Genomic DNA, 98,010 nt, shown 5'->3' on the forward strand with positions numbered 1-98,010 from the left:
GCATCGTACTGTTTTCATAAGCAATTATGAGATTTTGAATGTTAAAACCGGCGACGGGGCGTTGAATATCCGGTTGGAGTGTCGTCGTGGGGTTGTCAGTCGGAGTGTCGGATTCATCCCGCGCCTAAAGGCGCAGGTATTCTCCTTGTTGTTTATAAACGATCAAATCTTCAAAACTGCTCACCAAGACGATGACGCGGTATCGAACGCGAACCGTCCGAACAGCTACTTATAAGCCGACGACTGCGACTCCGTAAATCACAATCGTCCCGACGGCGCCGACGGCCACCGACTTCGCGTTCAGCCGGACCGCGCGCTTCCGGTCGGCCGCCAGCGCCGCCTCGTCGAGGACCCGGTTCGTCCCGTCGCCGACGTCGAAGACGCCGATACCGGCGAAGCCAATGCAGAACCGCTCGCGGTACTGGAAGTAGCCCATCGCGGCGCCGTACAGCGGGAAGACGGAGAGCAGCAGCGCCCGGCGCGGCCAGCCGACCGCGACGACGGCGGCGACGAGACCGACCGCGAGGAGGAGCGACGCGATCCCGAGGAGGAGCCGCCGCCGCTGTTGGGCCGGCCCGATGTTACAGACACCCGGTTGGTACTCCATGCCGTCTCGTGGGCGCGCGGCGACGAAAGCGCACCGGATCCGCTCCGGAGTCGCGTCCCTCCGGCAGGGGGCGAGCGGTCGGGATCCGACCGCGCTCCGACTCCGCAAGCGACTGGGATTCGACCGCGCGAGCGACGACCGTGACGACCCATTTTATTACTGAACGGCTGAAACGAACGGACGAGAAGCGCCATGACGGACAGGTCACCTCGGGACAGGGAGATACGGCGGTATGAGACGATCCTCGACTCGCTCGACGACGCGGTCTACGCCGTGCGTCCCGACGGGACCATCGCGTACGTCAACGACCGGTACGCGGAGATGAAAGGCGTGAGCCGGGAGGAGCTGCTGGGGACGGACATCTACGACTGGGTGACGGAGGAGGCCGCGGAGAAGGCCGGCCGGGTGCGCGACGAGGTGAACGCCGGCGACCGCGACGTCGGCACGGTCGAGTACGACTTCCTCACGGCCGACGGCGAGCGGTTCCCGGTGGAGATGCGCTTCAACCGGGTGACCGGCGAGGAGGGCGAGGAGCTGGACCGCGTCGGCGTCATCCGCGACGTCAGCGAGCAGAAGCGCCGCGAGGACGCGCTCCGGGAGAAGAACGAGCGGCTGGAGGAGTTCGCCAGCATCGTCTCGCACGACCTCCGGAACCCGCTCAGCGTGGCGCGGGGGCGGCTCGACCTCGCCCGCGAGGAGTGCGACTCCGAGCACCTCGACGCCGTCGCCGACGCCCACGACCGGATGGGGACGCTCATCGACGACCTCCTCGCGCTCGCCCGCGAGGGCGACGGCGTCGAGGAGACGGAGCGGGTCTCGCTCTGCGAGCTCGTCGAGGACTGCTGGGAGGGCGTCGAGACCGCGGACGCGACGCTGCGGGTCGAGACCGACCGCGCCGTCCGCGCCGACCGGAGCCGGCTCAGGCAGGTGTTCGAGAACCTCGTACGCAACGGCGTGGAGCACGCGGGCGAGGACGTCACGGTGACGGTCGGCGACCTCGACGGCGGCTTCTACGTCGCCGACGACGGTCCGGGGATCCCCGAGGCGGACCGCGAGGCGGTGTTCGAGGCCGGGTACACCACGAACGACGACGGCACCGGCTTCGGGCTGGAGATCGTCGAGGCGGTCGCGGCGGCCCACGGCTGGGAGGTGCGGGTCGCCGAGAGCGAGTCCGGCGGCGCGCGCTTCGAGTTCACCGGCGTCGACGTGCTCGACTGAGCGGGCGCCCGCTCCGCGGCGGCGCTCGCCGACGTGCTCGACCGAGTGCCGCGGAGGCAACCCTCAAATGCGCGCCCGACGACGGGAGGGTGTGAAGCGGATCCAGCTCGGCAACACCGTGTTCGAGGGCGCGAACGACGTCTACCTGCTCGACGGCGAGACGACCGCGCTGGTCGACACCGGCGTCGCGCTCCCGGACGTCCGCGACGACCTCGCGGCGGGCCTCGCCGAGCACGGCGTCGCGTTCGCCGACGTCGACGCGGTCGCCCTGACGCACTGGCACCCCGACCACGCGGGACTGGCCGGCGAGATACAGGCCGAGAGCGGCGCCGACGTGTACGTCCACGAGGCCGACGCCTCCCTCGTCGACGGGACGGAGACGCCGCTCTTCCTCGACGGCGACCTCCAGCGCGAGACGTTCGAGCGGTGGGGGCTCCCGGATGAGGACCAAGAGCGCCTCCGCGAGTTCTTCGACGCGGTGAGCGCCGACCTCAGCGGCCGTCCCGCCGAGGTGACGGCGATCGCCGACGGCGACGCCGTCGAGGCCGGCGGCGTCGCGCTGGAGGCCGTCCACCTGCCGGGTCACACCGCCGGGCTCACCGGCTTCGCGTTCGACCCGCGCGAGGTCCCGGGCCACGAGCCGGTCGGGCGGAGCGGGCGAGGACCGCGGCGGGGGTCGGACCGCGCCCGCGGCGAGTCGACCGCCCCCGCGGAGCTGTTCGCCGGCGACGCGCTCCTCCCGCGGTACACCCCGAACGTCGGCGGCGCGGACGTCCGCGTGGACGCGCCGCTCGCGGCGTACGCCCGGAGCCTCGCGCGGGTCGTCGAGCGCGACTTCGACGCCGCGCACCCGGGCCACCGCGAGCGGATCGACGACCCGAGCCGGCGGGCCGCGACGATCCTCGACCACCACCGCCACCGGACGCGGCGCGTGCTCGCCGTCCTCGCCGACCGCGGCCCCGCGACGGCGTGGGAGGTGTCGGCCGAGCTGTTCGGCGACTTGGTCGACATCCACGTGCTCCACGGGCCGGGCGAGGCGTTCGCGCACCTCGACCACCTCGCCGACGCCGGGGTCGTCGAGCGCGACGGCGCCCGCTACCGCCTCGTCGACACGGACCCCGACGTCGACGCGCTGTTCCCGACGACGCCCCTGGACGGCGCCGTCGACGGCGGGGCGGACTGACGGCGACGCAGCGCCCCCGCCGAAAGCTATTCCCGCGGCACGGCGTACCCCCGGACGTGCAACGGGACGCCCTCGCCGCGGTCCTCCTCGCCCTCCTCGCGGTCGTCGCGCTCGGCGTCGCGGCCGCGACCCTCGACTCCGCCGTGAGCCTCGGCGGCGGCGGGCTCGGCGGCGGCGGTGACGCCGGCGGACCGGGCGGTCAGAGCGCCGACCTCGGCGCGTCGCCGGCCCCGAGCGGCGGCGGCGCCCTCTCGATCCCGCCCGCGTGCTACGAGTTCCTCCGGGAGCCGCCGGCGCTGCTGGCGTTCGCCGCGGTCCTCTTCGGGCTCGCCGCGTTCGTCTACCGGGACACGGGCTCGGGGCTCGCCGCGGGCGCCGTCGTCGGGTCGCTGGGGGTCCCGACCGCCGCGCTGGGGTGGCTGCTCTCGGCCTGCCGCCCGGTCGACGAGGGGGTCGAGTTCGCGCTCGGCGCCGCGGCCGACGAGGGCGGGTTCCTCCCCGAGGGCGGCGGGGGGCTCGGCGGGGCCGGCGGCGGGGAGGGGACCGCCTCGGCGCCGGAGCTCCTCTTCGCCCTCGTCGTGGTCGCGGCCCTCGTCGCGAGCGTCGCCGTCCTCCTCGGCGCCGGCGGCGACGACGAACCGACCGACGGCGAGGCCGCGGCCGAGAGCGACGGCGGCGACGAGCCCGGCGACCCGGACCTCCGCGCGGTCGGGCGGACCGCGGGCGCGGCGGCCGACCAGATCGAGCGGTCCGACGCCGACAACGAGGTGTACCGCGCGTGGCGCGACATGACCGAGGCCCTCGACGTCGAGCGCCCCGCGTCCTCGACGCCGGCCGAGTTCGCGGCCGCGGCCGTCGACGCTGGCGTCGACGAGGAGCCCGTCGCCGACCTCACGGCCGTCTTCGAGCGGGTGCGGTACGGGGGCGAAGAGGCGACCGCGGAGCGCGAGCGCCGGGCCGTCGAGGCCCTCCGACGGATCGAGGAGCGCCACGGGGGTGCGGCGTAGCCGTGCGCCCCCTCGTCGCGCTCGGCGTGGCGTCGGTCGCTGTCGGCTTCGTCGCCGCCGTCGACCGCGGGGTCGCGAGCGCGCTGGACCCGTCGACGACCGTCGTCACCCTGATCGGCGCGCTCGGCGCGGTCCAGGGCGTCAGGTACGCGAACGCCCGCCGCGACCGGGAGCGCAGAGCGGCCGACCCCGGTGACCCGGAGCGGCGGGCGCCGGCGACGGTGCCCGGCGCCGACCTCGACGAGCGCGTCGCGCGGGCGACCGGCTCCGCGCTCCGCGGGCACCGGGCCCGGCGGGAGCTCCGCGACCGGACCAGGGAGCTCGCGGTCGCGGCGGTCGCCCGCGACCGGAACGCCTCGACCGAGGCGGCCGCGGAGCTCGTCGAGGGCGGCGAGTGGACCGACGACGCGACCGCCGCCGCGTTCCTCGCGCGGGAGTCGTCGTACCCGGTCCGGATTCGACTTCGGGCGGCGCTCTCCGGACGCTCGCGCTACGGGTTCGGCCTCCGGGCGGCCGTCGACGCGATCGGTCGGCTGGAAGGAGACGAGGAGGGAGGAGGCGACGGGAGGTCGGGGGCGAGCGATGCGTGAGGACGACGGGGGAGCGACGACCGAGCGCAGGGCTCTCCGCGAGGCCGAGACCGGGCGCTGGGACGGAATTCGCGGGGCGGCGCTCGCCCTGGTCGGCGTCGGGGTCGTGACGCGGCGCCCGAGCCTCGTGCTCCTCGGCGCGGTGGGGGTCGGCTACGCCCTGTACGCCGGCGTCGGCGAGGCGCCGGCGGCGACCCTCGACGTGAGCCGGACCGTGAGCGACGCGATCCCCGAACCGGGCGACGAGGTGACCGTCGCGGTCCGGGCGCGCAACGCGGGGGACGCCCCGATCGCCGACCTCCGGCTCGTCGACGGGGTCCCGCCGGGGCTGGCGGTCGTCGACGGCCCAGCGCGGGTCGCGACCGCGCTCCGCCCGGGCGCGTCGGTCGCGTTCGAGTACGTCGTGCGCGCGAGCCGCGGCGAGCACGAGTGGGAGGCGCTCACGGCGATCGCGCGGAACCCCGCCGGGTCGCGCGAGCGGACGACCGAAGTCGACCCGGCCGACCCCGCGCGGGTCGTCTGCACCCCGGAGCTCGCCGCCGGCGGCGACCTCCCCCTCCGCGGGCTGACGACGCGGTACCACGGCCGGATGCCGACCGACGTCGGCGGGTCGGGCGTGGAGTTCCACGCCACCCGCGAGTACCGCCGCGGCGACCCCCTCAAGCGGGTGGACTGGAACCGGCGGGCGCGGACGGGCGAGCTGGCGACCGTGGAGCTCCGGGAGGAGCGCGCCGCGACCGTCGTCCTCCTGATCGACGCGCGGGAGTCGGCGTACGCCGCCGCCGAGCCCGAGGGGCGGACCGCGGTCGAGGCGAGCGTCGGGGCCGCCGGCCGGGCGTTCCGCGCGCTCCTCGACGGCGGCGACCGCGTCGGCATCGCGGCGCTCGGCCCCGTGGACTGCTGGCTCGCGCCGGGCGCCGGGACGGCGCACGCCGCCGAGGGGCGCGAGACGCTGGCGACCGACCCCGCGCTGGCGCCGACGCCGAGCGGGCAGCGGTTCTACCGGTCGCGGTGGCTCCGGCGGTTCCGACGGCGGCTCCCGGCCGACGCGCAGGTGCTCTTCTTCACTCCCCTGATCGACGACGCGGCCGCGTCGCTCGCGCGCCGGATCGACGCGCACGGCCACCTCGTCACCGTCCTCTCGCCCGACGTGACCGCGGGCGGGACCACCGGCGAGCGGCTCGTCCGGTTCGAGCGCCGCGAGCGGCTCCGGGAGCTCCGGTCGGTGGGGATCCGCGTGGTCGAGTGGGACGGGGAGCCGTTCCCGGTCGCGGTCGCGCGGGCGACGAGCGGGTGGTCGCCGTGAGCGGTGGCGGGGCTCACGGCGAGGAGGGCGACGACGGCAACGACTCCGACGATCCCGACGACCAGGACGCGCCGACCGACCGACCCGAGCGCGACGCCCGCCCCCCGGCGCTCGCCGTCGTCCTCAGCCTCGTCGCGGCCGCGGTCGCGAGCCTCGCCGCCCTCCTCGCCGCGCCGCTCGGGGGCGCCCTCCTCGGCGCCGCGACGGTCGCCCTCGCGGCCGGGTCGGTCCGGCGGTCGCACCGCCTCCTCTCGTGGGCGGCCGGGATCGGGCTCGTCGGGCTCGCCGTCGGGGGGTACCGGGGCGGGAGCGTCGAACCGCTGCTCGTCGGCGGGGTCGCGCTCGCGGTCGCGTGGGACGCCGCGGACCACGGGCTCTCGGTCGGCGAGCAGGTCGGCCGCGGCGCCCGGACCCGCCGGAACGTCGCCGTCCACGCGGGGACGACCCTCCTCGCGGGCGCGCTCTCCGTCGGCGTCGTCTACGGCGTCTACCGCGCCGCGGCCGGGTCGCAGCCGGTCGCCGCGCTCGCGCTGCTGCTGTTCGGGGCGGTGGCCCTGGCGTCGGCGCTCCGGTGAGGGGAGGTCGGGCCGGGGCGGGACCGATCGCCTGTCCTTTTGTATCGCCCCGCCGACGGGTCGGTATGGACATCGCAGCGACCCCGGCGATCGCGGCGGCCGCGTTCCCTCCGAGTCACGGTTCCGCGGGGTGGTCGGCGTGACGGACCTCGTGACGTTCGGCGAGACGATGCTCCGGCTCTCGCCGCCGCGCGGCGAGCGCCTGGAGACGGCCCGGTCCCTCGACGTGCAGGCGGGCGGGGCGGAGAGCAACGTCGCGGTCGGCGCGTCTCGGCTCGGCGCCGACGCCGTCTGGCTCTCCAAGCTGCCGGAGTCCCCGCTCGGCCGCCGGGTCGTGAGCGAGCTCCGGAGCCACGGCGTCCGGACCGGCGTCGCGTGGGCCGACCCCGCGTCGAGCCGCGTCGGGACGTACTACCTCGAACACGGCGGCGAGCCGCGCGGGACGAGCGTGATCTACGACCGCGCCGACGCCGCGATCACGACGGTCGAGCCCGGGGAGCTGCCGACCGCCGCGCTGGAGGCGGCCGAGCGCTTCCACGCGACCGGGATCACCCCGGCCCTCTCCGACCGCGCGGCGGAGACGACGACCGCGCTGCTCCGCGCCGCGGGCGAGGCCGGCGCGACGCGCTCGTTCGACCTGAACTACCGGGCGAAGCTCTGGGGCCCCGAGGCGGCGCGGGCGGCGTACGAGGAGCTGTTCGCGCACGTCGACACCCTCTTCGTCCCGCGGCGCGACGCCCGGGAGGTGCTCGACCGCGAGGGCGACGCCGTCGAGATCGCCCACGGGCTCGCCTCCGAGTTCGGCTTCGACGCCGTCGTCGTCACGCGGGGGAGCGAGGGCGCGGTGGCCCTGCGGGACGGGTCGGTGTACGAGCAGGGCGTCTTCGACGCGGAGACGTTCGACGCGATCGGCACCGGCGACGCGTTCGTCGCGGGCTACCTCGCGCGGCGGCTCGACGGCGGGGGCGTCGCGGACGCGCTGGAGTGGGCCGCCGCGGCCGCCGCCCTGAAGCGGACCGTCGACGGCGACCTCGCCGTGATCACCCCCGAGGACGTCGCCGACGTCGTCGGCGGCGCGGCCGGGATCGACCGGTAGCGGTCGGCGTCGCCGCGTCGCGCGCGGCGACGAGCGTTTCTCTCGGATCGGTCGCTCTCGCCGGCGACGACCGTCGGCGAAATCGACGGACGGCGACGTTCGACCGGAAAATATCGAGAACGGGAACTTCGGGGGAACGGTTATCACCCCCCTTCCGGTAGTGATGGCGTATGAGTGGACGGCCCGATCGCGACCGCCGACCCGAGGCGTCGGCGAACCCTGCCCTCCGAAACGGTGAATGCGGCGCAGTCAGAGGCCGCGCGCGCCGGGGAGATGAGCGCTGACCGACCGACCCTCCACGTCGGCGGTCGCGGCGACCTGCCGGACGAACCGTGGACGAGCCTCCCGGACGGGACGGCGCTGACCGAACCGGACGGCGCCGCCGAGAGCGGCGCCGACGCGGCCCGGCCGGTCGTGATCGTCCGCCTCGGAGCGACCGGCGGCGACGCGGGCGGGCGGCTGCGTCGGGTCCGGGAGCGGTTCCCCGACGCGCCGGTCCTCGCGTACACCGCGGACGACGACGCGGACGCCGCGATCGACGCGAGCCGGCTGGGGGTCGAGTACGTCTCCGGGCGGCGGCTGGCGGCCGACGGCGAGACGCTCGCGGAGCGGGCGGCCGAGCTGGCGGAGTCGGCCGCCGAGCCGGCGGGGCCGGCCGGAAACGAGGTCGCGGGGACGGCGAGCGGGGAGGGCGAGGACCCGTTCCTCGAACGCTTCGTCCGGATCACCGCCGACCGGACCGCGGAGCTGGAGGAGAAGCTGGACGCGCTGCTCGACCTCGGCCGCGAGCGGCTCGGCCTGTCGATCGGCTACGCGTCGCACACGACCGACGACCGGTTCGCCGTCCGCCGGCAGCGGGGCGGGGACGAGCTGCTGGAATCGCTGATCGAGCGCGGCGTGATCGACGAGGACGGGACCATGCCGCTGGAGGACACGTACTGCCGGCGGACGGTCGGCGGTGTCGGGGACGACGCCGGGAAAGCCGGCGAGGACCCCGGGAGCGACGGAACCGACGCCGACGGCGGCGTCGTGGCGTTCACCGACCCCGCCGAGGCGGGGTGGGAGGGCGACCCGACCCACGAGCTGTTCGGGCTCGGGAGCTACATCGGCGGCCGGATCGTGGCCGACGGGGAGGTCGTCGGCACCCTCTGTTTCGTCGACGAGTCGAACCGGAGCCGCCCGTTCACCCCCCGGGAGCGGCTGTTCGTCGAGCTGCTCGCCGACTGGCTCGGCCGGGCGTTCGAGCGCCGTGCGGCCCGCGAGGAGCGCGAGGCGGCCGTCGACCGCCTGGAGGACACCCTCGAACGGATCGACGACGCGTTCTTCGCGCTGGACGACGAGTGGCGGTTCACCTACGTCAACGAGAAGGCGGCGGCGCTGCTCGACCGGTCCCCCGGGGAGCTCGTCGGCGAGAACGTCTGGGAGGAGTTCCCCGACGCGGTCGGCGAGACGTACGAGGAGCGCTACCGGCGGGCGATGGCGACCCAGGAGTCGGTGTCGTTCGTGGAGCGCTACGAGCCCCTCGACCTGTGGACCGAGGTGACGGCGTACCCCTCGTCGGACGGGCTGTCGGTGTTCTTCTCCGACGTCACCGACCGGAAGCGCCGGGAGCGGATCCTCGAACGCCTCCTCGGCACCGTCGAGGAGATCCAGCGGGCCGACGACAGGGCGGCGGTCGCCGACCGGCTGATCGAGGCCGCCGACGAGATCCTCGGACACGAGATCGGCGGCGTGCGGCTGTACGACCCCGACGCCGACCGGCTCCGGCTGGTCGCCACGAGCGACGGGCTCGGCGAGGCGTTCGCCGACCGCGGGCCGCGGCCGCCCGGCGAGGGGGTCACCGGCGAGGTGTACGCGAGCGGCGAGCCGTGGGTGTGCGACGACGTCGCCGCGCTGGGCGACGACCGCGACTACCACGAGATGCGCTCGTTCGCGGCCGTGCCGCTCGGCGAGCACGGCGCGTTCGTGGTCGGCGCCCCCGAACCGGGCGCGTTCGACGAGGACGACGTGTCGGTGCTGGAGCTGCTGGCGACGAACGCCGTCGCCGCGATGGACGCCCACGATCGCCGGCGCCGGCTCCGCACCTACGAGGACGCGCTCAAGAACGTCGACGACATGGTCTGCGTGCTCGACGCCGACGGCGCCGTGACGTACGCCACCGAGCCGTTCGCCGAGTGGCTCGGCGCGGACTCGGCGGCGCTCGTCGGGCGGCGGATCCGCGACGCGCTCCCGGCGGCGGACGGCGACCGCGTCGCCGACGCGGTGAACGCGGTCGGCGAGGCCGAGGCGAGGGCGACGGGGAGCGACGCGGGGGAAAACGGGAGCGACGCGGGGATCGAGCGGGTGCGACGGGTGGAGGTCGCCGTCGAGCGCGACGGGCGGCGGCGACACGGCGAGCTGCGCCTCTCGCCGCTGTCCGAGGGGTCGAGCGGGGTCGTCGCGTCGCTGACGGACGTCACCGACCTCCGGCGGACGCGGACGGAGCTCTCGCACGAGCGGGACCGCTTCGACCGGCTGTTCGAGCGCCTCCCGGACCCCGTGATGGAGGTCGCGCTCGAACCGGACGAGACGGTCATCGCCGGGGTCAACCCGGCGTTCGCGTCGCAGTTCGGCTACGACGCGGCCGCGCTCCGCGGGCGGACCATCGACGCGCTCGACATCCGCGACGACCGGCTCGCGGGCCTGGGCGACGAGGCCGGACGCGCCGGCGACGGCGCCGGGCCGACGGACGGGAGCGGCGAGGCGAGCGAGCGGTCCATCGACGAGCGGGTGCGCGACGAGGGGTTCGTCACGACGGAGGTCCGCCGGCGGACCGTCGACGGGCCGCGCGAGTTCCTCTTCCGCGGGTTCGCCTACGAGACCACGGACGGGCGCCGCGCGTTCGGCATCTACACCGACATCACCGACCGGCGGCGCCGCGAGCGGTACTTCCGGGTCGTCAACCGCATCCTCCGGCACAACCTCCGGAACGAGCTGAACGTCGTCTTCGGCTTCGCGAGCGAAATCGCGAACGACGCCGCGGACGAGCAGACCGCCGACTACGCCCGCCGGATCGAGACGACGGGGAAGCGGCTCGCCGGCCTCGCGGAGGGGGCGGCCGAGATCAGGCGCGTCGTCGAGGAGGGGATCGTGAGCGACCCCGACCCCGTGTCGGTGGGGCGGGTCGCCGCGGCGGTCCGCGAGGAGTACGCGGAGCGGTACCCCGAGGCCCGGATCGACGTCGCGGTCCCCGACGACGCCGTCGTCCGCGGCGACGAGCGGCTGGCGGAGGCGATCGGGCACCTCGTCGAGAACGCCGTGGTCCACTCGCGAGGGGACGGGCCCAGAGTCGAGATCGCCGCCGAACGCCACCCGGAGACCGGGACCGTCAGCGTGCGCGTCGCCGACGACGGGCCGGGGGTCCCCGAGGGCGTCCGAGGGGTCATCACGGGCGAGGCGGAGGTGACCCAGCTCAACCACAACACCGGCATCGGGCTGTGGATCGTCGCCTGGATCGTCGAGGCGTACGGCGGCGAGGTCGCCTTCGGACCGGGGATCGACGGCGAGGGGACGACCGTCACGCTGCGGCTCCCGGCGCCGGAGTGAGCGGGGCGGCGCGCCGGGGCGGACCGAGACCGCGTCGCGCGACGCTCCGCGCGTCCGTCGCGGCCTCGGCGCCCGCGTTCCGACCCGTTTATGGTCGCCGCCCCGTCCCGTGAGGGTATGACCGACGACGAGCGACGACGCGAGCTGATCGCCGCGCTCCGCGCGGCCGACGCCGTCAAATTCGGCGAGTTCGAGCTCTCGCACGGCGGGACGAGCGACTACTACGTCGACAAGTACCTGTTCGAGACCGACCCGGAGGCGCTGACGCTCGTGAGCGAGGCGTTCGCGGCCCGGCTCGCCGAGACGGACGCGAAGCTCGCGGGGGTCGCGCTCGGCGCGGTCCCGCTCGTGGCCGTGACGGCCGCCGAGCTGGGCCGCCCGTACGTCATCGCGCGCAAGTCGGCGAAGGAGTACGGCACCGGCAACCGCATCGAGGGTCGGCTCGACGAGGGCGAGGCGGTCGTCGTGTTAGAGGACATCGCCACGACCGGGCGGTCGGCCGTCGACGCCGTCGAGGCGCTGCGGGAGGCCGGCGCGACCGTGGACCGCGTGCTCGTCGTCGTCGACCGCGAGGAGGGGGCCGAGGAGCTGTTGGCCGAACACGACGTCGAGCTGGAGTCGCTGCTGACGGCGACGGAGCTGCTGGCGGAGCGCGACGAGGGGTAGGCGGTCTCCGCCCGGCGTCACGCCTCGGCCGCCTCGACCGTCGGCACCGCGACCCGGTCGAGGACGTCGGCGATCACGTCGCGCTCGTCGGCGTCGTTGACGGCGGCGTCCGGGGTCAGGACGAGCCGGTGCGCGAGCGTCGGCTCCGCGACGCGCTTCACGTCGTCCGGGGTGACGAACTCGCGGCCGGCGAGGACCGCGGCGGCGCGGGCCGTCTCGAACAGCCGCTGGGTGCCGCGGGGCGAGACGCCGACGTCGACGCGGCGATCCTCGCGGGTCGCGCGGGCGAGCGCGGCCATGTATTCCAGGAGGTCGTCCTCGACACGGACCGTCTCCGGCACCTCGCGGAGCGCCGCGACGGCGTCGGGGTCCAGCACGCGCTCGACCGTCGGCGCCCGCTCGGCGCGGCCCGCGCGCCGCCGGAGCAGCTCGACCTCGCCGTCGTCGTCGGGGTAGCCGATCGAGGTCTTGACCGCGAAGCGGTCGAGCTGCGCCTCGGGCAGCGGGAACGCGCCCTCGCTCTCGACCGGGTTCTGCGTCGCGATGACGTAGAACGGGCTCGGCAGCTCGTGGGTGTCGCCGTCGACGGTCACCTGCCCCTCCTCCATCGCCTCCAGCAGCGCGGCCTGCGTCTTCGGCGGCGCGCGGTTGATCTCGTCGGCGAGCACGACGTTCGCGAAGACCGGGCCGGGCGAGAACGAGAAGGAGCCGTCGCGCTCGTCGAAGACGTTGGTGCCGGTGACGTCGGACGGGAGGAGGTCCGGGGTGAACTGGATCCGGGAGAACTCCAAGCCGAGCGCGGTCGCGAACGAGCGCGCCGAGAGGGTCTTGCCGGTGCCGGGCGCGTCCTCCAAGAGGACGTGGCCGCGGGCGAGGATCCCGAGCGTCACGCGGTCGAGGAACTCGCGGTCGGCGACGACCGCGCCGCCGACCTCGTCGACGACGCGCGAGCAGGCCGCCGCGGCTTCGGGGACGTCCATACCGGCCGCACGGGAGCCGCCCCGAAAAGCGTTGCCGGCGGGGGTCCGAGGACGGTCGCGCCGCGGCGACGAGGGGGCGCCGCCGAGGGGGCGCCGCCGGCGATCGAAACGCATAACAGCGGAACCGGCCAACACGGAGGTGAGCCGAGGTAGCCTAGCCTGGCCAAGGCGGTAGATTCGAAATCTACTGTCCATTCGGACACCGGAGTTCAAATCTCCGCCTCGGCGCTTCTCCCGAGTTCCGCGCGTCAAGCCGCGGCGCCGGCGATTTATACGCGACGCCACGCGCGATCAGCCGGCGGCGCCCCGGGGAAAGAGCCATACGTCGCGCCCGTGACCGAATCGTATGTCCGACGCGACCCTGTACGACCGCCTCGGCGGCGAGCCGGCCGTCGGCGCGGTCGTCAACGAGTTCTACGAGCGGGTGCTGGCCGACGAGCGGGTGGCGCACCACTTCGACGACGTCGACATGGCCGACCAGCGGTCTCACCAGACGAAGTTCCTGAGCGCGGTCACCGGCGGGCCGATGGCGTACGAGGGCGACGACATGGAGACGGCCCACGAGGGGCTGGGAGTCACGGAGGACGAGTTCGACGCGATCGCGGCGCACCTCGACGCGGCGCTCCGCGAGTTCGACGTCGCCGACGCGGACCGGGAGGTGGTGATGGAGACGGTCGAGGGGTACCGCGACGACATCGTCGAGGCGTGACCGGCGGGTAGCGGGCGAACGGGAGCGACCGGGAGCGCGAGCGATCCCCTACGACTCCCCGCCCAACGACTCCTGTTCGCCTCCGGCGTCGCCCCGCAGCCGACGCCGGCGCTTGTCGTACGCCGCCTCCAGCTTCGCGTTCGTCGCCCGCGAGACGAGGTAACAGTCGACGTCGTCGCCGTCGCGGGGGTGCGCGCTCGCGACCCAGACGTGGCCGTCCCCCGTCGAGAGGTCGGCCGCCCAGCGCTCCGCGGCCGCGCGGCTCTCGAACGAGTGGCGGGGGCCGTCCTCGAAGACGAGCCGCCCCACCTTGGCGTTTCGCTTGCGCGCCGAGGGCTTCACCGCGACGACGACGCTCACGGGCGTCGTTCGAGCGGGCTCGCTTAAAAACCTCGTCAGACGCTGCCGGTCGGGGCGCGGGACGGCCCAGTCAGGGCGCGGGACGGCCTAGTCGCGGCGCCGGACGGCCTATCGCCGTCGACGGGCAGGGACGACCGGCGAACCGCAAGAATCCAGACCCTCGCCTCCCTACCCGAACTCATGAGCGACCCGGCCTGGTACGAGGACGCGACGATCTACTCGCTCGACGTCAAGACGTTCAACGACGGCGACGGCGACGGGTGGGGCGACTTTCGGGGGGCGACCGAGCGCCTGGACTACCTCGACGAGCTCGGGGTCGACGCGCTCTGGGTCCGGCCGTTCTACCCGAGCCCGCTCCGCGACAACGGGTACGACGTCGCCGACTACTACGGCGTCGACGACCGGCTGGGGAGCCTCGACGACTTCCGCGAGTTCGCCGACCGGGCGCACGAGCGCGGCATCCGGGTGATCACCGACCTCGTCTTCAACCACACCTCGGACGAGCACGAGTGGTTCCGGCGCGCCCGCGAGGACCCCGAGTCGGAGTACCACGACTACTACCTGTGGACGAGCCACCCGGACGACGCCCACCAGCGCGGCAACATCTTCCCGGAGTACGAGGACGGCGTCTGGACCCACGACGAGGTCGCGGGCAAACACTACTTCCACCAGTTCTACGGCCACCAGCCCGACCTCAACGTCGCGAACCCCGCGGTCCGCGGGGAGCTGTACGACGTGCTCCGGTTCTGGCTCGACCAGGGCGCCGACGGCTTCCGGATCGACGCCGCCCACCCGATGCTGATGCCGAAGGGCCACGACGCGACCACCCTCGACGAGACCGACCTCGGCGACGCCATCGAGCTGTTCAGGGAGATGCGGCGGGTCGTCGAGGCGGAGCAGTCGGACGCGGTGTTGCTGGCCGAGGCCGACGACGAGCCGGAGCACCTCGACTACTACTTCGGCGACGGCGAGGCGTTCCACCTGCAGTTCAACTTCGTGATGAACGCGCACCTCACCTACGCGGTCGGCGTGAAGGACACGTGGCCGCTCCGGCGGGCGGAGGAGATCCTGCCGGACGTCTCCGAGGTGGGCGGCTGGGTGAACTTCCTGCGGAACCACGACGAGTGGAACCTGCTGAAGCTCCCCGAGGAGGCGTTCGAGCACGCCCGCGAGTACTTCGGCGACGACGCCGGCGACTCCTGGATCTTCGAGCGCGGCCACCGGCTCCGGCTCGCCGACCTGTACGCCGGCGACCGCGACCGGATCGCCGTCGCCCACAGCCTCCTCTTCTCGTTGCCCGGCTCCGTCGCGCTCCAGTCCGGCGACGAGATCGGCATGGGCGCGGACCTCTCCCTGCCGGAGCGCGAGGCGGTCCGCACCCCGATGCAGTGGGACGACTCGGCGAACGGCGGCTTCTCGACCGCCGCCCCCGAAGACTGCTACAACCCCGTGGTCGACGAGGGGAAGTACGCCTACGATCGCGTGAACGTCGCCGCCCAGCGCGGCGACCCCGACTCGCTGCTCTCGCGGGTCAAGGCGCTCGTGGCGGCCCGCGACGCCTGCCCCGAGATCGCCCGGGGCGACTACCGAGCGCTCGACACCGACCACAAGGAGACGCGCGTCCACCGGTTCGACGGCGACGGTGAGGGAGCCGACGGAAACGAGACCGTCCTGCTCTGCGCGCACAACCTCGCGGACGGGCACCGCGAGGAGGTCGTCGGCTTCGACGTCGACCCGGCCACCGTCGAGCACGTCGTCGGCGACGGCGGGCACTACGTCGCGGAGGGAGGCGTCACGTTCGAGCTCGACGCCTGCGACTACGTCTGGCTGCGCGGCGAGAAGCGGTAGCGACGACGGCGCGTCCGGTCGAGGCGGGGCCCTCGCCGTTCAGTCGTCCGCGATCGCGCTCGGTTCCGCGTCCGCCTCGGCCGAGAGCAGTCGGTCGAGCCCGTCGACCATCGCGACGACGCTGGCGCGGGTGATGTCCGCGTCCGTCGAGGAGACCGAGACGGACCGGTCGCCGCGCGAGAGGTCGACCTCGACGGTGACGACCGCGTCGGTGCCGCCGGTGATCGCGTCGACGTGGTAGGAGTCGAGGTCGAAGGAGACGCCGCCGGGACCGTCGCCCTCGGCGCCGTCGGCGTCGGCGGCGCCGTCGTCCGCCAGCGCGGCCCGCACGGCTTCGAGGCCGGCGTCGACGGGGCCGGCGCCCGTGCCGGAGGCGACCCGCTCCTCGTCGCCGACGCGGAGCCGGACGGACGCGGTGGGGAGGTTCCCCCCGGAGGTGGCCGTCAGGTCGACGAGCTCGACGCGGCGGTCGCGCTCGCGGCCCTGCACGTCCTCGGTGATCGCGAGCAGGTCGGCGTCCGTGACGCGTTTCCCGCGGTCGCCGAGCTCCTTCACGCGGCTCACGACCGCGCTCAGCTCGTCGTCGTCGACCGCGACGTCGTGCTCGGCGAGCGCGGCCTTGACGCCGGCGCGGCCGGCGTGCTTGCCGAGGACGAGCCGGCGCTCGCGCCCCACGGTCTCCGGCGGGTACGGCTCGTACATCGTCCCGTCCTTCAGGGTTCCGTCGGTGTGGATCCCGGACTCGTGGGCGAAGGCGTTGGCGCCGCAGACCGCCTTGTTCGGCGGGAGTGCGACGCCGGTCGCCTCCGAGACGGTCCGGCAGAGCCGATAGAGCCGCTCCAGCTCGACCGTGTCGACGTCGTACGACCGGTCGAGCGCGACGGCGACCTCTTCGAGGGCGACGTTGCCGGCGCGCTCGCCGACGCCCATCACGGTGCCGTGGACGGTGTCGGCGCCCGCCTTCAGCCCGGCGTGGACGTTCGCCACGCCGAAGCCGAGGTCGTCGTGGGTGTGGAGGCTCGTCGGGCCGAGCTCGGCGAGCCGGGAGACGACCGCCGCGGTGCGCTCCGGGTCGGCCGCGCCGACCGTGTCGCAGTAGCAGATCCGGTCGGCGCCCGCGTCGAGGCCCGCGCCGAGCAGGCGTTCGAGGTAGTCGAGGTCGGCGCGCGAGCCGTCCTCGCCGAGCACCTCGACCCAGAGGCCGTGGTCCGTGGCGTACTCGACGAGCTCGACCGTCGTCTCGACCACCTCGTCGCGGGTCGAGCCGACCTTCGTCTCGACGTGTTTGTCCGAGGCGGGCACGACGAGGTTGATCCCGTCGACGCCGCAGTCGAGCGCGTGGTCGACGTCGCGTTTCACCCCGCGGGCGAAGCTCGTCACGGTCGCGTCGAGCCCCTCGCCGGCGACCCGGCGGATGGCCTCGCGCTCGCCCGCGGAGGTGCACGCCGAGCCGGCCTCGATCAGGTGCATCCCCGCCGCGTCGAGCGCGCGGGCGACGTCGACCTTCTCGGCCGGCGCCAGCGAGACGCCGGGCATCTGCTCGCCGTCGCGCAGGGTGGTGTCTAACAGCTGTACCTCGTCGAGGTCGGTGAGTGGTGTTCGGGTCAAAAGGGAGTCCGTCGGCTCTGCGGTGGGTTCGGGGTCGGTGCCGCCGCGGGGCGGTCGTGCCCCGGAGTCGTTATCGTCGGAGAATTTCGCGGCCAGCCGCCGCGAGGCGACTTCCTCTATCCTCCGAACGACCGCGATCGTCGCGTGTCATTCGTGTCCGTGGCGACGCGTCACACGCATATAAACGGACGGGTCGCGACAGGAATGACCGACGGATCGTCGGCGACCGCGGCGGTTCGGCGAGGATCCGTTAACGGAGTTCGTCAGCGAGAGGGCGGCGCGTCGCGCTCGCCGGGAGACCGCTAGCCGAGCAGCGACCGGAACGACCGGCGCCCGACCCCGCACTCCTCGCGGTAGTCGCAGGCGGAACACCGGTCGTCGTCGACGCGCGACGGCGGGCCGTCGATCGCGCGGGCGGCCCGCAGCGCCCGGCGGTAAGCGGCCTTCTTGCGGGTCGTGAGTCGGACCTCGCGCGCGGCGCCGACGCTCGGGTACTCGACCAGCGCGCGCGGCACCTCGCGCTCGCGCTCCCACGCGACCGCCTTCGCGACGGCGACGGCCCTGACCGCCTGTGACCCCCAGACGCCGTTCTCCGGGGGCTCGCCCGGCGAGACGACCGTGGGAAGGGGCGGCTCGTCGTCGCCCGGCGCGTCGGCGGCGGCGTCCTCGCCCGGCGCGTCGGCGGCGGCGTCCTCGCCCGGCGCGTCCGCGGCGTCGCCCCCGGCGCCGAGCACCTTGTGAACCGTTCCGTGACAGTCCTTCCCGGAGACGAACGCGCGCTCGCGAGCGGGGTCGACGAGCCAGTCGTAGTCGTCGCGGCCGCGGAGGCGGTCGAGGTTCCGGCGGTAGGCGGCCGGCGAGCGCCGGATCGGGAGCCGGCGGAGGGTCGCGTCCGGCGCGTCGACGAGCGCGGGGTAGCGATAGGCGAGGTCGATCCGGGCGCGGGCGTCCGGCGGGACCGCCCGGTCGTCCTCGCGGCGCGCGTAGTAGAGCTGTCGAGGGCAGTAGGCCGCGCGAGCGAGGTCGCTGAAAGGGATCACGGAGCGGTTGGGCGCGGTTTCGTACATAAGGAGTCGACTGCGGATAAACGACGAACACCGCCAAAGCCCCGGCCAGCCGGCCGTATGTGGTCGAATCCGGATCCCTAGCGAACACCGCCAAAGCCCCAGCCGCGAGGACGGCGCACGCTCGCTGCGCGCCTCACTCGGTCGCTGACGCTCCCTCGTTGCGGTGCTTGGGTCGCCTGCGCCGTCCTCGCGGCTGCCCCTTTGAGTCCCACCCAACCGCTCCGCACCGCAGCCTCGCGCCTCCCCAGCCTCGGCGGACGGCCCGGCGCGGGCAGAGCCGCGCCGGGCCGCCGCCTCCCTCGCGGGCGGGTCGCGTCCGGCGGACGCGACCCGGCGCGCCCATTCGTCGTTGGGACTCGTGAGCGTACGGTGGTGGTCGAGCGAGAGCGGGGAGGCGACGGACCGCGAAACCGGCTACAACGAGCGGCGATTTACAGGGAGACGTCCGTCTCGATATCCTCGGTCGCCTCTTTCAGGCCGTCCTCGCGGGCGGACTCGGCGTGGGTGCCCTCGATCTCGGCGTCGGTGAGGAGGTCGCGGAACTCGTCGCGGAAGCGGTCGTTCGCCCGCGTGGAGGTCAGGTCGACGCGGGCGACGCGGGCGTACTTCGCGACGACGTCGGGGTCAGTGCCAAGCGCCTCGGCGCAGTCGACGATGGAGCGTCCCTCGGCCGTGAGCGACTTCAGGGCGGCGTAGTCGAACTCGGCGTCGTCGACCTCGCGGTCGGCGTCGCGCACGAGGTGGAGGTCGAAGCGGGCGTCGCGCACGGTGTCGGGGTCGACGTCGACCGGTTCGGGAGCGTCGACCGGTTCGGAGCCGTCGCCGCCGACCTCGTCGGGCGCGCGGACCGCGTCGTCGCCCGCGGCGAGCGCGGCGGCGATCGCCGCGTCGTCGTCCAGCTCGAAGCGTCCGCGGGCGATCCGGGCGTAGGTCGCGTCGTCGAGGGGCGTCGAGAAGTCGTACCGCTCGCGCATCGCGGCGACCAGCTCGCGGACGCGCTCGGCGACGGCGGCCTCGTCGCGGTCGGTGAGGGTCCCGGGGGACTCCGCCTGCCGCTCGGTGACCGTGTCGGACCCGGTGGTCTCGACGAAGATGTCGCGGAGCTCGGCGGTCTTCTCGTCCATGGGCTCCCCCCTACGCGTTCCCGATAGAAAAGCCTCGCGTCCGATTTCGGCCGGCTCGGGCGCAGTCGCTCCGGATCGGCGACGGGAGGCGCGGCGGCCGGTGGACGCCGTCCGGCCGCGGGCGCGTCGTCAACCAGTATCTTCAAGTTGGTTTACGAGCCTGTCACGGACATGGCAACCAACACGGAGTCGGTGGATCTCGTCGGCGACGAGGCCGCGACGAACCTCGCCCGCGCGGCGCTGTTCGCCGCGCTCGTCGGCGCGTTCGCGTACGTCTCCTTCCCGTTCCCGGTGTCGCCCGCGCCGGTCACGCTACAGGTCCTCGGCGTCTTCCTCGCCGGGATATTCCTCGGTCCCGTCTGGGGCGGCGCGGCGCTCGTCCTGTACCTCGCCGCCGGCGCGCTCGGCGCGCCGGTGTTCGCGGGCGGCTCCGCGGGCTTCGGAGAGCTCGTGGGCGGGACCGCCGGCTACCTCTGGTCCTACCCCATCGCGGCCGCGCTCGTCGGCGCGATCGTCCACCGCGGCGGCGACATCCGCGACCTCGACGGCGTCTCCGTCCCGGTCCTGGTGGGCGCGATGGCCGTCGGCACGGCCGTCGTCTACGCGATGGGCGTCGCCGGCCTCTACCTGGTGCTGGAGCTCACCCCCGCCGAGGCGTTCGTCCAGGGCGCGGCCGTGTTCCTCCCCGCGGAGGCCGCGAAGATCGCCGCCGCGGTCGGGATCGTGCGCTCGGACGCGATCGCGGCCGCGTGAGGCGACGCCGTGAGCGATTCCGAGGTGACCGCGTGAGCCTTCCCGAGGTGGCGCCGTGACCGACCCGGAGGCGACGCCGTGATCGACGTCGACGGCGTCACGTGTCGGTACGGCGGGACGGGCGCCGGGGAGCGCGACGGGGGCGGGGTAGTCGCCGTCGACGACGTCTCCCTCTCGGTCCCCGACGGCGAGTTCCTGGTCGTCGCGGGCGCGAACGGCTCCGGGAAGACGACGCTGGTCCGGACGTTTAACGGGCTCGTCGAGCCGGACTCGGGGTCGGTCTCGGTCAACGGGACCCCCGTCGGCGACGACCTCGTCGCCGCCCGGACCGCGGTCGGCATGGTGTTCCAAGAGCCCCGCGACCAGTTCGTCGCGGCCACCGTCGGCGCCGACGTCGCGTTCGGCCCGGAGAACCTCGGGCTCTCGCACGCCGAGATCGACCGCCGGGTCGGGGCCGCGCTCGACGCCGTGAACATGGGCGGGCGCGGGGACGACCGGATCGCGTCGCTGTCGGGCGGCGAGCGCGAGCGCGTCGCGATCGCCGGCGCGCTGGCGATGGAGCCGGACCACCTCGTCCTCGACGAGCCGTTCACCGGGCTCGACGAGCCGGCCCGGCGGTCGGTCGTGGACGGCCTGCGAGAGCGCCACCGCGCGGGGACGGGCGTCGTCGTCGTCACCCACGACCTCCGCGACGTGCTCGGGCTCGCCGATCGCGTGGTGGGGCTGTCGGACGGCCGGATCGCGGTCGACGCGCCCCCGGACGCGGCCGTCGCTGACCTCCCGGGACTCGACGTGCGGGTCCCAGAAGGCGCGCTCACGGACCGCGGCGGTGACCACGTCCCGGCCTCCGACCCGTGACCCTCTCGTACGCCCCCGGCGACTCGCTCGCCCACCGGCTCGACCCGCGGTCGAAGCTCCTCGTGCAGGTCGGGTTCGCGGCCGCGGCCTTCGCGCACACGACGCCCCGCGGGCTCGCGGCGCTGACGGTCCTCGCCGCGGGCTGCCTGCGGGCGGCCGGCGGCGGCCCCCGCGACCTGTGGGCGTACCGGGTCGCGCTCCCGTTCCTCCTCGTCGCCCCGGTCGTGGCGGGCGCGACGGTCGGCGACCCCTGGTTCCGCCTCGACCGCGCGGCCGACACGGCGCTGGCGAGCTACCGGGTCCTCCTGGTGCTCGTCGTCGCCGCCGCCTACGTGCGGTCGACGCCGGTCCGCGACTCCCGGGCGGCGGTCCAGTACGCGGTCCCCGGCAGGCCCGGGCGGCTGCTCGCGGCCGGCGTCGCGCTCGTGTTCCGGTTCCTCCCGCTGCTGAAGCGCGACCTGCTGACCGCGCGCGACGCCATGCGGGCGCGCCTGGGCGACGAGCTACCGGTGCGGGACAGGATGCGGATCGTCGCCGTCGCGGGGATCGACCGCGCGTTCGGCCGCGCCGACCGGCTGGGAACCGCCCTCGCGGCCCGGTGTTTCGCGTGGAACCCGACGCTCCCGCGGCTGGCGTTCGGCCGGGGGGACGCCGTCGCGCTGGCGGTCGGAGTCGGCCTGCTCGCGGCCGCGCTGACCGGCGTGATCTGACGGGGACCCCGCGATCGATCGGGGCCAGAGACCGGGCCCGGAGACCGGACCGATCCCGCGCCGTGGCAAGTTTTAACCGGACCGTATCCGGCTAACCTACCATGACGCCCCTGCAGGCGGCCACCCGGGAGACGTTCTGGACGATCGGTCCGGTCGGGAAGGCCGCGTTCTACTGGCTCGCCGCGGTCGCGATCCTCGTGTTCCTGTACGGGGTGTACGCTCGGTTCGCGGCGTACGCCCGCGGGAGCGCGGACCCTCGCGACCGGCTGTCGGACCTGCCCTCTCGGACGGTCGCGGCGACGAGGACGGTGCTCTCGAACGAGAACCAGTTCGACGGCGACGCGTACACCGGCGTGATGCATACGTTCGTCCTCTGGGGGTTCCTCACCCTGCTCGTCGCGACGACGATCCTCGGGTTCGACATCGACGTCTACCGCCCGATCGCGGGCGAGTCGTTCTGGGTGGGCGACTTCTACCTCGCCTACCAGTTCGTCGTCGACGCGTTCGGCCTGCTGTTCGTCGTCGGCGTCGGGATGGCGATGGTCCGCCGCTACCGGAACCGCGAGGGGCGGCTGTGGGGGAGACACACCTCGCTGGAGGACGACGCGTTCGTCTGGACCCTCTTCGCGCTCGGCGTCGGCGGCTTCGTCGTGCAGGCGCTCGGCATCGTCGGCCAGCCCGCGCGCGCCGACGAGACGGTGAGCTTCGTCGGGATGGCGATGGCCGCGGGGTTCGAGGCCGCGGGGCTGACCCCAGCCGGCGCCGAGGCGGTCTACGGCGTCGTCTGGTGGAGCCACGCGCTGCTGGCGTTCGCGTTCATCGCCTGGATCCCGTACGCGAAGCCGTTCCACATGATCTCCTCGTTCGCGAACGTCGTCGCCCGCGACGAGAAGGCCGGCGCGCGGCTCCCGAACGTCCCCGCCGACCTCGACCACACCAACGCCGAGTCGCTCGACGACTTCACCTGGAAGGAGCTCATGGACGGCGACGCCTGTACCAAGTGCGGCCGCTGCACCGACGCCTGCCCGGCCGACACCGTCGGCCGGAACCTCGACCCGCGAGACGTGATCTTAGACCTGAAGGCGTACCGCGAGTCCGTGACCGACGACCCGGTCGCGGGGAGCGGCGGCGGTCCGGTCGCGACTGACGGCGGCGTGGCCGGCTCCGCCGCCGTCAACGACGGAGGAACCGTCCCCATCGTCGCCGACGAGGGCGGGGTCATCGACGCCGAATCGATGGAGTCGTGTATGTCCTGTATGGCCTGCATGGACGCCTGTCCGGTCGACATCGAGCACCTCACCTCGTTCACGAAGATGAACCGCCAGCTCGTCGACGAGGGGGCGGTTGACTCGAACCTCCAAGACGTGTTCCAAGACGTCATGGGGAAGGGGAACACCTTCGGCGAGTCCCAGGCGAACCGCGGCGACTGGGCGGACGACCTCGACGACGTCGAGGTCCCGGACGCCCGCGAGCGGGAGGTGGAGTACCTCTGGTACGTCGGCGACTACCCGAGCTTCGACGACCGCAACAAGAAGGTCGCCCGCGCGCTCGCCCGGCTGTTCGACGAGGCCGACGTGTCGTTCGGCATCCTCTTCGACGACGAGAAGACGGACGGCAACGACATTCGGCGGATCGGCGAGGAGTTCCTCTACCTCGAACTCGCCGGCCACCACGTCGAGACGTTCGCGGACTGCGAGTTCGAGAGCATCGTCTGTACGGACCCGCACTCGTACAACACCATCAAAAACGAGTACCCCGAGGTCGACTTCGCGGCGTTCGCCGACGACCCGATGATGCCGTTCGACCGCGAGGAGCCGTGGAACCCGGAGGGCGAGGTCGACGTGTTCCACTGGACGCAGGTGGTCGAGGAGCTGGTCGACGAGGGGCGGCTCGGCCTGTCGGGCGACGAGCTCGACTACACTGTCACCTACCACGACCCCTGCCACCTCGGCCGGTACAACGACGAGTACGAGGCGCCCCGCGAGCTGATTCGCGCGACCGGCGCCGACCTCCACGAGATGCCGCGCTCCCGGGACGACTCGTTCTGCTGCGGCGGCGGGGGCGGCGGGCTCTGGACCGAACACGACGAGGCGGTCAAACCGAGCGAGGAGCGCCTCCGCGAGGCGGTGGAGGACACCGACGCCGGCGACGCGGTCGAGAAGTTCGTCGTCGCCTGTCCGATGTGCACGACGATGTTCGAGGACGGCCGGAAGACGGGCGACTTCGAGGACGACGTGGAGATCGTCGACGTCGCGGAGCTCCTGATCGAGGCGGTGGCGGCCGGGAGAGCGTAACGGAGGCGTGGGGCGTTCCGGTTCGCGTCCGCGCTCGGTCCCCGACGAGCACTCGCGGGGAGCTCGCCGACCGATCTATATAGCGTATATAGCGCACCCGAGCGGTACCCCTCGGACCGTACCCATCATAGCATACTACTTAACCGAAACTCGCCGATCGACTGGTAATGGCATCCAGCCACGACACGGACGCGACGGGGATCACGCGGCGGCAATCGCTCGCGGCGCTCGGCGGGGCGGGCGCGCTGGCGCTCGCCGGCTGTACGCAGAGCGGCGGTGACGGCGGCTCCGGAGACGGCTCCGACGGCGGCTCCGGGGACGGCGCCGACGGTGGGAGCGGGGAGCTCTCCGGCCCGATCAACATCGCGGGGTCGAGCACGGTGTTCCCGCTGATGAGCGCGGTCATGGAGGACTTCGCCGAGATGCACCCGGGCGTCGACCCCGACATCAGCTCGACGGGGTCCGGCGGCGGCTTCTCGAACTTCTTCTGTACGGGCGACACGGATTTCAACAACGCCAGCCGCCCGATTCAGCCCGAGGAGGAGGAGCTGTGCGAGGAGAACGGCGTCGAGTACGTGGAGCTGATCGCGGCGACCGACGCGGTCACGGTCGTCGTCAACCCCGAGGCCGACTGGGTCGACTCGCTCACGACCGACGAGCTCGCGCAGATCTGGCGGTCCGACCCCGCACAGACCTGGGACGAGGTCCGCGACGAGTTCCCCAACGAGGAGATCGAGCGGTTCGGCGCCGCCGACACCTCCGGCACGTACGACTACTTCATCGAGGCGATCCTCGGCGAGGAGGGCCACACCAGCGACTACCAGGCGACCGAGCAGGACAACACGATCGCGCAGGGCGTCGCCGGCAGCGAGTACGCGATCGGCTACTTCGGCTTCGCGTACTACTTCCAGAACCCCGACCAGCTGAAGGCGCTCGGGATCGACGACGGGGACGGCCCGGTCGAGCCGAGCCTCGAAACGGCCTCCTCGGGCGAGTACACGCCCCTCTCGCGGCCGCTGTTCACGTACCCGTCGATCTCCTCGCTCGCCGAGGAGCACATCGCGGAGTTCGCCCGCTACTTCGTCGAGCAGACGACCAACGAGGAGCTCGTCGCGGGCGACGTCGGCTACGTCCCCGCCACCGAGGAGACGCAGGAGGAGCAGATGGGGAAGCTCGAAGACGCGATCGAGCGGGCCCAGGGGTAGCGCCCCCGGAATGAACCGGTGTATTGATTTACGACAGCGTTCGATACCTCACCGTTCGTGACTGACAGCACAGAGAGTCCCGACCTGTCCCGGCGGGGCGGGCTCACACGACTGAAGGAGGGAACCTACGGCGGGCTGTTCGCGGCGTGCGCGGCGATCACCCTGCTCACGACCGTCGCGATCTTCGTCACGCTCCTGTCGGACGCGGTGGTGTTCTTCCGGTCGATCCCCGTCGCCGAGTTCCTCACCGGCACCAACTGGAGCCCGAACCCGGCCGGCGGGGGGCAGGCGTTCGGCATCATCCCGCTGCTGATCGGGACGATCACCGTGACGGTCACCGCGGCGTTCATCTCGATCCCGATCGGGACGCTCACCGCGATCTACCTCAGCGAGTACGCGACCCCGAACGCCCGGTCGATCCTGAAGCCGCTGTTGGAGATCCTGGCCGGCATCCCGACCGTCGTCTACGGCTACTTCGCGCTGGTGTACGTCACCCCGGCACTGAAGGCGACGCTGTTCCCCGAGATGAGCACGTTCAACGCGCTCTCGGCGTCGATCATGGTCGGGATCATGACGATCCCGATGGTGTCGTCGATCTCCGAGGACGCCATGAGCGCGGTGCCGGACCAGCTCCGACAGGCCGGCTACGGGCTCGGCGCGACCAAGTTCGAGGTGTCGACCGGGATCGTCGTTCCGGCGTCGATCTCCGGGATCGCCTCCTCGTACATCCTCGCCGTCTCCCGCGCCGTCGGCGAGACGATGATCGTCGTCGTCGCGATGGGCGCGCAGGCGCGGATGCCGGAGGTCCAGCGGGCGCTGTTCGGGATCCCGTTCGTCGACCCCGCCGACATCCTGTTGGAGTCCGGGATGACCATCACCGTCGCGATGGTCCAGATCACCGGGGGCGACCTCACCGGCGGCACGCTCCCGTACAACTCCATGTTCGCGCTCGGTCTCGCGCTGTTCGCGGTCACCCTCGTCATGAACGTGATAAGCGACATCATCGCGGAACGCTACCGGGAGGAGTACTGATGGCGACCGAGAACCCGAACGCCGACGGCTTCGGCGAGGTCAGCCGGGTCAGGGGGATCGCCTTCGAGTACCTCTCGTTCGGCGCGAGCGTGTTCGGCCTCGTCGCGCTCGGCGTCCTCTTGGTGTACGTCGCGATCGACGCCTTCGACCTGGCGAACGCCAGCCCCGAGTGGCTGCTGACGTACTTCCTCACGCTGGTCGTCCCGTTCCTCGCGTTCTGCCTGTTCAGCGCGAGCGACCCCGACGTCACCCGGCGCTCGCTCGGCGCGCTCGGCGGCGGCCTCGTCGCCGTCGCGGTGCTTTTCACCGCGGTCGAGGCGCTCGTCGCCCCGATCCCGCGACTCAACTGGCAGCTCGCGTACCTCTTCGTCGTCGCCGGGCCCGTCGCGGCGTACCTCGCGTACGTCGGGAGCCGCGGCCGCGTCGGCGCGGTCGGCTTCGGGCTCCTCGGGCGGCTGATCGGCGGCGTCGCGATCGGGCTCGCGGTCGGCACCCTGTTCCTGGTGCTCGACCCGCTCGTGTGGTTCCTCGCGTACACGCTCGGGATCCTGCCGGCCGTCGGGCTGTACGCGCTCGGGCGGGGTCGGTCGTCGTCGCGCGCGCAGACCGCGGCGGCGCCGGTCGGGCTCGTCGGGCTGGTCGCCGCGGTGTTCCTCCGCGGCGTGGTCCCGGTGTTCCCGTCGGACCTCGTCATCTACCTCTGGACGATCGCGGTCCCGGTCGCGGCCGCGGGGGCGTTCCTCGTCGCCGACCGTCGGGGCCGGACCGCCGCGGCGGTCGCCGGCGGCGTTCCGCTCGCCGTCGCGACCGCCGGCGGGTTCCTGGCCGCGGGCGCCGGGCTGCCGGCCCCCACGGTCCTCCTCGTGCTCGTCCTGACTGGCGTGCCGACCGCGGTCTACGTCTCCCGCGTGGTCGACAGCGGGGAGGGCCTCGTCGGGCTGGGGCTCCCGCTGCTGCTCGCCGCGGGCGTGGTCGCCGGAGCGCTGATCGTCGAGGCGTGGGGCGTCCCGGCGCCCGACCCGTGGCTCGACCCGTCGTACCTCACGGAGGCGCCCTCCCGAACGCCGACCGAGGCGGGGCTCTACCCGGCCATCGTCGGCTCCGTCATCATCATCGCGATGGTCGCGGTGCTGTCGTTCGCGCTCGGCGTCGGCACCTCCGTATTCCTGGAGGAGTACACGCCGGAGAGCGGGCCGCTCGGTACCCTGACGCGGATCCTGCAGGTCAACGTCGCGAACCTCGCGGCGGTGCCGTCGGTCGTCTACGGCCTCCTCGGCCTCGGGCTGTTCGCGAACCTCCTCGGCCTCGGGATCGGGACGGCGGTGACCGCGGCGCTGACGCTGTCGCTGCTCATCCTGCCGATCACGATCATCTCGGCACAGGAGGCGATCCGGTCGGTGCCGGACGACCTCCGGCGGGGCTCGGACGCCATGGGCGCGACGCGCTGGCAGACGACGAAGAACGTGGTGCTGCCCGAGGCGATGCCGGGGATCCTCACCGGGACGATCCTCGCGCTCGGGCGGGCCATCGGCGAGACCGCGCCGCTCATCATGATCGGCGCGGCGACGACGGTGTTCAGGGCGCCGGACAGCCTCTTCAGCCGGTTCAGCGCGATGCCGATGCAGATCTACACGTGGGCCGGCTTCCCGCAGGCCGACTTCCGGTACGGCGTCGTCGCCGCGGGCGTCATCACGCTGCTGATCATCCTCGTCGGCATGAACGGGACGGCGATACTGCTGCGGAACCGCGCGGAGCGGGGGAGCTAACATGAGTAACACGACATCAGACGACTCGCTGATCACGACGGAGGTACAGGCGGAAACGGACGACGGACGGGCGCCGCTCGCCGACGCCGGCACCGCGGTGGCGGCGCGGAACCTCGACGTCTACTACGGCGACGAGCAGGCGATCGACGACGTGACGATGGAGATCCCCGAGAAGCGCGTCACCGCGCTGATCGGGCCGTCGGGCTGCGGCAAGTCGACGTTCCTCCGGTGTATCAACCGGATGAACGACATGATCGAGATCTGCCGCGTCGAGGGCGACGTCGAGTTCGGCGGCAAGAACGTGTACGACGACGACGTCGACCCGGTCGCCTTACGCCGGAAGATCGGGATGGTGTTCCAGAAGCCGAACCCCTTCCCGAAGTCGATCCGGGACAACGTCGCGTACGGCCTGAAGATCCAGGGGTACGAGGGCGACGTCGACGAGCGCGTCGAGGAGTCGCTGAAGGGCGCCGCGCTGTGGGACGAGGTGAAAGACCAGCTCGACTCCTCGGGGCTCGAACTGTCGGGCGGGCAACAGCAGCGGCTCTGTATCGCCCGCGCCATCGCGCCCGACCCGGAGGTCATCCTGATGGACGAGCCGACCTCGGCGCTCGACCCCGTCGCGGCCTCGAAGATCGAGGACCTCATCGACGACCTCGCGGAGGAGTACACCGTCATCATCGTCACGCACAACATGCAGCAGGCGGCCCGCATCTCCGACCGGACCGCGGTGTTCCTCACCGGCGGCGAGCTGGTCGAGTACGACGACACCACCAAGATCTTCGAGGATCCGGAAGAGCAGCGCGTCGAGGACTACATCACGGGGAAGTTCGGGTAGGCGCCCCGCGTCGCCCGCCGCTCGCTCCGCGGCGAGCGGTCCGGACCGTTCGACGGCGGGCGGTGCGGACCGGCGCGTGAGGGGCGGGCCGGAGCGCCCGCTTCCGGAACCACTAATCGGTTCCGCGCGCATCCTCCACCGTGACGTTACTCGGGGAGCTCATCGGCGATCAGTCGCTGTTCGTCTGGATCCCGATCGGCGTCGTCGGGTTCCTCCTGACCTGGAAGGGCGCGAACGTCGTCGAGTCGACGACGTCGAAGATCAGCGACCACTTCGGCGTCTCGCAGGCGATCCAGGGCGGGCTGATCGTCGCGGCCGCGACCTCGTTCCCCGAGCTCGCGATCATCGTGATCTCCGTGCTGGTCCTCGGCGAGTTCGGCGTCGGCGCCGGCGCGCTCATCGGCACCGCGGTGTTCAACATCTTGGTCATCCCCGCGGCCGTCGCCGTCACGAGCGGCGACACCACGACGACGCAGGGGATCGTCTACCGCGACGCCATCTTCTACATGGTCGCCGTCCTCGCGCTCTTCGGCGTGATCGCCCTGGGCGTCCTCGGCACCGACGGGCGGGAGCTCGCGCGGATCACGCCGCAGATGGGCGTCGGACTGCTGGTGCTGTACGGCGTGTACGTCATCCTGCTCGTCGGCGGGAAGAGCGGCGCGTCGGCGCGCAAGAAGGCCGAGTCGACGAACGTCCCGAAGCAGGTCGGGCTGTTCGCGGCCGGGCTGGCCGTCGTGCTCGTCGGCGTCGAGTCGATGATCGGGATGACGCTCGAAGCCTCCGAGGCGCTGGGCGCGCCGCCGTTCCTGATGTCCGTCACCGTGCTGTCGGTGATGAGCTCGTTCCCGGACCTCCTCGTCGGCGTGAAGATGGGCAAGGCCGGCGACAAGCGGGCCGCGGTCGCCAACGTCTTCGGGACGAACACGTTCAACCTCGTCGCCGCGCTGCCAATCGGCGTCATCCTCGCCGGCGGCGTCTCGATCGGGTTCCTCACCTCGGTCCCCCTCATGCTGTTCCTGTTTTACACCACCCTCGTCGTCGTGGTGATGGCCGCGACGGACTTCGAGATCACCACCGAGGAGGGGTACGCCTTCCTCGCGATGTACGCGGCCTTCCTCGGCTGGATGACGACCGAGGCGCTCGGGATCACCACCCTGTTGACCGAGTCGACGCTCCGGACGATCGTCGGGTGAGCCGGCGGTGACTCGATCGGTGGCGCGACCGAGTCCCCGGCCCGCCGCTACTCCGTCCGGATCCAGACCTCGATCCCGTCGGCGTCGGTGACGGCGACTCCGCCCTCCCGCTCTGCGACCGCGACGTCGACGTCGCCGCCGGCCGCGACCGCCTCCAGCCGAGTCCGGACCGCGTCGAGCGCGGCGGCGTCGGGAACCACGACCTCGAACCACGCGAGCCCGCGGCCCGCGGCCGGCGTCGTCCGCCCCCGCCACGCGTTCGCGGCGAGGTGGTGGTGGTAGCCGCCGGCCGCGACGAACCGGACGTCCGGGCCGGCCTCGCCGACCTCGAAGCCGATCCCGTCGACGTAGACGGCTTCGAACGCCGACAGCGACGTCGCTTCGAGGTGGACGTGGCCGACGTCGGTGCCGGACGGGACGCGGTCGACGGGCGAGGGGTCGGCGGGGGCGTCGCCCGCGTCGGCCGCCCCCGCGGCCGCCGCGACGCCCTCGACGTCGAGCGGCTCGGTCGCCATCCGAGGCGTCCCGTCGTCGTCGACCGGCCACTCCTCGCGGGGGCGGTCGCGGTAGATCTCCACCCCGTTCCCCTCCGGGTCGTCGAGGTACAGCGCCTCGCTGACGAGGTGGTCGGACGCGCCGTCGAGCCGCCAGCGCTCGCGCACCCGGCCCAGCGCCCCGCCGAGCGCGGCCCGAGAGGGGACCCGGAACGCGACGTGAAAGAGGCCGGCCTCGGTTGGGCCGCGCTCTGGGCGGTCCGGGTCGCGGCGAAGGGCGAGCAGGGGAACGGCCTCGCGCCCCGCGGCCTCCGCGCCGTCGACGCCGAGGACGGCCGCGTCGCCGTCGCGGTCGAGGACGGCGAGGCCGACGACGTCGCGGTAGAAGGCGGTCGTCTCGTCGAGGTCGGCGACGCGGAGCGCGACGCGGCCGATCCGCGTGTCGGCGGGGAGGCGGTCGCTCGCGGATCGGTCGGCGTCGGGGCGGTCGACGCGAGGGTCGTCGGGCATACCCCCGTCGAGGGGCGCCCGCGCGTTCAACGCGTCGATCCCACCCGATCGTCCGTTAGAGTCAAACGGCGGGGCGACGCAGTACCCGACATGAGCGTCGAACAGGAGGAGCGGGCCATCCGGTGTCTGGTGGCGAAGGTCGGCCTCGACGGCCACGACCGGGGCGCACACGTGATCGCGCGGGCGTTCCGCGACGCCGGCTTCGAGGTCGTCTACTCCGGGCTCCACCGCGCGCCCGAGGACATCGTGCAGGCGGCGGTCCAGGAGGACGTCGACGTGCTCGGCATCTCGATCCTCTCGGGCGCCCACAACACCCTCGTGCCGAAGGTGATCGAGGGGCTCAAGGAGTACGACGCGTTCGAGGACACCCTCATCCTGGTGGGCGGGATCATCCCCGACGACGACGAGGACGAGCTCAAGTCGCTCGGCGTCGCCGAGGTGTTCGGCCCCGGCACGCCGATGGAGGAGACGATCGAGTTCATCCGGGACAACGTGCCGGAGCGGGCGTAGATGGGCGGGCCGACCCCCGACGAGGAGTCGACGGCGCGGGCCCCGGAGCTGAGCGACCGCGACGCCGAGCTCGTCGAGGAGCTGCTCGCCGGGAGCCACCGGGCGCTCGCCCGGGTCATCACGCGGATCGAGGACCGCGCGGCGGGCCACCGGGCGATCGTCTCCGCGCTCCACGGGCACACCGGCGGCGCCGACGTGATCGGGATCACGGGCTCGCCCGGCGCGGGGAAGTCGACGCTCGTCGACAAGCTGGCGGCCGCCTACCGCGAGCGCGGCGACACCGTCGGCGTCGTCGCCGTCGACCCCTCCTCGCCGTACACCGGCGGCGCCGTGCTCGGCGACCGGATCCGCATGGGGTCGAACGTCGGCGACATGGACGTGTTCTTCCGGTCGATGAGCGCGCGCGGCCAGCTCGGCGGGCTCTCGATGGCGACGGCGGACGCCGTGAAGGCGCTCGACGCCTTCGGGAAGGACGCCGTGATCATCGAGACGGTCGGCGCGGGGCAGAACGAGGTCGACGTGGTCCGCACCGCCGACACGGTGGCGGTGCTCGTCCAGCCCGGCTCCGGCGACGACGTGCAGACGCTGAAGGCCGGCATCCTGGAGATCGGCGACGTGTTCGTCGTCAACAAGGCCGACATGGACGGCGCGGAGCGCACCCTCGCCGAGTTGGAGGAGATGGTCCACCGGCGGGAGGGGCCCACGAAGGGGCTCGAAACGGGCCACCACGGGTTCGACGCGCCGGAGCATCCGGACGACCCGGAGGATTCGGACGATTCGGACGCGGAGGACAGTTCGGGCTCCCCCGAGTGGACCCCCGAGGTGCTCCGGACCGTCGCGAACACGGGCGAGGGCGTCGACGAGCTGATCGCGGCGTTCGACGCCCACGCCGCGCACCTCCGGGAGTCGGGCGAGATCGAGGCGACGGAGCGCCGGCGCTACGCCGAGGAGATCCGGACGCTCGTGCGCTCGGACGTGGGCGCGCTCGCGGCCGGCGAGATCGAGCGCCGCGGCGGGATCGACCGGCTCGCCGAGGCGGTCCGGAGACGCGAGACCGACCCGTACAGCGTCGCCGCCGAGGTCGTCGCCCCCATCGTCGACTGCGTCGAGCCGGACGGGGAGTGACCCCTCCGCCACGAGGTATAAGTCGCCCGCGGACCAACAGGTTTCCATGAAGCTCAGGAACCTCGCCGGGACCGCCCTCCTCGGCGTCGGCGCGCTCGCCGCGGTCAACACCGGACTCCGCTACGAGGGCGAGCTGGAGGCCCCGCTCGACGGCGACGACGGCGTCTTCCGCTGGCGCGGGATGGACGTCGCGTTCACCGAGGCGGGCGACCCCGACGACCCGGACCTCGCGCTGCTCCACGGGATCAACGCCGCCGGCTCCTCGGGCGAGTGGCGCGCGGTGTTCGACGACCTGGCGGCCGACTACCACGTGATCGCGCCCGACTTCCCGGGGTACGGCCGCTCCGACCGGCCGCCGCTCCGGTACTCCGCGGCGCTGTACGAGGACTTCGTCCGCGACTTCCTCGCCGACCTCCACGAGCCGGCCGTCGTCGCCTCGTCGCTGTCGGCCGCGTACGCCGCCGCCGCGGCGACCGGGGACGGGTCCGGAAGCGACGCGGTCGACGTGCGCGGCTTCGTCGGGGTCTGTCCGACGAGCACCGCGGGACCGAGCCCGCCGAAGTCGTGGCTCCGCGAGCTGCTCCGGTCGCCGCTGATCGGCGACGCCCTCTTCAACGTCATCGCGTCGAAGCCGTCGATCCGCTACTTCAACGCCGACCACGGCTACGACGACCCGACGAACCCGAGCGAGGAGTGGACCGACTACGAGTGGCGGACGACCCACGTCGAGAACGCCCGGTTCGCGCCGGCCTCGTTCGTTTCCGGCTACCTCAACAGCGACCTGGACCTCGCGGCCGCGCTCGCCGACCTCGACGTGCCGCCGACGGTCGTCTGGGGGCGCGAGGCCGAGGTGAGCCCCCTCTCCGAGGGCCGCGAGCTGGCCGACGCGGCCGACGCGCGCCTCGTCGTCTTCGACCGCGCGCGACTGCTCCCGCACGTCGAACACCCGGACCGGTTCGTCGAGACGGTGCGGGAGAGCCTCGTCGCGGGCGCGACCGCCTGAGGCGGGCATCCCGTAGGGTCCGGCGTCCGGCGCGCGAGTATCAGCGCTGAGTATCGCGGGGTAACCGGTTTATTCCGGAACCGGCGACTCCGAGCCATGACCGACTCATCGCTTCGAGTGCTCTGCGTCGACGACGAGCCGGGGCTCGCGGCCCTCGTCGCCGCGTACCTCGAACGCGACGACGGGATCGGCTGCGAGGCCGTCGCCGAGACCGACCCGGAGGCGGCGCTGGACCGCATCGAGCGCGAGGCGTTCGACTGCGTCGTGAGCGACTACGACATGCCCGGCCGCACCGGGATCGAGCTCCTCTCGGCGGCGCGCGAGAGCGAGCCCGACCTCCCCTTCCTCCTCTTCTCCGCGACCGAGCCGGACGCCATCGCGGCCGAGATGGTCCGCGCGGGCGTCAGCGACTACGTCGCCAAGCGCGGCGGCGTCGACGGGTACACCGCGCTCCTGCGCCGCGTCGGACACGCGATCGACGGCGACGGCGGGAGCTTCGGGGCGGGCGACGAGGGCGAGTCGGCCGCGGCCGTCGACCCCGCGGCCGACGTCGCGCTCGACGGGGTCTGTACGGTCGCGCCCGACGGGACCTTCGAGTTCGTCGGCGATGAGTACGGGCGGCTGTACGGCTACGAGCCGGACGAGCTCGTCGGCGAGCGCTGGCAGCGCCTCCACCCGGACGAGGAGGTCGAACACATCCGGACGCACGTCATCCCGGCGGTGATGGAGGGCGAGCGGTGGACCGGGACGAGCGAGGGGCTCCGCGCCGACGGGACGACGTTCACCGAGTCGAAGCTGGTGAGCGCGGCGGGCGACGGCCGGCTCGTCATCTCGGTGTCCCCGTTCGACGAGGTCGCCGGCGGACGGGCCGCGAGCGACTGAGGCGGTGGCGAATTAGTCGCGTTCCGGGGGAACTCTTCGACGACGACAAGCCCGTGTCGGAACCGACGGCAGCGCGCCCGGGGTCGTCGACAGTGGACGCTTCCTGACGCTAATTACGGTGGCGCGTGCCTCCGAGCGCCCATCGGGCGCGAGGAGCACGCGCGAGGGACGCGGCGACCGAAGGGAGCCGCGAGGCTGGGGAGGCGTGAGGTGCGGTCGCTGTGCGGTCGGACGGGACTCAAAGGGGCAGCCGTGAGGCGGGCACAGGCGACGGAAGCACTGCAAGGAGCGAGCCCCGCGAGCGACTGAAGCGCGCAGCGAGCGTGTGCCCGCCTCACGGCTGGGGCTTTGTGGTTGGTCTCAATCTCGACGATCACGTACGGCCGAGGGGCTGAAGCTCTGGAGGAATTACCCGTCGACTCACGGTCTGGTATCTATCACCGAGCGGTCGGAGCTTCGGGGGCGTTCGCGTCGATGTCGCTCCCACTCAGTCTCGATACCATTCTCACGTATGCGGCCCGAAACGGGTATCCGCGCGCGTCCGCAACCCGACACCGATGGAGTGCGACAAGTGCGGGGCCGACGCCGTCCACCACGCCGCCTACTCCGGGGCGCACCTCTGCGGCCACCACCTCCGCCGGTCGGTCGAGAAGCGCGTGAAGCGCCGGATCCGCGAGGACGCCCTCCTCGACCCGGACGCGACACCCGAGGATCCCGACCGCTGGGTGATCGGCCTCTCGGGCGGGAAGGACAGCGTCGCGCTGACGCGGATTCTCGACGACGTGTTCGGCGAGGACCCCCGCGTCGAGATGCTCGCGCTGACGATCCACGAGGGGATCGAGGGGTACCGCGACGAGAGCCTCGACGCCTGCGTCGAGCTCGCCGAAGACCTCTCGCTGCGCCACGAGGTCGTCTCCTACGAGGAGGAGTTCGACGTGCGGATGGACGACGTCGTCGAGAGCGACCCGGAGGACATGGCCGCCTGCGCGTACTGCGGCGTGTTCCGGCGCGACCTCCTCGAAGCGTACGCCGCCGAGTTCGACGCCGACAAGCTGCTCACCGGTCACAACCTCGACGACGAGGCGCAGACGGCGATGATGAACTTCCTCGAAGGCGACGTGCGACAGGTGGCGAAACACTTCGACGCCTCGCTCGGCCCCTTCGACGAGCGGGAGGAGACGGACGCGTTCGTCCCGCGCGCCAAGCCCCTCCGCGACGTGCCCGAGAAGGAGGTCGCCCTCTACTGCCACGTCCGCGATCTCCCGACCCACATGGCCGAATGTCCCCACTCGTCGGAGGCGTACCGCGACGAGATCCAGTCGACGATCCACGAGCTGGAGGCGAACCACCCCGGCGCCCGCCACTCGATCATGGCCGGCTACGAGGAGCTCTCCGCGCTCGCGGCAGAGGCGTACCGCGAGGGCGGCGACGCCGCCGACGACTCGCCCGACCTCGGGGAGTGCGAGCGCTGCGGCTCGAAGACGAGCCGCGACGTCTGTCGGAAGTGTCGCCTGCTCGACTCGATCGAGGCGGCGACCTGACCTCGACGCCGGCCGGGTGAACCGCCCGACCGGCGGCGGTCAGGCGTCACCGTCGACGCGCCCGAGCAGGTCGAGCTGGTGGGTGAGGTAGACGAGCTCGCCGGAATCGACCTGCTCGCGGCGGGTTTCGAGCCACGCGTCGAGGTCGGCGGCCGACACGCCGGCGGCGTCCCCGTCGACGACCACCTCACCGGCGGCGTCCCCGTCGACCGCGATCACCTCGCCGACCGCCGCCTCCACGGTGTCGAGGATGTGTCGGAGGAAGAACGCCTCGTCGCCCGGGTAGCCGGCTCCGTCGCCCGGACGACCGCCCTCGTCGTCGTCCGGACGACCGCCCTCGTCGTCGACCGGGCGCACGACCCAGTCGGAGCCGGCGACGCCGAGGAGCGTCGAGCCGTCCGCCTCGCGCAGCCGCGCGAGCGCCTCGCCGCCGGCGCGGCTGTTCCCGCCCGGTTTCCCGTCCATGTGCCGGTGGTAGCGCCGCTCGATCGCCTCGTCGTCGGGGTGCGCCGGGCGAAAGCGCGTCCCGCCGTCGAACGTGATCGGGAAGTAGTACGTCCCGCCGGGCGCGAGCGCGCCGAGCAGGGCGTCGAGCCCGTCGAGGTCGAGCACGTCGAGCAGCGCCATCCCGATCAGCGCGTCGAACTCCCCCGGTCGCTCCGCGGCGTGCGCGACCGCGTCGGCGGCGACCGGCTCGACCGCGACGGTGCGCGCGTCGGTCTCGACGACGAGCGCGTCGCCGTCGGCGTCGTCGACGGACGCCGGTTCCTCCCTACTCGCCGCCCACTCCCGGAGGAACGGCTCGACCCCGGCGAGCGCCTCCGCGTCGCGGTCGACGGCGACGTACCGCGTCTCGCCCGGCGGGAGCACCTCCCAGTCGATCAGCCGGGCGACCATCGTCCCGACCCCGGCCCCGGCCTCCAGCGCGCGGAGGGGGCCGTTCCCCTCGGCGGCGCGCGCCGTCAGCCGCTCGCGGAGGAGCCCGACGAGCCGCCGGTCCAGCGCCCGGTCGTCGACGGGCCGCTTCGCGCGGAGGTACCGCCGGAACGCGGCGGTGTCGGCGGCGATGGCGTCGCCGTCGGGCGCGTCGTCGCCGGACCCGGCGCCCTCTCCCGTCACGTCGCCACCTCCGGATCGGGCGCGTGAGGGGCGTCGTCGGCGCCGGCGACCTCGGCGAGCAGCCGGCGGACGCGCGCGGTCGACTCCGCCCAATCCGGGTGGCGCTCGTACCGGCGCCTGGCGGCGCGGCCCATCTCGGCGAGCCGGTCGGGGTCGGCCGCGAACCCGTCGAGCGCGCGGGCGACGGCGGCCGGGTCGTCCGGGTCGACGAGGGCGCCCGTCTCGCCGTCCGTGACGGTCTCCGCCGCGCCGCCGGCGCGCGAGGCGATCGCCGGGAGGCCGAAGCTCATCCCCTCCAGGTAGACGATCCCGAACCCCTCGTAGCGCGAGGGGACAGCGAGGACGTGGCTCTCGCGGAGGACGTCGGCCAGCGCGGCGTCCGACAGCCGGCCGGCGAAGCGCACGCGGTCGCCGAGCCCGCGCTCCCGCACCAGTCGCTCGACGTCGGCGACGTGACTCTCGTCGACCGCGCGGCCGACGACGGTGAGGTCGACGGCGGCGTCGGCGAGCGCCACCCCCTCGACGAGCGTGTCCAGCCCCTTCCGCGGTCCGACGTTGCCGACGAACGCGACCCGGAGGGGGTCGGACTCGCCGAGCGCGGCGGCCCGCGCCGCGATCGCGGCGTCGTCGACCGCGGGGTCGAACCGGTCGCCGGCGGGCGGGGCGACGACGGTCGCCTCCGGATCGACGCCGAGTTCCGCGACGGCGTCGCGGGTCGCCGCGCTGTTGCAGACGACGCCGTCGACCGTCGCGAGGTATCGGCGCTCGACGGCGCGGTACAGCGGCGAGAGGCGCCGGGGCTCGCTCGCGCGCAGGTGGTGGACGACGCTCACGACCGGGTACGGCAGGTCGCGGTTGGCGAGGACCAGCGAGGGGTGCGCGAGCTCGTCCTGCAACATCACGTCGACGTCGACGCGGAGCCGGTCGCGGAGCGCCGGGCTGGCGTTGTCGAGCAGCCCGCGCGGGTACGATCGCCACGGGAGCTCGACGATCTCGACGGCGTCGCCGGCGGCCCGGAGCCCCTCGACCAGCTTCCGGTCGTAGCGGAATCCTCCCGACCGCTCGTCGAGGCTCCCGTACAGCGCGAGGCCGACCCTCATACCGGCGCGTCGTACGTCGCGGCGGCCGTCTCGTCCTCCCAGACGGTCACGGCCAGCTCCGTCACGGTCTCGTCGGTCACCGCGTCGGTCACGCGATCGAAGATCACGCGGGCGAAGCGCTCGACGCTGGGGTTGTCCCCCTCGAACTCGGGCAGGTCGTTCAGCAGCTCGTCGCGGTAGCGGTCGGCGAGGTCGGCGAGCGCCGCCTCGGCGTCGTCGATGTCGACGAGGTAGTCGTGGGCGTTCAGCTCGGGGCCGCGGAACGTCAGCTCCACCTCGAAGCGGTGGGAGTGCGGGACGCTCTCCGGCCCCTCGTCGACGACCGTGAGGTAGTGCTGGGCCACGAACTCCGTCAGCACCGTCGTCGCGTACATGGACCGATCCACGGGCGCGACGCACCTAAATCCGGAGGGCGTCGCGGTCGCGCCGTCCGGTCGCGGTCGCCGGGACACCTATACGTCTTCCCGCCTCGATACGACCGTGAACTGCCTGTTCGTCGGGGCCGGATCGATCGCGTCGGAGTACGCCGCCGGCCTGTCGGCGGGCCCGCTGTCGCTCGCCGGCGTCGTCGACCTCGACGCCGACCGCGCCGCGGCGCTCGCCGCGGACCGCGACTGCCCGTCGTTCACCGACCTGGAGGCGGCGCTCGCCGCGGTCGACGCGCCGCTCGTGGTGAACCTGACGAGCCACGCCGCCCACGCGCCGGTGACGCGGACCGCGCTGGAGGCCGACCGCCACGTCTACTCGCAGAAGCCGCTCGCGCTCGACGCCGACGAGGCGCGGGCGCTGGTGGGGCTCGCCCGCGACCGCGGCCTCGCGCTCGGCTGCGCGCCCGGGACGCCGCGGGCGCCCTCGCAGCGCCGGGCGGGTCGGCTCCTCGCGGACGGCCGGCTCGGTCCGGTGAGACTGGGGTACGCCCACGCCCACGTCGGGCGCGTGACCGACTGGCACGACCGCCCCGACTCCTTCCTGGAGATCGGGCCGCTGTACGACGGAGCGGTGTACCCGCTCGCGCTGCTGGTGACGTGGTTCGGTCCGGTCGAGCGCGTCCGCGTCGCCGACGCCCTCGACGTCTGGCCCGACCGCGAGGAGCGCCGGCCGTCGGCGCCGAGCCACGTGGAGGCCGCGCTCGCGTTCGCCGCGGGGCCGACCGTCAGGCTCACGGCCAGCTTCTACGCGCCCCACCGGAGCCGGGAGTTCTACGGCCTGGAGCTCCACGGCGACGACGGCTCGCTGTACCTGGCGGACGCTGGCGCGACGGCGACCGACCGCGACGGCGTCCGGTTCGGCCGCGTCGGTCGGGAGTACGTGAGCGCGCCGCCGGCGTCCCCCGAGGAGCCGTACGAGTACGTCGACGCCGTCGAGCGGCTCGCCGCGTCCGTCGAGTCCGGGTCGCCCTCGCGGGCCGGCGGCCGCCGGGGCGCCCACGTCGTCGCCGTCTGCAACGCGATCGAGGCGGCCGTCGAGGAGGGCGGGCCGGTCCCCGTCGACGACTGCGGGGCGACCGCCGACCCGCCCCCGGCGCCGGTCGTGCGGCCGGCGGCGTCTCTCAGCCGTGATACGAGCGAGGGGAGCGGGGAGGGCGCGGCCGCGGTCCGACTTCCGTCGGTCGGCTTCGGCTGCTCGCGCTACCGCGACGGGGCGTACGTCGAGCGCGCCGACTCGATCGCGACCGCGCTCGACGCCGGCTACCGCCTCCTCGACTCCGCCGAGCTGTACGGCAACGAACACCGGATCGGGGCGCTGCTCGCCGCGCCGGGCGCGCCCGACCGCGAGGGCGTGTTCCTCCTCGGGAAGGCGTGGCGGACCAACCACCGCCGCGAGCACCTGCTCGCCGCCTGCGCGGGCAGCCGGGAGGAGCTCGGGATCGACGCCTTCGACTGCTACGCGCTCCACTGGCCCTCGGCGCTCGAACACCGGGGCGAGCTGCGCCGGCTCGCCGAGGAGCCGGTCGAGCGGCGGGAGGCGCTCACCTTCCCCGAGGACGCGGACGGCGAGCTCGCGACCGACGACGTGTCGCTCGCGACCGCGTGGGAGAACCTGGAGGCCGTGTACGAGAAGGGGTGGGCCCGGACGCTCGGAATCTGTAACGTCTCGCGGGCGCAGCTGGAGACGGTACTGGAGACCGGCGACGTCGACCCGGCCCTGGTGCAGGTGGAACGTCACCCCTACCGGCCCCGGAACGATCTGGTCGACTTCTGCCACGAGCGCGGGATCCGGGTCGTCGCGCACTCGCCGCTGTCGGCGCCCGGGCTCCTCGACGAGCCCGTCCTGAACGCGATCGGGACGGACCGGGGGCTCTCGCCGGCCGAGGTCGTGATCGCGTGGAACGCGACCCGGGGCGTCGTCCCGATCCCGTCCAGCACCACGGAGTCGCACGTCGTCTCGAACCTGGCCGCCGGAGCCGCGCGGCTGACCGCGGACGAGGTCGCGCGCGTCGACGCCCTGCACGACCCCGACTTCGAGCGGTAGGGGGCCGGCGCCCGCCCGCCGATCGGTCGGTATTCCTATGTGACTGAAGTCCATGTGTGTGATATGGCAACGACCGAGACGCAGCAGCCCACGGTCGACATCGGCTCGCTGAACGGCCTCCACTGGGTGGGTATCGTCGCGGCCCTGGTCTCCGCCGCCGTCCACCTCTTCCTCGGCGTCAGCTTCGCGCCCTCCCCGCTGGGGATCAGCTTCGTCCTCGCGGGGCTCGGCTTCGTCGGCGGCGTCGTCCTCCTCGTGATCGACTACCGCCGGCGCGCGGTGTACGCGGTCGGGATCGCCTTCACGCTCGTCCAGATCGTCCTGTGGTACGTCGTCAACTTCGCGGGGGGCGCCGGATCGTTCCCGGGCGACGTCGGGACCCTCGGCGCCGTCGACAAGGTCGCGCAGGTCGTCCTGATCGCCGTGCTGGTCGCCCTCCTGCGGCGGTAGCCGTGCCGACTCCGGACCGCCGATCGCGACGCTCGCTCGCCGCCGCGCCGGTCGGAGGCGGCGGGAACGCGTGCGATCGCGGCGTAAACGCACCCGAGGCCGCCGTAAACGCCGTCTTTCGGGGGACGGCGGGAGGCGACGGGTAGATGGCCGAGGCCCCCCAGCGGCGGTCCGTCCACGTCGGGGTCGGGGTCGGACTGCCGCTCGTCGCCGCGGCCGCGCTCGGCGTCCTCCTGTTCCGGCTGTTCCCCGCGGACGCCATGGTCCGGTGGGGGCTCTCCCCGGCCGTCGTCGCCGGCGTCTGCTGGGCCGGACAGCTCTGGTACGTCGGCTACGGGCTCGATCCGGGGGGGATCGCCGACGGGTTCTGGCGGCGGCTGCTCGGTCTGGCGAACGCGGTCACGCTCGCGCGCGGCGCGCTGTACGCCGTCGTCGCCGGGTTCGTCGTCGTCCCGCCGGGGACGTCGCTCGCGTGGGGCCCGGCGCTGTGTTACGGCGCCGGGGTCGTCCTCGACAACCTCGACGGGGCCGTCGCCCGGACCGTCGGCCGGGAGACGGAGATCGGCCGGCGGCTCGACATGGCGTTCGACACGTTCGGGTTCGTCGCCGCGCCGCTGGTGGCGGTGTCGTGGGGGCTGCTCCCGGCCTGGTACCTCTCGATCTCCGCCGCGCGGTACGTCTTCCGCGGGGCGGTGTGGCTGCGGCGCGTCCGCGGACTCCCGGTCGGCGACCTCCCCGACGGCGACCTCAGCAGGTACCTCGCGGGCGTGCAGATGGTCTTCGTGACGGTCGCGCTCCTCCCGCCGACGCCGACGGAGCTGGCGTGGGCCCTCGCGCCCGTCGTCCTCGCGCCGTCGCTGGCGGTGTTCGCGCGGGACTACCTCGTCGTCAGCGGCCGGCTCTCCCGGCGCCGGTGACCGCGGCGGGCGCTCACGGGTACTCCAGGATCACCTGCACCGCCGCGTCGGGCTCCGCGTCGAGCAGCTCGTACGCCTCCGGCGCGCGCTCGAAGGGGATCCGGTGGGTGATCAGCTCGTCGGCGGGGATCCGCTCCAGCCGGTCGAGCGCCGCGTCCATGCGTCGGTCGCGGTCCCAGCGCCCCCGGAGCTCGGGGCTTATCGTCGACACCTGACTGGAGACGATGTCGATGCGGTCGCGGTGGAACCGCCCGCCGAGGTCGATCGGCGCGCGCTTGGTCCCGTACCACGAGCCGACGACGATCCGCGCGTCGTAGCCGACGACGCCGATCGCGTCGTCGAGCGCGTCGGGCTGGCCGGAGAGCTCGATCGCGAGGTCGGCGCCGTCGACGGCGGAGTCGGGGCCGAGGTCGGAGTCGGCGTCGCCACCGGTCGTCCCGATCGCGTCGCCCTCGCCGAGTTCGGCCGGGGTCGCCGTCCGGTCGGCGCCGAACGCCGCGGCGAGGGCGCGGCGCCGCTCGATCGGGTCGACGACGACGAGCGACTCCAGCGGGAACGCCGAGAGGATCCGGGTGACGCAGAGGCCGATCACGCCGGCGCCGAACACCACGACCCGCTCTCCGAGCCGGGGGGCGGCGTCGAGGACGACGTTCGTCGCGGTCTCGACCGACGGGAGCAGCGAGCCGGCCGCCGGCGTCGTCTCCGGCGGGAGCGCGACCACCGAGTCGGGGGTGGCGCGGAAGCGCGTCTGGTGGGGGACGAAGGCGAACACCGACCGACCGACCCACGCCGGATCGACGTCGGCGCCGACCTCGCTGACCACGCCGCTCGCGGCGTAGCCGTACCGGAGGGGGTACGAGAGGTCGCCGTCGAGCGCGTCGAGCGTCTCGTCGGCCGGGAGGTCGTCCGGCGTCTGGTCGCGGTACACGAGCAGCTCCGTTCCCGCGCTTATCGCCGACGCGCGGGCGTCGACGAGGAGCTCGTCCGCGTCCGGCGGGCCGACCGACGTCTCCCGGACCTCGACGGTCTCCGGGCCGGTGAAGTAGAGCGCGGCGTCGGTCATCGCGTCGCGCGCGCGGTCCCGTCTCGGTCGACGCCCGAGCGACGCCGCGGGCCTCGGCTCGGCTGGTGGCGTGACACGTCACAGTCCACGGACCGCGCGATGTTAAGTCCTCGCGCCGTCCCGCGGGTCGGGCGCGGAGCGGGCGGCGAAAAAGCGAGGCGGGTCGGTCGACGGGCGACGCCTAGCGGATGACGTCGAGGCCGTTGTTCTTCTCGGTCGGCTCGGTGCCGCCGTCGGACTCCCAGGCGCCGCCGTCGGCGCCTCCGGAGGCCGTCGCGCCGGCGGTGCCGTTCGTCTCGGCGGCCCGGGAGCGCGAGTCGCCGAGGTCCTCGCCGTCGACCGCGGCGCGGGACTTATCGGCCTGCTTCTGCGTCGAGGGACCGAGCACCTGCGCGCTCTGGACGCCCGTCATGATCGCCATGACGCGGACCTTCCCCTTGTACTCGTCCTGGATGCGGGCGCCCCAGATCACGTTGGCGCTCGCCTCCAGCCGCTCTGTGATGTTGTTCGCGATCCCCTCGGCCTCCTTCAGCGTGAGGTCCGGGCCGCCCGTGATGTGGACGAGCCCGCCGGAGGCGCCGCGGTAGTCGACGTCCAGGAGCGGGTGGTTCATCGCGTCGTTGACCACCTCCTGGGTCTTGTTCTTGTCCTGGGTCTCACCGACGAGCATGACCGCCACGCCGCCCTGGTTCATGATCGTGGACATGTCGGCGTAGTCTAGGTTGATGAGGCTCGGCTGGGTGATCGTCTCGGAGATCCCCTTCACCGTCTCCGCGATGATCTGGTCCATCACGGAGAACGCCTTCCCGATCGGCAGGTTCGGCACGTAGTCGAGCAGCCGGTTGTTGTCGAGGACGATGATGGAGTCCGCCTCGTTGCGGAGCGTCTCCAGGCCCTCCTCGGCCTTCACCGTGCGGGCGCGCTCGACGTTGAACGGGGTCGAGACCATCCCGACGACGATGGCGCCCTGCTCTTTCGCGATCTTCGAGATGACCGGCGCCGCGCCGGTGCCGGTGCCGCCGCCCATCCCGGCGGTGACGAAGACGAGGTCGGCGTCGCCGAGCACCTCCTTGATCGTGCCCTGCGCCATCTCGGTGGCGCGCTCGCCCATCTTCGGGTCGCCGCCGGCGCCGAGCCCCTGCGTGAGCGACTTGCCCACGAGGATCTTGGTGTCGGCCTCGACCATCTTGAGGTGCTGTTTGTCCGTGTTGACCGCGACGGTGTCGGCGCCGTCGACGCCGATGTTGTACAGTCGGTTGATCGTGTTGTTGCCGGCGCCGCCGGCGCCGACGATGACGATTCGGGGGTCCCCGAACTCGTCGTCCTCCATGTCGACGGAGTCCATGTCGCGCTTCTCCGCCTCCGCGTTGTCGAGGGCGTCCTGAACGAGATCTTGCATCGGTTTACACCTTCGCCCAGTTGCGGTTGCGGCCGCGCTCGTCGCGCTCGCCGTCCTGTTCGTTCAACATGTCGCGGACGGCCGACCGGATCGCCTCGCTCCGGTTCGGGAACTCGCCCGTCTCGACCATCTGTTCGACCTCGTCGATCTGCTGTTTCGGGATTCGTAGTGTCACACGCTCCATTGGTATTCCCCCGGTAAGACGGCGAACACGCGACGCGTGTGTCTTACAGCGACGGGTCGCCCGTCAGCGGGGTCATCCCCGCCGCGGACGGTCGCTGTAAGACGACCGTCTTACGCAGTTCGAATCACCGAGGCTATCATTATAAAACTACCGACGAGTGTAAGACATCATCCGAAACGCCGAATTTCGGGAGCCTTACGCCTCAGAAACTCGTTATCTGTCCTTCAACACGTCCGCAGCCGGCGTCCGACGGCCGCAGCCGGGGCAGAACGCCCAGTCGGTTCGCAGCTCGTCGCCGCACTCGCAGAACGCCCTGTGAGACTGTTTTTCGCCGCAGTTCGGGCAGTAGACGTGGTCCTCCGGAACGTTTTCGCCGCAGCCGCCGCAGACGCTCTCGGTCGCGCCCACGCTCGGCGGCGTCTTACGCGACTCCGTCTCGGCGTCCGCCGACGTCTCACGTGTCACACGCGCGTCCTCCGGATCGGCGTCAGGAGCGTCGAGAGAGACGTTCACGTTGATTTCGGCCGGGTTTTCGCGCGCATACGCCGCGTCGGACGGGCCCCGCCGACCGCCGAGTCGGTCGTCCAACGCGGCGTCGAGCCGCTCGGCGATGAGGTCGTCGACGCGGTCGGCCAGCGCGGCGTCGACCGTGTCGTCCGCGGCGTCTCGGCCCGCGTCGCCGGCGGTCGCCCCCGCCTCGGCGTCGTCGAGGTGAGCGCGGAGCGCCTCCCGCATCACCTCGCTCTTGGAGGCGTCACACGCTTCCAGCCGCTCAACGAGGCCGTCGTCGGCTCGGAAGGTGATCTTGCTCATACGGACGCCATATCGACCGCACTACAAGTATCTTCCCCCCGATATCGGGCGACGGCGCCGCGGCGTTTCAGTCCCTCGAAACGAACGCTCGGCGCCGTCGCGGTCGGCGAAATCGTGGGATATGGTCACACGTGTGTCTGACGCGGATTTATACGGCCCGCGTGAGCATACGTGTGTATATGAGTAACCGCGTCGAGGACCTCGAACGACAGGTCGCGGAGCTGCAGGCGGCGGTCAACGGGCTCACGGAGGAGCTGGTCGAGATGAAAGAGCGCGTCCGACAGGTCGAGGACGCGCAGGAGGTGTCCGTTCAGGCGGGGGCCGCGGGCGAGGACCCGGGGACCGCCGAGACTGCGACGGCGTCGGCCGCAGACGAGCCGACCGAATCGGCCGGCGGCGAGACGCGGACGCACTCCGACGACCACGTCGAGGTCGTCGAGCGGACGGGCGGCGAGGGCGCCGACGAGGCCGCCGGCGCCGGTGCCGACGCCGAGAGCGACGACATGGTCGTCCCCGAGCAGGAGGCGACGACGCCGGACGCCGAGGCCGGGGAGTCCGAGGCAACGAGCGACGACGAGGAGTCGGACAGCGACATCATCGTCGCGTAGTCCGCCTCCGCACCCCCGCGTCACATGCACATCAGCGAAGTCGTTCTGGACGGGTTCAAGAGCTTCGGGCGGACGACGAGGATCCCCTTTTACAACGACTTCACGGTCATCACGGGGCCGAACGGCTCCGGGAAGTCGAACATCATCGACGGGGTCCTCTTCGCGCTCGGACTGGCGCGCACCCGCGGGATCAGGGCGAAGAAGCTCACCGACCTGATCTACAACCCCGGCCACGACGACGGCGAGGGCTCCGGCGGCCCGAACGAGGCCTCGGTGACGGTGGTGCTCTCGAACGAGGACGGCACCCTCGACCGGTCGCAGGTCGTCTCCGCGGCCGGGACGGAGAACGTCGGCGACGTCTCCGAGATCACGATCAAACGCCGCGTGAAGGAGACCGAGGACAACTACTACTCGTACTACTACCTCAACGGGCGCTCGGTGAACCTCTCGGACGTGCAGGACCTGCTCGCGGCCGCGGGCGTGACGCCCGAGGGGTACAACGTGGTGATGCAGGGCGACGTGACCGAGATCATCAACATGACCCCCTACCAGCGGCGGGGGATCGTCGACGAGATCGCGGGCGTCGCCGAGTTCGACGAGAAGAAGGAGGCCGCCTACGAGGAGCTGGACACGGTCGGGGAGCGCATCGGCGAGGCCGACCTCCGGATCGGCGAGAAGGAGGACCGGCTCGACCGGCTGGCCGACGAGCGCGAGACCGCGCTTCAGTACCAACGGTTCCGCGAGGAGCTGGAGGAGTACCGCGGCTTCCGCAAGGCCTCCGAGCTGGAGGAGAAGCGCGAGGCGCTCGACGACATCGAGGCCGACATCGACGAGGCGGAGGCCGAACTCGCGGAGCTCCGCGAGGCGCTCGACGCGAGACAGGGGAAACTCACCCGGCTTGAGGAGGACCTGGCCGACCTCAACCACGAGATCGAGACGAAGGGCGAGGACGAGCAGATTCAGATTCGGTCGGAGATCGAGGAGGTGAAAGGCGAGATCTCGCGGCTGGAGGACAAGATCGAGGCGGCCGAGGAGCGCGCCGCCGAGGCGGAGACGGAGCGGCGCGACGCGTTCGTCCAGATCGACCGGAAGGAGGAGACGATCGAGGAGCTCGACGCGGAGATCCGCGAGGTGAAAGTCGAGAAGGCGTCCGTCAAGTCCGAGATCGCGACGAAACGGTCCGAGCTGGCGGACGTCGAGGCCGAGATCGAGGGCGCCGACACCGAGTTCGACGAGCTGAAAGACGAGCTCGCCGAGAAGAAGGAGGCGATCGAGTCGCTGCGCGAGGAGAAGAACGAGACGCAGCGCGAGAAGGACCGCCTGCTCGACGAGGCGCGCCGGCGCTCGAACGCGGTGAGCGAGGCGCGGACCGAGCTGGAGGAGGCCCGCGAGTCGCTTCCGGAGCACAAAGCGCGGATCTCCGAGCTCCGCAGCGAGCTCGACAAGGCCGAGAAGAACGAGGCGACGATCGAGGAGGCGGTCGCCGACCTCTTCTCGGAGAAGGCGGAGAGGAGCGAGGACCTGGAGGCGGTCGAAGCGGAGCTCCGCGAGAAGCAGAACGAGTACGCCAAGCTCGAGGCGGCGGCCGACGAGCGCGGCGACGCCTCCTGGCCGCGCGCGGTGACGGAGGTGAAGAACGGCGGCATCGACGGGGTCCACGGCGCGGTCGGCGAGCTGGGCTCGGTCGAGGCCGAGTACGCCGAGGCCTGCGAGACGGCCGCCGGTGGCCGGCTCGCGAACGTCGTCGTCGACGACGACGGCGTCGGCTCGACGTGTATCGACTACCTCAAGCGGCGGAACGCGGGCCGGGCCACCTTCCTCCCGATCACGGAGATGGACGACCGGAGCCTCCCGCGGAAGCCCTCGCTGCCGGGCGTCGTCGACTTCGCGCGGAACCTCGTCGACTACGACGCCGCGTACGCCTCGGTGTTCTCGTACGTGCTCGGCTCGACGCTCGTCGTGGAGGAGATGGACACCGCCCGGGAACTGATGGGCGACTACCGGATGGTCACCCTCGACGGCGACCTCGTCGAGAAGTCGGGCGCGATGACCGGCGGCTCCGGCGGCGGCTCGCGGTACGCGTTCACGAAGTCGGGCGGCGGGAAGCTCGAACGGCTCGCCGCGGAGATATCGGAGCTGGAGGACGAGCGGCAGTCGCTACAGGCCGAGATCGACGCCCTCGAAGACGACATCGACGACGCGCGCGACCGGAAGGCCGACGCCGCCGAGCGCGTCCGGTCGCTGGAGGCCAACGTCGAGCGCGCAGAGGACGAGCTGGCGGACGCCGAGGAGCGCATCGACGAGCTGGAGGCCGAGCTCGAGGAGCTGGAGGCCGAGCGCGAGTCGGTCGACGAGGAGATGAGCGAGATCGACGGGACGCTCGCCGAGCTCGACTCGGAGATCTCGGACCTGGAGGCCGAGATCGACGATATCGAGGCGGAGCTCGCGGACTCGGAGATCCCGGAGCTCTCCGAGCGCGCCGACGAGATCCGCGACGAGATCGCGGAGCTGGAAGACCGGATGAGCTCGCTCGACGGTCGGCAGAACGAGCTGGAGTTAGAGAAGGAGTACGCCGAGGACGCCGTCGACGAGCTTCACGACACCGTCGAGGAAGCGCAGAACCGGAAGGCCGACGCCGAGGAGGCGATCGCCGAGCACGAGGCCGCGATCGAGGAGAAGGAGGCCGAGCTCGAGGAAAAGAAGGCGGCGATCGCCGATCTCGAGGAGGAGCTCACGGAGCTGAAGGCCGACCGCGAGGACCTCCGCGAGGAGATCAAGGAAGCGACCCGCGAACGGGACGAGCAGCGCTCGCTCGTCTCGGCGGCGGAGTCCGACCTGGAGGACCTGACCGACCGCCGCGACCGGCTGGCGTGGGAGATCGACGAGCTGGAGTCGCAGGTCGGCGACTACGACGCCGACGAGATCCCCGACCTCGACGAGGTCGAGTCGCGGATCGAGGAGCTGGAGGCCGAGATGGAGGCGTTAGAGCCCGTCAATATGCTCGCGATCGACGAGTACGACGAGGTGCAGGAGGCGCTCGATCAGCTGCGGGAGCGCCGGGACGTCTTGGTCAAGGAGCGCGACGCGATCGAGGAGCGTATCGAGGGGTACGAGGCGGCGAAGAGGGAGACGTTCATGCAGACGTTCGAGTCGATCAACGACCACTTCGAGGACATCTTCGCCCGCCTCTCGGCCGGCAGCGGCGAGCTCCTCTTGGAGAACCCCGAGGACCCGTTCGAGGAGGGGCTGACGATGCGGGCGCAGCCCGCGGACAAGCCGGTTCAGCGGCTCGACGCGATGAGCGGCGGCGAGAAGTCGCTGACCGCCCTCTCCTTCATCTTCGCGGTCCAGCGGCACAACCCCGCGCCGTTCTACGCGCTCGACGAGATCGACGCGTTCCTCGACGCCGTCAACGCCGAGCGCGTCGGCGAGATGATCGAGGAGCTGGCCGCGGACGCCCAGTTCGTCGTGGTCGGCCACCGCTCGGCGCTGCTGGAGCGCTCCGACCGCGCGATCGGCGTCACGATGCAGGGCGACAACCTCTCCGCGGTCACCGGGATGCAGTTCGGCGACGACGGCGACGGGGACGAGGAGGTGACGGCGGATGACTGAGCCGCCGGAGTCGGCGGGCGCGGGCGGCGGCGGCTCGGACGACGGCGTCCCGGACCTCGACCTGACGAGCGATCGCGACGTCGGGGCGCACGACGGGGCGACGCCGGAAACGCTCGGAGGCGACGAACCGGCCACGGGCGACGCGGGAGGTGACGCCAGCGACAGCGATGCGGGCGTCGACGATGACGGCGAGGTCGAGCCCGTCGAGCTCCTCGTCCAGCTCGCCGAGGAGGGCGAGATCGAGCCCTGGGACATCGACATCGTGCAGGTGACGGACGCCTTCCTGGAGCGCCTCGACGAGACGGACCTCCGGACGACCGGCCGAGCGCTCTTTTACGCCAGCGTCCTGCTCCGGATGAAGAGCGACGGGATGTTGGCCGACGACGACGAGGACGAGGAGCCCGAGCCGGAGCCGTGGGAGGTCGCGATGGAGGGCGGCGCGCCCGACCCCGCCGACGGCGACGTCGACCCGGTCGACGAGCTGGAGGCCGAGATGGACCGGCGGCTCGACCGGAAGAACACCCGGGGGTCACCCGAGACGCTCGACGAGCTGGTCCGCGAGCTGCGCGAGGCCGAGCGCGGCTCGTGGTGGAAGGACTCCCGCGAGTACGACACCTCGGAGTCGCCGCAGGGGTACGACCGCGGCACCCAGACGCTCGACTACCGCGCGGGCGACGAGTTCCGGCGGGACGGGGAGCCGACAGCGGGCGAGGCGACCGACCGCACCCACGACGAGGACATCGAGGAGGTGATCGTGGAGATCGACAACGCCCTCCGGACCCACTTCGACCGCGGTCGCACGGAGGTGCTGTTCGCGGAGATCGAGACCGCGGGCGGCCGCCCGTTCATGACGTACCTCGCGCTGCTGTTCATGGCCCACCGCGGCTCGGTGCGGCTCCAGCAGGACGACTTCTTCGGCGACCTGTGGGTGAAGGACCCGGCGGCGGCGACCGGGGAGTCGGAAGCGATCGCGGACTGACCGGCGCCGCGGTCGCTCTCCGCGAACCCCGTCATCCGAGGCCGTCGCGGTCCGGACACCGCCACGCTGATTGTCCGGCCGCCCGCACCGTTCCGCGTGTTCCAGTTCGTCGCGGGCAACCCCCTCCTCGCCGTCGTCGTCGCGGCGCTGTGGGTCGCGCTCGTCCTGTACGGCGCCTCGTCGGCGTGGTGGCTCTTCGAATCCGTCGTCCTCGCGCGCGGCGGCCGCGTCGCCCCCGACGAGGTCGAGTGGGGGTACGACGACGTCCAAGTTCGAATCCTCACCGTCGACGCGGCGGCGGTCGTTCAGGCCACGGTGAACGCGGTGCCGGCGGGGCTCGACGACGTGCGCGTGATCGCGGAGGAACCGATCGACGTCGACGGCGCTGACGTTCACGTCGTCCCGGACTCCTTCGAGTGCGCCGCGACGAACAAGGGGCGGGCCGTCGAGTGGGCCCGCCGCGAGGTGCCCTGCGACCGCGAGTACGTGCTGTACCTCGACGAGGACACCATCATGGCCGGCTTCGAGGGGCTGCCCGACGCCGACGTGGTCCAGTTCACCGAGAAGCCGCTGTACACGGGGTCGCGGCTCACGTACCTGAGCGAGATCTTCCGCGTCGGCTACCAGTACGAGCAGTTCGCGTTCCACCGCCTCCGGTACCCGCTGTACGCGTGGGGCGGCGGCGTCGCGGTCCGGCATTCGCTGGAGGACGCGATCACGTGGGACGTCGCGACGATCACCGAGGACACGAACTTCATCTGGCGGGCCGCCGACCGCGCGGGCGTCTCCTTCGCCGTCCTCGACGTGCGGTTCCGGAACCAGGCGCCCCCGTCGCTGCGCGCGATGGCCAAACAGCGCCGTCGGTGGATCTCCGGGACGCGCGCCGACGGGGGGCTCCTCCCGCTCGCCTATCGGCCCGTGTATTACACGCGGATCGTCGCGTGGGCGTTCTCGCCGCTCGTGCCGCTGCTCGCGGTCGCGTCGATACTCCTCCCGGGCACCGCGCCGGCGATGGAATGGTACCAGACCGCGTCACTGGCGCTGGTCGGGATCCTGTTCGTGTACAAACTCGTCGGGACCGCCAGGTACGACAAACACCCCCTCACGTGGCCGGTCTACCTCGCGCTCACGCCGGTCGCCTTCTTCGCGCACTCGATCGGCGCCGTCTGGGGACTGATCAGCCCCGTGACGACCTTCGAGGTGACGGAGAAGCTGGCGCCGGAGGCGGTCGAAGAAGCCCACGACTCGATGGACGAGGGGCAGCTGCGCGACCACGACGGCTCCGAGCGGCTCACCCGTGAGTCCGACTCGGCGTTCACGTTCGCCGTGTTCGACGACTGAGACGCCGTCGCTCCCGCGGCGAACACCTCCAAAGCCCCAGCCGCTCGGTGGTACGTGATTGGCAACTGTAGATCGGCGGTGAACACCTCCAAAGCCCCAGCCGCGACGGCTCGCGCGGCTCGCTGCGCGCTTCACTCGGTCGCTGACGCTCCCTCGTTCCAGTGCTTGCGTCGCCGGGCTTCGCCCTCGCGGCTGCCCCTTCGAGTCCCACCCTCACAGCAACTGCAGCCTCACACCTCCCCAACCTCGCGGCTCCCTCCGCTTCGCTTCGGTCGCCGCGTCCCTCGCGCGTGCGACTCGCGCCCTGCGGGCGCTCGTCGGCACGCGCCACCGCACCGCAAAATTGTTCACAGGTAGTCGCCGAGCAGCGGCTCGACGCGCTCCTGCGTTTCTTCCGGAATCGCCTCGGTCGGCGTGTTGACGGTGCCGTCGAGCGACGTGTGCGCGTCGCACTCCAGATCTTCGGGGAGCGTCCGGACGGCCTCCTCGACCGCGGCCTTGATCGCCGCCTGGTTCTTCTCGGCGTTTTCGAGCACCTCTTCGAGCGTCACCTCGCTGTCTTCCTTCCAGACGTCGTAGTCGGTGACGCCCGCGATCGTCGCGTACGCGATCTCGGCCTCGCGGGCGAGCTTCGCCTCCGGGATCGCGGTCATGCCGACGAGGTCCCACCCCTGGCTCCTGTAGAACTCCGACTCCGCGCGCGTGGAGTACTGCGGCCCCTCGATGCAGACGTACGTGCCGCCCTTCACCACCTTCGTGTCGGCGGGTGCCGCCGACTCGGCCGCCTCGGTCAGGTGGTCGACCAGCTCCGGGCTGTACGGGTCCGCGAACGGCTGGTGGACGACGACGCCGTCGCCGTAGAAGGAGAGGTCGCGGCGCTTGGTGCGGTCGTATATCTGATCGGGGATGACGAGCGTGCCGGGCCCCAGTTCCTCTTTCAGACTTCCAACCGCGTTCGACGCGAAGACGTGGGTGACGCCCGCCCGCTTCAGCGCGTACATGTTCGCGCGGTACGGGAGGTCGGTGGGCGAGACGCCGTGGTCGGAGCCGTGCCGCGGGAGGAAGGCGACCTCTCTGCCCGTGTCCGCGAACTCGCCGATCGTGATCGCGTCGCTCGGCTCGCCGTAGGGGGTGTCGTACTCGACCTCGCGCACGTCGTTCAGGGGGAGCGCCTCGTAGATGCCGCTGCCGCCGATGAAGCCGATGGTGCCCATACCCGGAGTGCGGCGGCTCGCTACTTATAAGGAGTCATGTAAAACGGGGACTACAGCAGCCACCGCACCGCCGCCAGCGCGAGCGCGCTCACGACGAGCAGGTGGACGAGGACGGCGCCGACCGCGGCCCCGCCGACGTCGCGCATCTCGCGGAGCCGGATCGAGAGGCCGAGGCCGACGAACGCCAGCGTGAACAGCGCGTCCGAGACGCGCCCGATCGACGCCAGCGCGGCCGGCGAGAGGAGCCCGCTGTTCGCGACCGCGGCGACCGCGAGGAAGCCGAGCAGGAACTTCGGGAACTCGGCCCAGACCCGGCGTACGCCGGGGTCGGTCGCCGATCGCGCGGTGTACGCCAGCGAGTACGCGACGGCGACGCCCCCCAGCAGGGCGTTGCGCGCGAGCTTCGTCACGGTCGCCCACTGGCCGGCCTCGGGCGAGTGGGCGAACCCCGCGGCCGCGACGGGGCCGGTCGAGAACATGCTCACGCCGGCCCAGACGCCGAACTGCCGGCCGGTGAGCCCGAGCCACTCCCCCGCGATCGGGAACGCGACGAGCGTGACGGCGTCGAAGAGGAGCACGGTCGCCGCCGCGAAGGTGATCGCCGAGCCGCGCGCGTCGAGCACGCGTCCGACGGCGACGACAGCGGAGACCCCGCAGACGCTCGCGCCCGCCGCCAGCAGCGAGGGCGTGGTCCCGTCGAGCCGGAAGAGCACGCGGGCGATCAGCTCGGCGAGCAGCAGGCCGCCGGCGACCGTCGCGACGACCATGCCGAGCACGGTCGGCCCCGCGGCGAGGAACTCCTCGACGACGACCGCGGCGCCGAGCAGGACGATCCCGGTCTCCAAGAGGAGCTTGTCGACGCCGACGCCCGGCTTCGCGGCCTCGGGCGTCCCGACCGCGTTCCCGACGAGCGCGCCGAGCGCGACCGCGACGACGAGCGGGGAGAGCCCGGCGACCGCGCCGGCGACGAGGGTTGCGAGGACCGCCCCGGCGGCCAGCAGCGCGAGGCCGGGGAGGTACGGCCGAGCGGCGGCGGCGACGCCCATCAGAGGAGGCCCGCGACCTGTCCCGCGGCGTGGGCGGCGACGACCCCCAGCCCGAGCGCGAGCGCCTGCCAGCCGCGGTCGAGCGCGGTCCACCGGTCGACGAGCGGGGAGCCGGTCTCGCGGGCGGCGTCGTCCCCGGCGCCGTCGGCGCGAGCCGTGTCGTCGCCGTGCTCCGATACCATGCCCGCGGGTCGGCGCGCTCGGTACTTATAGGGACGGACTCGGCGGGGTGCGGGCGCCCGACGCGCGACCGAAAGAGCGACGGTCCGGGCGGTCGTCGGTCGGACATCCGGATGCCGACCACGCAGATCAAAGACCCCGTGCACGGCTACGTGGAGCTGCCGGACGCGCTCGTCGACGGCGTCGTCGACACCCGCCCGTTCCAGCGGCTGCGGTACGTCCGCCAGCTCTCGGCGACGCACCTCGTCTACCCCGGGGCGAACCACACGCGGTTCGAGCACTCGCTCGGCGTCTACCACCTCGGGCGGACCGTCTTCGAGAACCTCCGCCGGCAGCCGTACTTCACGCGGGACGCGACGACCGACGAGCTGGAGGAGATCCAGCGCACGCTGGAGTGCGCCTGCCTGCTCCACGACGTGGGGCATCCGCCCTTCTCGCACCTCTCCGAGTCGTTCCTCGACGAGGGGGTCCTCCGGGAGCGGGTCGCCGACGCCGGGCTGGTCGACGCCTTCGACCGGGCGGGCGTCGGCGGGGCGCCGCTCCGGTCGGCGAGCCCGCACGAGCTGCTCGGCTGCGTACTCATCGTCGAGGAGTACGGCGGCGCGCTGCGCTCGTTCGACGTGGACCCGTTCGAGGTGTGCGCGTACGTGCTCGGCTACAGCCTCGCGTACGAGCGCGGCGAGCCCTGGCAGTACGGCGTCGGCGCGCAGCTGCTCCACTCGCCAATCGACGTCGACCGGCTCGACTACATCACCCGCGACAATCAGATGACCGGCGCGGGCGTACTGAGCTTCGACGTCGACCGCATGGTCGACGCCTACACCGCCCATCCCGAGGCCGGGCTCGCGCTCACCGAGAAGGCGCTCTCGACCATCGGGAACTACCTCGAAGGCCGGATCGCGCTGTACATGTGGGTCACCCAGCATCACAAGGCCGTCTACGCGAACCGCCTCCTCCAGGAGCTGCTCGGCGAGTACGAGCGCGTGACCGGCGAGAGCCCGGTGACGGTCGACGGCGTGCTCTCGCGGGAGCTCGACGACAACGCCGTGCTCGAACGACTCAAGGTCGCCGCCCGCGAGCACCCCGACTCGACGCTGGCGTCGATGTACGACCGCTTCCGCGGGCGCCGCTTCCCGGCCACCTGCTGGAAACACCGGATCGCGCTGGCCGACCGGATCGGCGGCGACCTCGGCGATGACCGCGACGGCGGCGGTGACCGCGACGGCGACGCGGGCGGTTCCGGCGAGGGACGCGCCCCCGACCTCGACGACTTCACGGCGTGGCTCACCGAGGGCGACGACCGGCTGGAGCGGCTCCTCGCCGACGCGCTCGACGTGCCCGTCCACGAGGTGTGGATCGACCGCTCGTACGTCCCCGCGTACGACCCCGACGAACTGGAGGACATCCCCATCGCCTACGGCGGGACGACCCGGTCGGTCGGGGACTGGGGGCTGTACGGCGACCGCGCGTTCGACGTGCCGATCCCCTTCGTGTTCGTCCCCGACGGGACGAAGCGGCGGGCAATCCGCGTGCTCCGGGAGGCGTTCGAGCGGGAGGTCGGCGTGGCAGCGGGGACGTAGAACGCGACGGCGACGCCGTCGGACCGCGGCAGGGACCCCAAAACGGATACCGAGCGGCCGCGTACTCGGACGGAGACGCCGCGCCCTCCCGAACGGACACATGGACCTCGACTCGAACGCGGCCCTCCGGCGAGCGCTCCTCGGAACCCGGTCGTCACCGAGACGGTCGGGAGCCGCGGTAGCCGCGGGGCTGTTCGGCGTGACCGGGCTGTTCGCGTTCGCGTCACACGCCGCTTTCGACGCGATACCCGAGGCGGTCCTGTTGCCGTTCGTCCTGCTCGGCGGCCTGCTCGCGGTCGGCGCCGCGTACGCCGGAAGCGGACTGCTCGTCAGCACGGCCCTGGTGGTCGGACCGGTGTACGGACCGGTGACGTTCTACGCGTGGCTGATCTCGACGCGAGAGGCGGCGCCCGTGGCGTTCGTGCTGTCGTTTTACGGACACGGCGCGCCGGCGCTCTGGGCGCCGATAGCCGTCGTCCTCGCCGCGGGTAGCTACGCGATCGGAGCGCTCGCTCGGCGGTTCGGGGACCGTCTCGGACTCCGGTGAGTCGGAGGCGCGCAGGCGGGCCCGACCGCAACACCCTTTCGCGAGTTCCGCGAACCGATCCACATGACCGACCCGTCCGACGCGGACGCGTCCCCGCTGTTCGAGGCGAAGGCGTTCGACGAACCGTCCGTGTTCGCGCCGAGCGCCCTGCTGGAGAACGCCCGCCGTCAGAAGGAGCTCCCGGAGCGCTCGGTCCCGGAGGTCTGCGTCCTCGATCCGGACGGGGACGTCGTGCGCCGGCTGCGAGCGGCCGGAGAGGCCGAGCAGGACGAGACGTGGCCGGGGTACCACACCGAGCTCTACCGGTTCGAGCGGGGCGGCGAGGAGTTCGGAATCGTCGGGTGCGCCGTCGGGGCGTCGTTCGCGGTCCTCGTCGCGGAGCAGCTGTTCGCCGCCGGCTGCGAGTTCCTCGTGAGCGTCACCTCCTCGGGGCGGATCGTCCCGCGGGACGACCCGCCGTACTTCGTGCTCGTCGAGCGCGCGCTCCGCGACGAGGGGACGAGCCACCACTACCGGCCGGCGGACCGCTACGCGTCCCTCGATCCCGAGCTCCTGAGGCCGGTCGAGCGCGAGTGCGAGGCGGTGCCCAGACCGGTGTACACGGGAGCGTCGTGGACGACGGACGCGCCGTTCCGGGAGACGGAGACCGCGATCGAACGCGCCCGGTCGGAGGGGATCCTCGCGGTCGAGATGGAGGCGGCGGCCCTCTACGCGTTCGCGGACGCCCGAGACCGGCCGGTCGTCTGCTTCGCGCACGTGACCAACCAGATGGGCCAGACCGAGGAGGAGTTCGAGAAGGGAGACGCGAACGGCAGCGAAGACGCGCTGGCGGTGATCGACGCGGCCGCCGCCGCGTGGCGCGCGTCGGACTGAGCGCTCGCGTCGCGTCGTAGTCCGCGGTCGCGCCCCGTCGTAGTGCGCGTCACTCGCCGTCACGGGCGGCCCGGTACCGATCGCGGAGGCGAGCGAACAGCGCGTTCCCGGTCTCGGTCCGCAGCCGCGGCCCGGTCGTCGCGAAGAACTCGTCGAGGTCGTCGTACTCGCGGAACGCCCCCGGATCGCCGTCGGCGGGGTCGTACCGGTCGTCGCGCTCGTAGCGGACGGCCTGGAGGCAGACGTCGAGGAGGTCGCACTCCTTGACGAGTATCGCCTCCGGCGACTCGCGCGCCTCGTACGCCTCCCACGCGTCGCGGACGCGGTCGGGGAGCGGCCCGGCGAGGTCGCGCATCGCCTCGCGCTCGGCGGCCTCCTTGGCGGCCGGGTCGACGGCGTCCGCGGTCGAGTCGGCGCGGGTCGCGACGTCGCCCGTCTCCGCCTCGGCGACGTCGTGGACCACCGCGAGCCGGAGCGCGCGGTCGAGGTCGACGCCGGGGAGGTCCCCGCGGAACCGGTCGCCGAGCGCGAGGACGAGGTAGGCGACCCCCCACGCGTGGGCCGCGACCGACTCGGGGTCGTCGACCCCGCGGAGCTGCCACCCCGTGCGCCGCTCGTCCTTGAGGGCGGAGGCGTCGAGGAGGGCGTCGAGGGCCTGTTCGGGGACGCCGTGGGGGTCGTCGGCAGCGTCCGACTCCGGGTCGTCTCCGGGCATCGCGGGCGGTCAGTCGGCGAGTCGCCAGGTCCCGTCGCCCGCCGAGTCGGCGACGCCGCGGCGGACCATCTCGTCGAGCACCTCGTCGAGGCGGCCGGGCTGGGCGACCTCCATCTCGATGCGGCCGATGCTGTGGTACTCGTCGAGGTAGTGGCGGAGGTCGTCGCGGTCGAACGTCTCCTGGCCGGCGCGCTCCATCGCGCCCTCGGTGAGGTCGATCATGTCTTCGAGGAAGTTCCACGGGTAGACGACCCACGTCCACTGTTCGAGCCGCTCGCCGACGAAGTCCGGCTGGAACTCGGAGGTGCCGAGCAGCTGGAGCGTCGCGGTGCGGATCTCGGCGGCGTCCCGGTCGTCGACGTACTCCTCGGCGCGGCGGATCGAGCCGCCGGTGTCCGCGATGTCGTCGATGATCAGGACGTCTTTCCCCTCGACGCTCCCCTCCGGCATCGGGTAGCGGATCTGGGGCTCGCCGCTCTTCTCCGCGGTCCCGACGTAGTGCTCCATCTTCAGGCTCGTCAGGTCGTTGAGCCCGAGGAAGTCGCAGACGCACCGCCCCGCGAACCAGCCGCCGCGGGCCAGGGCGACGACCACGTCCGGCTCGAAGTCGGCCCGTTTCACCGCGTTCGAGACGTTGCGGCAGAGCCCGTAGATGTACTCCCAGTTGGTGAGGGTGCAGTCGAAGTCGTCCGGGAGGTCGCTCATACGGCCGTTCCTCCCACCCGCGCGCTCATAAGGGTTTAGCAACGGCGCCGGAGGGGAGACCGGCGCGAGCACCGCGGCACGATTTCTCGGGAACGGCTGCGGTGGCGCGCGCCTGCGAGCGCCCTTCGGGCGCGAGCAGCGCGTGCGAGGGAGTCGGTCGCCCGAAGCGACGCGGAGGGCGACCGACGAGGCTGGGGAGGCGTGGGGTTGCGGTGCCGTGCTGGGCGGGGTGGGACTCAAAGGGGCAGCCGCGAGGACGGCACAGGCGATGCAAGCACCGCAAGGAGCGAACGACGTGAGCGACTGAGGAGCGCAGCGAGCGTGGGCCGTCCTCGCGGCTGGGGCTTTGGAGGTGGTCGCCGACGATCCGGGATCGGCCGCGTATCACCGAGCGGCTGGGACTTTGAAACCGTTCACCGCGTCAGCGGCAGTAGCGACACACAGTCGAGAACCACGCGAACGAGCCTCCGAATCGACATCGTATCGGTCCCGACACGATTTAGGTGGCCGGCTCACAACGGACCGGTAATGAGCACTCAGGCCGCGACGGAGGAGCGGACGGTCGTGATCGGGCTGGAGGTCCACGTCCAGCTCGAGACCGACACGAAGATCTTCTGCGGCTGCTCGACGGAGCCCGAGGAGGACGAGGAGCCGAACACGCGCACCTGCCCGACCTGCCTCGGCCTGCCGGGCGCGCTGCCGGTCCTCAACGAGGCCGCCGTCGAGGCCGCGGTGAAGGTGGGGAAGGCGATCGACGCCGACATCCCCGAGACGACGACGTTCCACCGGAAGAACTACTACTACCCCGACCTGCCGAAGAACTTCCAGCTCACGCAGTACGACGCCCCGATCTGCCAGTCGGGCGAGCTCGAAGTGCGCGTCGACAGCGAGCCGCGCACCATCGGGATCACCCGGGCGCACCTGGAGGAGGACCCGGGGAGCCTCCAGCACGCCGGCGGCTCCATCGAGTCGGCGACCCACACCCTCGTGAACTACAACCGCGCCGGGACGCCGCTGATGGAGATCGTCACCGAGCCGGACTTCCGGTCGCCGGCGGAGACGCGCGCGTTCCTGGCGAAGCTCGAAGAAGTCCTCGAATACCTCGGCGTCTTCGACCCGACCCGCGACGGGAGCCTGCGCGTCGACGCCAACGTCTCGCTCGTACCGGAGGACCGGGTCGCAGACGACGGGACGATCACGGACGAGGCCCTCGCGGACGTGAACCGCGCCGAGGTGAAGAACATCTCCAGCCACAAGGGCGCCGAGCAGGCGCTCGCGTACGAGGTCACCCGCCAGGAGAACGTGCTCCGGCGCGGCCGCGAGATCGAGCAGGAGACGCGTCACTGGGACGAGGCGCGCGGCGTCACCGTCTCGATGCGCTCGAAGGAGGCCGAGAAGGACTACCGCTACTTCCGGGAGGCCGACCTGCCCGCGCTGGAGGTGTCGGACTGGAAGGAGTCGATCCCGATCCCGGAGCTGCCGGACGCCCGCCGGGAGCGCTTCCGCGATGAGTACGGGCTCGACCGCGAGTCCGCCTCGAAGCTCACCTCGACGAAGGCCGTCGCCGACTTCTTCGAGGACGTGGCCGAGTCGTTCGACCCCGAGCTCGCCGCGACGTGGGTCGCCGACAATCTGCTCGGCGAGCTCAACTACCGCGAGATGGCGATCACGGACGTCGAGGACCGCCTCGACGAGTTCAAGCGCCTGATCGAGCTGGTCGACGCCGAGGAGCTCACGGTGAAGAACGCCGAGGAGGTAGTCCTGCGCGAGATGCTCGACGCGGGCGAGGACCCCGAGACCGTCATCGAGCGCGAGGGGCTCGGCGTCGCCGACTCCGGCGAGGTCGAGGCCGCCGTCGACGCCGCGATCGACGACAACCCGGACGCCGTGAGCGACTACCACGACGGCGACGAGGGCGCGATCAACTTCCTCGTCGGCCAGGTGATGCAGGAGACGGGCGGCAGCGCCGACCCCGGCGAGGTGAACGGGCTGCTCCGCGAGCGGCTGGAGGGGTAGCCCCTCGATGCGCGTCTCGGTCGAGGTCGTCGGCGAGGGGACCCGAGCGGTCGACCTCCCCGACGACGCCACCTACGACGACCTCGTCCGCGAGGCCGGCTACCACCCGCAGGAGGCGTCGGCGCTGGTCGACGGCTCGCCCGTCCCCGGCGACCGCATTGTCGACGCCGACGAGGTCCGGATCCTGCGGCTGATCAAGGGCGGCGCGACGGGCGACGGCGCGTGAGCGAGAGCTCCGACCCCGCCGACGATCCGCCGGGCTCGGCCGGTTCCCGCGACCCGCCCGAGGACGTGATCGTCGAGCGGGCGACGCCCGACGACCGTCTCGACGTCCTCCGGATCCTCGACGCGGCGATGCTGGAGACGGACGCGGCGACCGTGGACGACCGGATCGCGGCCGGAGACGCCCTCGTCGCGCGCTCGACCAGAACCGGCGGGGTCGTCGGCGCGCTGGTCGCCGCCCGTCCCGACCCCGACCGGCTCCACGTCGACGGCGTCGCGGTCAGGCGTGCGCGTCGGGGAGGGGGGATCGGTTCCGCGCTCCTCGCGGCCGCGGTCGATCGCGGGCGGTCGGACTCCGCTATCGAGACCGTCACCGCCGCGTTCGACGACGACCTGGTCGCGTTCTACGAGGCAATCGGATTCGTCGTCACCGGCGACACGACCGACGCCCGCCGGCACGGCCGGATCCGCGTCGGCGACTGATCGCCCGTCAGTCGCCGACGCGGTACAGCTCGAACCGGACCCGCGTCCGGTCGTCGGCGTCCACAAACTCGACGGTCCCGTTGGCCGACTCGGCGATCCACCGCATGAGCCAGAGCCCCAGCCCGCTGCCGTGGGCGAGCGGCGTCTCCCTGGTCTCTCGGAGGCACCGCAGCTCGTGTTCGGGGATCGACCCCGGGTTCTGTACCTCGATCCGTACCCGCTCGCTCGTCGGAATCGACACCGCGATCTCGACTCTCGGCGTCGGGTCGTCCTGGTGGACGATCCCGTTCCGGATCGCCTCTTCGAGCGCAACGTCGAGGTTCACGTCCGCGAGAACGACGTGTTCCGGCGATGCAGGGGCTTGGATCCGCGCGTTCGGATACTCGATCCGGACCTCTTCGACAGCCCGCTCTATCGCCGGCCGGAGCGGCGTCGGCTCGACCGTCGAGCGCCCGATCGTCCGCTGGATGTACCGTGCCTTCGCTGCCGTCTCGACGACGGCGTCCGCGTGGCTCGCAGCGGCGGCGACGCGGTCGGCCTCGGCGGCCGTCAGCGACTCGCTCCTCGACAGCTCGGTGAGCACCCCCTGGACGACGTTGAGGTCGTTTCGGATGTTGTGGCGCAACACTCGGTTGAGGACGGTGAGCCGCTCCTCGCGGCGATCCAGCTCCCGGTTGCTCTCGGCCAGTCCCCGGGCCTGCTCTAACATGAGTCGAGCGTCGGGATGTTCCGCGTCTCCGGAGCGGTACGCTTCGAGCGAGACGTGAAAGGGGTTCTCGCAGAGCGTTCCGTCGAAGACGACCTGTCGGTGCGTCCGCAGCGCCTTCGCGGCCGCCGCCTCGTCGAACCGTCGGAGGTCGTACTGACACAGCGCGGTCACCGGCTCGTCGGGGCACGCCGAGTCGAACGCGAACTCGAAATCAACGATCTCGTCAAACGACTTCTCGGCCCCGAACGCCCACGTGTTCTCCCCGGCGAGCCAGAGCCCCTCGTAGCCGCCCGCGGCGCTCCGTTCCGCCTCCGACCGCAGCTCGGTGACGGTGTTGCTGGAGTCGAACCCGCCGTCGAGGTATACCTCCGACGCGTCGCGGACGGCGAGGTCGCCGGCGGCGGCCCGCGCCGCGACATCCACGTCTGCATCTCGAAGGGCCGCTTCGATCCGCGACTGCGGGTTCGCATCGGCGAGGTACACGCACCGATGCCCGGTCGCGAGCCCGTGCGAGAGGAACGCGGACACGGTGTCGAGCTGCGCGGCCGTCGACTCGTAGAACAGCGCGAGGTGACGGTCAAGGTCGCGGCCGGCGAACTCGGCGCGCAGGTTCTCTTGCGATCGGGCACCGAAGCCGATCGACTCTCCTTCGGTAGGCATCTGAGTATCGACTGTACAAAATGGAGGCGGATAAAACGGCCGGAAACGCTCTGAGTCGGCCGTTCACCGCTCGTCGCGGCGAAAATCAACGGCCGGCACCAGGGCGCCCCTCGGCCACAGTCGCTCTCCTCGCGGCTGGTGTCAACGGACCGAACCGCACTGAGCCGTCGACGGTCGCATTCGACGTTCATTTCCCGGTCGCTCCCGTTGTTACGGGTATGAGCGCGATTTCGCCCTCGATTTCGGCGGTCCCATCCCGGGGCGCGGTGATCAAGATATGAGCGGCAAAGACGAATACTACAACCGATCGAAACAGCAGGGGTACCGGAGCCGGGCCTCCTACAAGCTGAAGCAGATCGACGAGGATGCGGACCTCCTCGACCCCGGCGACACCGTGGTCGACCTCGGGGCCGCCCCGGGCGGGTGGCTGCAGGTCGCGGCCGAGGAAGTGGGCGAGTCGGGCACCGTCGTCGGCGTCGACCTCCAGCGCATCGAGGACCTCGACGAGGGCGACGTGGAGACCATCCGGGGCGACATGACCGAGGAGCGCACCCGACACTACCTGCGCGAGGCGGTCGGCGAGCGCGGCGCGGACGCGGTGCTCTCTGACATGGCCCCGAACATGACCGGCGAGTACGCGCTCGATCACGCGCGGTCGGTCCACCTCGCGCGGCAGGCGTTCGACGTGGCCGAGGAGCTGCTCGCGCCCGGCGGGGACTTCGTCGTCAAGGTGTTCCAGGGCGAGGACCTCGACGCCTTCCGCGAGGAGGTCCGGAGCGAGTTCCAGTACCTCCGGACCGTCTCGCCGCCCGCCTCCCGCGACTCCTCCTCGGAGGTGTACCTCGTCGCCAGGGGGCTGAACACCGCGCCCGTCGCGGCCGGCGACCGGCTGGAGGTGACCGTCGAGGAGCTCGGCGACGAGGGCGACGGGATCGCGTACGTCGAGGGGTACTCGCTGTTCGTCCCGGACGCCGACGTGGGCGAGGCCGTGACCGTCGAGGTCGACGAGGCCAAGCCGCGGTTCGGATTCGCCGAGCGCGTCGACGGCGGCTCTGACAGCGATTCCGACGCCGAGAGCGACGACTGAGCCGACGACCCCTCCTCACTCGGCCGGGTCCCGCTCGACCGTGGCCCCGCGAACGACGTACCGGACGCCGTCCTCGTACCCGGGGTCGGGCTCCACGGTCCACCCCTCGACCCGGGCGAGCGCGCGGACGTTCGGCAGCGACATGCCCGCGTCGGCGCTCGGCTCGGCGCTCTCGTACTCGAAGAGGAGCGCCGCCTCGTCGCCGTCGGTCGCGGCGAACCGGCCGTCGTCCGCGATCGCGAACCCGTCGTCGGTCAGGGAGACGGTCACCGCCGTCGCGCCGTTGAACGCGGCGAACGCGAGCGCGTTCTTGAACACCTGCTTGAGGCGCGTCGGGGTCGCGAGCACCCGACCGCTCCCCTCGACGGTCACCGCGACGTCGGCGTCGGCGGCGGACTCCGCGTCGGCCACCGCCGCCTCGAAGTCGACGAGCGACGGCTCGTCGAAGTCGCGGGCGTGGCGCACCAGCGTGTGGAGGTCCTCGACGACGCCGCCGATCCGGCCGACGCGGCGGCGCGCGACCGCGACCGACTCGGCCGCGCCCTCGGCGTCGTCGTCGGCGAGCCGCTCCGCCGCGTCCGCGAGGTAGCCGTCGGCGACGGCGACGGAGTTCCGCAGCTCGTGGGCGATCGCGCCCGCCATGTCGCCGAGCTGTTCCTCGTGGCGTTCGAGCCGGTCGCGCTGTCGCTCGATGGCGGTCACGTCCTGCACGAGCAGCGCCCAGCCGAACTCCGCCCCGCCGACGGAGAGCGACTCGCTCGTGACGCAGTAGGTCCGCTCGTCGCCGCCGGCGTCGACGACGTCGACGAGGACGGGGGCCTCCTCGCGGTACGCGTCGGCGACGGGCGGCGAGACCTCCTCGACGCGGGTCGCGCCGTCCGCGATCGCGGGGAACAGCTCCGCGGCCCGCTCGTTGTGATCGCGGAGCCGGCCGTCGGCGTCGAGGACGAGGACGCCGCCGGCGGTGCGCTCGACGAACGAGCGCGTCGCCGTGCGCTCGACGGCGAGGAAGGTGTCCTCCACGAGGTAGACGGTCCCGACCGCGAAGACGGCGACGCCGAGCGGTTCGTAGCTCAGCGACGGCAACAGGGACGGCGCCGCCTGGGCGACCGCGTTCGGAACGACCGGGAGCCCCGTCGCCGCGAACAGCCCGGCGAGCGTCCACGACGAGTGCTCCGACTCCCGGAAGAGCCGGTACAGGAGGTAGAAGCCGACGAGCGAGAGCGCGTACGCGAGGGCGAGCGACCCCCAGTACAGCGCCCCCTCGTCGATGAGGAGGCGGCGGACGGGGTCGGTGCGGAACGACGCGTCGAAGTACCGGCCGTGGATCGGGTTCGTGAGCTTCGCCGCGACGACGGCGACGTAGACCGCGAGGCCCGCTCGCCGGTACGCCGACCGGCGGTGGTAGTCCCGGCCGGCGTACGCGGAGGCGAAGTACAGCCAGGCGAACGGCGTGGCGAAGCCGACGATGAGCGCGAGGACGTACAGCGCGACCGCCGTCGGCTCCCGGCCCGCGAGCAGCACCCCGGCCTGGAGGAGCCCCCAGACGCCGACGAGGACCAGGAGCCAGCGGAGCCCGCGCCTGGCGTCGTCGTTCCGCAGGCGAGACCCGTGAAGGGCGGCGACGAAACAGGCCGCAGCCGAGAGCGCGAACAGGCCGACGAGCCACCACGAGGCCGCCATCTATCGAGGTGACCCACGTCCGATACCCACTTAGTTTGGTCGCCTAACTCGGGGACGACTGGCGGACGAGGGACAGTCGACTGACACGTCGCGGGCGACGTGCCGGCTCACGCGGCGTCCGCGCGTCGGACCCACTCGCGGAGCGTGAACCCCTCGTAGTCCGTCTCGTCGGCCACGCGCCACTCCGACTCGTCCCACGCCGGGAACCGGGTGTCGCCCTCGTAGGCGCCGTCGACGTGGCTGAGGACCATCCGGTCGATCCGGGGCTGGAACAGCTCGTAGACCGTCCCGCCGCCGAGGACGTAGACGGCCGGCTCGGGCGCGTCGCCGAGCGACCCCGTCCCGGCGGGCGCCGCTTCCCCGGCGACACGGTCGACCGATCCGGCGTCGACGCCCTCGCCGACGAGCTCGCGGGCGAGGTCGATCGCCGCGTCGACGCCGTCGGCGACGACCGCGGTCGGCTCGTCCACCGCGTCGACGCTGCGGCTCACGACGATCTGCCGGCGGCCGGGGAGGTCGCCGCGCATCGACTCGAAGGTCCGACGGCCTAAGATCACCGGCGAGCCGGCGACGCGGGCGCGGTACTGACGCACGTCCTCGGGGAGGTCCGGCCACGGGACGCCGCCGTCGTTCCCGATCACCCGGTTCTCCGCGAGCGCGGCGACGCTGACGAGTTGCACGGGAGCGATACGGGCGGGAGCGATAAAAAGGCCGTCGCGGTCACTCGGCGAGTCCGAGCAGGTCGAACGGGGAGCCGTTGTCGGCCTCGTCGGCCTGCTCGTAGACGACGCGGGCGGCCGCGACGTCCTGGATCGCGAGGCCGGTGGAGTCGAAGACGGTGACGCCCGTGACGCCCGCCCCGCCCGTCGCGGGGCCGTTTCCGCCGGCGTCGACCCCGGCCCGACCCGAGCGGGCGCCGACGACGATCTCGCCGATCTCGCCGTAGATATCGTCGTCGGTGAGCGTCCCCGCCGCGTAGGGGACATTGATCTCGCCGGAGTGGGTGCACTGCTCGCGGTCGTCGATGACGATCGTCGCGTCGAGCAGGAGCTCGTCCGCCAGCTCGTGTTTCCCCGCCGCGTCGGCGCCCATCGCGTTGACGTGGGTGTGCTCGCCCACGTCGCCGGGGCCGACGATCGGGTCCTCGACGGGCGTCACCGTCGAGAGGATATCGCAGTGGCCGGCCTCCGAAACGGAGCCCGCCCGGACGTCGAACCGGTCGCCGAAGGCGTCGATGAAGTCGGCGACGCGCTCCTCGTCGAGGTCGCTCACGACGACCTCCTCGACGTCGCGCACCTCGGCGATGGCCTCCAGCTGCGTGTACGACTGGACGCCCGCGCCGACGATCCCGAGCGAGGTCGCGTCGGGGACGGCGAGGTGGTCGGTGGCGACCGCGGCGGCCGCGCCCGTTCGCTTCATGGTGAGCGTCGTGCCGTCGAGGATCGCCAGCGGGAACGCCGTCTCGGGGTCGGAGTAGATCATCGTCCCCATCACGGTCGGGAGGCCGTGGTCGGCGGGGTTGTTCGGGTGCGCGTTCACCCACTTGATCCCGGCCGCGTCCCACCCCTCGCCGTCGGCCGTCTCCTCGGCGGTGTCCGCCTCGCGCACGTCGAGGTAGGCGGGCATCGACCGGAAGTCGCCGTCGTACTCCGGGAGGTCGATGTACGACTTCGCCGGCATCTTCGCGTTCCCGCGCTCGTAGGCCGTGAACGCGCCGCGCACCGCGTCGATGACCCGGTCCATGCGAGCGTTCTCGTCGACGTCGTCGGCGTTCAGAAGCAGCGTCTGCATGCCGCGAGTTTTGCCGGTGGGGTACTTGAACCCTGCTGGATCGACGGCGGGCACGGGGGCGATCGGTGTGACCGGCCACCGCGGTGGCGCGTGCCGCCGAGGCCGCCTGGCGGCCGAGGGGCACGCGCGAGGGAGTCGCGAGGGAGCGGGCGACCGGCGGGAGCCCCGACCGAGCGACGAGGCTGGGGAGGCGTGAGGCTGCGGTGCGGAGCGGTTGGGTGGGACTCAAAGGGGCAGCCGCGAGGACGAAGCACGGCGACGGAAGCACCGCAGCGAGCAACGCGAGCGAGGAGCGCACCGAGCCGCGCGAGTCCTCGCGGCTGGGGCTTTGGAGGTGTTCTCTATATCACCGACAGCAACGATTTATAAGCGAGCGGCTGGGGCTTTGGAGCTCCTCGTCGTCGAGTCGCCGACCACGTACTACCGAGCGGCTGGGGCTTCGGCGATGCTCACCGCCGATCTGCCAGCCACAATTATATATAACCGAACTCCGAGATTCACCGCTCCACCTGTTCGTCGCACCACCTACAGCACGAACTGCACGACGGTGTAGATGCCGAAGCCCAGCCCCAGCGACCCGACGAGCGAGCCGACCCACGCGAGTACCGTGTACCCCATCTTCGCCCGGCTCACGCCCGCGTCGCCGGCGGCGTAGCCGGCGCCGACGATCGCGGAGACGATGATCTCGTTGAACGACACCGGGATCCCGAACGCGACCGCGGTCTGGGCGATCGCGAACGAGGGGATGAGCGCCGAGATCGACCGCCGCGGCCCCATCGAGGCGTAGTCCTGCGAGATCGCCTTGATCATCCGCGGCGCGCCGGTCCAGGACCCGGCCAGCAGCCCGACTCCGCCCCCGACGAGCAGCGCCCACAGCGGGATCCCGGCGTCGCCGACGAACAGGGGCACGAGCGGCCCGATCGCCAGCCCGACCTGCGACCCGCCGGCGGAGAACGCGACGAGCCCCCCCATCGCCAGCAGGAACCGCCGCTGGGCCCCCTCGCGGTCGCGGCCGAGGTCGAGGTACACCGCGACGGTGACGACCGCGGCCACCGCGGCCGTGACGAGGGGCGTGCCGACCGCGCCGACCCCGAGCCCGGGCCCGATCGCCTGCGAGAGCGACGCCTGCTCGCCCGGGGGGCCGAGCAGCGCGAACCCGACGTTCGCGACGATCGCGCCGACGAGACCCGCGAGCGCCGCGGTGAGCGGTCGCTCGGGGAGGCGCTCGCCGATCAGCGAGCGCGCCACGACGTAGGCGATCCCGCCGCCGACGAACGGGGTGAGCACCCACAGCGTGAGGATCTCTGTGTACTTCGGCCACGCGGGGTCGCCGCCCATCGCGAGGCCCACGCCGACCACCGCGCCGGTGACGGTGAAGGCGGTCGCGATCGGGTACCCGGCGAACACGCCGACCGCGACGAGCCCGGCGGCGGTGACCAGCGCGACGATGGCCGCGCCGGCGGTGAGCGTGACGCCGCCGATCAGCTCCGTGCCGACCGCCTCGGTCACGTTCGCGCCCTGCAGGACGGCGCCGAGCAGCCCGAGGACGCCCACGATCAGCCCGGCGCGCATCACGGAGATGGCGTTCGCCCCGACGGCCGGCGCGAACGGGGTGGACCCCGAGGAGCCGGCGCCGATCGACCACGCCATGAACATGCTCGCCGCGCCGGCGACGCCGAGGGTGAGAACGGTGACGACGACCATTACCGCTGGCCGTCCTCGTACCCCTCGCGGAGCCCGGTCAGCGTGCGCCGGACGAGGAGGAACCCGAAGAAGAAGAGCCCGAGCAGACCGACGAGAATAACCACGAACAGCGGTTCGACCGAGAGCATACAGTCGAATCCGTCGGCACGGTGTTAGGCGTTTCGGGACTCCCGTCCGCCGGCGGGCGGTGACTAAAGCGCGTGTTTGTCCCTAAGCTAGGTATAAGCTATCTCCGGCGTAACGTACGGACGCGACCCCCGCTTCGGCCCTCTCCCCCGCGATCGCTCCGCGTCGATCGGGCCGGTCCCCGCCGATCGCTCCCCCCTGCCCTCCCCCTGCTTTCCCCCCTCCCCATCCCCGGTCGTTCCGGCCCGCCGGCGCGGCTCGGCCCGCGGGGCGTCGCGTCCCGCCCGCTCTCCCCCCCCCTTCTCCCGCGGGCGGTACTTCTCACGGCCCGATCCGAAACCGCTCGAAGACCTCCCCGTCCGGCGTGACGAGTCGCCCGTCGAGCGCGGTCTCGCTCCCGTCGCGCCCGTCGGTCTCGCCCCCTCCGTCCCCGTCCGCATCCACCTCGGTCGCCGGCTCCAGTTCGGCGTGTCCCGGTCGGTTCCCTCGCGGCTGTGCGTGGCTCCCGGGGTTCAGGATCGGGAGGTCGCCCGAGTCGTCGAACCGCGGGCGGTGGCTGTGCCCGCAGATCACGGCGTCGGCGTCGCGTCCCCGACCGAGCATGACCAGTCCCGTGTCCCCGCTGCGGTGGCGGTGGGTGACGGCGAACCGCACGCCCGCGTACTCGACCGTCCGGACCTCCGAGAGGCGGTCGCGGATCGCGGCGTCGTCGTTGTTGCCGTACACCCCGCGTAGCGTCCGCGCCGCCGACTCGAAGGCGTCGAGCACCGGTTCGCGGTAGAAGTCGCCGGCGTGGACGACGAGGTCGGCCTCGCGGACCGCCTCCGCGGTGCGCCCCTGCAGCTTCGACTCCTCGCGTGCGTGCGTGTCGGAGACGACGACGAGCATACCCGCAGTCCGTGCGCGCCCGGCTTAAGAAGCGCGCCCGGGACGAGTACTCGAATGTGCCGGGGCGGTGGCGCGTGCCTGCGAGCGGCCCGCTGGCCGCGAGCAGCACGCGCGAGGGAGCCGGTGAGCGCTCGGTGAGCGCTCGGAGAGCGCGAACCGCGAGGTTGGGGTGGTGTGAGGTGCGGTCGCTGTGCGGTGCGGGGTGGGACTCAAAGGGGCAGCAGGGAGGCGGACGCAGGCGACGTAAGCACCGCAAGGAGTGAGCGGAGCGAACGACTGAGGAGCGCAGCGAGCGTGCGTCCGCCTCCCGGCTGGGGCTTTGGAGGTGTACCCAGTCGATTCTCAATCGTCATCATATCGCCGAACGACCGGAGCTTCGGAGACGGTCTGCCCGCCGCTGCTACCGTCGGTCTGTGATAAATAACTGCGATCGTACGCCGCGAACGAACCGAGACTTCGATCGTAACTGACCTATTCCTCTAACGAAAGCGACGCGAGCAGCGACTCCAGTTGCACCTGCTCGTTGGCGCCCTCGGCGATCCGGTAGTCGGCCTCGCCGATCCGCTCCATCAGCGCGACCGCCTCGCGCTCGCTCAGGTCGAACTCCCAGACGGAGCGGTGGAGCTGGTCGATCACGTCGCCGCCGGCCATCCCCGTCTCCGTGAGCAGCGTGTCCAGGGTCGCCCGCGCCCGCGAGAAGTCGCCCTCCAGCGCGTTCGTCACCATCGACTCGATCTCCTCGGGCCGCGCGGTCGCCGTGATCGCGTACACCGCCTCCTCGTCGACGACGTCGCCGGTCGTCGCCGCCGCCTGCAGCGAGTTGATCGCGCGTCGCATGTCGCCGTCGGCGGCGTACACGAGCGCGTCGACGCCTTCGTCGGTCACCTCGATCCCCTCCGCCGCGGCGATCTCGCGGGTCTGCGCGGCGACGGCCGCGTCCGAGAGCGGCGAGAAGCGGAAGACGGCGCAGCGCGACTGGATCGGGTCGATGATCTTCGACGAGTAGTTACACGAGAGGATGAAGCGGGTGTTGTCGGAGAACTGTTCCATCGTGCGGCGTAATGCTGACTGAGCGTCATCAGTAAGCGAGTCCGCCTCATCGAGGAACACGATCCGGAAATCGCCGCCGAACGACGAGCGCGCGAATCCCTTGATCCGGTCGCGCACCACGTCGATACCGCGCTGGTCGGAGGCGTTGAGCTCGAGGAAGTTGCCGCGCCAGTTGTCCTCGCCGTACACCTGCCGGGCGATGGCGGTGGCCGCGGTCGTCTTCCCGGTACCGGCAGGCCCCCCGAAGAGCAGGTGGGGGATGTCGTCCTGCTCGATGTAGCTTTCGAGCCGCTCGACGATCTCCTCCTGGCCGTGGATGTCGTCGAGCGACTGCGGCCGGTACTTCTCGATCCAGATCTCCCGGCCGGTCGCGGTCGCAGCCGTCTGCTCGTCGGCCTCGCTCATGGCGGATCGGAAGGTCGGCGGGGTGATAAACGAACCGAGAACGGGGCGCGGGCGGGACCGGGTCCCGGCCGTCGGCTCGGGCGAGTCAGTCGACGCGGTCTCAGGCGAACTCGTCGATGAGCTCGGGGACGACCTCGAACAGGTCCCCGACGACGCCGTAGTCGGCGATGTCGAAGATGGGCGCGTTCGGGTCGGTGTTGACCGCGATGATGGTGTCCGACCCCTTCATGCCGGCGACGTGCTGGACCGCGCCGGAGATGCCGACGGCGATGTACACGTCGGGGGTGACGACCTTTCCGCTCTGGCCGACCTGCCGGTTCTTCGGGAGCCAGCCGTTGTCGACGATCGGCCGGGAGGCGGACAGCGTCGCGCCGAGCGCGTCGGCGAGCTCCTCGACGAGCTCCAAGTTCTCCTCCTCCTCGATCCCGCGCCCGACCGAGACGAGCACGTCGGCGTCGGCGATGTCGACGTCGCCGCCGCCGACCTCCTCGAAGCCGGTGACGCGCGCGCCGGACTCGGGCAGCTCAACGTCGACCGACTCGATCGCCGCGTCGCCGACGCCCTCCGCGGGCGCCCACTCGCCGCCGCGGACCGTGAGCACGTGGCGGTCGCCGTCGACGTCGACCGTCGTCTCCACCTTCGAGCCGTACATCTCGCGGGTGACGGTCAGGCCGCCGTCGTGCTCGAACCCGATCGCGTCCGTCACCAGCGGGAGGTCGCGGTCCTCGGCCACCGCGGGGACGTAGTCGAGGCCGTTGACCGAGTTCGGCGCCACGACCGTCCCGGCGTCCGTGCGGTCGAGCAGGGCTCCGACCGCCGCCTGGTAGACGTTGTGGTCGAACTCTTCCCCGTTCTCGACGGCGTGGATCGCGTCCACACCCTCGCGGTTCAGGTCCTCGGTGAAGCCGTCCACGTCCCCGCCGATAACGGCGACGTGGAGGTCGCCGCCGCGCGCGTCGGCGAGCTCGCGGCCGGCCGTGATCGCCTCGTAGGAGACGTCGCGGAGCTCCCCGCGGCGGTGCTCGGCGACGACGAGCACGCTCATCACGCGCCCACCCCCTTGTCACGCAGCACCTCGGCGAGGCGTCCCGCGGCCTCGCCGGCGTCGCCCTCGATCATCTCGGCGTCCGACTCGCTCTCCGGCTCGTACATCGAGGTGATCGTCAGCGCGCTCTCGACGTCCGCGGCGGTCAGCCCGAGGTCGGACAGCTCCTTCGCGTCGATCTCCTTGCGCTGCGCCTGCCGGATGCCGCGCAGGCTCGCGTAGCGCGGCTCGTTGATCCCCGTCTGCACGGTCAACACGGCGGGGAGGTCGACGTCGGTGAGCTCCTCGACGCCGCCTTCCAGCTCGCGGCGGACGTGCGCGACGCCGGCGTCCGCGTCGACTTCGAGGTCGTTGACGACCGCGGCGTGCTCGAAGTCGATCCGCTCGGCGAGCGCGACCCCGGTCGCGCCGAATCCCGTGTCGGCGGCCTGGACCCCGCCCAGCACGAGGTCCGGCTCCTCGGCCTCGACGACGGCCTCGATCGTCGAGACCTTCGCGGCCACGTCGGCGAACCCCTCCTCGAAGGCGTCGTCCCAGACGCGTACGGCGCGGTCCGCCCCCTTCGCGAGCGCCATCCGGATCGTCTCCTCCGCCCGCTCCGGGCCGACGGTGACGGTGACGACCTCGTCGGCGACGCCGGCCTCCGCCAGCTGCACCGCGGCCTCGACGGCGTAGTCGTCCCACTCGTTGAGGTCGTACTCGAGGTCCGACTCCGCGATGTCGGTCCCCTCGATCGCGAAGTCGTCGTCCGCCTCCGCGACCTCTTTGACTGTCACTAGAACCTTCATGATCGTTACTCCGTCGCTCGCCCTGTAAGGGTTTTCGAAACGCCTCACTCGCCGCGAGGAGTTGGCTCCGGACGGGCCTCGCCGCCTACCGCGTTCGGGATCCGGGGCCCCTTCACCGCCCGGCGCGGTCGTCGTCCGCCGTCCCGCTCTCTCCGTCCGCCGACTCGTCGTCGCCGTCCGGAAGCGAGATCAGGTTCTCGCGGCCCAGGCGGAGCTTCTCGATCCGTCCCCCGTCGGCCATCTCCGACAGGAGCTGCGAGACCTTCGCGTCGGACCAGCCGGTCTCGGAGACGATGTCGGCCTGCCGCATCCGTCCGCCGTTCTCCGTGAGAAGCCGCTCGACGCGCTCCTCGTCCGAGAGCAGCGAGAGGTCCTCCTCGGGCTCCGACTCCGCGGACCCGTCGGGATCCCCCTCGGCGTCCGGCGGCCCGACCGCCCCGCCGTTCGGGCCGGCTCCCTCACCCGTCTCCCGGAAGGCGCCCTCGCCGTTTCCGTTCGCGCCGTTCGCGCCGTTCGCGCCGGCTGCGTCCGTCACGTCGTCCCCATTGGTCTCTATCCGCCGGTAGCCGACGACGCTCCCCGCGATGAGCAGCGCGGCGACGACGATCGCGGCGGTGAGCATCTCCCACGGGGGGCCCACGGGCCCCGTCGACGCGTACACGACGGCGACTCGCTCGCCCTCGGCGAACGTGCGCGGCCCCTCGATTATCACGGCGTTGTCGCGGAGCGGGACGGTGGCGCCGGGGGTCCCGGTGACGGTGTACCGCTCCGGGGTCGCCACCTCCAGCGTCTGTCCCTCGCCGAGCGACCGGAGCCACGTCCCCTCAGGGGTCGTCAGCGCGTCGCCCAGCACGAGGTCGTCGCCGTCGGTCCCGAGGAACTCCGTCCAGACGAACGTCAGTCGGAGCTCGCCGACGGCGACGGTCCCGTCGTCGGCGACGTCGAACTCGGACGGATCCTCGTGGACGATCACTTCGCGGTTGACGGCCCGGATCCGCATCGTCCGGTCGACGGTCCGGCTCGCCTCCCGCGCGAACCCCTCGAACAGCGCGGGGGTCGGGCCGACCTCGCCGTCGCGGAACCGCTCGCCGGCGCTCCGGAACGCCCCGACCTCCGTCTCGTCGGCCAGCGCGTACCTGACGGACACCTCCCACCGCGCGTCGCGGTCCGGCGTCGGTTCGATCCGGATCCGGGTCGCCGTGTTCGGGTCGAAGTCGGAGTCGATCTGCGCGGCGGGGCCCGCGGTCGTCCCGAGGGCCTCCGCCGACGGCGCTTCGGCGGTCTGCGCTCCGTGCGAGGCCGACGGGTCGAGCGGAGACGCCGCCGGGGACGCGACCGCGCCCCCGGCGACCGGCGCCGCGACGCCGCCGACGAGGAGGAGGGCGAACAGCGAGACGAGGAGGACGCGAAGGGGATTCCGCATGCACGTCTGTCCTCTCGTGGACCGGGCAAAACGCTTTCCATAGTCGGTTTGTGGGCGGGAAACGTCCGTTCGGTCATCCGAAGCGTCGCAGACCGACCCGGCGCCGCCGGGCCGTGCGGGGCCGTTGAGGTGGATTTTTTATATCAGGGGTCGAACCATCGAACGATGAGAGCCCTCCCTATCGTCGTCGCGGTCCTGCTGCTGGTCGTCCCGGTCGCAGGGACGACGTCCCCCGCTTTCGGGTCCGACTCCACGGCGATCGCCGAGGTCCCCGGCTCGATTCCGGTCGATGCCGCCGACCCGATCGAGCCGCCGCGGCTCCCGAACGACCCCTCGCAGGTCGACGAGCCGAACCTCACGTTCCGAACGCTCTCCGCGCCGGCCGGCGCCGACTCCCGGGTCGCCAGCGCTCCCCGCGGCGCGAACCTCGGTCCCGCGCTCTCCTTCTCGGTCGCGGACGCCGAGGCCGCCGTGGAGACCGCGGCGGTCGTCGACCGGATCGAGAGCGCCGAGACGAACGCGGAGCGGCGTCGACTCATCCTCGCGGCGCTCGATCGCGTCGAACGCGGCGAGGAGCGCCTCCACGGCCGCCAGTCGGACGCGTTCAGGGCGCACGCCTCCGGGAACCTCTCCGACCGGGAGTTCCTCAACGAGCTCGTCCGCATCTCCGCCATCGCCGAAGAGTACGACCGGCGGCTCGAAGAGATCGACGCGCTCGCGGAAGCGACCGACGGCTTCAGCTCCCCGACTCGGCTCGACGAGCTCCAGGTCGCGATTCAGGTGTACGAGGGGCCCGTCCGCGACCTCGCGCTCGCGACCGCCAGCGGCGAGGTCTCTGCGGCCGAGATTCATATCGAATCGACCCCGAACTCGGTCACGCTGGCGACGATCGTCGACGGCCAGTACGTCCGCGAGACGTTCCGGAACGACCGCTGGGACCGCGGCGGCGGCCCGATAAGCAACGACGCCGCGATCGAGGTAACGTCCGAGTCGTACCCCGAGACGGCGGCGCTCCGGGCGCCCGACGCGTTCGGGGTCGGCTCCGTCCAGCGGATCACCGTCCCGCACGAGTACGGGATCCTCCGCACCTTCGTCAGCGGCGGAACGCGGGAGGTGTTCGTCGAGCACCAGCGGATCGACCTCGACGCCTTCCCCGACGCCGAGCGCGTCTCCGAGACCGGCGACGGGTTCACCGTCACCGTCGACCGGAGCTACGTCGGCGGACCGGTGACCGTGACCGTCCTCGACGAGGAGACCGGCGAGCCGGAGCCCGACGTCACCGTCACGAAAAGCGTCGGTGACAGCGACAGCAGAGCGATCGGCACCACGAACGACGACGGCGTCGTCCGGACGCTCTCGCCGGCGGGGTCGTACCGCATCACCGTCGTCGACGAGCCCCGCGTCGTCGTCGTCGACGGTCTCGGGCCGATCCCGACGCCGCGGCCCGTCGACGAGGGGTAGCGCGGCACACGAACCGCGGGCGTCCGCCGTCCGGAACCGCGGGTTCCCGGCCTATCGGAACCCGGCACTGGCCTCTTGTCGGTCCCGCGACGACCCCCGACTATGCGCCTCCGCGGTCGGCCCCTCTCGCACTGGCTGCTCCTCGCCGCGCTCGGCCAGCTCGCGGCGCGTGCGGCCGTCGGCGGCGTCGCGCTCGTCGTCGACCCCTCCGGCGGCCTCGTGAACGCGTCGCCGGCTCCGCTCGCCGCGACCCCCGTCGACGACTTCCTACTCCCCGGCGTCCTCCTCCTCCTGCTGTTCGGCGTTTGTCCGCTCGTCGCCGGCTACGGGGTCAACGCGGGTCGCTCGTGGGGGCGAGCCACGGCCGTCGCCGTCGGCGTCGCGCTGGCGATCTGGGTCGGCGTCGAGACGGTCCTTGGGTTCGCCCGCCCGACACGGGGGCTGAACCTCGCCACCGCAGTCGCGGTGGCGGCGCTCGCCGCGGTTCCGCTCGCCCGGTCCTGACGTTTTTATCGGATACCGCGACCAGTCGCGCCGTGCTCTCCGACAGCTTACCGCCGCCGTCGCGCTCGCCGCCGCGTCGAAAGACCGACGCGGACGCCCGCCGCTCCGCCCGCGCGCTCGCCCCGGTCGCCGGCGTCCTCCTGCTCGCGATCACGGTCGTCCTCGCGGGCGGCGTCGTCACCGTCGCGCTCGGCGCTCCCGCCGAGCCCGTCGAGCCCGCCCCGACGGCGTCGCTGTCGCTGTCGGCGACCGACGACCGGATCGCGGTCACGCACCGCGGCGGCGACGCCCTCGACGCGAGCGAGCTCGACGTCCGCGTCACCGTCGACGGTGAGCCCCTCGCCCGCCAGCCGCCGGTGCCGTTCTTCTCCGCGGCGGGGTTCCGGCCGGGACCGACCGGCGCGTTCAACGCCGCCAGCGGCGGCGACTGGCGTGTCGGCGGGGAGGCGTCGTTCCGCGTCGCGGGGACGAACGACCCCGTCCTCGAACCGGGCCGCGCGGTCGCCGTCGAGATCTCCGTCGACGGGCGGCCGGTCGCGGCGTTAGAGACGGTCGTCGAACCGAGATGAACGACGGCGAAGCGAAGGAACCGAGCGCGTCGACCCGTCGCGCGCTACTCCCCGGGAACGCGAGCGACCGTCGTGATCGCTCGGGGGCTCCGCGGGGTCGCCCGCTGGATGTGGTGTTCGAACTCCTCGTAGCCCGCCGCCTCGAACATCCGGTCGGCCTCGTCCTCGTCGTAGAAGAGCATGATCGCGTCGGCGACCCGCTGGAGGACGCGGTTGCGCGGGTAGTCGGGGCCGACGACGAGCACCTGTCCGCCCGGCCTGGCGACGCGGCGCAGCTCTCGGAGCCCCTCGACGGGGTTCGGCCAGTACTCGATCGAGCCGGACGACCAGACGACGTCGAACGCGTCGTCGCGGAAGGGGAGCCGCTCGGCGTCGCCGCGGTAGAAGTTCACCAGGTCGCGCTTCCCGAACTTCTCGAACGCCTTCTCCATCTGGTGGACGCTCTGGTCGAGCCCGTGCACGTCGTCGGCGTGTTCCAGCAGTCCCTCGGTGCCGAACCCGGTGCCGCACCCGACGTCGAGCACCCTCGGATCGTCGCCGAACTCCAGCCAGGAGAGCGCCTCGGAACGCATCTCCTCGTTCCAGTTGAAGCGGTTGACCCGGTCGTACACCTTCGAGAGGTACTTGTAGAACAGGCGGGCGTTCGACTTGTCCTCGAGGATCCCCATTTACCGTTCCGTTGGGTCGCCCGCCCCATAACGACACGGATCCGCCCCGCGGCGGCGTCGATATGGCGGGGTATCGACGGGACGACACCGATATCTCGGCGAATCCGTTCGCGCCCCGGTCCGCCCCGCTTATCAGCCCGCCGACCGATCCACGCGTATGGACCCGACGACGAGCGGCCGGTTCCGCGTGCACGACCGGCGGCCGCGACCGGACATCGAGGACGACTCCGACGGCGGCGGGGGCGACGCAGCTCCCGACGCCGCCGACGCCCCCGAGGAGTTCGTCCTCGTCGAACTCCCGGACGGACCGATCGATCCGACGGCGGCCGACGCCGAGGACCGGTTCGATCCCCTGTACGCGACCGCGGAGGGGTACGAGGGGGAGCTCGCCGAGCGCGTGGCGTCGCTGGAGCCCGGCCACGTCGTCGACGCGACGCTGGCGTGGACGGACGCCTCGGCGCGGTTCGTCGACGTCGAGGTCGCCCGCGAGAGCCGGTTCCGGTTCGCCGACGACGTCGAGGGGATGTTCGAGGCGGCGGTCGAGACGTGGGACCGGATCCGCGCCGAGGGGGAGGCGGTCGGCTCGATCACGACCCGGTCGAACGACGGCGAGCCGAACGGAGCGCTGTACCTGTTCGCCGACGCGCCCGGCGGCGACGCCTTCGCCGACCTCCGGGCCGCGCGGCTCCCGATCGAGCCGCTCGTCGCCCGCGTCAACGAGTCGCGCGAGGACGACGGCCCGCGCGAGGTGTTCGTGCTGCGGCCCGCCGCCCACGACTTCGTCGCCGTCTACGTCGTCTTCGACCGCGACGGCGTGCTCGCCCAGACGGTCCGGGACACGTACGACCTCGGTCCCGGGTTAGCGGCGGGGCTGGAGGCGGGCGAGTTCGAGGCGGCGAAGGCGGACGATTCCGGAACCGCCGACGGCGACGGGGACGGCGAGAGCGACGGCGACGACTTCGACGCGCTCGACCGGCTGTAACCAGTCCCCGCTCGCGCCGCCGGTCGCCTCGTCGTCCCGCCTACAGCCAGTCGGCGTCGGGGTCGACCCGACCGGCCGGCGTCTCGCCGTTGAGGACGGCGGCGACGTCGGCCGCGCCGCTCCGGTTCAGGTCGTCCCTGGCCTCCTCGCTGTACCACGCCGCGTGAGGCGTGACGACGGTGTCGTCGCGACCGACTAGCGGGTCGTCCTCGGGCGGCTCCTCGGCGAGCACGTCGAGGCCGGCGCCCTTGATCGCCCCGGACTCCAGCGCGTCGAGCAGCGCGTCGGCGTCGACGACCGGGCCGCGGCTCACGTTGACGACGACCGAGTCCTCGCCGAGCCGCGCGAGCGCGTCGGCGTCCACCATCCCCCGGGTCGCGTCGGTCAGGGGGGCGTAGACGCCGACGTGGTCGGCGCGGTCGAACAGCGCCTCGAACCCGACCTCCTCGACGCCGTACTCCGCCATCTCGTCGGCGTCGACGAACGGGTCGTGCGCGAGCAGTTCGGCGTCGAAGCCGGCGAGCTGCTCGGCCGCGCGCTTCGCGATCGGTCCGAACGAGAGCAGTCCGATCGTCGAGGCGCTCACGCGGCGGACCGGCCGGCCGGTCTCCCAGCTCCAGCCGCCGGCGGCGACGTCGTCGTCGTACGACTTCAGCGAGCGCAGGCAGGCGAGCAGCAGCGAGACGGAGTGGGTCGCCACCTCGTCGGTGCAGTAGTCGGGGACGCGGGTGACGGTGACGCCCTCGTCGGCCGCGGCGCCGACGTCGACGTTGTCGACGCCGACCGCCGACCGGACGACGACCTCCAGGTCGAGCGCCGCGAGCGCCTCGGCGGTGACCGGCGTGTTGATGTCGGTGACGACCGCGTCGGCGCCCGCGGCCGCCTCGATCACCCGCTCGGCCGACCCCAGGTCGGCGACCTCGATCTCGACGGGCTCGTCGACGCGCTCGCCGAGCACCTCGCGGTACGTCTCCGGGTCGATCATCGGGAACGACGACAGGACGACCTTGGCCATGGACTCGCTTCGCCCCGACCCCACTTGATGGCTGGTATTGACGTTGTTAGGGACTCAAACGTCTATTTTCGATCGTGATATTCCGGGCGGCGACGGTCGCTCCCGAGCCGCTTCCGGAGGCTCTTTGCGCGCCGGGCGACTACGCGTTCCCGTGACCGACGAGAGCTCCTCTAAACCCCCGATGCTCGTCCTCCTCGAGTCGCTGGCGTTCTACCGGAACGTCCGGATCGGTCTCGTCGCGGGCGCCGGGCTCGCGGTCCTGCTGTACCTCGTCCGGACGCTGGAGCTGCTCGGCCCCGTGATCGACACGCGGGAGTACCCGCTGTTCGGGCCGGACGTCTGGTTCCTGTTCCTGGCGTTCGTGTTGGCGGCGACGTTCGCGCTGTTAGTCGCCGTCGCGCTCACGATCGCGGAGGCGGCGCGGGGTGCCGGTGAGGCGTCGACCGGGCGAGTCGAGTGACCCGGCGAGCGCGCCGCTCCGCGGCGCGAACGACCGTGTGGTCGGCGAGGTCGGGCGGGTCCGAACCGGTCGTCGGGTTCAGTCGGCGGTACAGGAGGCGTCGCACTCCTCGCCGGTGAACTCCTGTGCGGGCTCGGTGAGCTTGTAGAGGTTCTGTCTGGCGTCAGCGAAGTAGACGTCCTCGTCGACGACCCCGATCCCCTCCAACCGTTCGAGGGCGTACCGAACGGTTCGGGCCGACAGCATCGACTCCTGAACGATGCCCTTCTGTGTCAGCGGACCGTTGTATTCGAGCACCTTGAAGACGAGTTTGGCGCTCGGTGGGAGGTCGTCGAGCCCCTCCGATTGGGTTCCTTCCATCGTTACGATTCGAAACCGCACATCGGCATAAATGTTGATGGCCCGCGGTCCCATTTCCGGGATTCTCCCGCATTATCCGGGTTTTATTGCCGGTTATCGCGCTGATAACCAGCAACATGCTCCGGTATATGCCCGTTCGACTGACCAGTCAGTCAGCGACGGGGCTCGCGCGCGCTCTCGCCTTGTCGTCTCCGCCCGCCTCGCTCATCGCCCCCGCCCGCCTCGCTCATCGCCTCTGCTCGCCTCGCGCCGCTCGCGTTTTTTTTCGGCCTCACGGGTCCTCCGCGTTCGCGTCGGCCTCACGTCTCGCCCGCGCTCGACGCCGACGGTCCCGAACGCGCGACGGCCGGAACGAACGGCTTTTCACGGGTGCTCGCGGATCCGTTGGTATGAGCGACGACTCGGGCATGTCGGGCCACGCGCGCGGCGTGGTCGTCACGACGATCTGCTGTCTGGCGGGGATCGCCGCCGGCGTCGTCTCGGCCGCCTACGTGGGCACGACCGTGGCCGCCGCACAGAGCACGACGGTCGTGCTGGTCCTCGGCGCGTTCGTGCTCGCCCAGTTCCCGCTGTACAAGGTCATCGGCGTCGGCGACTTCGGCGTCAAGGACAACCTCTACGTGGCGTTCCTGACGTTCACGCTGTGGTTCATCAGCTACACCGTGCTGGCCACGTCCGGCGTGCAACTGGTGGCGTGAGATGGCGGACGACAGCATCGCCGTGGTCGACCTCGACAGGTGTCAGCCCGACCGGTGTAACTACGAGTGCGCGAACTACTGCCCGCCGAACCGGACGGGCAAGGAGTGCATCACCGAGCGCGGCGAGGACGCGGTCGAGGGCGACCCGGACCAGATCCACATCTCCGAGGAGATCTGTCTGGGCGAGACCTGCGGGATCTGCGTCGAGAAGTGCCCGTTCGACGCGATCGAGATCATCAACCTCCCCTCCGAGCTCGACGAGGACCCGGTCCACCGCTACGGCGAGAACGCCTTCTCGCTGTACGGGCTTCCGACCCCCGAGCCGGGCAACGTCACCGGCATCCTCGGCCCGAACGGGATCGGGAAGTCGACCGCGATCCACGGGCTCGCCGGCGAGATGGTCCCGAACCTCGGCGACCACGAGGCGGAGGCCGACTGGGACCGCGTGCTCGACCGGTTCCGCGGCACGGGGCTTCAGAACTACCTGAAATCGCTGAAGGCGGGCGACGTGAGCGTCTCCCGCAAACCCCAGTACGTCGACCAGATCCCGAAGCAGTTCGACGGCAACACCCGCGAGCTGCTGGAGCGCACCGACGAGCGCGGCGCGCTCGACGAGCTGATCGAGCGGCTCAACATCGCCCCGGTGATGGACCAGGACATCGACTCCATCTCCGGCGGGGAGCTCCAGCGCGTCGCCATCGCGGCGTGTCTCGCCCGCGACGCCGACTTCTACTTCCTCGACGAGATCACCCCCTATCTCGACATCGGCCAGCGGATGATCGTCGCCCGGCTCATCCGGGAGCTGGCGGACGACGACGCCGCCGACCGCTCGATGCTCGTCGTCGAGCACGACCTCGCCATCCTCGACCTGCTCGCCGACACCCTCCACGTCGCCTACGGGGAGCCCGGCGCGTACGGGGTCATCACCGATCCCAAGTCGGTCCGCAACGGGATCAACGAGTACCTGAAGGGGTACCTCGACAACGAGAACATGCGGATCCGCCCCTCCGCGATCACCTTCGAGGAGCACGCGCCCCGCGTCGCCTCGCGCAGCGAGACGCTGGTGGAGTACCCCGACCTCTCGAAGTCGTACGGCGACGGCGAGTTCGAACTGCACGTCGAGGGCGGCGAGATCAACCACTCCGAGGTGCTCGGCGTCGTCGGGCCGAACGGGATCGGGAAGTCGACGCTCGCGAAGCTGTTCGCGGGCTCGCTGGAGCCGGACGAGGGCGCGCTCGACTTCGCGCTCGACATCGCGTACAAGCCGCAGTACATCGAGATCGACCAGCCGATGCGCGTCGACGCGTTCCTCTCCTCGATCACCGACGAGTTCGGCTCCTCCTACTGGAACACGGAGGTCGCCCAGCCGCTCCAACTGGAGCGGATCATGGAGCAGAACCTCGCGGACCTGTCGGGCGGCGAGCGCCAGCGCGTCGCCATCGCGGCCTGTCTCTCCGAGGACGCCGACCTCTACCTGCTCGACGAGCCCTCCGCGCACCTCGACGTCGAGCAGCGCGTCCGCGCGACGACGGCGATCCGTCGGTACGCCGAGAACCACGACGCGACCGTGATGGTGATCGACCACGACATCTACATGATCGACCTCCTCGCCGACCGCCTGATGGTGTTCGACGGCGAGCCGGCCGAGCGCGGTCGCGCCGCGCCGCCGCAGGACATGCGCGACGGGATGAACGAGTTCCTCGCCGACCTCGACATCACCTTCCGCCGCGACGAGCGCACGGGCCGCCCCCGGATCAACAAGCCGGGTTCGCAGCTCGACAGCAGGCAGAAGCGCGAGGGCGAGTACTACTACTCCGGATGAGGGAAGGCCTCACCGCCGGACCGATCCGCCGTATCGAAGCGATTAAGCACGGAACCCGCGAACGGCGGGGTATGCAACACCTCATCATTCGCGGCGACCCCGGGATCCGGCGGGACGCGGTGATCGAGTACGAGGGCGAGGAGCTGGTCTGTTTCGGCATCAACGTCCAGGGCGGCTGGCACGGCCCGGACGAGCCCCAGCTCTGGTGCACCGTCGGCAGCGAGGACGAGCGCGAGGCGTACGACAAACGGGAGTACGTACCGCACTGGCTCGACGTTGACGCGGTCGACGCCGAGGAGGTCGAGGTGCTCAGCGAGAAGGGCGAGCTCGCGGTCTGAGGTCGCGGCCTGTTCTACGCTACGCTCCGCCCTACACCGGCGGGTCCGCCAGCCACGCCTCGATCGCGCCGGCCATCGCGCCGCGGCGGTGGACCGTCCCCGCTTCCGGATCGACGACGGTGCTCTCCGTGCCGGGCGTCTCGCCGTCGTCGATCACCGCGCCGACCCCCTCGCGGATCCGGTCGTCGAGGTCGGCGGGGTCGGTGACGCTACCCGTTCCGGAGACGTTCGCGCTCGTCGCGGTGAGCGGGCCGGTCTCACGGAGGAGCGCCCTCGCGACCGGCTGGTCGGGCACGCGGATCCCGACCCGGTCGCTCCCGGCGGTGAGCGCGTCGGGCACCGCGTCGCCGCGCTCGATGACGACCGTCACCGGGCCGGGGAGGAACGCCCGGGCGAACGCGACCGCGAACTCGGTGGGGCGGGCGTAGCGAAGCGCGTCGTCGACGCTCGCGACGCCCAGCGAGAGCGGCTTCGACCGGTCGCGGCCCTTCAGCTCGAAGGCGCGCTCGACGGCGTCGGCGTCGAGCGCGTCGGCGCCGAGCCCGTACACCGTCTCCGTGGGGTAGACGACGGGCTCGCCGTCGGCGACCGCCGCGGCCGCCCGCCGGACGTCGTCACGGCGGCTCGCGGCGTCGCGTCCCGGGTCCGCGTCGCGTCCGGGATCCGGCTCGGATCCGGGCCGAGGCTCCCGATCGTCTGTGTCGTCCGTCACGGCCGACCGTTCGGCCGCGATTTAAAAAAGGATGACGTGTGTGGGCGACGCGGTCGCACGGCGGAGACCGTCGTCGGGACCAGTCGAACCGGCGTCGACGAGGCCTCGGTCGAGCCGATATCGACGACGGTCTCAGTCGACGAGCCGACCGATCGCGTCGTCGATCGCCTCGGCGTCGGGGAACTCGGGGTGCTCGCTCGCGACCCACGCGTACTCGACGGTGCGGTCGGCGTCGAGGAGGAACACGGCCGGGCGCGTCTCGGTGATCCCGGTCATGCCGTCGATGTCGTGAGCGACGCCGTACTCCTCGATCACGCCCGCGCCGGGGTCCGAGAAGATCCGGACGTCCTCGCCGCGCTCGGCGAGCAGGCGCTTGTGGGCGTACGGCGACGAGATCGAGAGGCCGACCACGTCGAGGTCGTCGGCCCACCCGTGGTCGTCGATCGTGTTGTAGAGGTAGGTCGCCTGGAAGGCGCCGTCCATCGGATGGAAGACGAGGAGCGTCGGCCCGTCGACGACGTCGTCGAGCGCGCGGTCCTCCCAGTACTCCTCGTTCACGAGAGGGCGGGTGAAGTCGGGCGCCGCGTCGCCCTCGGCGACGTGGTCCGTCTCGGGCAGGGAGACGACGTCGAAGTCGGGCATCTCAGGCACCTCCCTCGTCGACTGCGCGGCCCCCGTCGGTCGCCGCGTCGTCGACTGCGCGGCCCCCGTCGGCCGCCGCGTCGCCGTACGTCCCTTCGAGGTACTCCACGATGTTCGCGCTCTCGGACATCGTCACCCCGGTCTCGCGGTCGACGATCGCCGGGACGCTCCGGGCGCCGGAAACGCGCTTGACGACGTTCCGCTCCGAGTGCATCGGCTCGACGTACCGGGACTCGTACTCCAGGCCGAACCGGTTCAGGGTCCGGACGACGCGCTCGCAGTACGGGCACGCCTGTAACCTGTACAGGGTGATCTGTGGCTCCGTCATGGGCGTCGATTCGACCGCGGGACGTGTAATCGTGTCGGCCGCGGCACGCTCCGCGCTCGCCCGGCGCGATCGAGAGCGATCCGCGGTCCGTCTCGCCGCCGACCGCCAACCGCCGACCGCCGACCCGTTCCGCCGCCGACCGCCGGTTCGCCCGCTCGTCCGGGTCGCCGAAGGTAATCCTTTAACCATCCGCCGCCGGAAGACGAATGAATATGGGCTTGTCGTCGAGCACGCTGACAGCCGGTCTGCTACAGCTGCCGATGCCGGGGGAGAACGCGGTGACGGTCCTCGGCGTCCTCGCCATCCTGACGCTGATCGGCCTGTCCGCGTTCTTCTCCTCGTCGGAGATCGCGATGTTCTCCCTCCCGCAGCACCGCGTGGACAGCCTCGTCGACGAGGGGGTCACGGGCGCGAAGACGATCCGCGACATGAAGGAGAACCCCCACCGGCTGCTCGTGACGATCCTCGTCGGCAACAACATCGTCAACGTCGCGATGACCTCCATCGCGACCGCGCTGTTCGGATTCTACCTCTCCAGCGGGCAGTCCGTGCTGGCGACGACGTTCGGGATCACCACCCTCGTCCTGATCTTCGGCGAGAGCGCCCCCAAGTCCTACGCCGTCGAGAACACCGAGTCGTGGGCGCTCCGGATCGCCCGCCCGCTGAAGGCCTCGGAGTACGCGCTCTACCCGCTGGTGGTGCTGTTCGACTACATCGTGAAGGGCGTCAACAGCGTCATCGGGGGCTCCGCGGCGATCGAGTCGACGTACGTCACCCGCGACGAGATCCAGGACATCATCGAGACGGGCGAGCGCGAGGGCGTCATCGAGGAGGAGGAGCGCGAGATGCTCGACCGCATCTTCCGGTTCAACAACACCATCGCCAAGGAGGTGATGACGCCCCGCCTCGACGTCACCGCGGTCGCGAAGGAGCAGCCGGTCGAGGAGGCGATCGAGACGTGCATCCAGGCCGACCACGAGCGCGTCCCCGTCTACGAGGGCAACCTCGACAACATCATCGGCGTGGTGACCGTCCGGGACCTCGTCCGCGAGCTGCGCTACTCCGAGGGCGAGCCGTCGCTGGCGCGGGTCGTCAAGCCGACGCTGCACGTCCCCGAGTCGAAGAACGCCGACGAGCTGCTCGCGGAGATGCAGGAGAACCGCCTCCAGATGGTCACCGTCATCGACGAGTTCGGCACCACGGAGGGGATCATCACCCTCGAAGACATGGTCGAGGAGATCGTCGGCGAGATCTTGGAGGGCGACGAGGAGGCGCCCGTCGAGTTCCTCGAAGAGAACGTCGCGGTCGTCCAGGGGGAGGTGAACATCGACGAGGTCAACGAGATCCTCGGCATCGACCTCCCGGAGGGCGAGGAGTTCGAGACGCTCGCCGGCTTCGTCTTCAACCGCGCCGGCCGCCTCGTCGAGGAGGGCGAGGAGATCAATTTCGACGGGGTCCGGATCCGCATCGAGCGCGTGGACAACACGCGGATCATGTCGGCGCGCGTAACGGTGCTCGACGTCGACGAAGAGGGGGCCGAGAAGGGCGGGGCCGGCGAGGCCGAAACGGCGCCCGACGACGCGGTATAAGTCGCCCGTACGCATCGTTCGGGCGATGGCGATCACTTGTGAGTCGTTGCTGTCGCCGGTGCGGTGAACTCCCCCAAAGCCTCAGCCGCTCGGCTGTACGTCGTGGCCGTCGCTGGTGCGGTACACACCTCCAAAGCCCCAGCCGTGAGCGGGACGCACGCTCGCTGCGGTCCTCAGTCGGTCGCTATCGCTCCCTCCTTGCGGTCCTTTCGTCGCCTGCGTCCCGCTCACGGCTGCCCCTTTGAGTCCCACTCCGACCGCAACCGCACGGCACCTCACGCCTCCCCAGCCTCGTCGCTGGCGGCGGTCGCCGCCAGCGACTCCCTCGCGCGGTGCTGCTCGGCCGCGGAGCGGCCTCGCAGGCACGCGCCGCCGCACTATTCATTTATAAACAGTTGTCGTCGATCGCCCGTGCCGTGTTCGAACCCCTACCCCTCTCTCAGCCTCTCATCGCCCCTCACACCGCGTACGCCCGGGCGGCCGCGACGAGCGCCTTCCGGTAGTCGCTCTCGGAGGGGTCGGGACCGAGCCCGAGGAAGCGCTCCTTGAACGCGTCGACGTCGACCGCGTCGGTGTCGCTGCCGGCGGCGCGCGCGAGGTCGTAGATCCGGTGGTCTCGTCCGGCGATCTCGTGGCGCTCGACGAGGGCGAGCGCGAACGCGGCGTTGACCGCGGTGATCTCCGGGTCGGCGCCGGCCGTCACGGGCGGCGAGCCGTCCCGCGAGACGGCGGGGCGGTCGGCGACAGCGGCCGCGAGGGTGGACTCCAGGAAGCCGAGGAGCTTGTCCGCGGGCGCGACGGAGAGGGTGATGTCGTCGGCGTAGATGTCCTTCATGTGGTTCGCGATCTGGTAGCAGTGCGCGAGCTTGCGGCGCTCCACCTTTTCGCCCGAGAGGCCCAGGTAGAGCGCCTCCTCCGTCGACTGGACGTGCGAGGCGTGGCCCTCCTCGTAGCGGGCCATGTGCGAGAGCTCGTGGACGGCCAGCTCGCGGGCCATCGCGCTGGTGGCGGCGCGCTTCGAGACGTTGAGGACGTGGTAGCCGTCGTAGTGGCCGGCCCACGTCCGCTCGTCGGGGTCCTCGCGCACCTTCACGTGAACCGGATCGTCGAGGGACCACTCGGTCTCGAACAGGTCGGCGGCGCCGAGGAACGGATCGGGGGGAACGTCACCCTGCACGCGGAGATCCATGCGTACCGTTCACACGACGGCGGGCGGTAAGTTTCTTGCGCCCCTCGGCGCGGACCGCCGAGCGCGGCGGTCGCCTACTCGCGCACGGCGCCCACGACGAGGTAGACGATCGGGGTGTCGAGGACGGCGATCGCGAGCTTGAGGAGGTATTGCCCGAGGCCGAGCGTGAGGAGGAGCGACGGCGCGAACGGCTCCCCGGTCCCGAGCAGGACCGGCGCGACGTAGAACGCGACGCCGACGAAGATCACGGTGTCGATCGCCTGACTCGTCGCGGTCGAGGCGATGTTGCGGAGCCACAGCAGCCCCTCGCCGGTGCGGTCGCGGATCGCGTGGAAGACGAACACGTCCCAGTTCTGGCTCACGACGTACGCGAGCAGGCTGCCGGCGACGACGCCAGTCGCCGGCGCGAGAGCGGTGTCGAACGCGGCCGAGATCTCGGGATTCACGCCGGGGGCGGCGAGCGTCGACCACACCAGCGCGAGGACGAGGAAGTTCGCGAGGAACGCGACGTTGACGACCACCTGCGCGGCGCGGCGGCCGTACAGCTCGGCGTAGCAGTCGGACGCGAGGAACGTCAGCGCGTACGCGAGCGCGGCGCCCGGCAGGGTGATCTCGGCGCCGACGACCGGGAGCGCGACCGGGAGCGGCAGCGCGAGCACCTTCGCGGCGGTGAGCTGCGCGGTCGCTAGGGCGACGACGAACAGGGTGATCAGCCCGACCGCGGCCACCGCGGAGCGGTCGAGCGGGTCGGCCGCGAAGGGGCCGCCGCTCCGGGCCTCTCCCCGCGTCCGGCTACTCATCGCTCGCCTCGTCGCCGTGGTCGGCGTCGCCCCCGTCGATGTTGCCCCCGTCGACGCCGCCGGTGTCGAGCCGGCCGTGCCGCGCGTCGATCTCGTCGAGGCGGTCGAGCGTCTTGCGGATCGACGCCCGGACCGCGTCGCTGCGGTTCACGAACTTCCCGTCGTCGCCGACGTGCTCGTCGAGGTCGTCGAGCAGTTCGCCGGGGATCTCGACGCTGATCTTGGGCACGGGTCACTCACCCTCCGGGGACGCCATCGTCCGATCGGCCGTCTCCGGCCGCTGGAATACTCTCATGATACTATCACGGGATTATCGTCGGGGTGATTAAAGCGCACCGTTCCGGACGCAGTACCGTCGCGTCGCGGGATGCGACGCCGTCGCGTCGCCCGATCGCGGGACGCCCCGTCGGCGCGCCGCGATCGAACGCCTTTCATAGGCCCGATGGTCGATATTCGCCGACTATGGTCCAACGAGAATCGTGGGCGACGCGGGCGGGGTTCATCCTCGCGGCGGCGGGCAGCGCCGTGGGACTCGGAAACGTCTGGCGATTCCCCTTCCTCACCGCCGAGTCAGGGGGCGCGGCGTTCCTCGTCGCGTACCTCCTGCTCGTCGTCGGGGTGGGGTTACCGCTCGTGCTGGCGGAGTTCGTGATCGGGCGGCGGTCGAACCGCAACGTGATCGGGGCGTTCGAGGCGCTCGGCCGCTCGAACTGGCGGTTCATCGGCGGCCTCGGCGCGCTCGCCGGCTTCGTCATCCTGTCGTACTACAGCGTGGTCGGCGGCTGGGTGATCCAGTACATCATCGCGAGCGTCACGGGCGCGTACACCAGCGACCCCGCGGCGTACTTCGAGTCGGTGTCGGTCGGAGCGAACGCGATCGCCTTCGACGCGCTGTTCATGGCGTTCGTCGCCGGCATCGTCGTCCTCGGCGTCCGCAACGGCCTCGAACGCGCGGCGAAGTTCATGATCCCGAGCGTCGTCGTCCTGCTCGTCCTCCTCGCCGGCTACGGCGCGACGCTGGAGGGCGCGGCCGAGGGGTACGCCTTCTACCTCTCGCCGGACGTCTCGACGCTGTTCGGCGACGCGCTCGCGCTGCTGCCCGACGCGGCCGGACAGGCCTTCTTCACCCTCTCGCTCGGGATGGGCGTGATGGTCACGTACGCCTCCTACCTCGGCGAGGACCGCAGTCTGCTCAACGACGGTCTGATCATCCTCGTCGTCGACACCTCCATCGCGCTCTTAGCCGGCCTCGCCATCTTCCCGTTCCTGTTCTCGCAGGGCGTCGATCCGGGGACGGGCGGCCCGGGAACGGTGTTCGTGGCGCTCGGGACCGCGTTCGCGGAGTTCCCGGCCGGTCGGGCCGTCGGCACGGTGTTCTACGTCGCGCTGTTCATGGCCGCGGTCACGAGCGCGTTCAGCATCCTCGAAGTGATCGTCGCCTACGTCACCGAGACGTTCGACGTCGACCGGAAGCCCGCGACCGCCGGTGTCGCGGTCGCGATCTTCCTCCTGGGGATCCCGACGGCGATCGACCTGCGCTACCTCACCGCGTACGACGTGCTCGCCAACCAGGTGCTGCTCATCGGCGGCGGACTCCTGCTCGCGGTCTTCGTCGGCTGGGCGTACGCCGCCGAGGGGACCGAGGAGCTCCGGACGGGGATGCGCGGCGGCGACGCGCTCGGCGCGGTCTGGATCTGGCTGCTCCGAGTCCCGATCGTCCTGATACTGTTGTACGTCCTCTACTTCGGCGTGCTGGCGACCGTCGACGCGATGGGGGCGGCGCTGTGAGCGCTCGGACGCGACGGCGGTGCGGACGCGACTGACGGACGGGACGCGCGGGCGGAGTCGGCGTGCGGTACCGAAGACTGCGCGCGGTACCGAAGACTGCCCTCCTCGCTCCCGACTGGGGAAAAAGCCCCACGGTGTCGGGGGCTCGGGCTTATCGAACTCGCGTCGCAACGATCGGACGCCGATGGACGAGACGACCATCGGCGACGGTTGAGCGGTACTCGTCACCGACGGTGTGTCCCGCTCCCTGTGGGACGCGCCCGTTACCCCCACGCCGCCCGTGAGCGACCCACCGCGGCGCGTCCCGCGGTCCTGACATCCGTGGGGTGCGCCCCGGGTCTCGACGACCCCGCTCTTCGTACTCCCGCTCGGTACCGACCGGTCCGCGCTCGACGAACCGGACCCGATCGCGACGCGTCGACGTCCCTCCGCTCGGACGGGTCCGTCGTCGTCGTCCGAGGCGTGCCACCGCCACCCACGCGAACGCCGTAGCGAAGCGGTTAAGGGCGAACCGCGGGAAATACGGCCAACTCGCTGGTGCGGACACAGCGGGCACTCGCCGCCGGGCGCCCGTCGACGCCGACGCGAACGTCGCCGTCGACGCGGTTGACACCCCGGGACGAGACGACATGTGGCCGCCTCGCGGCTGAATCGCAACCGTCCGCGGACAACATATGGCACGAAGCTTCTACTCGCACATCAAGGAGGCGTGGCGGTCCCCCAAGGAGGGGAAACTGGCGGAGCTGCAGTGGCAGCGCAAACAGGAGTGGCGCGACCAGGGCGCCATCGAGCGCATCGAGCGCCCCACTCGGCTGGACAAGGCCCGCGAGCTGGGCTACAAGGCCAAGCAGGGCGTCATCGTCGCCCGCGTGAGCGTCCGGAAAGGCGGCTCGCGCAAGCAGCGCTTCACGGCGGGTCGCCGCTCGAAGCGCCAGGGCGTCAACCGCCTCTCGCGCCGCAAGTCGATCCAGCGCATCGCCGAGGAGCGCGCCTCGCGGAAGTACCGCAACCTCCGCGTGCTCAACTCCTACTGGGTCGGCGAGGACGGCTCGCAGAAGTGGCACGAGGTCATCCTCGTGGACCCCGCCCACCCCGCGATCGAGAACGACGACGACCTCGGCTGGATCACCTCCGACGACCACCGCGGGCGCGCCTTCCGCGGGCTCACCTCCGCCGGCACGAAGGGCCGCGGCCAGCGCAAACGCGGCAAGGGCACGGAGAAGACCCGGCCGAGCGTCACCGGAAACGACCGCCAAGGCAAATAACGGTTCGCCGCCTGCGGTCGCAATCGACTTCTCTCGTTTATCAGTTGCGTAGCGGCGACGTCGAGCAGAGCTCTCGTGTCTCGAATCTCTCTGCTTCAGAACGTCCTCTTCTGAAACGGCGGGTCACCCAACGGGCATCCTGATCGATAGGGGGAGTGAGTGTTGCAGATCGGCGGTGGCGGTTCGGTATTTAAATAGCCGTGAGCGACGGCGACGATCACTTATAAATAGACGTGGCGGTGGCGCGCCCCGGCGAGCGGCCCGAAGGGCCGCGAGCCGACGGTGCGAGGGACGCGGTGAGCGCTCACAGAGCGCGAACCGCGAGGCTGGGGAGGCGTGAGGCTGCCGTGCGGTTGCGGTGGGTGGGACTCAAAGGGGCAGCCGCGCTCGGCGAACCCCAGCGACGAAAGGACCGCAAGGAGGGAGCGTTAGCGACCGACTGAGGACCGCAGCGAGCTGTGGGAGCCGAGCGCGGCTGGGGCTTTGAGGGTCTTCTCCGCAGCAGCGTCGATCAGGTATAAACCACCAACAGCAACACCACGTTCCGACTTATAAACGATCTCTCTCACAACGTACTATACCCACTCTCGCTGTTACTCACCGCTATTCCTGCATTGATTGTGACCGAAGTAGCGGTTTCGACTACGACGGGTTTCAGCAGTATAAAAAGGCAAAACCGGGGGAACGCAAGCGTGTGTGTTCGGGTGACGATGCGCGGTCGGAGCAGGTATGGGGGAGCTGTGACCTACCGAATCGTCACATCGCACCGCCCATGCCGCCCATGCCGCCCATGCCGCCGCCGGGCGCGCCGCCCTCGTCGTCGTCGCTGGCGGTCGACAGGTCGCCCGCGGAGATGATGTCGTCGATTTTCAGGACGAGGTTCGCGGCCTCGGCGGCCGAGGAGATCGCCTGCTCCTTCGCCTGCGCCGTCTCCACGACGCCGGCCTCGGCGGTGTCCTCGACCTCGCCAGAGAAGACGTTCAGCCCGGCGTGCGCGTCGCCCGCCTCGTGGGCCGCGCGCAGGTCGACGAGCAGGTCGATGGCGTCGAGCCCGGCGTTCTCGGCGAGCACGCGGGGAATCAGCTCCAGCGAGTCGGCGAACGCCTCGACGGCGAGCTGCTCGCGGCCGGAGACGGAGTCGGCGTAGTCGCGGAGCCGGCGGGCGAGCTCGACCTCGATGGCGCCGCCGCCAGGGAGCGTGCGGCCGTCGGAGACGGTCGTCGCGACGACGTCGATGGCGTCCTCGATGCCGCGTTCGAGCTCGTCGACGACGTGGTCGGTGGTGCCGTACAGCAGGAGGGTGACGCCGTGGGCGTCCTCGCCCTCGACGTAGAACAAGCCCTCCTCCTCGTCGCGCTCGATCGAGCCGACCGCGAGGTCCTCGGCGGTGAGCGAGTCGAGGTCGGTGACGATCGGCGCGCCGAGCACGTTCTTCAGGAAGCTCAGGTCGGACTTCTTCGTCCGGCGGACCGCGAGGATGCCCTCCTTCGCGAGGTAGTGCTGGGCGAGGTCGTCGATCCCCTTCTGACAGAAGACGACGTCGGCGCCCGACTCGACGATCTTGTCGACCTTCTCCCGGAGCTGCTCTTCCTCCTGGTCGAGGAACTTCTGGAGCTGGTCCGGGGAGTCGACGTTGACGGAGGTGTCGACGTCGGCCTCCTCAACCTCGATCGGGTCGTTGAGGAGGAGGACGTCGGCCGACTCGAAGTCGGTCGGCATGTCGTCGTGGACGGGGTCCTTGTCGATCACTGCACCCGAGAGGAGCTCCGACTCGCCGGCCGCGCGGCCGGTGCGGGTCTCGATGTTGAGGTTCGCGAGGTCGACGACGTGCGAGCCGTCGTCGGCCTCGACGGTGACGCCCTGGATGGCGCGGACGACGAGGTCGGCGAGGGTCTCCTTGTCGAGCTCGGCGCCCTTGCCGGTCATCGACGTCTCGGCGACGTTCTTCAGCGTCTCCGTGTCGTCGGGCTCGACGCGCGTGGCGACCTCGTCGACCTGCTCGCGGGCGTACTCGCTCGCGAGGTTGAAGCCCTTGATCACCGCCGTCGGGTGGATGTCCTGTTCGAGGAGGTCCTCGGCGTTCTTGAGGAGCTCGCCCGCGATCGCGACCGCGCTCGTCGTGCCGTCGCCGGCCTCGTCCTCCTGGGTCTCGGCGACCTCGACGATCATCTCGGCGGTCGGGTTGTCGATGTCCATCGTCTGCAGGATGGTGACGCCGTCGTTCGTGATGGTGACGTCGCCCGTCGAGTCGACGAGCATCTTGTCCATCCCTTTCGGTCCGAGCGTCGAGCGTACGGACTCGGCGACGCCGCGCGCCGCGGAGATGTTGTACTCCTGTGCGTCCTTGTCCTGGACGCGCTGGGCGTCGTCGCCCATGATGATCATCGGCTGACCCTGCTGCATTCGCTGACTCATACAGCGTTTGATTGATTGTGATTCTATATAAATCCGTCGTTGAGGAGCGATCGGTCGTCGCCGCGATCGACGGTGTATCGTTCCCGAAAAACGCCCGACTACGCGGCGATTAGTTCGATTTTGTGCGAGTAGTTAGCATGGCACTTCACGGCGATTCCGTCGCCTCTGCGGCATTATTTATATACTACGTCGACGCGTCGGAAGGCGGACGCGCGGGAAGAGCGTCGCTCTCGGCGCGTGAGACGGCTGGCGGGTCGCTCGCGGCGAGTAACTATATTCGCAAAATCGAAGACGGCGTTCGGTCGCGAGCGTTCACCGACCGAGCTCGTCCCCGTCGAGATACTCCGAGTCGACCTCGTCGAGCGTCGGCTCCGGCGGCTCGTCGGCGGCGCTGAGCTCGCGTTCGTTGAGCCGGCTCTCCAGCTGCCGGCGCTTGTCTCTCCCTTTCCGCTCGCGACCCGATTTCGTGTCTGGCATCGTCACCCGTGTCAACTCTACCCATGCATATGAGTCTTATGTCGGCCTCTGAGAACGTCGACTATACTGATGGAGACCACATCTTGCGACGCGGGTCGTACGGGTAGAAAACGCCGGGAGGAGGATTCAAACCGAAATCAGACGTGTTCGCTCGCATCGTTCGCTACGCGCGACTGGTTGGGTTCAAATCCTCGTCCGGGTTCGTCGACGCCGGACTCGCTCCTCGCTCCGCTCCTCGCTCGTGATCGGCGTCGACAAAGAACGCCAGGAGAGGGATTTGAACCCCCGATCCCGGAAGGGAACACGCTTTCCAGGCGTGCGCCTTACCACTCGGCCATCCTGGCTCACGCCGAGATAATCCGGTGCGACTGTTAAGTCCTTCTTTTCACGCGCTTCGCACGCAGACGGTGTTCGGTCGCGTAGGCGATTCCGCCGGACGCGACGGCGACGGCCGCGGCGAGACCGACCACGCCGCCGTACCCGACCGGGAGGTCGCCCGCGACGATCAGGAACCCCTGCGCGAGCACGACGAACCCGAACCCGCCGACGAGCCCCCACAGGGCCGCCGACTTCGCCCTGGCGCGCTTCGCCGGCCGCGCGGCGGGGGCGTCCGAGCGACCTCCCGCCTCGCGTTCGTCGCCCTCGCTCCCGCCCTCGTCGCCCTCGGCGGTCATCTACTCGACGGCGGCGACCGCCTCGATCTCGATCCCGACGCCCTTCGGGAGCGCGCCCGCCTGTACCGCCGACCGCGCCGGCGGCGACTCGTCGAAGTAGTCCGCGTACGTCGCGTTCATCTCGTCGAAGTCGTCGATGTCGGCGAGGAAGACGGTCGTCTTCAACACGTCCGCCGGCGCCGCGCCCGCCTCGTCGAGCACGGCGACGAGGTTGTCGAGGGCCCGCTCCGTCTGTTCCGCGATCGGCGCGTCGCCGAGGAGCTCGCCGTCGGGCGTCAGCGGGATCTGCCCGGCCGTGAAGACGAGCTCGCCGTTCGTCGTCGCCTGGCTGTACGCCCCGACCGCCTCGGGCGCCGCGTCGGTGTGAACGATCTCCTTCATGTACCCCCTCGTTCGGCGGGCCGCCCTAAGAGTGCCGGGGACCCGAGCGAACCCCCCCCTCCGACCGCCGTTGGGCATATATTCCTCGCCTGCTAACACACACCATATGACGGGTGGCAACCTCCTTCCGGTCGCCGCGGTGTTCGTCGGGGTGCTCGCCGCCAACGTCGTGCTCGCGTGGCTCCTCGCGAGGCGGAACTGGGACCCGCCCGAAGCGCTCGGCTCCCCGGGTGACTCGTCGCCGTCGGAGTCGATTCTGGAGGAGGACTCCGACTCCGACGGCGCCGCGGCCGCCGGGCCGGAGTTCGCCGTGGGCGCCGACGCCGGCTCGACGGCGAGCGGGACCGACCCGGACGGGGACCCGCCGCCGCTCGACGCCGACGGCGAGACCGTCGTCTGCCGGCACTGCGGGGCCGAGAACCGGCCGGACTTCCGCTACTGTCGGTGGTGCGTCCGGTCGGGGTTCGCGGGCGACGGCTCGGGCGCCGCCGGGGGGTCGGCGGTGACCGAGCGCTCGCTGTGAGCGCGGCCGGTCGGTCCGAGCCGAGTCGGCGTCGGCACGGACCCGACCGGCGCTAGTCCGCGTCCACGCGACAGCCGCCGGAGTAGTCGATCCCGTCGATCGTCTCGATGCCGTCGTCGCCGCACACCGGACAGTCCGGATTCCGGCGGTAGGGCACCGTCTCGAAGCTCAGGTCCATCGCGTCGTAGAAGAGGAGCCGGCCGTCGAGCGTCTCGCCCGCGTCGAGCAGGAGTTTGATCGCCTCGGTCGCCTGGATACACCCGACCGTGCCGGGGAGCACGCCGAGCACGCCGGTCGCCGCGCAGTCGGGGACCGTCCCGGGCTCGGGCGCCTCGGGGAACAGACACCGGTAGCAGGGGCCGTCGGGGACGAGCGTCGTCGCCTGCCCCTCGAACTTGTAGATCGCGCCGTGGACGACGGGCACCCCCTCGATCCGGGCCGCGTCGTTGACGACGTACCGCGTCCGGAAGTTGTCCGCGCAGTCGACGACGACGTCGTGCCCGGCGAGCAGGTCGCGCACGTTCCCCTCGTCGAGGCGCGTCTCGTGCGTCTCCACGTCGATGTCGGGGTTGAGCCGGTCGACGTACCTGGCCGCGGACTCGACCTTCGGCTCGCCCACGTCGGCGTCGCCGTGGACCACTTGCCGCTGGAGGTTCGAGCGCTCGACGACGTCGTCGTCGACGATCCCGAGCGTCCCCACGCCGGCGGCCGCGAGGTACTGGATGACGGGCGCGCCGAGCCCGCCCGCTCCAATGACGAGAGCGCGGCCGTCGAGGAGGCGTCGCTGTCCCTCCGGGCCGACCTCGTCCATGATGACGTGCCTGGAGTACCGGTCGAGCTGGTCGGCGTCGAGCGAGAGACTCATGGGTCGACGTGGGCGGGGCGACGGTATAATCGTGTTCCCGAGCGCACTCCATCGTTGCTGGTGTGGCGCCGACTGCGGTGAACACCGCCAGAGCCCCAGCCGCTCGGCGATACACGGTTGATCCCGGTTCGGTAGTGAACACCGCCAAAGCCCCAGTCGTCGAGGACGGCGCACGCTCGTTGCGCGCTTCGGTCGCTCGCGTTGCTCGCTCCCTCCAGTGCTTACGTCGCCTGCGCCGTCCTCGA

At 71.7% G+C, this 98,010-nt stretch carries 95 protein-coding genes and 2 tRNA genes; 52 read left to right on the top strand and 45 right to left on the bottom strand.

Annotated features, from left to right (window positions below):
• Window positions 1-229: 229 nt before the first annotated feature.
• Window positions 230-607, bottom strand: coding sequence for a hypothetical protein (locus NO900_RS16455; RefSeq protein WP_256408885.1), 378 nt, complete (start codon window positions 605-607; stop codon window positions 230-232).
• A gap of 192 nt (window positions 608-799) precedes the next feature.
• On the opposite strand from NO900_RS16455, the gene NO900_RS16460 reads away from it, so the two are divergent.
• The 9 genes from NO900_RS16460 to pyrE all read left to right on the top strand — a co-directional run bounded on the left by NO900_RS16460 (window position 800) and on the right by pyrE (window position 11,833).
• Entirely contained in the window at window positions 800-1,825 is a 1,026-nt protein-coding gene (locus tag NO900_RS16460) for a two-component system sensor histidine kinase NtrB (protein WP_256408886.1), read from the top strand.
• A 91-nt stretch (window positions 1,826-1,916) separates the two neighbouring features.
• Window positions 1,917-3,008 carry an MBL fold metallo-hydrolase gene (locus tag NO900_RS16465; RefSeq protein WP_256408887.1) on the top strand — a complete coding sequence of 364 codons (1,092 nt, stop codon included), beginning with the start codon at window positions 1,917-1,919 and terminating at the stop codon, window positions 3,006-3,008.
• A 56-nt stretch (window positions 3,009-3,064) separates the two neighbouring features.
• Window positions 3,065-4,015, top strand: coding sequence for a DUF4129 domain-containing protein (locus tag NO900_RS16470; RefSeq protein ID WP_256408888.1), 951 nt, complete (start codon window positions 3,065-3,067; stop codon window positions 4,013-4,015).
• Between the two features lie 2 nt (window positions 4,016-4,017).
• Window positions 4,018-4,605 carry a DUF7269 family protein gene (locus NO900_RS16475; protein ID WP_256408889.1) on the top strand — a complete coding sequence of 196 codons (588 nt, stop codon included), beginning with the start codon at window positions 4,018-4,020 and terminating at the stop codon, window positions 4,603-4,605.
• On the top strand, window positions 4,598-5,911 hold the full coding sequence (locus tag NO900_RS16480; RefSeq protein ID WP_256408890.1) for a DUF58 domain-containing protein: 1,314 nt from the start codon (window positions 4,598-4,600) through the stop codon (window positions 5,909-5,911). Before NO900_RS16475 ends, NO900_RS16480 begins: the two co-directional genes overlap by 8 nt.
• Window positions 5,851-6,486: a DUF7519 family protein gene (locus NO900_RS16485; protein WP_256408891.1), complete on the top strand. Its 636-nt coding sequence runs from the start codon at window positions 5,851-5,853 to the stop codon at window positions 6,484-6,486. The genes NO900_RS16480 and NO900_RS16485 overlap by 61 nt, the downstream gene beginning before the upstream one ends.
• Before the next feature lie 130 nt (window positions 6,487-6,616).
• Complete coding sequence (gene kdgK1, locus NO900_RS16490; RefSeq protein WP_321169219.1) at window positions 6,617-7,582, top strand: bifunctional 2-dehydro-3-deoxygluconokinase/2-dehydro-3-deoxygalactonokinase; 966 nt, start codon at window positions 6,617-6,619, stop codon at window positions 7,580-7,582.
• A 273-nt stretch (window positions 7,583-7,855) separates the two neighbouring features.
• Window positions 7,856-11,167: a PAS domain-containing protein gene (locus NO900_RS16495; protein WP_256408893.1), complete on the top strand. Its 3,312-nt coding sequence runs from the start codon at window positions 7,856-7,858 to the stop codon at window positions 11,165-11,167.
• Window positions 11,168-11,284: 117 nt separating this feature from the next.
• Complete coding sequence (pyrE, locus tag NO900_RS16500) at window positions 11,285-11,833, top strand: orotate phosphoribosyltransferase (protein ID WP_256408894.1); 549 nt, start codon at window positions 11,285-11,287, stop codon at window positions 11,831-11,833.
• A 17-nt stretch (window positions 11,834-11,850) separates the two neighbouring features.
• Here the strand turns inward: pyrE and NO900_RS16505 are convergent, their stop codons facing one another.
• A complete protein-coding gene (locus tag NO900_RS16505) occupies window positions 11,851-12,813 on the bottom strand; it encodes an AAA family ATPase (RefSeq protein WP_256408895.1) in 963 nt (320 codons plus the stop codon).
• A gap of 143 nt (window positions 12,814-12,956) precedes the next feature.
• On the opposite strand from NO900_RS16505, the gene NO900_RS16510 reads away from it, so the two are divergent.
• Both NO900_RS16510 and NO900_RS16515 read left to right on the top strand, forming a co-directional pair.
• Window positions 12,957-13,041: transfer RNA gene (locus NO900_RS16510), tRNA-Ser, on the top strand.
• Between the two features lie 118 nt (window positions 13,042-13,159).
• Complete coding sequence (locus tag NO900_RS16515; protein WP_256408896.1) at window positions 13,160-13,522, top strand: group I truncated hemoglobin; 363 nt, start codon at window positions 13,160-13,162, stop codon at window positions 13,520-13,522.
• 48 nt (window positions 13,523-13,570) lie between these two features.
• Here the strand turns inward: NO900_RS16515 and NO900_RS16520 are convergent, their stop codons facing one another.
• Window positions 13,571-13,882: a DUF8081 domain-containing protein gene (locus NO900_RS16520; protein ID WP_256408897.1), complete on the bottom strand. Its 312-nt coding sequence runs from the start codon at window positions 13,880-13,882 to the stop codon at window positions 13,571-13,573.
• A 180-nt stretch (window positions 13,883-14,062) separates the two neighbouring features.
• On the opposite strand from NO900_RS16520, the gene NO900_RS16525 reads away from it, so the two are divergent.
• Complete coding sequence (locus NO900_RS16525) at window positions 14,063-15,730, top strand: alpha-amylase family protein (RefSeq protein ID WP_256408898.1); 1,668 nt, start codon at window positions 14,063-14,065, stop codon at window positions 15,728-15,730.
• 39 nt (window positions 15,731-15,769) lie between these two features.
• On the opposite strand, the gene NO900_RS16530 is transcribed toward NO900_RS16525, so the two are convergent.
• The 3 genes from NO900_RS16530 to NO900_RS16540 all read right to left on the bottom strand — a co-directional run bounded on the left by NO900_RS16530 (window position 15,770) and on the right by NO900_RS16540 (window position 19,529).
• A complete protein-coding gene (locus NO900_RS16530; protein WP_256408899.1) occupies window positions 15,770-17,338 on the bottom strand; it encodes a (R)-citramalate synthase in 1,569 nt (522 codons plus the stop codon).
• A 302-nt stretch (window positions 17,339-17,640) separates the two neighbouring features.
• A complete protein-coding gene (locus NO900_RS16535; RefSeq protein WP_256408900.1) occupies window positions 17,641-18,378 on the bottom strand; it encodes a hypothetical protein in 738 nt (245 codons plus the stop codon).
• Between the two features lie 458 nt (window positions 18,379-18,836).
• On the bottom strand, window positions 18,837-19,529 hold the full coding sequence (locus tag NO900_RS16540) for a hypothetical protein (protein WP_256409055.1): 693 nt from the start codon (window positions 19,527-19,529) through the stop codon (window positions 18,837-18,839).
• A gap of 171 nt (window positions 19,530-19,700) precedes the next feature.
• Between NO900_RS16540 and NO900_RS16545 the strand changes: the two genes are divergently transcribed.
• The 9 genes from NO900_RS16545 (at window position 19,701) to NO900_RS16585 (ending at window position 30,178) form a co-directional block, all read left to right on the top strand.
• The gene (locus NO900_RS16545) at window positions 19,701-20,282 is read left to right on the top strand and encodes a biotin transporter BioY (RefSeq protein ID WP_256409056.1); all 582 of its coding nucleotides are present in this window, start codon (window positions 19,701-19,703) and stop codon (window positions 20,280-20,282) included.
• A 78-nt stretch (window positions 20,283-20,360) separates the two neighbouring features.
• A complete protein-coding gene (locus tag NO900_RS16550) occupies window positions 20,361-21,140 on the top strand; it encodes an energy-coupling factor ABC transporter ATP-binding protein (RefSeq protein ID WP_256409057.1) in 780 nt (259 codons plus the stop codon).
• The gene (locus tag NO900_RS16555) at window positions 21,137-21,850 is read left to right on the top strand and encodes an energy-coupling factor transporter transmembrane component T family protein (RefSeq protein ID WP_256409058.1); all 714 of its coding nucleotides are present in this window, start codon (window positions 21,137-21,139) and stop codon (window positions 21,848-21,850) included. The genes NO900_RS16550 and NO900_RS16555 overlap by 4 nt, the downstream gene beginning before the upstream one ends.
• Before the next feature lie 101 nt (window positions 21,851-21,951).
• Complete coding sequence (locus NO900_RS16560; protein ID WP_256409059.1) at window positions 21,952-24,144, top strand: (Fe-S)-binding protein; 2,193 nt, start codon at window positions 21,952-21,954, stop codon at window positions 24,142-24,144.
• 167 nt (window positions 24,145-24,311) lie between these two features.
• Window positions 24,312-25,349 (top strand): PstS family phosphate ABC transporter substrate-binding protein, encoded by a 1,038-nt coding sequence (locus NO900_RS16565; RefSeq protein WP_256409060.1) that lies wholly within the window; start codon window positions 24,312-24,314, stop codon window positions 25,347-25,349.
• A 57-nt stretch (window positions 25,350-25,406) separates the two neighbouring features.
• Entirely contained in the window at window positions 25,407-26,381 is a 975-nt protein-coding gene (gene pstC, locus NO900_RS16570; protein WP_256409061.1) for a phosphate ABC transporter permease subunit PstC, read from the top strand.
• Window positions 26,381-28,147, top strand: coding sequence for a phosphate ABC transporter permease PstA (gene pstA, locus NO900_RS16575; protein ID WP_256409062.1), 1,767 nt, complete (start codon window positions 26,381-26,383; stop codon window positions 28,145-28,147). The genes pstC and pstA overlap by 1 nt, the downstream gene beginning before the upstream one ends.
• 1 nt (window position 28,148) lies before the next feature.
• Window positions 28,149-28,985 carry a phosphate ABC transporter ATP-binding protein PstB gene (gene pstB, locus NO900_RS16580; protein WP_256409063.1) on the top strand — a complete coding sequence of 279 codons (837 nt, stop codon included), beginning with the start codon at window positions 28,149-28,151 and terminating at the stop codon, window positions 28,983-28,985.
• Between the two features lie 140 nt (window positions 28,986-29,125).
• Entirely contained in the window at window positions 29,126-30,178 is a 1,053-nt protein-coding gene (locus NO900_RS16585; RefSeq protein ID WP_256409064.1) for a sodium:calcium antiporter, read from the top strand.
• Window positions 30,179-30,225: 47 nt separating this feature from the next.
• On the opposite strand, the gene NO900_RS16590 is transcribed toward NO900_RS16585, so the two are convergent.
• Window positions 30,226-31,182, bottom strand: a complete 957-nt coding sequence (locus NO900_RS16590) for a VOC family protein (RefSeq protein WP_256409065.1) — start codon at window positions 31,180-31,182, stop codon at window positions 30,226-30,228.
• Window positions 31,183-31,272: 90 nt separating this feature from the next.
• On the opposite strand from NO900_RS16590, the gene NO900_RS16595 reads away from it, so the two are divergent.
• The 5 genes from NO900_RS16595 (at window position 31,273) to ncsA (ending at window position 36,243) form a co-directional block, all read left to right on the top strand.
• A complete protein-coding gene (locus tag NO900_RS16595; protein WP_256409066.1) occupies window positions 31,273-31,692 on the top strand; it encodes a cobalamin B12-binding domain-containing protein in 420 nt (139 codons plus the stop codon).
• Complete coding sequence (gene meaB, locus NO900_RS16600; protein ID WP_256409067.1) at window positions 31,693-32,817, top strand: methylmalonyl Co-A mutase-associated GTPase MeaB; 1,125 nt, start codon at window positions 31,693-31,695, stop codon at window positions 32,815-32,817. It abuts the gene before it with no gap.
• A 46-nt stretch (window positions 32,818-32,863) separates the two neighbouring features.
• Window positions 32,864-33,820, top strand: coding sequence for an alpha/beta fold hydrolase (locus NO900_RS16605; protein WP_256409068.1), 957 nt, complete (start codon window positions 32,864-32,866; stop codon window positions 33,818-33,820).
• A 96-nt stretch (window positions 33,821-33,916) separates the two neighbouring features.
• The gene (locus NO900_RS16610; protein WP_256409069.1) at window positions 33,917-34,702 is read left to right on the top strand and encodes a response regulator; all 786 of its coding nucleotides are present in this window, start codon (window positions 33,917-33,919) and stop codon (window positions 34,700-34,702) included.
• A 557-nt stretch (window positions 34,703-35,259) separates the two neighbouring features.
• Window positions 35,260-36,243 (top strand): tRNA 2-thiolation protein NcsA, encoded by a 984-nt coding sequence (gene ncsA / locus NO900_RS16615; protein ID WP_256409070.1) that lies wholly within the window; start codon window positions 35,260-35,262, stop codon window positions 36,241-36,243.
• 39 nt (window positions 36,244-36,282) lie between these two features.
• Here ncsA and NO900_RS16620 read toward each other — a convergent pair whose 3' ends face one another.
• From NO900_RS16620 to NO900_RS16630, 3 genes are read right to left on the bottom strand one after another with little or no spacing between them, the layout of a single operon-like run.
• A complete protein-coding gene (locus tag NO900_RS16620; protein WP_256409071.1) occupies window positions 36,283-37,362 on the bottom strand; it encodes a hypothetical protein in 1,080 nt (359 codons plus the stop codon).
• Window positions 37,359-38,462, bottom strand: coding sequence for a glycosyltransferase family 4 protein (locus NO900_RS16625; RefSeq protein WP_256409072.1), 1,104 nt, complete (start codon window positions 38,460-38,462; stop codon window positions 37,359-37,361). The genes NO900_RS16620 and NO900_RS16625 overlap by 4 nt, the downstream gene beginning before the upstream one ends.
• The gene (locus NO900_RS16630; RefSeq protein WP_256409073.1) at window positions 38,459-38,836 is read right to left on the bottom strand and encodes a 6-pyruvoyl trahydropterin synthase family protein; all 378 of its coding nucleotides are present in this window, start codon (window positions 38,834-38,836) and stop codon (window positions 38,459-38,461) included. Before NO900_RS16630 ends, NO900_RS16625 begins: the two co-directional genes overlap by 4 nt.
• Window positions 38,837-38,942: 106 nt before the next feature.
• On the opposite strand from NO900_RS16630, the gene NO900_RS16635 reads away from it, so the two are divergent.
• The 3 genes from NO900_RS16635 (at window position 38,943) to NO900_RS16645 (ending at window position 42,301) form a co-directional block, all read left to right on the top strand.
• The gene (locus NO900_RS16635) at window positions 38,943-40,934 is read left to right on the top strand and encodes an aldo/keto reductase (RefSeq protein WP_256409074.1); all 1,992 of its coding nucleotides are present in this window, start codon (window positions 38,943-38,945) and stop codon (window positions 40,932-40,934) included.
• A 63-nt stretch (window positions 40,935-40,997) separates the two neighbouring features.
• Window positions 40,998-41,384 carry a DUF7475 family protein gene (locus NO900_RS16640; RefSeq protein WP_256409075.1) on the top strand — a complete coding sequence of 129 codons (387 nt, stop codon included), beginning with the start codon at window positions 40,998-41,000 and terminating at the stop codon, window positions 41,382-41,384.
• A gap of 146 nt (window positions 41,385-41,530) precedes the next feature.
• A complete protein-coding gene (locus NO900_RS16645) occupies window positions 41,531-42,301 on the top strand; it encodes a CDP-alcohol phosphatidyltransferase family protein (RefSeq protein ID WP_256409076.1) in 771 nt (256 codons plus the stop codon).
• Between the two features lie 13 nt (window positions 42,302-42,314).
• On the opposite strand, the gene NO900_RS16650 is transcribed toward NO900_RS16645, so the two are convergent.
• From NO900_RS16650 to NO900_RS16665, 4 genes are all read right to left on the bottom strand, one after another.
• Window positions 42,315-43,364 (bottom strand): zinc-dependent alcohol dehydrogenase, encoded by a 1,050-nt coding sequence (locus NO900_RS16650; protein ID WP_256409077.1) that lies wholly within the window; start codon window positions 43,362-43,364, stop codon window positions 42,315-42,317.
• Between the two features lie 181 nt (window positions 43,365-43,545).
• Window positions 43,546-44,763: a cell division protein FtsZ gene (gene ftsZ / locus NO900_RS16655; RefSeq protein WP_256409078.1), complete on the bottom strand. Its 1,218-nt coding sequence runs from the start codon at window positions 44,761-44,763 to the stop codon at window positions 43,546-43,548.
• A gap of 4 nt (window positions 44,764-44,767) precedes the next feature.
• Window positions 44,768-44,947, bottom strand: coding sequence for a ribbon-helix-helix domain-containing protein (locus NO900_RS16660; RefSeq protein ID WP_004595187.1), 180 nt, complete (start codon window positions 44,945-44,947; stop codon window positions 44,768-44,770).
• Between the two features lie 213 nt (window positions 44,948-45,160).
• The gene (locus tag NO900_RS16665) at window positions 45,161-45,760 is read right to left on the bottom strand and encodes a double zinc ribbon domain-containing protein (protein ID WP_256409079.1); all 600 of its coding nucleotides are present in this window, start codon (window positions 45,758-45,760) and stop codon (window positions 45,161-45,163) included.
• Window positions 45,761-45,939: 179 nt separating this feature from the next.
• Between NO900_RS16665 and NO900_RS16670 the strand changes: the two genes are divergently transcribed.
• From NO900_RS16670 to NO900_RS16685, 4 genes are all read left to right on the top strand, one after another.
• On the top strand, window positions 45,940-46,368 hold the full coding sequence (locus tag NO900_RS16670; protein ID WP_256409080.1) for a DUF7518 family protein: 429 nt from the start codon (window positions 45,940-45,942) through the stop codon (window positions 46,366-46,368).
• A 24-nt stretch (window positions 46,369-46,392) separates the two neighbouring features.
• On the top strand, window positions 46,393-49,980 hold the full coding sequence (gene smc, locus NO900_RS16675; RefSeq protein ID WP_256409081.1) for a chromosome segregation protein SMC: 3,588 nt from the start codon (window positions 46,393-46,395) through the stop codon (window positions 49,978-49,980).
• Window positions 49,973-50,959, top strand: a complete 987-nt coding sequence (locus NO900_RS16680; RefSeq protein WP_256409082.1) for a segregation and condensation protein A — start codon at window positions 49,973-49,975, stop codon at window positions 50,957-50,959. Before smc ends, NO900_RS16680 begins: the two co-directional genes overlap by 8 nt.
• A gap of 96 nt (window positions 50,960-51,055) precedes the next feature.
• On the top strand, window positions 51,056-52,300 hold the full coding sequence (locus tag NO900_RS16685) for a glycosyltransferase family 2 protein (RefSeq protein WP_256409083.1): 1,245 nt from the start codon (window positions 51,056-51,058) through the stop codon (window positions 52,298-52,300).
• A gap of 347 nt (window positions 52,301-52,647) precedes the next feature.
• Here NO900_RS16685 and mtnP read toward each other — a convergent pair whose 3' ends face one another.
• Genes mtnP through NO900_RS16700 form a run of 3 tightly spaced genes read right to left on the bottom strand, consistent with a single transcriptional unit; the run spans window position 52,648 to window position 54,742 of the window.
• Window positions 52,648-53,514 carry an S-methyl-5'-thioadenosine phosphorylase gene (gene mtnP / locus NO900_RS16690; protein WP_256409084.1) on the bottom strand — a complete coding sequence of 289 codons (867 nt, stop codon included), beginning with the start codon at window positions 53,512-53,514 and terminating at the stop codon, window positions 52,648-52,650.
• A gap of 50 nt (window positions 53,515-53,564) precedes the next feature.
• Entirely contained in the window at window positions 53,565-54,560 is a 996-nt protein-coding gene (locus tag NO900_RS16695) for a YeiH family protein (RefSeq protein WP_256409085.1), read from the bottom strand.
• Complete coding sequence (locus NO900_RS16700; protein ID WP_256409086.1) at window positions 54,560-54,742, bottom strand: hypothetical protein; 183 nt, start codon at window positions 54,740-54,742, stop codon at window positions 54,560-54,562. Before NO900_RS16700 ends, NO900_RS16695 begins: the two co-directional genes overlap by 1 nt.
• A 111-nt stretch (window positions 54,743-54,853) precedes the next feature.
• Between NO900_RS16700 and NO900_RS16705 the strand changes: the two genes are divergently transcribed.
• The 3 genes from NO900_RS16705 (at window position 54,854) to NO900_RS16715 (ending at window position 57,740) form a co-directional block, all read left to right on the top strand.
• Window positions 54,854-56,320, top strand: coding sequence for an HD domain-containing protein (locus NO900_RS16705; RefSeq protein ID WP_256409087.1), 1,467 nt, complete (start codon window positions 54,854-54,856; stop codon window positions 56,318-56,320).
• A 100-nt stretch (window positions 56,321-56,420) separates the two neighbouring features.
• Complete coding sequence (locus NO900_RS16710) at window positions 56,421-56,867, top strand: hypothetical protein (protein WP_256409088.1); 447 nt, start codon at window positions 56,421-56,423, stop codon at window positions 56,865-56,867.
• Window positions 56,868-56,930: 63 nt separating this feature from the next.
• Entirely contained in the window at window positions 56,931-57,740 is an 810-nt protein-coding gene (locus tag NO900_RS16715) for a nucleoside phosphorylase (protein ID WP_256409089.1), read from the top strand.
• Between the two features lie 49 nt (window positions 57,741-57,789).
• Here the strand turns inward: NO900_RS16715 and NO900_RS16720 are convergent, their stop codons facing one another.
• Both NO900_RS16720 and NO900_RS16725 read right to left on the bottom strand, forming a co-directional pair.
• Entirely contained in the window at window positions 57,790-58,455 is a 666-nt protein-coding gene (locus tag NO900_RS16720) for an HD domain-containing protein (RefSeq protein ID WP_256409090.1), read from the bottom strand.
• A 9-nt stretch (window positions 58,456-58,464) separates the two neighbouring features.
• Window positions 58,465-59,160, bottom strand: a complete 696-nt coding sequence (locus NO900_RS16725) for a phosphoribosyltransferase (protein WP_256409091.1) — start codon at window positions 59,158-59,160, stop codon at window positions 58,465-58,467.
• 528 nt (window positions 59,161-59,688) lie between these two features.
• Here NO900_RS16725 and gatB point away from each other — a divergent pair.
• The 3 genes from gatB to NO900_RS16740 are packed head-to-tail and all read left to right on the top strand — an operon-like array spanning window position 59,689 to window position 61,881.
• Window positions 59,689-61,176, top strand: a complete 1,488-nt coding sequence (gene gatB / locus NO900_RS16730; protein ID WP_256409092.1) for an Asp-tRNA(Asn)/Glu-tRNA(Gln) amidotransferase subunit GatB — start codon at window positions 59,689-59,691, stop codon at window positions 61,174-61,176.
• 7 nt (window positions 61,177-61,183) lie between these two features.
• Window positions 61,184-61,402 (top strand): ubiquitin-like small modifier protein SAMP2, encoded by a 219-nt coding sequence (gene samp2, locus NO900_RS16735; RefSeq protein WP_256409093.1) that lies wholly within the window; start codon window positions 61,184-61,186, stop codon window positions 61,400-61,402.
• Complete coding sequence (locus NO900_RS16740) at window positions 61,399-61,881, top strand: GNAT family N-acetyltransferase (protein WP_321169221.1); 483 nt, start codon at window positions 61,399-61,401, stop codon at window positions 61,879-61,881. The genes samp2 and NO900_RS16740 overlap by 4 nt, the downstream gene beginning before the upstream one ends.
• Window positions 61,882-61,888: 7 nt before the next feature.
• Here the strand turns inward: NO900_RS16740 and NO900_RS16745 are convergent, their stop codons facing one another.
• On the bottom strand, window positions 61,889-63,250 hold the full coding sequence (locus NO900_RS16745) for an MEDS domain-containing protein (protein WP_256409094.1): 1,362 nt from the start codon (window positions 63,248-63,250) through the stop codon (window positions 61,889-61,891).
• A gap of 277 nt (window positions 63,251-63,527) precedes the next feature.
• On the opposite strand from NO900_RS16745, the gene NO900_RS16750 reads away from it, so the two are divergent.
• The gene (locus NO900_RS16750; protein WP_256409095.1) at window positions 63,528-64,337 is read left to right on the top strand and encodes an RlmE family RNA methyltransferase; all 810 of its coding nucleotides are present in this window, start codon (window positions 63,528-63,530) and stop codon (window positions 64,335-64,337) included.
• A 15-nt stretch (window positions 64,338-64,352) separates the two neighbouring features.
• Here the strand turns inward: NO900_RS16750 and NO900_RS16755 are convergent, their stop codons facing one another.
• The 10 genes from NO900_RS16755 to NO900_RS16800 form a co-directional block, all read right to left on the bottom strand.
• Complete coding sequence (locus NO900_RS16755; protein WP_256409097.1) at window positions 64,353-66,020, bottom strand: histidine kinase N-terminal 7TM domain-containing protein; 1,668 nt, start codon at window positions 66,018-66,020, stop codon at window positions 64,353-64,355.
• 107 nt (window positions 66,021-66,127) lie between these two features.
• Window positions 66,128-66,700 (bottom strand): dihydrofolate reductase, encoded by a 573-nt coding sequence (locus NO900_RS16760; RefSeq protein WP_256409098.1) that lies wholly within the window; start codon window positions 66,698-66,700, stop codon window positions 66,128-66,130.
• Window positions 66,701-66,740: 40 nt separating this feature from the next.
• Window positions 66,741-67,811 (bottom strand): ornithine cyclodeaminase family protein, encoded by a 1,071-nt coding sequence (locus NO900_RS16765; RefSeq protein ID WP_256409099.1) that lies wholly within the window; start codon window positions 67,809-67,811, stop codon window positions 66,741-66,743.
• 525 nt (window positions 67,812-68,336) lie between these two features.
• Window positions 68,337-69,515, bottom strand: coding sequence for an inorganic phosphate transporter (locus tag NO900_RS16770; RefSeq protein WP_256409100.1), 1,179 nt, complete (start codon window positions 69,513-69,515; stop codon window positions 68,337-68,339).
• A complete protein-coding gene (locus tag NO900_RS16775; protein ID WP_255310142.1) occupies window positions 69,515-69,643 on the bottom strand; it encodes a DUF7859 family protein in 129 nt (42 codons plus the stop codon). Before NO900_RS16775 ends, NO900_RS16770 begins: the two co-directional genes overlap by 1 nt.
• A 319-nt stretch (window positions 69,644-69,962) precedes the next feature.
• A complete protein-coding gene (locus tag NO900_RS16780) occupies window positions 69,963-70,529 on the bottom strand; it encodes a metallophosphoesterase (RefSeq protein ID WP_256409101.1) in 567 nt (188 codons plus the stop codon).
• 471 nt (window positions 70,530-71,000) lie between these two features.
• Entirely contained in the window at window positions 71,001-71,984 is a 984-nt protein-coding gene (locus tag NO900_RS16785) for a replication factor C small subunit (RefSeq protein WP_256409102.1), read from the bottom strand.
• A 100-nt stretch (window positions 71,985-72,084) separates the two neighbouring features.
• Complete coding sequence (locus NO900_RS16790) at window positions 72,085-73,032, bottom strand: electron transfer flavoprotein subunit alpha/FixB family protein (protein ID WP_256409103.1); 948 nt, start codon at window positions 73,030-73,032, stop codon at window positions 72,085-72,087.
• Complete coding sequence (locus NO900_RS16795; protein WP_256409104.1) at window positions 73,029-73,817, bottom strand: electron transfer flavoprotein subunit beta/FixA family protein; 789 nt, start codon at window positions 73,815-73,817, stop codon at window positions 73,029-73,031. The genes NO900_RS16790 and NO900_RS16795 overlap by 4 nt, the downstream gene beginning before the upstream one ends.
• Window positions 73,818-73,929: 112 nt before the next feature.
• A complete protein-coding gene (locus NO900_RS16800; RefSeq protein WP_256409106.1) occupies window positions 73,930-75,240 on the bottom strand; it encodes a helix-turn-helix transcriptional regulator in 1,311 nt (436 codons plus the stop codon).
• Window positions 75,241-75,405: 165 nt separating this feature from the next.
• Here NO900_RS16800 and NO900_RS16805 point away from each other — a divergent pair, with 165 nt between their 5' ends.
• The 3 genes from NO900_RS16805 (at window position 75,406) to NO900_RS16815 (ending at window position 77,774) form a co-directional block, all read left to right on the top strand.
• On the top strand, window positions 75,406-76,701 hold the full coding sequence (locus NO900_RS16805; RefSeq protein ID WP_256409107.1) for a DUF7094 domain-containing protein: 1,296 nt from the start codon (window positions 75,406-75,408) through the stop codon (window positions 76,699-76,701).
• Window positions 76,702-76,803: 102 nt separating this feature from the next.
• Complete coding sequence (locus NO900_RS16810; RefSeq protein WP_256409108.1) at window positions 76,804-77,205, top strand: hypothetical protein; 402 nt, start codon at window positions 76,804-76,806, stop codon at window positions 77,203-77,205.
• Between the two features lie 32 nt (window positions 77,206-77,237).
• Window positions 77,238-77,774: a type IV pilin N-terminal domain-containing protein gene (locus NO900_RS16815; RefSeq protein ID WP_256409109.1), complete on the top strand. Its 537-nt coding sequence runs from the start codon at window positions 77,238-77,240 to the stop codon at window positions 77,772-77,774.
• A 44-nt stretch (window positions 77,775-77,818) separates the two neighbouring features.
• Here NO900_RS16815 and NO900_RS16820 read toward each other — a convergent pair whose 3' ends face one another.
• The gene (locus NO900_RS16820; protein WP_256409110.1) at window positions 77,819-78,442 is read right to left on the bottom strand and encodes a methyltransferase domain-containing protein; all 624 of its coding nucleotides are present in this window, start codon (window positions 78,440-78,442) and stop codon (window positions 77,819-77,821) included.
• Between the two features lie 157 nt (window positions 78,443-78,599).
• Here NO900_RS16820 and NO900_RS16825 point away from each other — a divergent pair, with 157 nt between their 5' ends.
• Window positions 78,600-79,424: a DUF6663 family protein gene (locus NO900_RS16825; RefSeq protein ID WP_256409111.1), complete on the top strand. Its 825-nt coding sequence runs from the start codon at window positions 78,600-78,602 to the stop codon at window positions 79,422-79,424.
• A 40-nt stretch (window positions 79,425-79,464) separates the two neighbouring features.
• On the opposite strand, the gene NO900_RS16830 is transcribed toward NO900_RS16825, so the two are convergent.
• Window positions 79,465-80,439, bottom strand: coding sequence for a C-terminal binding protein (locus NO900_RS16830; protein WP_256409112.1), 975 nt, complete (start codon window positions 80,437-80,439; stop codon window positions 79,465-79,467).
• Window positions 80,440-80,620: 181 nt separating this feature from the next.
• Here NO900_RS16830 and NO900_RS16835 point away from each other — a divergent pair, with 181 nt between their 5' ends.
• Entirely contained in the window at window positions 80,621-80,899 is a 279-nt protein-coding gene (locus tag NO900_RS16835; protein WP_256409269.1) for a DUF7536 family protein, read from the top strand.
• A 78-nt stretch (window positions 80,900-80,977) separates the two neighbouring features.
• Here NO900_RS16835 and NO900_RS16840 read toward each other — a convergent pair whose 3' ends face one another.
• The gene (locus NO900_RS16840) at window positions 80,978-81,259 is read right to left on the bottom strand and encodes a MarR family transcriptional regulator (RefSeq protein ID WP_256409113.1); all 282 of its coding nucleotides are present in this window, start codon (window positions 81,257-81,259) and stop codon (window positions 80,978-80,980) included.
• A gap of 389 nt (window positions 81,260-81,648) precedes the next feature.
• Between NO900_RS16840 and NO900_RS16845 the strand changes: the two genes are divergently transcribed.
• The 3 genes from NO900_RS16845 (at window position 81,649) to NO900_RS16855 (ending at window position 84,117) form a co-directional block, all read left to right on the top strand.
• Window positions 81,649-81,957 carry an EMC6-like membrane protein gene (locus NO900_RS16845; protein ID WP_256409114.1) on the top strand — a complete coding sequence of 103 codons (309 nt, stop codon included), beginning with the start codon at window positions 81,649-81,651 and terminating at the stop codon, window positions 81,955-81,957.
• Between the two features lies 1 nt (window position 81,958).
• Window positions 81,959-83,779 (top strand): ribosome biogenesis/translation initiation ATPase RLI, encoded by a 1,821-nt coding sequence (locus tag NO900_RS16850; protein WP_256409115.1) that lies wholly within the window; start codon window positions 81,959-81,961, stop codon window positions 83,777-83,779.
• A gap of 71 nt (window positions 83,780-83,850) precedes the next feature.
• Window positions 83,851-84,117: an HAH_0734 family protein gene (locus NO900_RS16855; RefSeq protein WP_256409116.1), complete on the top strand. Its 267-nt coding sequence runs from the start codon at window positions 83,851-83,853 to the stop codon at window positions 84,115-84,117.
• A gap of 31 nt (window positions 84,118-84,148) precedes the next feature.
• Here the strand turns inward: NO900_RS16855 and NO900_RS16860 are convergent, their stop codons facing one another.
• The 3 genes from NO900_RS16860 to NO900_RS16870 all read right to left on the bottom strand — a co-directional run bounded on the left by NO900_RS16860 (window position 84,149) and on the right by NO900_RS16870 (window position 85,799).
• The gene (locus tag NO900_RS16860; RefSeq protein WP_256409117.1) at window positions 84,149-84,829 is read right to left on the bottom strand and encodes an L-threonylcarbamoyladenylate synthase; all 681 of its coding nucleotides are present in this window, start codon (window positions 84,827-84,829) and stop codon (window positions 84,149-84,151) included.
• A gap of 132 nt (window positions 84,830-84,961) precedes the next feature.
• A complete protein-coding gene (locus NO900_RS16865; RefSeq protein ID WP_256409118.1) occupies window positions 84,962-85,471 on the bottom strand; it encodes a redoxin domain-containing protein in 510 nt (169 codons plus the stop codon).
• A 1-nt stretch (window position 85,472) separates the two neighbouring features.
• A complete protein-coding gene (locus NO900_RS16870) occupies window positions 85,473-85,799 on the bottom strand; it encodes a glutaredoxin family protein (RefSeq protein WP_256409119.1) in 327 nt (108 codons plus the stop codon).
• A gap of 212 nt (window positions 85,800-86,011) precedes the next feature.
• Here NO900_RS16870 and NO900_RS16875 point away from each other — a divergent pair, with 212 nt between their 5' ends.
• A complete protein-coding gene (locus NO900_RS16875) occupies window positions 86,012-87,388 on the top strand; it encodes a hemolysin family protein (protein ID WP_256409120.1) in 1,377 nt (458 codons plus the stop codon).
• A gap of 457 nt (window positions 87,389-87,845) precedes the next feature.
• On the opposite strand, the gene NO900_RS16880 is transcribed toward NO900_RS16875, so the two are convergent.
• The 3 genes from NO900_RS16880 to NO900_RS16890 all read right to left on the bottom strand — a co-directional run bounded on the left by NO900_RS16880 (window position 87,846) and on the right by NO900_RS16890 (window position 89,606).
• Entirely contained in the window at window positions 87,846-88,577 is a 732-nt protein-coding gene (locus tag NO900_RS16880) for a DUF5781 family protein (RefSeq protein ID WP_256409121.1), read from the bottom strand.
• Between the two features lie 74 nt (window positions 88,578-88,651).
• The gene (locus tag NO900_RS16885; RefSeq protein WP_256409122.1) at window positions 88,652-89,377 is read right to left on the bottom strand and encodes a queuosine precursor transporter; all 726 of its coding nucleotides are present in this window, start codon (window positions 89,375-89,377) and stop codon (window positions 88,652-88,654) included.
• Window positions 89,370-89,606 carry a ribbon-helix-helix domain-containing protein gene (locus tag NO900_RS16890; protein WP_256409123.1) on the bottom strand — a complete coding sequence of 79 codons (237 nt, stop codon included), beginning with the start codon at window positions 89,604-89,606 and terminating at the stop codon, window positions 89,370-89,372. Before NO900_RS16890 ends, NO900_RS16885 begins: the two co-directional genes overlap by 8 nt.
• Window positions 89,607-89,839: 233 nt before the next feature.
• On the opposite strand from NO900_RS16890, the gene NO900_RS16895 reads away from it, so the two are divergent.
• Together NO900_RS16895 and NO900_RS16900 are read left to right on the top strand one after the other, a co-directional pair.
• On the top strand, window positions 89,840-91,165 hold the full coding sequence (locus NO900_RS16895; protein WP_256409124.1) for a sodium-dependent transporter: 1,326 nt from the start codon (window positions 89,840-89,842) through the stop codon (window positions 91,163-91,165).
• Between the two features lie 674 nt (window positions 91,166-91,839).
• Entirely contained in the window at window positions 91,840-92,430 is a 591-nt protein-coding gene (locus NO900_RS16900; protein ID WP_256409125.1) for a 50S ribosomal protein L15e, read from the top strand.
• A gap of 756 nt (window positions 92,431-93,186) precedes the next feature.
• Here the strand turns inward: NO900_RS16900 and thsB are convergent.
• The 5 genes from thsB to NO900_RS16925 form a co-directional block, all read right to left on the bottom strand.
• A complete protein-coding gene (gene thsB / locus NO900_RS16905) occupies window positions 93,187-94,833 on the bottom strand; it encodes a thermosome subunit beta (RefSeq protein ID WP_256409270.1) in 1,647 nt (548 codons plus the stop codon).
• A gap of 324 nt (window positions 94,834-95,157) precedes the next feature.
• Window positions 95,158-95,322 (bottom strand): hypothetical protein, encoded by a 165-nt coding sequence (locus NO900_RS16910; RefSeq protein ID WP_256409126.1) that lies wholly within the window; start codon window positions 95,320-95,322, stop codon window positions 95,158-95,160.
• A gap of 262 nt (window positions 95,323-95,584) precedes the next feature.
• Window positions 95,585-95,666: transfer RNA gene (locus tag NO900_RS16915), tRNA-Ser, on the bottom strand.
• Between the two features lie 27 nt (window positions 95,667-95,693).
• The gene (locus tag NO900_RS16920) at window positions 95,694-95,996 is read right to left on the bottom strand and encodes a DUF7981 family protein (RefSeq protein ID WP_256409127.1); all 303 of its coding nucleotides are present in this window, start codon (window positions 95,994-95,996) and stop codon (window positions 95,694-95,696) included.
• Window positions 95,997-96,377 (bottom strand): Rid family detoxifying hydrolase, encoded by a 381-nt coding sequence (locus NO900_RS16925; protein ID WP_256409128.1) that lies wholly within the window; start codon window positions 96,375-96,377, stop codon window positions 95,997-95,999.
• Window positions 96,378-96,483: 106 nt separating this feature from the next.
• Between NO900_RS16925 and NO900_RS16930 the strand changes: the two genes are divergently transcribed.
• Window positions 96,484-96,900, top strand: a complete 417-nt coding sequence (locus tag NO900_RS16930; protein WP_256409129.1) for a zinc ribbon domain-containing protein — start codon at window positions 96,484-96,486, stop codon at window positions 96,898-96,900.
• Window positions 96,901-96,952: 52 nt separating this feature from the next.
• Here the strand turns inward: NO900_RS16930 and ubaA are convergent, their stop codons facing one another.
• On the bottom strand, window positions 96,953-97,765 hold the full coding sequence (gene ubaA, locus NO900_RS16935; protein ID WP_256409130.1) for an SAMP-activating enzyme E1: 813 nt from the start codon (window positions 97,763-97,765) through the stop codon (window positions 96,953-96,955).
• Window positions 97,766-98,010 lie beyond the last annotated feature (245 nt).

The sequence above is a fragment of the Halorubrum rutilum genome (assembly GCF_024494565.1).

Excerpts from the sequence above, each read along its gene's own strand:
- NO900_RS16650 (WP_256409077.1), bottom strand. The coding sequence starts at position 43,364 with ATGACCGACGCCGCGCTCTACTTCACCGGCCCGGAGACCGTCGAGGTC.
- NO900_RS16630 (WP_256409073.1), bottom strand. The coding sequence starts at position 38,836 with ATGTACGCGACGACGGTGCTGACGGAGTTCGTGGCCCAGCACTACCTC.
- NO900_RS16640 (WP_256409075.1), top strand. The coding sequence starts at position 40,998 with ATGGCAACGACCGAGACGCAGCAGCCCACGGTCGACATCGGCTCGCTG.
- NO900_RS16925 (WP_256409128.1), bottom strand. The coding sequence starts at position 96,377 with ATGAAGGAGATCGTTCACACCGACGCGGCGCCCGAGGCGGTCGGGGCG.
- ncsA (WP_256409070.1), top strand. The coding sequence starts at position 35,260 with ATGGAGTGCGACAAGTGCGGGGCCGACGCCGTCCACCACGCCGCCTAC.
- meaB (WP_256409067.1), top strand. The coding sequence starts at position 31,693 with ATGGGCGGGCCGACCCCCGACGAGGAGTCGACGGCGCGGGCCCCGGAG.
- NO900_RS16710 (WP_256409088.1), top strand. The coding sequence starts at position 56,421 with ATGGACCTCGACTCGAACGCGGCCCTCCGGCGAGCGCTCCTCGGAACC.
- NO900_RS16870 (WP_256409119.1), bottom strand. The coding sequence starts at position 85,799 with ATGACGGAGCCACAGATCACCCTGTACAGGTTACAGGCGTGCCCGTAC.
- NO900_RS16920 (WP_256409127.1), bottom strand. The coding sequence starts at position 95,996 with ATGACCGCCGAGGGCGACGAGGGCGGGAGCGAGGGCGACGAACGCGAG.
- NO900_RS16540 (WP_256409055.1), bottom strand. The coding sequence starts at position 19,529 with ATGGACGAGAAGACCGCCGAGCTCCGCGACATCTTCGTCGAGACCACC.
- smc (WP_256409081.1), top strand. The coding sequence starts at position 46,393 with ATGCACATCAGCGAAGTCGTTCTGGACGGGTTCAAGAGCTTCGGGCGG.
- gatB (WP_256409092.1), top strand. The coding sequence starts at position 59,689 with ATGAGCACTCAGGCCGCGACGGAGGAGCGGACGGTCGTGATCGGGCTG.
- NO900_RS16665 (WP_256409079.1), bottom strand. The coding sequence starts at position 45,760 with ATGAGCAAGATCACCTTCCGAGCCGACGACGGCCTCGTTGAGCGGCTG.
- NO900_RS16865 (WP_256409118.1), bottom strand. The coding sequence starts at position 85,471 with ATGCCCGACTTCGACGTCGTCTCCCTGCCCGAGACGGACCACGTCGCC.
- NO900_RS16835 (WP_256409269.1), top strand. The coding sequence starts at position 80,621 with ATGCTCGTCCTCCTCGAGTCGCTGGCGTTCTACCGGAACGTCCGGATC.
- NO900_RS16745 (WP_256409094.1), bottom strand. The coding sequence starts at position 63,250 with ATGCCTACCGAAGGAGAGTCGATCGGCTTCGGTGCCCGATCGCAAGAG.
- mtnP (WP_256409084.1), bottom strand. The coding sequence starts at position 53,514 with ATGGGCACCATCGGCTTCATCGGCGGCAGCGGCATCTACGAGGCGCTC.
- NO900_RS16715 (WP_256409089.1), top strand. The coding sequence starts at position 56,931 with ATGACCGACCCGTCCGACGCGGACGCGTCCCCGCTGTTCGAGGCGAAG.
- pstB (WP_256409063.1), top strand. The coding sequence starts at position 28,149 with ATGAGTAACACGACATCAGACGACTCGCTGATCACGACGGAGGTACAG.
- NO900_RS16845 (WP_256409114.1), top strand. The coding sequence starts at position 81,649 with ATGAGCGACGACTCGGGCATGTCGGGCCACGCGCGCGGCGTGGTCGTC.
- NO900_RS16855 (WP_256409116.1), top strand. The coding sequence starts at position 83,851 with ATGCAACACCTCATCATTCGCGGCGACCCCGGGATCCGGCGGGACGCG.
- NO900_RS16645 (WP_256409076.1), top strand. The coding sequence starts at position 41,531 with ATGGCCGAGGCCCCCCAGCGGCGGTCCGTCCACGTCGGGGTCGGGGTC.
- NO900_RS16625 (WP_256409072.1), bottom strand. The coding sequence starts at position 38,462 with ATGAGGGTCGGCCTCGCGCTGTACGGGAGCCTCGACGAGCGGTCGGGA.
- NO900_RS16725 (WP_256409091.1), bottom strand. The coding sequence starts at position 59,160 with ATGAGCGACCTCCCGGACGACTTCGACTGCACCCTCACCAACTGGGAG.
- NO900_RS16795 (WP_256409104.1), bottom strand. The coding sequence starts at position 73,817 with ATGAAGGTTCTAGTGACAGTCAAAGAGGTCGCGGAGGCGGACGACGAC.
- NO900_RS16900 (WP_256409125.1), top strand. The coding sequence starts at position 91,840 with ATGGCACGAAGCTTCTACTCGCACATCAAGGAGGCGTGGCGGTCCCCC.
- NO900_RS16560 (WP_256409059.1), top strand. The coding sequence starts at position 21,952 with ATGACGCCCCTGCAGGCGGCCACCCGGGAGACGTTCTGGACGATCGGT.
- NO900_RS16545 (WP_256409056.1), top strand. The coding sequence starts at position 19,701 with ATGGCAACCAACACGGAGTCGGTGGATCTCGTCGGCGACGAGGCCGCG.
- ubaA (WP_256409130.1), bottom strand. The coding sequence starts at position 97,765 with ATGAGTCTCTCGCTCGACGCCGACCAGCTCGACCGGTACTCCAGGCAC.
- NO900_RS16505 (WP_256408895.1), bottom strand. The coding sequence starts at position 12,813 with ATGGACGTCCCCGAAGCCGCGGCGGCCTGCTCGCGCGTCGTCGACGAG.
- samp2 (WP_256409093.1), top strand. The coding sequence starts at position 61,184 with ATGCGCGTCTCGGTCGAGGTCGTCGGCGAGGGGACCCGAGCGGTCGAC.
- NO900_RS16910 (WP_256409126.1), bottom strand. The coding sequence starts at position 95,322 with ATGCCAGACACGAAATCGGGTCGCGAGCGGAAAGGGAGAGACAAGCGC.
- NO900_RS16700 (WP_256409086.1), bottom strand. The coding sequence starts at position 54,742 with ATGGTATCGGAGCACGGCGACGACACGGCTCGCGCCGACGGCGCCGGG.
- NO900_RS16565 (WP_256409060.1), top strand. The coding sequence starts at position 24,312 with ATGGCATCCAGCCACGACACGGACGCGACGGGGATCACGCGGCGGCAA.
- NO900_RS16810 (WP_256409108.1), top strand. The coding sequence starts at position 76,804 with ATGCGCCTCCGCGGTCGGCCCCTCTCGCACTGGCTGCTCCTCGCCGCG.
- NO900_RS16885 (WP_256409122.1), bottom strand. The coding sequence starts at position 89,377 with ATGAGTAGCCGGACGCGGGGAGAGGCCCGGAGCGGCGGCCCCTTCGCG.
- pyrE (WP_256408894.1), top strand. The coding sequence starts at position 11,285 with ATGACCGACGACGAGCGACGACGCGAGCTGATCGCCGCGCTCCGCGCG.
- NO900_RS16775 (WP_255310142.1), bottom strand. The coding sequence starts at position 69,643 with ATGCTCTCGGTCGAACCGCTGTTCGTGGTTATTCTCGTCGGTCTGCTC.
- NO900_RS16680 (WP_256409082.1), top strand. The coding sequence starts at position 49,973 with ATGACTGAGCCGCCGGAGTCGGCGGGCGCGGGCGGCGGCGGCTCGGAC.
- NO900_RS16750 (WP_256409095.1), top strand. The coding sequence starts at position 63,528 with ATGAGCGGCAAAGACGAATACTACAACCGATCGAAACAGCAGGGGTAC.
- NO900_RS16755 (WP_256409097.1), bottom strand. The coding sequence starts at position 66,020 with ATGGCGGCCTCGTGGTGGCTCGTCGGCCTGTTCGCGCTCTCGGCTGCG.
- pstA (WP_256409062.1), top strand. The coding sequence starts at position 26,381 with ATGGCGACCGAGAACCCGAACGCCGACGGCTTCGGCGAGGTCAGCCGG.
- NO900_RS16515 (WP_256408896.1), top strand. The coding sequence starts at position 13,160 with ATGTCCGACGCGACCCTGTACGACCGCCTCGGCGGCGAGCCGGCCGTC.
- NO900_RS16695 (WP_256409085.1), bottom strand. The coding sequence starts at position 54,560 with ATGGGCGTCGCCGCCGCCGCTCGGCCGTACCTCCCCGGCCTCGCGCTG.
- NO900_RS16605 (WP_256409068.1), top strand. The coding sequence starts at position 32,864 with ATGAAGCTCAGGAACCTCGCCGGGACCGCCCTCCTCGGCGTCGGCGCG.
- NO900_RS16765 (WP_256409099.1), bottom strand. The coding sequence starts at position 67,811 with ATGCAGACGCTGCTTCTGAACGCCGACGACGTCGACGAGAACGCTCGC.
- NO900_RS16660 (WP_004595187.1), bottom strand. The coding sequence starts at position 44,947 with ATGGAGCGTGTGACACTACGAATCCCGAAACAGCAGATCGACGAGGTC.
- NO900_RS16495 (WP_256408893.1), top strand. The coding sequence starts at position 7,856 with ATGAGCGCTGACCGACCGACCCTCCACGTCGGCGGTCGCGGCGACCTG.
- NO900_RS16770 (WP_256409100.1), bottom strand. The coding sequence starts at position 69,515 with ATGGTCGTCGTCACCGTTCTCACCCTCGGCGTCGCCGGCGCGGCGAGC.
- NO900_RS16825 (WP_256409111.1), top strand. The coding sequence starts at position 78,600 with ATGGACCCGACGACGAGCGGCCGGTTCCGCGTGCACGACCGGCGGCCG.
- NO900_RS16705 (WP_256409087.1), top strand. The coding sequence starts at position 54,854 with ATGCCGACCACGCAGATCAAAGACCCCGTGCACGGCTACGTGGAGCTG.
- NO900_RS16800 (WP_256409106.1), bottom strand. The coding sequence starts at position 75,240 with ATGCGGAATCCCCTTCGCGTCCTCCTCGTCTCGCTGTTCGCCCTCCTC.
- NO900_RS16525 (WP_256408898.1), top strand. The coding sequence starts at position 14,063 with ATGAGCGACCCGGCCTGGTACGAGGACGCGACGATCTACTCGCTCGAC.
- NO900_RS16875 (WP_256409120.1), top strand. The coding sequence starts at position 86,012 with ATGGGCTTGTCGTCGAGCACGCTGACAGCCGGTCTGCTACAGCTGCCG.
- NO900_RS16460 (WP_256408886.1), top strand. The coding sequence starts at position 800 with ATGACGGACAGGTCACCTCGGGACAGGGAGATACGGCGGTATGAGACG.
- NO900_RS16930 (WP_256409129.1), top strand. The coding sequence starts at position 96,484 with ATGACGGGTGGCAACCTCCTTCCGGTCGCCGCGGTGTTCGTCGGGGTG.
- NO900_RS16590 (WP_256409065.1), bottom strand. The coding sequence starts at position 31,182 with ATGCCCGACGACCCTCGCGTCGACCGCCCCGACGCCGACCGATCCGCG.
- NO900_RS16805 (WP_256409107.1), top strand. The coding sequence starts at position 75,406 with ATGAGAGCCCTCCCTATCGTCGTCGCGGTCCTGCTGCTGGTCGTCCCG.
- NO900_RS16610 (WP_256409069.1), top strand. The coding sequence starts at position 33,917 with ATGACCGACTCATCGCTTCGAGTGCTCTGCGTCGACGACGAGCCGGGG.
- NO900_RS16720 (WP_256409090.1), bottom strand. The coding sequence starts at position 58,455 with ATGCCCGGAGACGACCCGGAGTCGGACGCTGCCGACGACCCCCACGGC.
- ftsZ (WP_256409078.1), bottom strand. The coding sequence starts at position 44,763 with ATGCAAGATCTCGTTCAGGACGCCCTCGACAACGCGGAGGCGGAGAAG.
- thsB (WP_256409270.1), bottom strand. The coding sequence starts at position 94,833 with ATGCAGCAGGGTCAGCCGATGATCATCATGGGCGACGACGCCCAGCGC.
- NO900_RS16820 (WP_256409110.1), bottom strand. The coding sequence starts at position 78,442 with ATGGGGATCCTCGAGGACAAGTCGAACGCCCGCCTGTTCTACAAGTAC.
- NO900_RS16895 (WP_256409124.1), top strand. The coding sequence starts at position 89,840 with ATGGTCCAACGAGAATCGTGGGCGACGCGGGCGGGGTTCATCCTCGCG.
- NO900_RS16830 (WP_256409112.1), bottom strand. The coding sequence starts at position 80,439 with ATGGCCAAGGTCGTCCTGTCGTCGTTCCCGATGATCGACCCGGAGACG.
- NO900_RS16880 (WP_256409121.1), bottom strand. The coding sequence starts at position 88,577 with ATGGATCTCCGCGTGCAGGGTGACGTTCCCCCCGATCCGTTCCTCGGC.
- NO900_RS16480 (WP_256408890.1), top strand. The coding sequence starts at position 4,598 with ATGCGTGAGGACGACGGGGGAGCGACGACCGAGCGCAGGGCTCTCCGC.
- NO900_RS16850 (WP_256409115.1), top strand. The coding sequence starts at position 81,959 with ATGGCGGACGACAGCATCGCCGTGGTCGACCTCGACAGGTGTCAGCCC.
- NO900_RS16455 (WP_256408885.1), bottom strand. The coding sequence starts at position 607 with ATGGAGTACCAACCGGGTGTCTGTAACATCGGGCCGGCCCAACAGCGG.
- NO900_RS16840 (WP_256409113.1), bottom strand. The coding sequence starts at position 81,259 with ATGGAAGGAACCCAATCGGAGGGGCTCGACGACCTCCCACCGAGCGCC.
- NO900_RS16780 (WP_256409101.1), bottom strand. The coding sequence starts at position 70,529 with ATGCTCGTCGTCGTCTCCGACACGCACGCACGCGAGGAGTCGAAGCTG.
- NO900_RS16595 (WP_256409066.1), top strand. The coding sequence starts at position 31,273 with ATGAGCGTCGAACAGGAGGAGCGGGCCATCCGGTGTCTGGTGGCGAAG.
- NO900_RS16670 (WP_256409080.1), top strand. The coding sequence starts at position 45,940 with ATGAGTAACCGCGTCGAGGACCTCGAACGACAGGTCGCGGAGCTGCAG.
- NO900_RS16785 (WP_256409102.1), bottom strand. The coding sequence starts at position 71,984 with ATGAGCGAGGCCGACGAGCAGACGGCTGCGACCGCGACCGGCCGGGAG.